Here is a 115,343-nt window from a genome sequence, read left to right as displayed (position 1 = left end):
TATAATCTGAGGAAGAGCCATTCACTCTCTGCAATTACCGGTACTTATATTCTGCAGCAAACACTCAAGAACGTGGTCGATCTGGCATGGGTGTTTGTTTCGAGAGCTACTGTTCAAGATAATGTGATAAAATCATTTGGGTTAAGAGAACATTGAACTGAAGATATCGTGATATTTTTGTGATTTGCCATACTTAGGATTCTATAAGCTGTTTGGACTTACCAAAAAAAGGACTCCCGTCAGTGCCTATGTCATTTTCTTTTTAGTAGCAGTTAATCAAATCGGGATCTAGTGAAAGCCTCATTCTGGAATGACGGTGATGAAGCGGATACGGAGGTTACGCTTGAGAAGATTTGCTGAATCTAGGAGCAAAGGAATGACAGTTACAGAGTTGATGGTAGCTTTGGCTGTTTCGACAATTGTTTTGCTAATTGTCACTCTTGTCACTACGCAATCGCTGAAGATAACCAAGGCTACCAAAGCTTCTATGACCCTCGACGAGGAGATAACGAAGCTACATACTTCTATGAATTATCTCGTGTCTAGAGAATTCACATTTCTTTATGGCATTAGTGATCCGCAATTTTCAGATGCATCGTTGACTCTGATAAACAATATTCCTTCAAGCGATAGTAGTGGAGTAAGGTACGCTACTTCAACGATTTTCTATGAACCAGAGAATGCGAGAATAGTTCACGAGTTTTATGGTAAGGATCTCAGCATCAAACGCTCTACATTAGTAGAGAATGTCAGTGCTTTCAAGTTCGATTTAATACCGAATACTTCGTACCTGTCATATGATGCGACATTCTCATATTATGATTCCACAGCGGCTACTAGACCAATTCTGATTAGAAGGACGAAAGGGTCGGTGAGGTTCTATTAGGAAGGGATTTACAGTAATCGAAGTTACTATTGCTATTGCGCTGCTTGCCCTTTTTGTCGGGGGTGGTGTTTTTTTGATCGTTAAGTACAATTCAATGTCATCAAAAATCACTGATGTGTCTGTGCTTGAATCAGCTTCAAGTTTCGTTCGCTATTACTTTAGGCAGAACTCGCTCCTAAGAGCATCTAGGAACTCACTTTCAGCTCAGCTTACCTATATAATCAGTTCCCTTAACGGAGAGGATGGTTTATTGAGGAAGGCAGGTTTTGGTCACCTTGAAGTCTCGGATGAAAGCGACTTCAGTGAGTTGGTCTCTGGATTATCTGTGTATCTGTACTCGTTTGAGATAATTATTAGGGATATTCGCAATGGTAAGGAGGAGAGGGTTTATGTCATCATCCCAGTTGGTTAGAAAGAAAGGGTTCGCACTAGCTGCGACTCTAATGCTTATTGCCTTTGGGACAATTGTTCTTCTTGCAACTGGTCTCCAACTTTCTAGAACTTCCGGAGTCCTGAACTCTCAAAGGTCAATTAGCAAAACGCAGAGTATTGCCAACAACGCTGTCGAAGTGGCTTCTTTCTATTTCTTATATGACCCCACAGCGAGCAGCATCAGTAAATCCACTTGGTCAGGATTATCCGAATTCAAGTCGATGCTTGACTCAAGATCTGGCATAGATAGTCTTTACTGGTCTGAGTTTGTTGGAGATCTGACTGCAAGTACGCCGTGCTATGATCTTATGAGTTATGTTAATAGTCATGCTTCCGATGAGGGGTTGGGAAGCGGCGATTACTCGCTTGGGGCATATGTTTACCCACTTGGGGATAGATTTGCGACTATTGCCTATGCTGAGAAGCAAGGGGTTAGGAGATATTCATTGGGGCTAATGGAAACGATAGGGATCGCTGAAGGTGGGTTGCCTGCATTAAGAACAGTCTCGCTTGAGCGTGCTCTTCAGGTAATGAGAAATCCAAACGGAAACAAGATAGTTGGAGACTTAATATATGGTAATGCTCTGATCGCAGGGTTACTTTCACTTGACATCACGCAGTCAGCAACTCCTGGGGAGATCGTTGCCGGAGGAGTGAGTGCTGGTCAACTAAGCATATCCCCTCTAGTAGGTACTGACTTAGAGACGTACTTAGCAGGATTCCCTGGATGGTATACTGCCGTAAATGAAGATCCATACACGCTCTATGAAAACTGGTATAGCGAATATCTTGATAGTTTCCCCACAGAGCAACCCTTCACGTATGTTCTTGACAGTGATGATTATTCAAACGTGGTTGCAGAGGTTTCTCATGTCGGTGAGGAAACTGTAGTGATTATCAAATCTAATCAGTCTAGCCCGCAGTTCTATGGTACATTCTCTTCGTCTGGATTAAGAATTGAGCTGGGAGATAAAGAATTCACTGTTCCTTCGGCCGTTGTTCAGGAGAATACGATCCATATATGGATTGAAGACGGGGATTTCACAATTCTACATGAAAAAGAGAATAATCCGCACATGATAAGCGAAGTGAATGGAAAGTATGACATCAGGGTGGGAAACGGCGACATTACTATTGGTACCAATCTTGTATACAGCGATCTTAAGAGCAAAGTGAATAACGGTGGAAACTCTCCTGTTGCAAACCAGACTAAGGCCACTTCTATTACTACAATACAAGATATTCTTAAGACACCTAATAACGACTACCTGAGATTGGCTGCGGATGGAGGAGATTTGATTCTTAAGTACGACAGAGAATCGACGACAGGAGACAGAGTATTAACAGGAGACTTCTATGCCTTTGCAAATGAATCTAATTCAGTGGGAGGAAATGTTGATTTCCTTGACTTAGATACCATAAGCAATGTTGTAAGCGGTGGACAGTATTCCCAGATGTTTCTATTGGGTTCACTTACTTCGCGCAGTTTTGATGAAAACGGTAGCACTCTCTTCAATCAGGAAAATAACAAAAACAAGCCCCCGGATATTGTTGACCTTCTTAGATCTCTTGTGCTAGTTGCTACTGGAGGGTCAGGCGGTACAGGTGATCCGTCACAAGGTTCTGGAAATAGACTAGCACTTCTTGGTATTCAGAGTTGGTAATATAAAGTTATTGATTGTTTTTTCGGTCTGGGGAAGAAGAGATTCTCTTCTTAGCTTCTAGTACTATATGCCACAGTTAACCCCCAGAGGGCCCTCGCGGATTGCGGGGGCTTTTATATTGAAACTCACAGCGATTACCTGTTAGATGTCTTCGTGCCACTTCGATTATTTGATCAGTTCTGAGAATTAAATATGAAGCCTCGAGATAAGGCCTTCAGAGAAAATTCCGGCGATCTCTCCAGATGTTCTTGAGCTATTTCTTGCCAAAGCGTCATCATCATCATAGCGGTCGATGGCTTTTGAATCGAGCATTGATAGCTGTATAATAGTTAATCAAAGAGGGGGAGTGTATGTTTCGAATGGACAATAGAATTGTTGAACTCGCTTCTCACGAGCTGGATTTGCATCCCGAAGCAAGGCTCGACGATCTTTACAAGCTGTTTTATCAAGGCACGTTCGGTCCGAAGCACTTGATGGAAGACCAGGCCGTCGCGCTTAGATACCTTGCGGAGGAAATCGACTGCGAAGAGTTCGATCAGGTCCTCTGGCAAGACGTCAGCTATATGGAAAACTTCTTCAGGCTGAATCTTGTTCTTGTAAAGAATAGACAGGTTCTGATCGACGATCTCTTTCGAGCTTTGGTAGCAAGTTCAAGGGTAGGTGCCTCAATGACGCGCGAGGACTGGAAGCTTGAGTGGCTGAGGATAGAAGCGGTTCTCAGGGACTCTCTGCCCGAAAGTATCTTTACTCCGGAATCGACGATTTCAGTCAAGGAGGCCCTTGAAAGCGGCCGGTTGTTACATCACAGTTCTTACTACAAAAGAAGTTATCACCCTCACTACAGAGTGATAAGCCGGGAGTGGTTCGAGAGGCTTATCGGAACTACTTACTGATCGACGTCCCTGCTTCATATTCTCTCTAGCATCTTCGATTCAGCTTTTTCCTGAGATGCTGATTCAGTATCCTGTTATCGGTTGCTTGTGATGTGCTTGTTGTCTGTGCTATAGAAAGAAGCGATTCAGTCTAGAGATTAATACAGTGTGAATGTTAATTGTTTTGATTCAATGCAGACAGTGGGCACAAATTCCGAAACAGTGGACGATCGGAGAAAGCAGATTGGGGAATTGACAAAACGCTCTGTAGGAGCCGTATTAATCCGCAAACCGATTTTCCGTGAACGGGAAAACCGAAAGCGGATTATCCGTAGCCGGAAAACCCGCCTCTACTAAATAATGATATTACTAAAGGATACTTCGTATCGAAGGAGCTCGATCGATTATTTCTAAGCACAGGCAAAAACTCTATCATAACGAGTCATTATTCAGGCGAAGTTTAGCGCAAGATCGGCAGTTATCCTGCTTCTATACTGACAACTTTGAGATGCGAAGAACAGCGAGCTGCTGTCAGCCGTTGGCTGCTTTTGACGTTGCGCTTCGCTATAGCATTAGAAAAGGTCTGTATGAGCCCCTCGGTAAAAGTCTGTATTGAAGAAAAACACAAATCTTGAAAACTCAATGCCAGTAGATTGCATAATGCTTTCTCGATTCATTTGTTCAGGAGGAGAGTAGAAGATTCCCTTATCGAGATAGCTTCATTTCGCCGCTAAGTCAAGCTATAATAGCTTTGAAGGGAGGTAATAGAATGAAGTCTATCGTTGTCTATTTCTCATATGATGAAAGCACAAAGGTTCTTGCAGAAGCTATGGCCTCTTCAATCGATGCTGACCTTCTTCGGCTGGTGCCTACGGGGGAGTTCTCTCGAACCTATTATCACCACGTTGAGAATCCCGAGCAAATAGAGACCACTCCCGGATACGATCCTGACAAGGAACACATTTGGGGAAGCGAGTCGGTAACTATGAATAACAAGCCTGAACTTGAGCCATATGGCTTTGATCCTGACAATTACGATCTTATAATCATAGGCAGTCCCGTGTGGGCACTCACTTATGCGCCGCCGATAAGTACATTTCTCGCAGAAAACAAGCTGGAGGGAAAGAAGATAGCTCTATTCTGTACACATGATGGAATGATCGGCGCAGCATTTGAGAATCTCAAGAAGGCATTGAAGGGTAACGAAGTGATTCAGGAGATTGACTTCGAGGCACCTTCTTCAAGGCTTGAAGAGTACGTTGAAACCGCAAAAGAGTGGGCTAGAGAGCTTGGGGAAGGACTGTAGCGGAACCACGTTATAGGATGCAAATGCCGGGTTCTGTTCCCGGCGTTTTTCTTTTCCAAAAGAGCTTGCTATTTTCGGTAAATGTGAAGGATCAGGCATCTCTTGATGCAGGTATTTGCGCTCTGGTCTCTTCGTTACAGTTGTGCACATTGAAACCAGTAATATGATTAATCTTGAGTTTAATTGTCAAATTATATAGAATATATGTAAAGAGGTGATTGAATGCTAGACAAACAGGAGATCATGAAGGCGATCGGCCTAAGAGTGACTCAGAGAAAGTTCCAGGAAAAGCAACTGTCTCCTGAGCAAAGGAAACAAGTGGATTCTGCTATTGGAGACATTATTCCTCTTAACTCGGATGCTCCTTTGCAATGGTATTTCACTCCGCAGTTTCCGTCTGGTTCAGGAATCGTTCTCGCTAAGCTGAAGGAGTTCACTACTCCCAATCTGATTCGGTTCGGTTTCGAAGGCGAGCAGATAGTTCTTAATCTCACCCTGAAGGGTTTCTCCACTAGCTGGGCCCGACTGCCAAACTACCTGTCCATGATAATCGTGGGCTTTCCCGCTAATAGCGAAGGAGACATTGTTGAGAGAGCCTCTAGATTTCTCTTCAGGGAGGCAAATAGAAAGCCGTTTGCGGAGATTGTTTCTGGCAAGACAGAGTACATAGATGAAAGTATGAAGGATATTTTGAATGCGGGAAGGATGTCGCCTTCTTCATTCAACAGGCAGCCCTGGAGATTTGAGATTCTCGACAGGAACAGCATAGCAATTCACGGATGGAAGAAGATTCCACTGATCTACGAGGATGTCATTTCGATCGATCTGGGAGTTGTAATATCTCACATGTACCTTATGGCAAAGTCAATGAATGACGATGCAAAAGTCGAGCCAATAAGCCTCAGGAGCTACCTGCTGACATTCTGAAATTCGTTTTTCTGAGATGTTTCAAGGGGAAGGCTTCAGGTTCTGATGATCATAGCTAGTGACCCATATTCAACACTTGGGAGAGTACGTGATGAGCTGAAGGCGGTTTGACGGGTTTTCCGTATGGTTTTGCTTATACACATTATGGGCCTACTTCTTCTCCTGTAAGCAGCTGTGCTGTCACGTCAATGGAGACGGCGCTCAGCTTCCCAAAAGCGCCAGGATCGAATTGATAGCAATGTAAAGGGCAACTGAGATCAATCCCGAAATTACGGGAGTAGATACCCATCCAAAGACAATTCTCTTTAGGAGCCTTGCATCAAAGTTTCTCGATCCTCTCGCAAGCCCGACTCCAATAACCGCTCCGACTATTGCCTGCGAAACCGAAACGGGAACCCCAATGAACGCGTAAATTAGGACGGTCAATGATTGTGCCAGTAAGGCAATAACCGAAGCGAACGATTCGAGGGCGACTATCTTTGTCCCGATCGTGTACATAACTCGCTTGCTGAACATTATAGCTCCGGCCGATATGCTCAGCCCTCCAATCAATACAGCCTTCTCAACACCGATGATATCTGCAAAGGTTCCTGTGATATTTGCAACGTTATTTGCTCCAAGAGCGAATGAACCGAAGCCACCAACAATTACCGCAAGTGATTTAAGGAGTATGTCCTGAACAAGAATTGAACGTACTCTTTTGAAGGCGACACCAATAAGTCTATACAGGAAAAGAGCAACGATCGCCGCTACAAGTGGAGTCGTTATCCAGCAAGAGACTATTTTCAACACAACCAGCCAATCAACGCTTCCACTCAGAAGTCCAATGCCAACTACCGAGCCTACAACGGCTTGCGAAGAGGAGACAGGCAACCCCAGCCTGTTAAGCAAGAGAACGGAGATTCCCGCTGCCGCTGCGTTGACTGAAGCAGAGAGCAATGTGTGAGAGCTGAGGCTGGAGAGAGTTTGCATTCCACCGGCCCCACCCAGAATAGCTCCAACAAGCACAGCAAAACTTGAGATCAGCGCAGCTGATCTGTATTTAAGAATTCCACTTGTTACGGTTGTACCGTATATATTGGCTGCGTCATTCCTTCCGAGAGTCCATCCAAAGAAGACAGCAGGCAGAAATGCTAGGAACACGCCGATCCCTTCATAATCAGTGATAAAAAGGATTATAGCACCAAAGAGATGTATTTACTTATGGGGTGTATGCGTTACAGGAGCGAATGTCATCGCCTATTCGCCTTCTGGCTGTTCGATCTCCTTCAAGCAGTATGTGTAGTATCTCTTCTTGTTGTTGCTGTCTATCTTCATCTTCAGACCGTGCATCTCGTTCTCAAAGCCGGGAAACTTGTTGTCGAACTCCTCCGAGAGATTCAGATATTCGATGATTCTCTTCGTGTCGTCTGTATATCTCTCGCCAGGCATTATCACGGGTATTCCCGGAGGGTAAGGAACGACCATTACAGCTGAGATTCTATCCTGCAGCTCACGGATTCTGACCAGTTCAGTATTGCCGTTAACCAACTCTGAATAGGCTTTGGACGGAAGCATAACCTGCTGGGGATTCCGAGAGTAAACATCCTTCAAGACCTTGGTTATCTTGACCTTTCGGAGGTATTCATGCATCTGTCTGCAAAGCTCCTGAAGGGTCATCTTTCCATATTTCTTTGGGAACTCTCTGACGATATCGGGAAATACATCATCCAGAGGAGCGTCCTCATCGAAGAGCTTCTTGAAAGTGAAGAGCTCTGCGAGCAGAGTTCCAGACTTTCCCTTTGTCAACCCGAGGGAGAAGAGTATCAGGAATGAGTAATGACCCGATTTCTCAACTACTATTCCCCTGTCTCTAAGGAAAGTTGTGACTATCGTTGCTGGGATTCCCCAATCCCTCATCCGACCTTGTCTCGTTATTCCCGGGGTCATAACGGTCACTTTTATCGGATCGAGAAGAACGTAGTCGTTCTCAAGCTTTCCGAATCCATGCCAGTCTTCGTTTGCTTTGAGATACCAGCAGTCAGGTCTGTCCTTGAGAATCGATTCATCGATGTCTTCGAGATCGAAGGTCTTTCTTTGCCCGTCTTCTGTCCCAATCGAGACCTTTTCCGGCTGCCAGATCTCGAGCCACCAGCGTCTCTTTCGCTCTGATTCTTTGGACTCGATTTCTTCCTTCAGATGCTTCATCTTCTTTCTGAAAATGATTGCCTCCTGAATCGTCTCGTCAATGAGGAATTTGCCTGCGTTTCCGGCCATCATCTTTGCCGCTACATCCAGGGAAGCGATGATCGCATATTGAGGCGAAGTAGACATGTGCATCATGTATGCCTCGTTGAATCTTCCATGATCTACCCTTTTTCTACCGTCCTTTACATGTATCATAGAGCCTTGAGAGAAGGCAGCCAGTAGCTTATGAGTGGAGTGCGTAGAGAAGACCACCGGAGATTTCTCTCTGTCAATGTCTGGTGACATTCCGAAGCGGCTCATATACATTCTATGAAATTTCGCATAGGCGTACCATGCCTCATCGAAGAGAACGAAATCCACAATCTTTTCAAGCTTGTCGAGGATGGTTTTCGCGTTGTAACAGAGGCCGTCATATGTCGAATTAGTGATTACAGCAAGTTTTATTCTGTAGTTCTCTTTGTCTTCCACGAGAGGGCTTTCATTTATTGCCTTTTCGATTTCACTCCATTCAAAATCCTCTTCATGGATCGGCCCGATAATTCCTAAAGAGTTTCTGCTAGGCGTGAGGTAGATTGGTATCGCACCTGTCATTATTATTGAGTGCATAATCGACTTGTGGCAGTTCCGATCTATAAGGACAATGTCCCCCGGGGTCACACAATAATGGAAGACGATCTTGTTGGATGTTGAGGTACCGTTCGTCACAAAATATGTCTCGTCGGAACCGAAAATCTTGGCAGCAGACTTTTCCGATTCTCCGATGGCTTCTGTATGCTCGAGGAGAGAGCCAAGTTCCGGCACCGAAACGGATAAGTCGCTCCTGAAAATGTTCTCCCCGAAGAAGTTATGGAAGATCTTCCCGGTAGATGACTTGAGGAAAGCCTCTCCTCCGCTGTGACCGGGGGTGTGCCACGAGTACTTGAATTCATCCACGTATCGTATGAGCTCTTTCAGAAAGGGGGGCTGCAGTTCGTCCATGTAGCGCTCTGTTGCTTCCTCAATTCTTCCCGCGATGAAAGAGGGACTGTCTTCGAGCTTCCAAACGTAGCCGTCGATCTGACTGATTATTTCGAGAGGAATCTCCATAACTTTTAGTTTCTCAGTCATGAGGAATATGGGAATAAGCATATTCCTTCCGCGGATTATCTCGATTATCTCTCCCGGGCCTAGAAACTCAGCATCTGGTTTGATCACAAGATCCCAGTCGAGCAAAACACAGCTGACATTTGAATGAGACATGAACTCAATTCTACAGTCGTAGCCTGAGTAAGACTCTATGACTGAAAAACCTCGCTTCTGAAGCTCTCTTATGATCTCTCTTGTCGCTCTCCCCCCAGTGTTTTCTGAAAGTAAGTCATCGTCAACTACCAGAACAGGAAAGTCCTTGAACAGCTCCATTCTATCCCCTCGATTCTGCCTTTCTGTAGGCAACAAACGAACCCTTCGGTACTCCGAGAAAGCTGCCGATTACATCGCACTTGGCCATAAGCAAAAAGAAGATCTCGCGTTTTGCCGAGCTTAAACCTTCTAGATTGCCCTGTCCTTTAGAGATTACTACATCGGCCCTGGAATAAACATCGAAAAAACCTCTCTGCATAGTCTTTTCCTGAGCGCCAGGTGCATCTGCTCCAGAATCGATTATCGTTGCTACTTCGTCCATGCCTATTTCAAGGGCCTCTCGCATCGTTATGTCATTAAGAGCCGGTATTGTTCTTACCGAGAAGTAGCTGTTCGGCACTCCGGAGAGTTCTAGCAGAAGTTTATCGAGAACAGCTTCGCCGCAGTTATCGCCGACTATGAGAAGCGAGTTGGTGCTTCGTATCCTTTGCGCTAGCTCTTCTAGATCATCTATTGCGAAAGGTCTCGACAGTGCATCCTTCATTGTCTTATGAATGTCAATCTTATGACCAGGAGCAACATCTATAATATTACCGGCTACCGATAGTTTCAGCGCTCCTAACAAAGGATCGTCAAGCTTGAGGAGTTCCTCCTTAAGATCGTCGTATATTTCCATAAGACTTCTGTTTGAAAGTCTCTTGACGTCACTGAAAGCGTCATGGTGGCCAAAGAGAGGTTTCAATGCCTCTCCGACCTTTCTGCCGATATCTATAGGAGTATCTGACCAATCCATCTCCGCAACCTCTTTGAGAAAGGTTCTAACAACCTGTTTCTTCTCTTCCTCTCCAGCGTTATTAACGTCTAGAATCCGTAGCAAACTGCTCAGATTGCAGGGGATGCACCTAAGATCTATCTTCATTCAATCACCTCACACTGAATTATACAGTGTTTTGTTGAGCGAGACTTCTACCCGATTTGACTTGTAGGTCTAGGCTGGAGGGGAACTTCCCGACGTAGTCGGCCTCGCCTCCTGCAGAAGGCAGCATTGCGTCCGCCGATGTTCTTTCGGCGCCTTGCGTCTAATTTCAGCAGCGACTGAGTTTTCACTCGCCTTCTCGTGAGCGAAGCGAACGTCTCGCCAATGCTCTTTCTCGATTGCTCTTTCGGAGAACGGATAACCCTCAACTCATAACCAGTTGCTTTGCTCTTTCCTACCCCCTACCTGCAGCCCCCAACCACGCTTGTTACACAGCATGATATAATTGTTCTGTATTACAGGAGGTGTTAGCAGTGTATTACAGATCAAAAGAAAATGGGATTTTTAATTTCAATCTCTACTCAAATTACAGGGCAGTAGGGAGTCGATACATCGCTACACGTCCATCGGAGCAAGAAGATGTTGTTGAGGAACTGAACAGCGAAGATGATGCGAAGCTTTTCGAAGACTTTATCTGGGCTTCTCTCCAGAGAGTTCGCGACTATATCGACTTCAAGGACTTTGATAGTTTTTGTCATGGAAGAAGGCAGTGAATGTAAGGCTAAAGGCGAGTAAAGCAACGGAAAACAGAAGATGATGTGAATAATCGCGCATAGTGTTCCGACAGTACCTCAGGCAGTGTATAATAACAAGGATCTACCAGACGGTGGTCGGAGAAAAGGAGGTAAGAATGGAACTAAACCCTTGTTCAGTTGTTTGTATAGGTATTCGAAGTCTTAGTTTTTCTAATCACGTTGTTCTTTCCTCAGAAAAAGGTGCTCGCCTTTCTCTCCGCGCTCGTCGTCCTTGCTTCTAACTGAAAAACTTCTAGAAGAGCTAGCATCCTGATAACTATTCTTGTAACTGGATTTATCCTATTTGATTGTTCTAACTTGCAGCAGGCAAGAGGAATTTGACAATTGCTTACATTCTCATGGAGGTGGGAAATATGGTTAAAAAGAGCATACTTACTCTTCTTATAATTCTTTTCATAAGCATTACAGCGTTTTCACTTACTTTCGAAGTATCAATAAGCCAGGACGCACTGGATACAGTAGCGTCTCTAGGTTTAGAGACACCGATCAACGGACGGGTACTCGTAATTGTCAGCAAGGATTCTTCTAGAGAACCTAGCTTGCAGACAGATGTAAGAGGAGTTCCGTTCTGGGGAAAGGATGTCTTCGATATGACATCTGAATCGGTAGTGGAGATCTCAGATGGAGATATGGCTGTGGCAGGTTATCCAATTGAGATATCGGAACTACCGGCCGGAGAATACTTTGTACAGGCTTTTGTAAATGTTTACACGACCTTCGCTAGAGCCGACGGTCATACCATACTCATGCACGATGACACTGGAGACGGGCAGTGGTTCTGGGAATCAGTTGGCAATGCAAAAAGCAAGACCAAGAAGATCTATCTTGATCCGGCAAATCCCGGTACAGTGAAACTGGCTATCACAGAAGTGATAATGCCCGATTATGAACTAGAGCCGGGCATGGTGCTTCAGCAGGGGAATTACTCAGATACTGAATGGGTGAAGTACATAAAGATCAAGAGCGATGTTGTTTCCGAGTTCTGGGGCAAAGATATGTATATTGGAGCCAATGTCCTTCTCCCCGAAGGTTACTACGACAATCCTGATGTGTATTATCCGGTGATCTACTATCAGGGACACTTCCCTGGAGGCAGTGCTCCGGTGGGATTTAGAGTGAACAACGACGTATATAAGTTCTGGAATGAGGAAGGAAATGCAAGATTCATAGCCGTATCGTTCAGAGATGCCACTCCTTACTACGACACGTCTTATTCCGTCGACTCGGCGAACTCTGGCCCATACGGGACTGCAATAACAGAAGAACTCATACCTTATCTCGAAAGCCAGTTCAGAATGATTCCCGAGAAATGGGCAAGAATTCTTGCAGGCGGATCTACCGGAGGATGGGAAGCCCTTGCCATGAAAGTCTTCTACCCTGACTTTTTTGGAAGAACATACGTCTGGTATCCCGATGGAGTCGACTTCAATTATTATCAGTTGATCAACATCTACAACGATGACAATGCTTATTACTCCGACTTTGGCTGGATAAAGACCGAAAGACCGAGTGCAAGAGATACTCATGGTAACATCAGTTTCACCGTGAAGCAGGAGAACTACTTCGAAATGGCTGCTGGACCGAGCAACAGATCTGGCGGGCAGTGGTCAGTTTGGGAAGCTACATACAGTCCTTTGGGAGCCGACGGATTCCCTCAGCCGATTTGGGATCAGGTAAGTGGAGAAATAAACAAGAAAGTTGCCGATTACTGGAAGAAGAATTACGATCTCAACTACATTCTTCAGGAAAACTGGGAAGAGATAGGTCCCAAGATAGCCGGTGATGTGCATGTTGCAGTTGGTGATATGGACAACTACTACCTCAATGAGGCGGTATATCTCTTGAAAGCAGCTATGGAGAAAATGGAGAACCCGGTTTCTGACATGACTTTCGATTTCGGCCCGAACCAGGGTCACGGATGGAAAGGCTGGAGTCCAGCCGACCCCAGCAAGGCACTTGCTCTCCAGGAATGGCTTGCACAGCTTTCAGACTACATGAAGGAAACCGCTCCGGAGGAAGCAGAAAAGAACTGGATCTACTAGATACTCCAACATAAAGAAGAGGGATGCTAGAATTGACCGGAGGGGAAACCCTCCGGCTTCTTTATTCAGGAGGTGTTCTTCTGAGGATTCTAATAGTCGAAGACGAGGCAACGATATCTGCCTTTCTTCAGAAGGGTTTGAAAGAGGAGGGCTTCGCAGTGGATGCAGCGAGAAGTGGAAATGAAGCCCTGGAACTAGCTTCATCAAACCAATATGAAGTAATAGTTCTGGACATTCTTTTGCCTGGCAAAAATGGTTTCGAAGTCTGCAGTGAACTGAGAGCAAGCGGTAATTACACACCTGTTCTCATGTTGACTGCTCTGGATTCTGTAGACGAGCGGGTTAAGGGGCTTAACACGGGAGCGGATGACTATCTCGTAAAACCATTTGCATTCAAGGAACTGCTTGCAAGGATCAATGCGTTGCTTCGCAGGCCGCGTGAAACTTTTGAAAGGGTTTTGAGAGTCGGGGACTTGTCTATAGATACTGTCTCTCATATGGTACGAAGGGATGACGTGGAGATTGAGCTTTCACCCAAAGAGTACAGGCTTCTGGAGTATCTTGCAAGAAATGCTCATCAGGTTCTGAGCAGGACACAGATCGCAGAAAGCGTCTGGGATCAAGATTTTTTCAGTGATTCGAACGTCGTCGATGTCTACATAAGATATTTGAGAAAAAAGATTGACGATCCTTTCTCCACAAAGCTAATCAACACTGTTAGAGGCTTCGGTTACAGGCTAGGTTGATACGATGAAAAGGATAGTTCCTATCAGGATAAAGCTGACTCTCTGGTACGTCCTTTTCCTGGGTGTTATTCTATTTGCGTTTAGCGTTTCGATCTATGCGATTCTCAGCGCACAGCTTCATAGCGAAGCCGATTCGTCATTGAGAATCGTATCTTCGCAGCTCCTTGCAAATATCGAGATCGTCCAGGATCTTCCGATATTCAGGAAGACCGTCGAAATGGAATCTCTCAGTAACAGGTTACTTGCCGAAGGATTCGCTGTCAGGTTGATGGATGGATCGGGAAGCATTGTTGAGGGTTTTGGGCCGTTTGGAATTCTAAAGGCCTCATTAGAGCTTTCTGACAGGGAATTCACTACAGTCTCTACATCTGTGGGCGTCTGGAGGATTTTCACCGTTAAGATTGGTCAGTGGGGATGGATGCAGGTGGGAGAATCTCTTTCGAGTGTCAGAATTGCCCTCTTCCGACTGTCCAGGTTGATGCTGATTCTCGGACCTACGATAATCATTCTTGCAGTGCTTGGCGGGTTTTACATGGCAAAGAAATCGCTTGAGCCCGTGGAGAGAATTACGCTGCTTGCAGAAGAGATCAGTGTTGAAAAACTCAACAAGAGGCTCAACCTGACTTTGCCAAATGACGAGCTAGGACATCTCGCCAGTACTTTTGACGGAATGCTCGAGAGACTTGAAGAATCCGTCAAGAAGCAAAGGCAGTTCACGTCTGATGCGGCGCATGAGTTGAGAACGCCTTTGACAGCGATTAGAAGTATTGTGGACGTTACACTTCACAGAGATAGGGATTCCGATGAATATGTGAATGCGCTTGTTCAGATTCAGAACGAAATTGAAAGACTTAGCAGTATTATAGATGATCTTCTTGTAATCACGCGGCTTGAGAATAGTCTTCAAAAAGGTGATTACAAAGTCTTTCCAGCAGGGGTCTTAATCGAAGATGTTCTTGACACGATAGCAGTCCTCGCCAAAGAAAAGAACATACATATTATGACGGAAATTCCTTCTGACCTTGAGATAGCAGGCGATCGACAAAAGCTTTCTAGAGCAATCTTCAATCTCGTGGATAATGCGATAAAGTACACCCCCGAGGGCGGCCAGATAAGGATATCCGGAGAGAAAGACCAGTCAAGAGAAGAAGTCGAAATTCTCATAGAAGACAATGGAATAGGAATACCGGTAGATGAGATTGACAAGATATTCGACAGGTTCTATAGAGTTGACAAGGCGAGATCTGAGACAAGGGGCACAGGACTTGGGCTGTCTATAGCTCAGGAGATAGTGAAGGCTCACAACGGAACGATAACTGTAAAGAGCTCATCTCAGCAGGGATCTGTATTCAGAGTGACTCTCCCCTTGAAAATTAGAAAACTCTAATCTGAGTCTAATTCTTCTCTAATCTCTCCGATTTATATTTGGTTGCAGCAGCGATAGAAGTTTCACATAGATGTGATCCCCGTACACAGATGTAGATCAAGCAATTGCGGGAAGGGGAGCCTGGAAATGAATCAAGCTACTCCGGCAAGGCGATAGCAAGACAGGCTCCCATTCTGGAAAAATGAAAAAAGCCCTTTTCATCATCCCCAAAATAGAAGCCAGGTGACTGGCTTCTATTATTCTAATCTCTCCGAGGGAGTGACACCGACATCCTGGAATGAATCTTAAGCATTCCCTCGGCTTGAAGGAAGCTTAAGATATCAAATAACTCGTACCTCAACATGTTCAGCTCCCCGGCCAAAGCGTCTATGTTTATATATATATCGGGATCGTTTGAGGTCAACTCCTTGAGCTTCAAGATCACCGCCTGCCTTTGCTTTTCCTTGTCAGGGATCCCGCCTCCTTCAACTTGAAGAATCCCCTTGTGAGTAATCCTGCCCATTCTGAAAGGCTTGATCTCGATCAGTTCTTCATCCACTAGTATATTCAGGCTTTCGTTCACTTCCCCGGGACAACCTCCGACTTCCCTAATCAACTCGTCAACAGAGAAGTATCTCTTTTCTCTCCCGAGAACTTTGTCGTATATCTTCGCCAATATTGATTGTTCATGCTCTGATATGCCCATTTCAATACCTCTTTGGTTTTCCTACCGGAGCCATGTAAATGACAAATTCGTCATAACCATCTAGACCTATCAACTTATCGATCTTCTCCTGATCGTAAGCTGCAATGGCGCATGTTCCAAGGTTTAGGGCCTCACAGGCAAGGTATAGATTCTGGCAGATATGACCTGCGTCCAGAAGGATTGGTTTGTATGATGTCAGGTCGTATCTCCACTCTGTCCTGTAGGGGATGACCGACCATACGAAAGTTGCAGCGCAATGTCCAACGAACTTCTGGCCTAGAGCGGCATCAGCAACTTCACTGGCGAAGTCGCCTTCCTTCTCCAAAACCAAAGAGTGAGACAAGGCGACGTAACGATAAAGGCCTCTCTTCAACCCTTTTACCAGTCTAACGAATATGTATGTCTCAAACGGGTGCCTTGCTCCAGCAGACGGGACAGTTCGCAACGTCGCATAGTTGTTTTTCATCACTGCTTTTACACCCTGAGAAGACCAGAGAAGAAAAGACAAAGCCTCAAGCGACAACTTCTCATCCGAGTAGACTCTTCTGCTTTCTCTAGAAAAAACTATCTCTCTCAAATCCTTCATTATAAGGTGAGTTGAGTTTGGGTCAGGAAGACTAATAAGGTCGTAACCCTCCGAGCTCTTCTCAAGAGAGGGCTGCGGCAGTCCCTTCATCTGATCTGTCTTGTTCATCTCTCTATTGACTTCTTGCCATATCTTGTTGCTCAAGAAAGCTCTTCCTTCCTTTCTTGTCATCATGAGAGCTCGCCTCCTTCGATTCATATAAATAAGTGTAGCACAGCAGCAAAAAAGTGAAGGACAGACTTGCAAATCTAATCAGAGCTTTTCAACAAGAGCCGCTATATGCTGGTCGCTGACGAAGACAACGTTGGCCGTCAACGGTCCGCCGTCCACCGAAGATCCGCTGTGCGCTTAAGAACGAGGACCCGCTGATCGTTGAAAGAGCGGTCCTCCGTCAGCCGTCAACGGTCCACCGTCCACCGAAGATCCCGCTGTGCGCTTAAGAACGAGGACCCGCTGAACGCTGGAAGAGCGGTCCTCCGTCAGCCGTCAACGGTCCGCCGTCCACCGACCGAAGATCCGCTGTACGCTTAAGAACGAGGACCCGCTGATCGTTGAAAGAGCGGTCCTCCGTCAGCCGTCAACGGTCCGCCGTCTACCGAAGACCGACCGATCCCGATGTGCGCTTAAGAACGAGGACCCGCTGAACGCTGTGAAGAGCCGTCCTCCGTCAGCCGTCAACGGTCCGCCGTCCACCGAAGAGCCCGCTGTACGCTTAAGAACGAGGACCCGCTGAACGCTGTGAAGAGCCGTCCTCCGTCAGCCGTCAACGGTCCGCCGTCCACCGAAGAGCCCGCTGTACGCTTAAGAACGAGGACCCGCTGAACGCTGGAAGAGCGGTCCTCCGTCAGCCGTCAACGGTCCGCCGTCCACCGACCGAAGATCCGCTGTACGCTTAAGAGCAGAAAACCCGCTGAACGCTGGAAGAGCGGTCCTCCGTCAGCCGTCAACGGTCCGCCGTCCACCGAAGAGACCGCTGTACGCTTAAGAGCAGAAAACCCGTTCTACGCTGTGAAAAGCCAAAACCCTGGACACGCCTTCAACGCTTTTTTTCATTCTTTGTCAAAGAAGAGAGAACGGCTAACGCAGAATCGTTCCCGCATCTTGGAACTGATTTTTCCTTTCGGAGAACGGAGAACCGTTAACGTATAACTGTTCCTGCAACTTGCATCATGGAACTTGCAACTCTCGGTCTTGGAGAACGGAGAACCGACAACGGACAACCATTTTCTTATTCAACTCGCAATTTGTCACTTGCAACTGTTTCAAAGATCGAGATCCTGGCCAGAAGCGTGCCAGGATGACCTGAAGCAAGAAAAGACTGTCATTCTGCAGTGCTACTAGAAAGAGCGGTTATAAATTGTTCGTTATTGGTTGTTGATAAGAGCAAACAAGAAAAGAAGCATTAAAAGTCGTTTCGCTCTGAAATGCTTCCACGTCATGTCATCCCGTGATAAATTTGCACGGGATCTGGTCTTATGAACGACCCAAGGACCGAGAACCTGGCCAGAAGCATGATAGTGACCTGAAGCAAAAAAAGAGCGTCATCCCGTAGAGCCTGCCCTGATGTGCACCAATGAGCCTGCCTTAAAATGCTCCTGTTTGGGGTCTCCTGTTCATGGCTTCTAGTAAGAGCGGTTCTTGGTCGTTCGCTTTTGGTTGTTGGTAAAAGCAACCAATGGAAGGAAGCGCTACTCTTCGCTAAGCGGGAATCGCGTCCCTAGACGTTTTTCCCAGCATCACTTCCGGCGATGCTCTTCGCCGCATCACTTCTGTTCTTGCTCTTCTCGGAGGACGGGTCCATGATCTTGAGCGAAGGACCAGGGACGGCTTTTATCCTCATCCCTGCTCTAGCAGAAACTCTGAGTGAAGAGCGGTCCTCCGTCAGCCGTCAACGGTCCGCCGTCCACCGAAGATCCGCTGTGCGCTTAAGAACGAGGACCCGCTGAACGCTGTGACTCATAAACTGCACAGGTGTAACATTGAAAGTTTTGAAGTATTATATTTCTTAGGTAATGCTGCAAAGGGAGGTTATGAAATGAAAGAAGAGAATGTAAGGAAAGAGTCAAAGCTAAGTCAGGTTTTTCTTGGAATAGTGGTCATAGCTCTTGGCTTGATGATCATTTTTGTCCCTGCAATGATGTCAAACTTCTGGCTATTGTTCATCTGGCTTCCGGGGATCATAATGGAGTACAACGCGATCAAGAATAGAATCGACGGACTTCTGGTTCCCGGTGGCGTGTTGCTTGTTGTGGGGTTGGCCTTGACTCTGGGAGTTGTCTTCCCTGGATTCTACGACAGCGGCGGGTGGGGACTATTCGTTCTTGCGCCGGCATTTGGGTTATTCCAACTTTACTTGGCAGGCGGAAAGAGCCGCTCTCCTCTGTTGATTCCTGTCGCGATACTTGCAGTTATCGGAGTTATTGCCCTAATACCTTCTTCATTTTCGCAATGGGCAATGATCGTCGTGGGAGCAGTCTTGATCGTGTTTGGTCTACTTGTTCTCTTCAGAAGAAAGTGACTTGACGTCACGACCCATTTGGTAGAAATCGAAGTATTCGTCGCCTATTCGCATATATCTCTTAAGTGTTCCTTCGATTTCAAATCCCAGTTTAGAATAGAGGCATCTAGCTCTGTCATTGTCTGATCGCACCTTTAGGCCGATCCGAGTTATTCCGCTGCTTTGTGCATGCTCAAATGCGAGCTCTATGAGGGTCTTTCCAATGCCCATTCCCCAGTAAGGCTTGCTTACAGACAGTGCAATCTCTGCCCAGTGGTTGATGCGCTGTTTTGAGCCTCCTTGCATTGTGATCAGTCCGATAAGCTTGTCTTCACATTCGGCCACCGCCATAAAGCTGTTGGCCTGTTCGTTAAACGATGCGATTATCTGTCTTTCAGCCTCTTCACTTAAGGTCAACTCGTTTCTTCCGAAACTCAGATAATCAGACTCTCCGGCAATGAAATTGATGTAGGCAAGTATTCTCCTTGCATCTTCTTTATCTGCGGTTCTAAACAAACAAATGCGGTCATTTTTAAGAACTCGCTCTTTCAAGACTCTTCTAGAAGGGGAGCTTTTCATCCTCGTCATCTCCGTCTGTCGGCAGCTGCATTTCTTCAGAGGACTCTGTCTCAATTGAGGCCAAAAAGCTTGAGTACTGTCTGTCCAATTCTTCCTTTTCCCTTTTAAGGGTTATCAGTCTCAGGCGAGCTGCGGTAAGAAGCTGAATTGCTTTCTGATAAGCCTTGAGTGCAACCTCGACATCTATCTGAGAGTTGCTTCTGAAATACTCGTCGATAGATCTTATGTATCCAAGCAGCTTCTTGAAATCCATAGAGTTTATTTGCTCTTCTTTCAGCTTCAAGACTGATTCTAACGTCTTTTCATCCATGTCACACCTCCGATTTGACTTCATCTATGGTAGTCTTTGCCTCTCCATCTTTGAAAACGCAGTCCAGTGAGTCGCCTGCCGAAACCGCCTTCGCGCTGTTGATTATCAAGCGACCTCTTTTCAACACCACTCCACCGAAAAGCAATGATGCGGCGTAGCCCCCATGGAGTGTAAGCTCATCAAATAGTTTATCTAGATCATCTCCTGAATTCGCTATTAGGTCATCGAACAACCTGGTTACTCCCTTGTCAAGTGTTTCAACGAGTATTGCGGAATTCATGAGATGTTTCTCAAGACTGTTTCCGAACCCTCTGTGATCAAGACGACTCTCGGCAAACGCCAGGTTTCTTTGTATCGAGCTGTCGGCACTATTTACCAGAGCGTCCGTTAATGCGAAAATCTCATTCATGCCTCTCTCAATCGAGAGGACGTATCTAGCCGGATTGAACGATCCAAGATCGTTCATCGCAAGGAGGATTCTGTGAGTAATCGTTCCTGAAAGAACTCTGGATCCATCTTCAAAGAACTGGTCCGTGCGATTGATGGTTTCTCCTATCCTATCGGCTATGAACTGGAGTCTATCGGGTCCTGTCTCGTTCTCGGCCCTTTCGAAGAGCCACTCAATCTCATCTCCCATCAGATCGGAGAATTCGCTCAGGGTATCGACGTAATCATTTACCTGTTCGCTTATTCCGCGTGCAACTGCAGTAGGAGTATCAAAACGCTTCCAGGCAACGAAGTCAGGTATAGTAACGTCTCTTTCATGGCCAATAGCACTCAGTACTGGGCAATACTTCTTGTTGAATTCCGAAATTGCCATTCCTAGTTCAAGACTATCGAAATACATTAGATCGCTTGCAGAACCCCCTCCTCTTGTAAGAACTATCACGTCATACTTCACAGGACAAGATTCTATTTTCTTTAGAGCAGAAAGAACACCCGGAACTGTTCTATTGCCTTGCATATATGATTCGTAGAGATGCACTACGGGCTTGTACGGGTAGTTGACGGAGAGATTTGAGAAGAAATCCCCCAGTCCAGCTGCAGTAGAAGAAGAGATCACAGCAACTCTCTTTATGGGAGGCAGTTCGCCTAGATCATGCTCTTCAATTCTTAGAGCTTCCTTTGCCTTCAGGGCAAGGTAGATTTCCCTTCTTCGCGCAGTTATATCGGACTCTCCTATTGGAGCTATCGTATCTATCCATATCGAGAAACTTGCCCGGGGTTTGTAGAAGCTAAGCGTTCCTTCGAAGAGCCACTTCTTTCCCTTTATCTCAGACGAGCTCTTCAACGCCAGCTGTTTTCCCATTCTTGCGAAAGCCGCTTTTCCGGAGATCATGCTGAGGTCTATTCTCCTCTTTGTTCCCCGCTCTTCATAGTCTTGAGAGACACTGATGTAGACGTAGTTGCCTCTAACAGTTAAGTTAGTAACGTCGGCTGGAAACTTCACCGCGAGGTTGTTCAAGCCGGCACTGGTCAAAACCTTTCTTACGTGCTCAAGCATCGTGTCGAGATCCTTGAATTCTAGCGTCGCCTCTGCCATAAGCAGTTCCTCCAATGATCATTCTCTTCCATTATAAAAGAAGAGGACGCCGGAAGGCGTCCGCAAATTGGACATCAATCAACAGCTCTACCTTGCCGTGTATCCACCATCAACCATAAGCGATTCTCCATGAACGAAAGATGCTTCGTCACTTGACAAGAAGAGAACTGCGTTCGTCACTTCTCTTGGCTCTCCCAGTCTTCCTATTGGATGCAGTCCGACTAGCATGTCGTGCATGTCAGTTCCCTCTTTCATTCCGGATGCTTCAAGTAGAGGAGTCTTTATGAAAGCAGGATTTACGGCGTTTATCCTGATATTCTTGCTTGAGTATTCTAGAGCTGCCGCTTTTGTCATACCGACAACTGCATGCTTAGCGGCGACATAGGCAGAGGCGTTGTTGAAACCAACCTTACCAAGGATCGAGGAATTGTTTACAATTGCTCCCCCGCCTTGCTTAAGCATCTGCTGGATTTCATACTTCATTCCGTAATAGACACCAAGCAAATTGATCGAAATCACTCGCTCCCAGTCCTCTTCGGGGTACTCAGATAGAGGAAGAGAAGGTCCGCCTATCCCTGCATTGTTGAATGCAACGTCAAGCCTTCCGAACTTCTCGACAACAGATTCGACGATTCTCTTCGTCTCCTGAGCGCTCGAAACGTCATGTTTCATGAACAGGGCCTTTCCCCCTGCATCATTTATCTCTTGAGCGAGTTCTTTGCCCTTTTCTTCATCAACGTCCGTAATGACAACTTTCGCTCCTTCCTCGCTGAAGGCCCTGGCGCTATCTGCACCAATCCCGGAACTCCCGCCTGTAATGAGCACTACTTTCCCTTCGAATCTTTTCATGTTCTCCCTCCTTTCACTCCATGTTACCGCCGATAGTTTTTCTCGGGTATGTTAATTGTATCACAAAACTGCTTATGCATGAAGATGAACGAAGAGTGTGGTCGGTTTTTTGAAAAGATTATTCAAGAGAGTCTTCGAGGTCTGCAATCTAGCGCGAAGGAGGCGGCTGATCTCTTGTTTCTTCAATCAGTTCTATGAAAATTGGAATAGGAATATGGCGGGAAGAACGAACTCTTCGAGATTTGTTGCTCGGCGGAATCTACTGCCCTGCAATTGAGAGTGAGAAAATGCAAAACGTCTTTTCCTCAGCGATCAGCACTTCGAGTTTGCACAGTGAAAAGGGGCCAAACAAGGTTTGTGCTCGGCCCCGTAGAGCAACTTTTGGATCAACTAAGTGAAGTGAGCATTGTGCTTGCAGTAGATCACTCTATTGCAAGCCATCCATCCTCAAGCTCAAATAACGCTACAAGATTCACTACGGCGGTATCGTTGGGCGCCAAGTTGAATTTGCGTACAACTTCTCTTGTGGTACCGTCAGGGAGTTTCTCGATAGCCGTTATCTTGTGCCATGGACCGGGTGTGTTCGCGACTTTTCTCTTTCCCTTCCCAACTTCGCCGAGGTCCACATCATCAACGATTACATCAATTGGATTAGTAGACTTGTATTCTACGCCGTTGATAACTATGTCTCTATTGTCAACGAAGACACGGTGTTCCTTGCCAATCACGTAGAGAAAGAACCCCAAGGCAACCAGCACTACAACAAGGGCAATCCTAATCACGTTTCTTTTCATAAAATCACCCTCCAGTCCTTTCTTCGATCGCGGCCTTTATGGCTGCCTTTGCCTGTCTACGTTCGGTCTCTTTCTCGACCTGCCTTCTCCAAGCGTAAAGAGCAAGCGAGATTGCAATTATTCCATACGAGACAAACACTCGGAAGAACTCTCCAATTTGAGCCTGGCCGAGAAGTTCTTTGCCGGCTCTTGGAGCGACAATGAAGGTGAGATGGAAGAGTGTGATTCCAATGAAAACATTCGGAATGGTTGCTTTGGCGACTGAAGCACCTCCAATCAGGAGGGCGGCAATGGCAAAGGTTCCAACCTGATCGTGTGAGTTGTAAGTGTTTATTGTGCCTATGTTTTGAAGGAATATTATCTGACCAAAACAAGCCAAAACTGTCGAGATGACTATTGATAGTGTCCTCGTCCGATCGACGTTTATACCCGCAGTTGCGGCCACCTGCATGTCTTGTCCTACAGCCCTCATGTCTTGCCCAAGCTTTGTTCTTGTGAACCAGAAGACAAAGATACATAGTGCAGCAATGATTGCGAAGAGTCCAAGCGGGATTATTACACCGCCGACTTGAATCGACCACATATTATCAAGAGCTTTTCTGATAGTTAGTAGGTCGATCGCGTTTCTAACTCCGTATCCGCGTGGTAGCAACAGCTTATTGCTTGTTATTGGTATCACACTTCCCATACCATAAAGAATGGTTAGTTGATAGATACCGTTTATGAAAAACCCGAGAATCATCGATGTAACCATCTCTCTACCTTTTGCTCGGTTGAGAATGCTTCCGGCAAGAAGACCAAGGAGGATCGCTATCGGCATTCCTACTAGCATGGCCAGGACAACGCCTGGAATTCCAACTACTCCCCAATCTAACATGAATATCAAGCCCATTTGACCAGCCATGGCGCCCAAAACAATGCCAAAGTTCAATCCCATACCGGCCATTACTGGTATAAGCAAAGATATGACCAGGAAGGAGTTTCTTCCAAGTCTTGTTATGATTTCATTTAAGAGGTAATCAGTCGAGAACCCCGACAACGGTACTGCGAATATCAGGAGAATTATGAAAAGTATTGGGACCGCATTGGATATTGCAAATCTTACCAATGGGTTCTTTGCTCGTGTTAAGCTCTGATCCTTCATTTTGTCACCTTCGTTCTTCTCGTCAAAGCATAAACGATCATACCGTTGGAGACGATTATTCTTATTACCTCTGACATGTCACTCTTAATCAAGTTGTTCATAACAGATGGAGTCATCGTCAGAATACCTTGAAAAAGAAAGGCTCCTATAATGACATTGCCCATAGATGCTTTTGAGACAGATGCACCTCCCAGCAGCAAAGCGGCTACTGCAGGAAAAGCCATTAGTAGAGGTGCCATATAAAGCTGAATGAACCCGAAGCTCTGCTCATAGACTAGAATTCCTACAGCGGCGATTATTGTCGAGATTACGACTGATAGAATTCTCATCCTATCGACGTTTACACCTGCAGCCTTTGCGTAAATGGGATTCGATCCTGCTGCAGTCATAGCGGTTCCCAGCTTAGTCTTAAAAAAGGCCCAGACAATAAGCGCCATTAGACCAAAGAAAAGAACCGTTCCAGTCGGGAAGAAGAACTTCCCTATTTTAATACTAAGGAAATTATTTAGAATCCCAAGCCAATAACCTTCGACACTTATGGTGGTTCTCAGTCCAGAACCGCCGTACCCCCAGATCATGTTAGGACTCTTGTATGGCAAGAGTAGCCACATCATACTCATGAAGGCTACAGAAGAGAATCCGACATACGTTGCAACGACCATTTCATCGCCCTTTACTCTGTTAAGCAGAAGTCCGTAGAAGAACCCCAGGATTGCGGCGATGGGGATTGCGATTCCTATCGCCGTTAGAAATCCCGCAAGGCCAGTTACTCCAAGTTCGATACTTGTGACCGCTCCAATTAGTCCGGCAATGACGCCCAACTGCATACCAAAGTTCAGTCCACAACCTGACTGGACCATAGGAACAAGTGAAAGCACGAGTACTGAATTCATTGCGAACCTAACGATTGTATCGCTGATCGAAGTGCCAACACTTATGTTAACGAATGGAGCAATTACAAACATAGAAAGCAGGAAGAGAGCGATTATTACTCGAGGCCAGCCGGCCTTCTCTATCAACTTCCTTATACTCTCAAGCATTTGCCTTCACCTCTTCCTGTTCACCTAGCATTAACAGCCCGAAGTCGGCAGGGTCAGCAGTAGGCAGAAGGATTCCCGCGATCTTTCCTTCATCAACTATCGCTATTCTGTCACATATTGAGCGTAGCTCTTCAAGCTCGGAAGACGTCATGATTATGGTGGTTCCATGCTCCTTGTTCTGTCTTCTAAGAGTCTCGAGGACAACGCTCTTTGCACCGACATCGATTCCTCTAGTTGGCTCAGATACGAAAAGAAGGTCGGGTTCAAGAACAAACGCTTTGGCAAGACAGACTTTCTGCTGATTGCCTCCGGAGAGCTCTTTTGCATTTTGCCTTTCACTGACACACTTTATCTGAAGCGATTCCACATATTCTCTGGCAACCCTGGAAATCTCTTTGTCATCGCGCCATTTAATGAGGCCGCCAAGTAAATTCCTGATGAACCTTCCCTGAATCTGAATTGCTGTGAATACGATGTTCAGATCTATTGGCTCATCCAGAAGAAGACCGACTCCTCTTCTGTCTTCAGAAACGAACGCGATTCCTTTGCTTAGAACAGCTACAGGGTTATTAAGCGGAAGCCTTTCGCCTTTGTAATATACTTCTCCTTCCGAAGGGAAGAGACCCATGACTCCATTTGCTATTCCGAGTTTGCCTTGACCGGCAAGTCCTCCAATACCAAGGATCTCACCTTTATGAACCTTAAGGTTGACGCTGTTTACCTGTTCACCTGGCATGTCAACCCAAAGATCTTTGATTTCGAGAACGATTTCCGATTCAGTGCTTCCCTTTGAATGCAATGAAGCAGAATCCTTAATTTCTCGGCCAACCATAAGAGAGGCAATTTCCCTCGGCGTAGTCTTTGAAGATTCCAGTTCTCGGACGACCTGCCCATCTCTAAGTACAATCAAGCGATCAGCTATTTCTAGAACCTCGCTCAGCCTGTGGGTTATGAAGATTATCGATAGTCCCAGATTGGCAAGCTTTCTCGCCGCCCTTAGCATCGTATCAGCTTCCGATTCTGTAAGAACTGCCGTAGGTTCGTCAAGGACAAGCAGTTTAGTTGACTTCCTGTCCATCTCTCTCGCTATCTCAGTAAACTGCCTGTGACCTACCGGCATTTCGCTCACAAGCATATCCGGATCAAGTTGAACCTCCAGCTTCTCTATAGCTGCTACTGCTCTCTTATGCATGTCGTCTCTATCAAGAGTTCGCAATCTCTCACCGAAGACTTCTACGAAGATATTGTAATTAGTAGATTCTCTGTTCAGTAGTATGTTCTCTGTAGCAGTGAAACCCGGGATCAATATAAATTCCTGGTGCACCATTCCTATTCCGGCTTCGATGGCCTCAAACGGACTGGCGAAATTGACTTCCTTATCATTTAGGAATATCTTTCCCTGAAAACCACCCGTCTCGTGGATGACAGGCAGACCGAAAAGAATATTCATGAGAGTAGACTTCCCAGCTCCATTTTCGCCAACCAGTCCTATGATCTCGCCCTTCCCAACTTTCAAAGTAACATCTTTCAGAACCTGGTTTCCGAAGAACTCCTTACTTATGTTCTCCATCCTCAGCAAATATTGCTTTTCATCCATGACTTCACCCCAATACCGAAGGCTAGAAAGAGTCAAGAAAAGGGGGGTCGCCCCCCCTCTTGACGTTATTCAGCTTAGAAGTTTAAGAATTTTGCAGGAACCTCAACTTCGGTGATTCCCATGTAACCTTTGCCAAATATGTAGGTATCCTGATAGATGAGGAGATAGTTTTCCTGTTCGATTCCATCGGCATCGATGTAGTAGCTGCCATTCCAGCCCGCACCTGGTGTATATTCTGCGAAAGTGGCCATTACTGCATCAAAATCATCGATTTCACACTTGCCGTCGATAACGTTCTTTGCATGTTCAGCAAGAGCTGCCGTCGTTGTGTAACCGAGCGAGTAGGCCCATGTTCCCATTCTTCCGGCTCCGCCCTTTGCCACAACAGCCTCTTCAACCTTGGCAAGAATTGCTGGCCAGTTGCCAGTTTCTTCTTCGGTGAAGGATATGCCGAGGGCTCCGGGGTAACCCATCAGAGGAGAAGGTAGATCGGCTTCAATGAAGAATCCACCAAGCTCTGCGACTCTCTTCAGAAGAGGTTCTGTATGAGCGTCATTCGTACAGAAGAACGCAGTGTTTGCGCCGTATTCGTCAAGCCAGGCAGGGACTTTCTCCAGAATGAACTGCTGTGCGCCGGCGATTCCAACGTCTCCGACGGGATCGGGTGAACCCATGTCGATGAACTCAAGTCCGAGTTCCTCACAAGATGCTCTCATGATGTCTCTTCTCTTCGATAGAAGTTCGTAAGACATGTGCCTCGGGAAGGAGATGTGCATAAACTTCTCTGCGCCGAGCTGCTTGGCTGTGTAGATAATTAGATAGCCACGGGCAAGTGAGTCAGCATTGACTGAGAGATGGGCCGCATCGGCTAGCATTGGGGGATCTTCGTGAGGCAGACCGGCAAGAAGAAGAATGTCCGGTCTTGTCTCCCTGATTCTTCTGAAGCTCTCAACTGTTCCAGGAATAGCCTGGTTAACAATTATTGCCTTCATAAGAGGATCGTCTGCAAGACCGGTTATCTGGGCGATAACAGTCTCCTGTTCAGACATGAAGTTGTCAGGGTAGGTGAGGTGAACGATCATCCCACCGGAAGCGGCATCTCCGTATTTCTTGATCAGTGCTTCGGCACCTCTAAGATCATCCTCGGACTGAGAAACGGTTCCCGTCACAACACCGATGTGATAATTCGCGGCAAACATGAAAGCCGCACTTACAAGAACTACCAGTAGAACTAACAGTGCTTTGCGCATTCAAAAAACCTCCTTTATAAGGAATTGAGGCTGCCCTATAGGCATCCAATAATCATAAATATCTCGTGACCGAAAAAGAAGCCGGATAGCCCGGATATCAAATAGGAAAGCATAACGTTTAACGAAACTAGTTTATCACAATTCTGGGTCATTTATGTAATCACTTCGTTCTCCGCTATTCCTAATTCAAGCTGTTAAGAGCCACCTGATTTGTTTTCCTTGTTTCATTCTTTGGTATGCGGGTTTATAATCCTCCTAATGACTGAAATCACCTCGAAAGTGCTTACTTTCTTTGCGTTGATAGGAATTGGCTTCATATTGAGGAGAACTAATCTGGTTGACGATCTGTTCACAAAAGGAGTAACTAGATTCGTTCTTTACGTAACTCTTCCTGCTCTGATAGTTGATTCGATGAGTTTTGAATACTCTTACGAGATGTTTTCTTACTCCATAATATTGTTAATTGCCGCGGCGCTCATTATACGGTTCTATGGTTTCTTGCGGTCTTTTCGGCAAAGGCGCTCAAGATTACCGACGATTCAAGAAGTGTCTTTCTCTATGCTGTTCTCTTCGGAAACGTTGCCTATATGGGTTATCCTGTCGTCGAACTAATAATCGGGAAGGAAGGAGTGTTCTATAGCGCCGTCTTCAATATCTGGTTCAAGGTTCTGACCTGGACTGTCGGAGTGAGGATCATGTCACATGAGGCCCGTCTGTCAAGGAAGAAAGGCCTTCTCAATCCAGGAACGATAGCTGTTTTCGTAGGCCTTGTTCTTTTCTTCACTCCGCTCAGGCTTCCGTCATTCCTCGATGAAGCTCTTGGGCTTCTCGGGGAAAGCACTATCCCTCTGGCCATGGTAGTTGCGGGGATTATTTCGGCCAGTACGAGACTCTCCACGATATTTAAGAGCAGAATTATTCTCTTCTGCAGTCTTCTTAAGCTATGCATTGCGCCTTTGATCGTTTTTTGCCTCCTATCGTTTGTAGAACTGCCTTCTGTTGTCGAAAAGATTCTGATAATCATGAGCGCAATGCCGGCTGCAGCTAACACTTCGATCTTCCCAAGGATATTTGACTCCGACTATGAACTCTCATCCAAACTCATAGCCTCTTCTACGTTATTCTCACTGATTTCAATCCCGTTAATCATCTCTTTTCTCGATTGAAAAAGTCAGATATTAACTCGCTATCTTTCATTTTGGACGTTGATAATGCTATTATCCCTCTATGATAGCCGTCAAAGAGAGGTGTTTGCAGTGAAAAGGTCCGTTTTGATTTTGCTCCTGATTCCTGTCGTTCTGTTTTCCGGAAGTGTGGGACTGGTGCTTTCCGGAGGAGGTGCGAAAGGTGCTTATGAAATAGGCGCGTGGAAGGCTCTTATAGATCTCGGAATCGAAATAGGCGGCGTCTACGGGACCTCGGTAGGTTCCTTGAATGCAGCGGCCGTTGCCCAGGGAGACTTTGAGAAGGCACTTGAAGTTTGGAGAAACATTTCTGAAGATAGCGTTATGAGACCTACAGAGTCTCAAAGAAAGCTTATCGAAGCGTGCGGAGGTAGTGATGACTGGAGTGTCGGAGAACTTTATCAGGGTGCGGTAGATGTAATAAACCGCGGTATTGATGTAACTCCACTTAAGAATCTTCTTAGCTCCGTCATCTCTGAAGAGGCAGTCAGAGGCTCGTCGGTTGATTTTGGACTAGTTACATTTGATTTAACCGATGCCAGGCCAGAAATGCTTTTTATAGAAGATATTCCTCAAGGCCTACTAATCGACTACATAATGGCTAGTGCGAATTTTCCAGGATTCCAGACAGTTGTCATTGATGGCAAGGCCTTTATCGATGGTGGAATATATTCAAATCAACCTGTTGAAATGGCAATCGAGAGAGGCTTCAAGGAAGTCGTACTCGTTGATATAGGGAGAGTTGCGTTAAGGGACAGGATCGGCAAGATCAAGGCATTCTTCACCGGCACTAATCTGATTCATATCAGGCCTAGGGTTATGTACGGAAGCACGCTGGATTTCGATGCTGAGAAGACGAAGCTGCAGATAGAAGAGGGTTACTTAGACACGCTGGCTGCTTTTGGGCTGGTGAAAGGAGAGTACACCTACATATTTGAGAATAGGGATGTGTTCAGGGAAATGTTTGATTCCCTTCCTCCCCAGAAGAGAGCTGAAGCGATCAGGATCATTAATGATCGTCAAGAGTGGGACGACCATGACAGGTTCTATTCTGAGCTGCTGGTTTCGCTGGAAAACATAATCAAGGGAGACGATCCGATGATTGCTGTAGTTGACCGATTGGCATCTATGATGAAGATTCCTTCACTGACTCTATACAGCACTGAGGAACTTCTTGAGGCCATTAAGCTCAGTTATTCCGCAAATGGGTTTGAAGGTGATTTGAATTCGCTAGTACCCTACGAAAGAATGCTTGAGTTTGTTCTCTTTCTGTACGACAATGCAGAAGTACCCTCGCCCCCACCGCAATTTGAACGATTCAAATCTTCCTTCATGATTTTGAATGGAGTAGAGGAGTAGAAGATGAGATGGATCATTTTAATGCTGGTTGTAATAGTCGCATTTTCCGGGTGCGTACCGATGGCACTTATGATGGGTCCGGAAATGCTTCCAATAGGGACGTTGAAACAGTCTGTCGGAATGGACCTCCTCGTTGGGTTCGAAGAATCGATTCTTGCTCCCTGGAGCTTTCAGTACCTTGCTCGCATGGGTCTCACAGAGTATCTTGAAGGCTCTCTTAGAGTTGCGATACCGAGCATCTTCATTTCTGCTCCTGCGGCAACATTGGAGGCCGGTGCTAAATTGGGAATTCCTGGCTTCAGGAATGCAGCCATTCTTGTTAGCGGAGGAGCATTCCTTGGCAAAAGGCCTAGCGGTATAAGCGGAGACGACTACTTCATACCTTTCCTAAGAGTTGCTCCAATGGCGGGCGTAAGCATCGGAAACTGGATGGTGGGAGCAAAGCTTCAGATATTCGTTGCTAGCGAAATGGGGATTATCCCCGGAGTCTTCTTGACCAACGGGAAGTTGTTTTTCGAACTTGACATTCCTTTTGTAGACAGCACTTCCAATCCAGACGGTGGCCTGTTCGGAATAGCCGTCACGTTCTAATCACCGCTCATTAGCTCGAACTCCTTGAGTCGAGCAATTCTTGCAACTACGATATCGGGAGTTCTCTCGAGCCCGGCGTTGTAGAATTTTGCAATGTTGTTGTAATAAGCTCTGGCAAGCTCCAAACGGTTTTCTGTATCGGCCAATGCCTTTTGAAGTCGTGAGACCGCGCCGCTCTATTTCAGTTCGGGATAATTCTCGATGATAAGCAGAAGAGTATCTGCAGCAGTCTCATTTCGTAAAGCGGCTATTCTTGTCTGTACAGCCTGTTCGTGCTTCATGAGACCGATAACAGAGGCAGAAAGCCTTGGTATCAGATCGTGCCTTCTCTTTAGCTGAAATTCAACCAGTGAGTAGCCCTGTCTAACTCTCTCACGTAGAGCCTTCAAGCTATTGTAGACGGTCCACATCCAGCTAATTAGCCATACACCCGCTTAAGAACAAGGAACCGCTGAACGCTTAAGAACGAAGACCCGCTGAGCGCTGAAGAAAACAACATTGACCGTCAACGGTCCACCGTCCACCGAAGATCCCGCTGTGCGCTTAAGAACGAGGAACCGCTGAACGCTGTGAAGAGCGGTCCTCCGTCAGCCGTCAACGGTCCGCCGTCCACCGAAGAGACCGCTGTACGCTTAAGAGCAGAAAACCCGTTCTACGCTGTGAAAAGCCAAAACCCTGGACACGCCTTCAACGCTCTTTTTCATTCTTTGTCAAAGAAGAGAGAACGGCTAACGCAGAATCGTTCCCGCATCTTGGAACTGATTTTTCCTTTCGGAGAACGGAGAACCGTTAACGTATAACTGTTCCTGCAACTTGCATCATGGAACTTGCAACTCTCGGTCTTGGAGAACGGAGAACCGATAACGGACAACCATTTTCTTATTCAACTCGCAACTTGCCACTGGCAACTGTCTCAAGGATCGAGATTCTGACCCGGAGCTTAGTTAGAATGACGGTATTAGATGCTTTCCGGATAACCTAAGACTGTCATCCCGTGATGGGTCTGCACGGGATCTGGTCTTATGAACGACCCAAGGACCGAGAACCTGGCCAGAAGCATGATAGTGACCTGAAGCAAGAAAAGACTGTCATTCCGCAGTGCTACTAGAAAGAGCGGTTATAAATTGTTCGTTATTGGTTGTTGATAAGAGCAAACAAGAAAAGAAGCATTAAAAGTCGTTTCGCTCTGAAATGCTTCCACGTCATGTCATCCCGTGATAAATTTGCACGGGATCTGGGTTTCGTTTTTATCCAAGGATGCGTCAATGATCTTGGAAACGACGGAGGAGGTCTTTAGTTTTTTACTAGACCCTAAACCCCATACCTTAGACCCGATCCCTTCGACCCCCAATGGTTGGACAAGAAGTCAGAGAATCACGGTTTTACGATCTGAATCGGAGTTTCATCGTTTAGTTCTTTGAATGCATTAGGTGTTAAGTAATTCAAAGATGCATGCGGTCTAAGATTGTGGTAGAAATCCATGTACACCTTGTATTTCCTGAGAACATCCTGCGAATCCTCGAAGTGATTCAGGAATACGAACTCTCTTTGCACATTTGAATGCTGAGACTCAATGTGAGCTTGAGAATCTGGATTGTGTCTGTAACCGAACTCCTGGATTATATTGAGCTTTTCAAAGAAATTTCTGACAGCATTGGCTTTGAACTGTGTCCCGTTGTCCGTTCTAACTACTTGTGGAAGTGATTCCTGGTAAAGAATCGCTTCTCTGAATAGAGCAATGACATCTCCACTCCTACAGCTGTTGCCAATGAACGAGCCTACGATTTCCCTTGAATAGACGTCTATTATGTCCAGTAAAGCGATGTTTCCTTCCGTGATGGTGGATATGACCTTAATGTCTGCTTCCCAGAGTATTCCGGGTCTATTCAATCTATGCACTGTAGAGCGTCTTACAGGATGCGTATGTCTGGTGTAGTACTTCCTTACGATCCTCAGCTTCTTTCTCAGTCTGTGCAGTTTCTTGTGGTTGACTATTATACCCATCTCGTTCAGCAGATACTTACTAAGTTTCTTACTGCCGAGGACCTTCAAGTAATACCTTGGATCATATGGATCGTGAAAATAGAAAATCTCCAGGAGTATCTCTTCAAGTTCAATGTCGGTAATCATTGTTCCATCTCTCTTGTTGCAGAAACCGCGAGTTCTCTTAGGTGGCTTACCGACAAGGATAACCTTCACTTTCTTCTTGTGGTAATAGCTGCTCCTTGGAAAAGAAAGGACGAGTAGAACAAACTTAATTGCAAAGCCCAGTCCTATATAATCGTCAGCCAAGAATCTGTCAGTTATTCGGTTTCTCTCTTTTTTTTTAACGCTTCTTGCAGTATCTTGACCTGCAATTTGTATTCGGCTATTTCTAGCAATAGCTTCTCTTTCTCGGTAAAAGGACCCTTGAGATCACTTGGATTCTCACTTATCTTGTCAAGTCCCAGTTCCTTGTATAGAACAGGTGGAATCTTATTTGGATCTCTAATGAAACTTCCCCCTCGTGATCCCTTAAAAAACGCAGCTTCTCCTTCCTTTCTGTATTTCACAGTCCAATTGTTCAATGTCTTGGAGCTTATTCCATTCTCTTGTGCAATCTCTTCAAGTGTCTTGTCTGTCTCTGCAAACTCCTTAGCTAATCTAAGTTTGAACTCAGGATCATAACGCTTGCCTCTCGGATGCTTCATCCATATTCACCCCTTCTTAGTCTACTATTCCTAACTTACTTGTCCAATTCCCCTGGGGGGTGAATACGTTACGGCACGTGTGCATGACCGGACCCAGAAACCGTTTTTCGACTCAAACAAGAAGCATAAGTAGTTCATCGTAGCTCTTTGCTATGTTTATCGGGCCACGATTCCTCCGAGCATGAGGGCCGAACCATATGAAGTCAATTCCCGCATTTTCTGCGCCTCTGTAGTCCGACTCAAGACTGTCTCCAATGTATACGACTTCATCCTTCTGAACACGTGCCCTACGCATTGCCACGAAGAAGATTTCGGGGTTGGGTTTGGCAGCGCCGGCCTCTTCTGAAGAAAGAGAGAATTCGAAGAATTCAGGGAGGCCTGCAGAAAGGAATCTGTTGTGTTGCACGCGGTATACTCCGTTCGTTATTACCGCCATTCTTTTTCCGCGGCGCCTCATCGTTGTGAGAAACTCTTTTGCGCCCGGGAGAAAGTATGCCTTCTTTGAAAGTCTGGTCAGGTATTCGTCATTCAGTTCTTCAGGACTAAAGCTCACTCCGATAGAGCTGCAATAATCCACAAACCTTCCAAGAACGACTTCATCCTTGGTCTTTTCTCCAAGCGCAAGATAACTCCACCACTTCGAGTTTGTTTCTCTGTATAATGAGAGTTGTTCTTCAGACAACGCGATCCCTCTAGAGTCGAACAACTCCAAAAGCGCTTCTATTTCACTTCTCTCGAAATCGAGAATTGTGTGATCTAGATCAAAGAAGTACATTCTATAGATGCCGTCCAGTTTAATCCATCCTTATAATTATTTTGAGAGATCTTCTGGCTGCTTCAAAAGCCTCAAGCGACTCGTCAATGGAAAACGTCTTCGCTATAAGGGTTGTTGGGTCAACAAGTCCGCTTTCAAGAAACGAGATCGCTTTGTCAAATGGCCCGCACCTCGATCCAATAAGGTGAATCTCTCTCACAGCTACACTTGTAATGTCTACTTCTGGAGTTCCTTCATAGGTGCTTTTAAGCACGATCTTTCCCTGGGGCCTCACTACTTTCAACGCAGAAGCCAGCCCGTAGGGATTCCCCGTTGCTTCGACCACCACATCAAAGTCTCTATCGTAGGAGTCCGCTTCGTTTACGCTTACAAAGGAGGCTCTGTTATTGTCTCCGAGAAGCTTCATTCGCTCTGAGTGTTTGCCAACAAGTACATGGTCAACTCCGCTCGCGGAAAGCACCATCGATATAAGCATACCAAGCTTCCCATCTCCAATAAGACAGACTCTGTCAGTTGAAGAGAAATCAACACTTTCGAGCACATGGGCGGCTGCAGCCAATGGTTCTACAAACACCGCCTTTCTATCGGAAACTTTCTCGGGTATTGTGTGAAGGTTCTCGTCCGGCAGAACGGCGTACTCGGCCATTGTCCCCGCGTAGTCTGCAATGCCGATTGTCCTTGTGTTTCTACAGTGCTTGAAAAGTCCCATATCACACAGATCACATTTCTTGCAGGGTATGCTTATTTCGGAGGCTACTCTCTTTCCAACTAGGAAACTTGTGTCGCTTTCGACCACTGTTCCGAGGAACTCGTGGCCGAGAATTCCTCGGAAGTTCATGTAGCCTTTTGTTATTTCGATATCCGTATTGCAGATACCTGCGAGATTTACCCTGACAAGAGATGTTCCCGGTTGCCTTTCCGGAATAGGTACTTCTCTCAGTCTCAGAGTCTCATCAAAGATAAGCGCCTTCATTATTTGTAGACCTTCTCGAGAGCATCCTCGATGTCCTCCAAAAGATCGGAGTGATGCTCCAAACCGGCTGATATTCTAACTGTCTTGCTTGAGAACCCGAATCTATGAAGTTCCTCCTCTGGATAGTCTCTGTGGGTCATCATGGCAGGTACTTCTACTAGAGTCTCCGCATCTCCGAGTGAAACGGCCAGTTTTATGAGCTTCAGGCCCTGGACGAATTTCTCTGCGTTTTCCTTTGGTCCGCACAACTCGAAGCTGATAATTCCGCCGAAGCCTTCCATCTGTCTGGCAGCCAATTTGTGGCCTGGATGATCCTCGAACCCCGGATAAGAAGTCTTCTCGATTTCCTTCCTTTTTCTTAGGAATTCCGCTATTGCAGTCGCGTTTCTTTCATGCCTTTCCATCCTTAACCCGAGTGTCTTCATGCCCCTTAGTAGCAGCCAGGCGCTGAAAGGGCTGATGACTCCTCCAAGTTCACACATATATCCGAATTTCAGCTTCTGAATATAATCAAAGTCCTTAGAGGTCGCAACTCCCCCAACAACGTCTCCGTGGCCCGATATGTACTTGGTAGCACTATGGAGCACAACGTCCGCGCCGAAATCCAGAGGTTTCTGGAATACGGGGGTTGCGAACGTGTTGTCGACAACCACCTTTATGCCCTTCGAGTGGGCAATGGCACAAAGGCCCTCAATATCGATTATCTCTAGAGCCGGATTTGTCGGTGTTTCGAGGAACATCACCCTTGTGTTCGGAGTGATAGATCTTTCCACATTGTTGAGATCTGTCATATCGATGAAGTCCGTATTGATCCCATACTTCGCTATAAGGTGGTTCAGAAACCCGAACGTTGAGCCGTAGAGATTTCTGTGTGCAAGGACAGAATCCCCAGCTCCCGAAAAGGACAGAATCACCGAACTGATCGCTGCCATTCCTGAAGAGAAGGCTACACCGTCCACTCCGTTCTCGAGAGTGGCAAGTCTCTGTTCGAAAAGATTTATGGTTGGATTACCGCCTCTTGTGTAAACGTATGCCCGCCTCTTAAAGGAAAAGGTATCTTCGGCTTGCTGCAAATCAGTGAATGTAAATGTTGAAGTCATGTATATCGGAGAGTTGAGTGCCTGGTTCTGGTCCTCTTGCTCCGCAGCGTGTATTGCTAGAGTGTCAAAATGGTATTCTCTCGATTCTTCCATATCTACCACCTCACTTCTTATTGAATTATAGCGCAGCAACTGAGAAGTGCGACTAACAATGGCTCCCGAAACCTGAACTTGGCAGTGTTGTGAAAAAATCTTCGCTGGAAAGTACAATCATTCGATAGCCTGCAACCGTCTTTTTAAGTGGAAGTTGCCGGATGATTCTGCACTAATTGCTCTGTTTCTTTTCTTGCCGCTTCTATCTCCTCCTGTATTCTCAGAACTGTCGCAGGTTCTTCGTAGAAGGAATAGGTGTCTTCTGAAGTCCTCACAAGTAAGAAGTAGTCCCTTATTTTTGGTTTGCCTATCATCTTTATCTTTCTGGCAGGGAGGAACATGTCTCTGAGAGAGGGAAGGTAAAGCTCGCCCGAAGACATGCTCAGATGGACTGAAACCTCTTCGATCTTCTCTATCGGAATAACCATGGTGACCCTTCCGCTTCCGGGGATATCGACCGTGAAGCGAAAGGCTTTGTCATGAATAACGGCGTAACTCTGACTCATGTTTACTTTCTCGATTTGGGCTACTCTGCCGAATGTATAGAACATGGAGCTTACGCGCATTCTGTTTTCGGCTCCAGAGAGCCCCAAATCCCGGATCAGTCTTTCTTTTGGTCGTTCGTCTCCCATGCCAAGTAGGGCAGTAATTATGCAGATTATGTCTCCGAAAAGGAAGCCTGCCTTGAAATTGCCAAGAAGTATGGCGATCACCTCAGCGACTATCGGGATCAAAGGAGCAAGTGCTAGTATGCGGTAATCAAATCTCTTCCTCAGCACGGTGAAGACAATATATGCAGGCGTGCATGCCAGAAAGTACCAGAGCGGAGAAAGAACAAACCTCGTGGCCGAACCTGCTAGCAGTAAGAGAATCCCAGTCATTAAGATCACTTCCCAACACAGAAATCGCCGAAAATCCTATTCAGCAAATCTTCTGTAACGTTTGTTCCCAACAATTCGTCGAGACTTCTTGCGGCCTGCTCAATCATCGTGCTCACAACGTCGACAGTTATCAAACTATCTATTGCTTCTATCGATTTGTCAATGCAGTCTACAGAATCTGAAAGCTTCTGTTTCTGCCTCGCGCTAATAATTACGGAATCTTCAATCGAGGTGATGTCATCTGTTTTCTTCAGCATGAGCTTCTCGAGATCTCTAATTCCTTCACCGGTTTTCGCGCTGATAATTACATCGTAAGAGCCGCTTTCGATCTTTCGAATATCGGATTTGTTTGCTGCAACAATAAGCCGCTTCCTTCCGTTTCGAAGATCTTCCTCTAGATCCCGGTTTTCCTGGTTATGAGGATCTCTCAGTAGAATTACTAAATCGGCTTCCTCGATTGCCTTCAAGCTCCTTCTGATTCCCAACTCTTCCACAGCATCTGTTGCTTCCCGTATTCCTGCGGTATCCACTACGTTAAACAGAACACCTTCTATGTTGAGATCTTCTTCAATAGTATCCCTCGTTGTACCGGGAAGATCTGAGACTATCGCTCTATCGCGTTTCAGCAAAGCGTTGAGAAGAGTAGACTTTCCGACATTTGTCTCTCCTACGATTGCGGTTTTGATTCCCCGAGAGAGTATTATCCCGTTCTCGGAACTGTTCACGAAATGGGCAATCTCATTCCTCAAATCCAGGAGTTCACCGCGCAGAGAGGAGTAATCAGTCTCAACTTCATCAGGATAGTTCAGTTCAACTTCAACGGCGGCGAGAAGACGAATCATCTTTTCCCTGAAAGAGACTACTTCTTCACTGAGACCTCCTGTAAAGCTTTTCACAGCTGCTTCCAGAGCTCTCTCTGTTTTGGAAGTGATAAGGGCGTTTATCGCCTCGGCTTTGATAAGATCGAATTTCCCGTTCAGAACCGCCCTCTTTGTGAACTCCCCCGGGAGAGCCATTCTCGAGCCAGCACGAAACAGGGCTTCCAAAGCGTTCTCCACAATAATCGGATTTCCATGAAACGAGATCTCAAGCATATCTTCGCCTGTGTAGGAAGCCGGGCCTTCAAAGAAAACAACGACGACCTCATCGATGAAGCGATCGCCTTCGACAAATTCCGCTACATATGCCCTTCGTGGTTGAAGACTTCTCGGGCCTGAGATCAAGTATCGGATTCTCTCTAGTACCCGTGGACCGGAGCATCTTACAACAGACGTTGCAGATACTCCTCTGGGAGTTGAAAGTGCGCAAATGATATCCTCAAACAATGTTCTCAGCTCCATGGAAGAGTGTCTTCAGCGTCTTCATCAGATGTCTTTCGGGCACTCCATAGAGAATGGATTTCCCTTCCCTTTCGTTTACAATTAACCTGCGGCTCCTAACTCCCAGAGAGTCGCGGATATGGTTTTCGCCGTGAGTCATAACTAAGCTTTCCGAGTGAGAATCGTACTCAACGATCTTTATTCCCATAGTGAATGCCCCAAGTCTTATCCGCGAAGCTTCAAGAAGGGAGACAACTTGAGAAGGAAGTCGGCCAAATCTATCTATCAGTTCCGCTTCTATTTCGTCGATTTCGCTCTCTTCTTTACATGCTGCGATTCTTCTGTAGATCTTCAACCTCTCTATAGAATCGGAGACATACTCCTCAGGGATCACCATATCGAACGGAATATTCTTCAGTTCCGTATCTACAGTCCTTTCCTCGACACCGATTTCGAACTCCCCTCTTAGCTCTTTCATAGCCTTATCTACCATTTCACGATAGAGGTACAGTCCGACCGAGTTGATGTTTCCATGTTGCTCTGCGCCAAGCAGCGTTCCGAACCCTCTTATCTCGAGATCCCGCATTGCGATCTTCATTCCGCTTCCGGCTCCCGAGAACTCTTTCAAAGCCTTCAGCCTCTCTCTCGAAGGATCGGACAGTCTCTTTGGATCGTAAAGAAAGTATGAAAAGGCTCTCCGATTGCTCCTGCCGACTCTACCTCTCAACTGGTAAAGTTGGGCCAATCCATATCTCTGGGAATCATTCACAATCAATGTATTGGCATTAGGGACATCAACACCGCTTTCGATTATTGTTGTGCATAGAAGCATGTCTAGTTCACCAACGTAGAATTCCCTTATCGTACGCTCAAAGGCCGTCTTGTTCATTTGACCGTGAGCAACGTCGATCTTGACTTCCGGCAGAAGATCTCTCAGCTTCACGAGAATCTCCGGCAGTTCGGCGACTCTATTGTGAACAAAGATCGTTTGACCGCCTCTGTTGGTCTCCCTCAGTACTGCCGTTCTGATAAGCCTTTCATTTATCGCTCCTACATATATCTCTGGCGAAGTTCTTCCTGCGGGCGGAGTAGATATTACCGAGAGGTCTCTGAGACCCGAAAGAGACATGTAAAGAGTTCTCGGTATTGGCGTGGCGCTCATCGACAAAACATGTATCTGCAACCGAAGCTTCTTGAAGTGCTCTTTCTGGAGGACGCCGAAGAGCTGTTCTTCGTCGACTACTACCAGGCCAAGATCGGCGAATACGATTTCCTTTGAGAGCAAAGAGTGAGTGCCTACAACGACATCGACCTGTCCATTCTTAAGCCTTTTCAAGAGCCTGCTTCTCTGGGCGTCGGTCCTGTATCTATCTAGAATCTCTACTCTAATTCCAAAAGGGCTAAGCCTGCTTTCGAAGTTATCGAAGTGCTGTCTGGCCAGAACCGTCGTAGGGACCATCACAGCGACCTGTTTCCCGGAGACAACTGCTCTGAAGGTAGCACGCAGAGCCACTTCGGTTTTTCCGTATCCGGCATCGCCACTTATTAGACGATCCATCGGCTTGTTGGTACTCAGGTCGTCAAGTACTTCTTCGACTGCCTTCTGCTGATCTTCTGTCTCGAGATACGGGAAGCTTTCTTTGAAGCTCTTCTCCATCTCGCTTTCGCCTATCAAAGGAATTCCTGACGAGGCCTCTCTTGAGCCGTAAAGGTTTGACAGTTCTTCAATCAAAGCCTTCACTTCTCTCTTCACTTTCGATTTCTGTCTGTTCCAGGCAGTACCTCTCAAGGAGTTCAACTGAATTCCTTCGGTGTTTCCTATGTATTTGTGAACACGATCGACCCTGTCGACCGGAACGTAGATCTTATTTCCATCTCTGTACTCCAGGAGAAGATACTCTCTGGTTCCTAGAATGTTCTCCACTGTTCTTACTCCAAGATAACGACCAATGCCGTACTCCTTGTGGACAACAAAATCTCCCTCTTCCAGCTCCGTCCAGTCAACCACCGGTATTCTCGGCAAAAACTCTTCTTCTCTCCTTGGTCTCTTGATTATCTCAAGCTTCTCGCAGAGCTCCGAGTCATAATCAAGAGAGGAGACTTCTCCGTCAGATACGATGGAATAATCCTTCAACTTCAGTAGCACTTCTGAGGACACTCCACCGAATCTGATGTAGAGGAACTTTCTAACAGCTTTGTCCGAAAGGAGTTCAAGAGTCTCGCGTTCTCTTCGCCCAAATTCAGCTAACGCATCGTCTGGATTGACAAAGACTACGTTGTAGTTTTCAAGAAAGTCAAGAAGAATCGATTGCCGCTCGTAGAAGATTCCTGCAATAGTATCCATCGTGTCCAGGCGGTCCCGAAGAATCTCATCCGAGCCACCGATTGCCTTTTCTGCGCTGGAAATTCTTTTCAGAGCGAGTTCCCTGTGCGGTGAGGCGGTGATGCCCTCGGCAGCAGGAGTTACATAAGCTTCATTCAGCCTTTGAAGACTCTTCTGAGTTGCCGGATCGAAACTTCTGATCGATTCTATCTCTCTGTCGAAAGTGTCTATTCTAATCGGTCTTTCAGTCCCAGGAATGAAGATGTCGACAATTCCTCCTCTAACGGCAAACTCCCCGGGAATTGTGACGGAAAACGCCCTGGAATATCCCAGACTCTGCAGGTGGTCCTCGTGGAGAGTGAGCGGACCTCCAACTTCAACCTTCAACGAAAGGCCTTCGAAGACTTCGATTGGCACTGTCTTTCTCAGAAGACCATGGAAAGACGTATACACGGTTCTGAGCTCTCCGAGAAGCAGCTTTCTGAGCAACGCGAGTCGTTCAGACCTTATCCTGGGAGAAGTCCCGACGTCTTCAAATGGGAAGACATCATGAGAGAAGAAGAATCCATCACCCTCATGCTTCGAATGTATGTCGATGAAGGATTCCAGCATTCTCTCGCTGGGAAAAATGACTACAGTTGCAGAGCACTTTTCGATTTTCTTCTCGACCCAGGAAATCGGGTCGTTTACTCTATATAATACTCGTTCCAAAACAACCTCCAAAGCCTTTTCAAAACAGTGCTTGCAGCTCTTAGCTGGATTGTCTCTCTGGCTCCCTTGAATCTATCGGTGTAGGTCTCTATTGAATCTACAATCCTCACTGCAGAGCAGACAAGGCCCACGGGTTTAAGATCTGACCCTCCCGAAGGACCTGCTATTCCAGTGACGGAAAGGCCCACATCAGTTCCGAAGAGACGACTTGTCCCCGCGGCCATTTCGAAGGCCACCTCTTCAGAGACGGCACCGTGTTGACTCAAAGAGTTCTCACTGACTTTCAGGAGTGACATCTTCGATTCGTTCGAATAAGATACGATGCCTCCAGAAAAGACATCTGAGACTCCGGGAACCGAAGTGAGAAGTGCAGAAAGGCGTCCTCCTGAACAGGATTCCGCTACGGAAATTGTCAGGTTCTTTTCCCGAAGCCCTTTGACAACCACTTCAACCAGTTCCTCGCCGCTTGTTGTGTAGATGTACCTTTTCCACCGCTCGGAGAAGAGGCGGCAAACCTCTTCGAGAACAGACTCGTCACTCGCGGACAGGATCACTGTTGGACCAGAGAAATAACGTACTCTTGTTACGAACTTTACTCCAGAGAACCTGGAAAGCATCTCCTCAGTGAAGTCTTCTACTTCTGGTTCAGTAAGATCCAAGAATCCGATCGTTCTAGAAAACATCTTGGGCGGCAGAGTAATGTGTTTGAGGGCTTCCATGAAGACCGCTTCCATTTCCATCGGAGGTCCGGGAAGAATAACGATCTCCTTGTTCTCTGTTCTCACAAATGATCCCCTGGCGCTACCAGAGATGTTCGGAAGCTGAACCGAGTCCTGCATAACGAGAGCTTGCCTCTTCAGTCCCGCAGGGGCTTCTCTGGAAAACCGCTTAAGGAAGCTTTCTTCTAATGCAGAATAATACTCGCTATCGAAGCTCAGCTCCCTGCCGAGATAGTCGGCAACAGTCTGAAGAGTAATGTCATCGAATGTGGTTCCAAGTCCTCCTGTTATTAGGAGGAGATCAGCTCTACTAAGAGCCGTTCTTATCTCGTGGCTTATGTATTCCCTGCTGTCCGGAACTACAACGATTGACTGGACTTCAAATCCCAGTGCCGTAAGACTCTCTGCGAGATAACCTCCATTACTGTCTTTGACCACGCCTCTGGTGATTTCGTCCCCGGTAAGAAGGATTGCAGCCTTCAAGCGACCACCTCCTGGTCAATTGTATCACCAAAAGCGTAGTGTTATAATTGAGTGCCGGGGGAGCCCAGAAGGCTGAGAGTGCTGAAAGCAGACCCCAAGAACCTGATCCGGTTAGCACCGGCGTAGGGAAGGCCATGGCTAGCGCCTCCGGTAATTTCTTGCAGGAGGTGTTTTTTATGAGAAGAGCATTTCTGGTCTTATCATTGATCCTCTTCATTCCATTTTCGACAGTGTTGCCGCTAAAGGTATATTCATACGATTCCCTTCAACCGCTCGCGCAAGAGACTTTTTCGAAGTTTACAGAAAAAACGGGAATTGCAGTTGAGTTTCGCGCTGTTGGAGATTCGGGTTCTCTGCTGAGCTTGATTATTTCCGAGCGCGAGAATTTCGATGGAGATGTCGTGATTGGAATCGATAACCTTCTTTTGAGACGTGCTTTCGAAGAAGGTATCTTTCTTTCTTACAGACCCCAAGGCTATGAGAAGATCTTTGATAATGATCTTCTACTCGATAGTCAGTGGAGACTAACCCCATATGATTTCGGAGGGATCGCGCTAATATGTGACACTAGCCAGATAAAAGATTCCATCGAAACGCTTTGGGATCTAACCGGGCCGGAGTATCGAAGGAGCGTGATTATTCAAGATCCCAGAACCTCGAGTACCGGTCTATCTTTCCTTGCCTGGACTTATCTGCTTTTTGGCGAGCGATTTGAGGAATTCTGGCAGGCTTTCAAGCCCTCGATACTCACAGTCTCTCTCGGGTGGGACGACTCTTTCCAGAAATTCGAGTCCGGAGAGGCTCCAATAATGGTTTCCTATGCCACGGATGGTGCATATTCAATGCATTATTACGGTGAATCGGTCTATATGACAATGATTCCAGAGGGCAGGGGTTACGTCCAGATTGAGGGAGCGGGAATCATAAGATGGACGAAGAATCTGCACGATGCTGAAATGTTCATGGACTTTCTTCTGAGTGAGGACTTTCAGCGTCATATTCCCCTTAACCAGTGGATGTTCCCTGTAATAGACGTAGAGATGCCCCCGGCCTTCGATTATGCCGTCAAACCGGAGAAGATTCTGAAACTATCTGCAGAGGTGGATCTTTCCGAACTCATCTCCAAGTGGGAAGCGGTAATATACGAAAGGTAAATTTCTGACAATATCTGCAGTTGGGATCGCGGCCGTTGTTTTGCTGCCGTTATTCTTTGCCTTTGGTAATCTAGAGTTAGATACGATTTTTTCAGTGATTTCGTCGCCCTCGTTCAGGTCGATTGCCGGGTTCACGGTCAAGCAGGCGCTTCTCAGTACATTTCTGGCAATGATCGTCGGTTTCCCGGCGGCAGTTCACTATGCGAGAAGCAACGGTCGTCTTTCACGTCTATTGGGAATAACAACCTATATACCGTTCTTCTTTCCCAGCATATCGATGGCAATAGGCTTCCTGGCAGTTTACGGCAGAAATGGACTCTTCAACAATCTGATGTCTTTTGCCGGTCTGGAGAGGGTACAGATTCTTTATTCTCTTGGGGCAGTCTTACTTGGACACGTCTTCTATAACGCACCAATAGTTATACTAGTTCTTGGGAATGCGCTCAGAAGTTTGCCCACAGATGTGCTGGAAAGTTCTAAGATAGACGGATCGGGGAGGATACGAAGACTTCTGCGAGTAGAACTACCTCTTGTTACACCGGCAATTATCAATTCCGCGCTTCTGATCTTCACTTACTGTTTCACCTCTTTTGCCGTTGTTCTTGTATTGGGCGGGGCGCAATTCGCTACCCTGGAAGTTTCAATCTATATGAATTTCAGGCTTTTGGCTGCACCGCAGAATGCAGTCGTTCTTGCCGCAGTTCAGTTCGCATTTATTATGGTTTTCGGATTACTCATTTCGCTGAGCGAGAAGAGTTCGCCCTTTGAACATGGTGAGCAGTATCTGGAAAAGAACAGATTAACGGGCATCTACTCATGGATATTTGTTCTCTTCGAGTGGATACCGATTCTTGGTGCCCTCTTCAGTTCATTCTACGACTGGACCAGAAAGGAATTCATCTTCGAGAGGATAACGAAGCTGTTTACAGAAAAGATCGTGCTTCTCGGCACGGGATTGGTCAACACATTGGTCAATTCAATAACGCTTTCATTTCTTGCAGCCGTTGTGACGGTAACAATCGCCTTTTTTCTTTCGTGGCAAGCAAGGCACACCTCTCGAGGATCGAGATATCTGAGAATAGTGTCTTTGATAGCTCTGTCCGTAACACCTTCGATTCTAGCTGTTTCCTATCTCACAGCATTTGGGAGTTTCCCTGTTCCACTGCTGCTGGTGCTGCTTTACATTGTGATTTCGTTACCCGTTGCTTTGAACTACATAAGTGGTCAGGTGATCGGTGCTGAGCTTGCCTTCCTTGAGGCGGCGCAACTCGACGGTGCTTCGAAACTTGCACGCGTATGGTATATGATAATCCCTTTCTTTAGAAGCACGATTATTTACGCTGCAACGGTAGTCTTCGCCATTTCTATGGGCGAATTTGGCGGATCGCTAATACTCGGGAGCAAAGACTTCCCTACCTTTGCCGTTGCCATCTACAGACTAAACGGAAGCCGCTATCTACTGGAGGCAAGGTTCTTAAGTTCGGCCTTGGGAATTATAATTATCTCCGTTGTCGCTATCTCCCGGTGGTTTGCACAAAGACCTGAGAGAAGTAGTCGCAGCACTCCCTGATTCCACAAATGTCGCACTTTGGGCCTACAGGTCTGCAGATCTCCCTGCCGAACTCAACCATTGACCCGTTCACCGGCCCCCATATCTTGGGCGGCAAGATCTTCATCAGAGCAAATTCGGTGTCGTCGGGCCTCTTCGTCTTCACCCATCCCAGTCTATTTGCGATTCTGTGAACATGGGTGTCGACTGCCAGGGCTTCCCTTCCGAATGAAACGTTTAGAACGATGTTAGCCGTCTTTCTGCCAACTCCGGGAATTGTAACAAGCTCTTCAAGGGTATCGGGGACAACCCCTCCAAAGTTTTCTACGACTATTCTTGCGCAGTTGATTATTCTGGAAGCCTTCTGCCTGTACATCCCGGATGCTTTTATCAGCTCGTACAGGTCTTCCGGGAGAGCTTTCATAAGCGATTCCGGATCGGGATAAACCGAGAAAAGCCTGCGTGAGGCTTCCTCGGTATTCTCATCTCTTGTGCGCTGACTCAATATTGTGCTCACCAAAACCTTGAAAGGTTCTTCATAGTCGCGACCTCTAGGAAAGTTTTCTACTATCCATTCCGACACTGCCGCAGGTGAGCAGTCAGACCTAGACATCGCCTCCCTCCAGGAAGGCTTTGTATGCTCTGTAGGTTTCGTAAAGGTCTGCTTTGGAGAGAAGCTCGAACGGGGAATGCATACCAAAAACGGCCGTTCCTGCATCCACTACTGTGACTCCCCTTTCGGCGAAGAATTTCGCAACTGTCCCTCCGCCGCCCCTATCGACTTCTCCTAAGATCGTACTCTGCCAGTGCACTCCCTTCTCGTTCAGAAGGTTTCGCACATAGCCCATGAACTCCGCGCTGGCTTCGCTGGTTCGTGACTTTCCTCTGGAGCCCGTGTATTTCAATATTGCAATTCCATATCCGAATCTTGCTGCATTTGTTTGATCGTGAGCATCCTTGAAGGTCGGGTCAAATCCGGCGGCAACATCTCCCGATATCATTCTGGATTTCTCGAGAAGGAAGTCGATCTCGTAAAGCCCCTTCTCTCCAGAAAGATTGAGAAGCTTCTCGATAAAGGCGACCCAAAACCGCCCCTTTGCTCCTGTAACGCCTTCACTTCCTATCTCCTCCCTGTCGAAGAGAAGGACCATTGCAGTCCTCTTTGGGTTCTCTATTGAAGACATATCCTTGAGCGCTGTTATAGCAGTGTATGAACAGACCCTATCATCATGCGCGTAAGCACCGATCATAGATCGATCAAGTCCAACTTCCCTCGGTTCGATAGCCGGCACAAGCTGGATGTCGGCAGAAAAGAAGTCTTCTTCAACAAGTCCGTACTTTTCATACAACAGATTAAGGAACATCAGCTTCACTGGATTCTCAAAGTCTTTGACGTCCGTTATAGGAATAGATCCGGACATGGCATTGAGATCCTTTCCTTGAAAGACCTTTCTGAAATCGCCTTCCCTGTTGTCCAAATGAGGGAGAAGATCGGAAATCACGAATACAGGATCATCGCTGCTCATTCCAATAGAGACATCAACAGATTCTCCATTGCTCTTGACTACCGTACCTACGAAGGCCAAAGGTATGTTTAGCCACTGATACTTCTTGACTCCTCCGTAGTAATGTGTCTTGAGCATTGCAAGCTCCGAATCTTCTACAAGAGGACTCGGCTTGAGATCCAATCTGGGGGCATCGAGGTGAGCTGCAATCATGTCGATACCGTCCTTGAGGTCTTCACCGATGACTGCTGCTATTAGCGCCTTGCCGCCTTTGGTTATGAATACGCGGTCACCCTTTTTAACGCCGCTTTCCTCGAATGAAGAGAGGGGTTTGAAACCATTTTTCTGGAGAAGGTCCACAAGATGTCTGACAGCCAGACGTTCTGTTACAGATTTGCCAATGAAGTTCATATAATCTTTTGAATAGGCAAAGACCGCATCTCTGTCGAGCGTAAACCAGGCGTTCTTCTTCTTCAAAGTAAGCTTTTCACCGAGCTTCTTGACTTCTTCGTTTTTCAATACTTCACCTCCATGAAAGTCTGTTTCGTTCCAACGTCTTTAATTTTATCGGATTTGCTTGTTTTTTTCGACCTGCATTGATTTGCTTCTCTTACACAGGTCGAGCTCCTGCGTTTCGCCATTTTCATTTTATGATTCGCATGTAAAAAGAATTTGCAGTCTATAATGGATTGATATGATTAATCTCGATTAATTAGTATAATTAACTTGCGAAGTTGAACCCTGTTCGCTTCTCCATCGTCATATAGAACAGATTAGGGTGGTATGGTTGGACGAAAAGAAGCTACTAGACGGACTGAAGAAGAAGAAAGTTTGGGCATACGAAGTCTTGTATGATGACTACGCCCCGAGATTGGGTAGTGTTATCAAATCGTATCTTGGATATGATGATGTAGAAGATGTTATCCAGGAAGTCTTTATAAAAGTCTTCAAGAACGTCAAGAAGTTCCGTGGAGACGCCAAACTATCGACTTGGTTATACAGGATTGCGGTGAATGTTTGCAAAGACACATTGGCCAAGAGAAAACGGAACAACGAGTTCTTGACTGATTTCGTAGAGAGCGAAGACAAAGTAACATTTGAGCCGCCGGCAACTACGAACGTTTTTGGGGAAGTTATGGATGAGATTTCTTTTGAAGAACTCATGTTAGTGGTTGGCAAGCTTTCCGAAGATGATCGTTTGCTGATTAAGTTGAGAGACATAGATGACCTGTCGTACGAGGAGATCGCCGATATACTTGAAAAGCCGGTCGGAACGGTGAAAAGCAGGTTACACTATGCAAGAAAGCGACTCAAGGAGATGCTCGAGGAGGTAGGTTACATTGGATGAACTGAGATTTGTCCGCATTTTGGATCGCGAGATCCCTTTAGAGGAAATGAGGGTTGATGAGAAGAAGGAAATTAGGAGTTATGTGAAGGTGATTGGAGCTCTTAAGGAAAGCTGCTCTTACAGACCTTCTGATGAGCTTAAGAAGAGGACTGTTGGCAAGATCAAGAAGCTAAAGAGCAGACCCTACAAGATGCTCGGAACTGTGGCCGCATGTCTAGTTCTTGGTCTGTTTTCAGTATCATTCTTCACTGGCAATACGATTCTAATCAAGAAAAAGGGCGATCTCTATCAACTTGCAAACGTTCTTGGTTACAGTTCGACTCTGAACGAGAGACTCAGGGTTAATTTGACTGTTTTCTCGCATGCTGATTCACAGATGAATGATATTGTGGTCATGGAGAAAGAGATGGAGCGTTCTCTGGGCTTCCTGAATGAATCGTCTGTGAACAATGACTTTGAGATCTCCGGAATCAACACAACTTATTGATCTATACGCGCTCTAAGACACAAAAGGAGTGAAATCGCCGTGAAAAAGCTGTCCGTACTCGTTGTCCTATTGCTTACTGTCGGGCTGGCGGTTGGAAAGGATGCTGTTGAAGAGTTAACGACGCTTGTTAATGCACTCAAGAACTCTTCGTATGAAGTAGACAGATACGTACAAGAGAGCGGAATAGTTACTACTGCGAAGAACGAGCGAGTAATAAAATCTGGTCCGTACAAGCTGGTCACTTCTTACTCGACAACGAAGGGTGAGTTTGGTTGGGTTAGGAATAGCTCGGGCCATTATGCCATTTTCCGAACGCGAAGCGTTGCCTTTGAGCCGATAACAAAGATAAAGGATTTCGAAGACAATTTCGTGGATCTAGTGAATAGCAAATCTTATACGATCAATCTCTTTCTTGATTTGCCAAGCGGCAGAAAGATTACGATTTCCTCGGGTGATCTCTCATTTGATGTTACTTATGACGATAACTATAGACTTCTTAAGCTCGTCAAGTCTTATCCATTTCATTCGATTAGTGCAAGTTATAGAAACTACTCAGAGATGTCTCATGAAGCTCTGACCAAGCTTTCAAATGCTACCGACGGCATGATTATTGTTCGTCCGCCGGTCTATTTTTCTGAAGCTATGCTCGAAAGGCATTTCGCATGGTCTTCAATGGATTTCGCAACTGATGGTAAGACCTATCTGTACACACTTCTCATGTACTCTCCGGAATTCGGACGAATGGTCCTGTACTTCTCTTTCAATTCTGAGCCTGATTACCTTCAGAAGTTCTCTGCTCAGATGGCGGAAGCAAACGGATTCAGCTATGCAATTGAGAAACTTTCGGCCTCTTCAGCGGTTAGTCTTCTTGGGATGGCGGATACTAAAACCCTGAAGGCTCTTCTTGAAGACCTCTATTGATTGAAGCTGCCTTCTAGAAGCAAGTCTTATTGAGGTTTTCATAAATCTTTTTCTAAATTGAATGAATTTTGTTGTATAATCAATCAAACCTTTTTTGGAGGCTATGGAATTATGGACATCAAGGAGACGATAGCTCTTCTCAAGAGCAGGGGCTACAGGATTACTCCTCAGAGAGTTGCGATAATCCGGATTCTCAGAGATCATGAAGGTCATCCGGGAGCTGAGGAAGTTTTTAGATCTGCTTTAGAACTTTATCCAAATATCTCAATGGCTACAGTCTATAACGTAATGGAAGTTCTTGAAAAGGAAGGAATTATTAGGGCTATTGCTGTAACTAAGACTTCCAGGCGATACGATCCTAATCTCAAGCCTCATAGTCACTTCATATGCAATACCTGCGGTAGAGTCTTCGACATCCCAATCAAATACTTTGAAGCTTGCATGAGAAGACTTCCTCCTGAACTGAACGATTTCGAGGTGAAGTCGCTCGAGGTCATCTACAAGGGCTCTTGTTCAGACTGCAAGACAAGATAACGATAACTTCAAACGCTTCTTGGGGGTGCAATAATGAAAGGACTAGACATTAATCTGGAAGAAGTCCTCACTAGAGTGATGAAAATATCTGATTTAAACTCACTTCAGGAAGAGAAATCCAGGCTCGTCGGGAAGCAGGGTTTGATAACCTCGCTTATGAAGAAGTTGAAAGAGATTCCTCCTGAGAAGAGAAGAGAGTTTGGAAAGACGGTCAACGAGTATAAGAATGCGATTGAAGAGGCTCTGAGTACTCGCAGAAACGAACTTGAAGAAACGGCCAGGATAGAACGAGAGAAATCCGAGAGGCTCGATTACACAATTCCGGGCAAGAAGAGGGATATAGGTTCTCTACACTTGATCAGCCAGACAATGGAAGAGGTCCAGAGTATCTGGGTAAGCATGGGTTTCGAGGTAACGACGGGTCCGGAGATTGAGACAACCTACTACAACTTCGAGGCTTTGAACACTCCTGAGTGGCACCCCGCAAGAGACATGCAGGATACTTTCTATCTTGAAGACGGCAGACTCCTCAGAACGCATACTTCTCCCGTTCAGATAAGGACAATGGAGTCAAGAAACCCGCCTCTCGCGATATTCGCGCCTGGGACCTGCTATAGAAAGGACACTCCCGACGCTACTCATCTTCCTATGTTCCATCAGTTTGAGATCCTGTTCGTGGATAAGGGAGTATCGGTCAGCCATTTGAAGGGCTCGCTAGACCATTTTGTCAAGAGGCTCTTTGGCGATAACAGGAAGATCAGATTACGTCCCAGCTTCTTCCCGTTTACGGAGCCGAGCTTTGAAGTCGATGTGAGTTGCGGGATCTGCAACGGAGAAGGCTGCAGAAGTTGTGGAGGCAGTGGATGGCTAGAGATCCTTGGAGCAGGCATGGTACATCCGAACGTATTTAAGAGCGTAGGATACGATCCTGAAGTCTGGAGTGGTTTTGCTGCCGGAACGGGTCTTGAGAGAATTGCGATGCTGAAGTACGATCTTGAAGACATCAGGGACCTTCTTCGGAACGATAGACGCTTCCTTAGGGGTTACAGGAGGGCTGTAATATGAGACTGTATCTCGAATGGCTTGGTGACTTCATTGATATAAGCGACAAATCCCCTGAGGAACTCGGCAATAGCTTATCGCTGAGCGGTACTGAAGTTGCAGGTGTTGAGTATCCCTGGAGTTATGTCGAGGGAGCATTGGTGGGAAGGATTGTTTCAACAGGTATTCACCCTGAGAGTGAAAGGCTTCAAATAACCGAGATTGACATCGGTGCTCGTAAGATAACTGTGGTTACAGCAGACTTGACTGTCAAGAAAGGCGAAACAGTCGCCGTGTTGCCTGAAGGCTCCTCTCTTTCAGGAATGAAGATCGAGAAAAAGGAGTTCCTTGGAGTTGAATCGGAAGGAATGTTTCTTTCTCTTGAGGAGTTAGGTCTGGAGGACAAATCACTTACTATATTGAGACTTGAAGAAGGTCGACCGGGGGATTCCGTGGTTGAACTGCTTGGGCTCGACTCGCCGGTGGTCGAAGTGGAATTGACGGCCAACCGGGGAGACTGTCTCTCTGTCGTTGGATTGGCGAGAGAACTAGGTGCGATCTTTGAAAAGAAGATCACGAGACCTGAAGTGGATGAGTCGATTCAGACCGGAGATGATCCTTTTCTGAAGGTGAAGCTGAACGACAATGGCTGTATCAGATACACGGCCCTTCTGGTGGACCATGTGAAAATCGGCGAGTCTCCTCTCTGGATGAAGAAGAGACTGGTTGCGGCAGGTCTCAGGCCGATAAACAACGTAGTGGATATAACGAATTACGTGATGCTTGAGACCGGTCATCCTGTTCACGCATTCGACGTGGAGAAGATTGGATCAACCGAAATAGTTGTTCGCAAGGCAAGAAACGGAGAAAAGCTGGAACTCCTCGACGGAAAAACCGTGGAGCTTGATAACAATGATATGCTGATCACAAATGGCGAAACCCCTCTAGCCCTTGCGGGAGTTATGGGTGGTGAGGAATCGGGAGTCTATTCAACTACGAAAAGAGTTCTGCTAGAGGTTGCCGTGTTTGATCCCGTGAGAATCCGAAAGACTGCAAGGAAGCTTGGGATCTCTACAGACAGTTCGTACAGATTTGAGAGAGGTATAGACTACGAAGATTCGATTTACGTGATAAGACGACTGGCCGATCTAATGAAGCAGCTCTGTAGCGCAAACGTAGGTTCGAACATCGTCGATGCCGGAAGGGTGCCCGAGCTTCAGCATATAAAGCTAAGAGAGTCGTACGTAAGTGAGAGACTTGGAGGAGCAGTTCCGCCAGAGAAGATCGGCAGAATACTTGAAAGCCTGGAGTTTTCAGTCGAGCGCACAGATGATGGCTGGAAGGTAAAACCACCTGCTTTTCGAGCATACGACACAAAACTGGAAATTGATCTTGTTGAAGAGATCGGCAGAATCTACGGCTACGACAGGATAGTAAACGAACTGCCCAGGATTTTCCCCATCTCGGCTGGCGTACCGGAGTCTTTGAAGAGGCAGAAGAGACTTAAGGATCTGATGGTCGCAAATGGTTTCGACGAGGTTGTCACATACAGTTTCGTAAATCCCGAAGAGATTGCAAAAGTAAACAAAGGAGTCGATTGCATCGCTTTGAGGAACCCGCTGTCGATGGATATGGCTGTCTTGAGGCCATCGCTAGTCTATAATCTCTTAGCTGCGGCATCCTACAATTTCAGAAGACAGAACAGAGATATCAAGCTTTTCGAGATAGCTTCGGTTTTCAATCCACTTGAGAAGCAGTGCGAAACAACTGCGTTAGGTTTTGTGGCTACAGGAAGAGAGAATCCACAGGATTATTCCGACAAGAGGGTAATCGACTTCTTCACTATCAAGGGAATAATCGACGAGTTCTTCTCACTTTACGGTTTAACTCCTGCGTACAAGCCTTCATCAGCCCCTTGGCTCGAAAGAGGGAAAGCAGTCTCTGTAGAGATTGAGGGTGCAAGAGCGGGCTTCCTTGGTGCTGTAGATCCAGCAATAGCCGATTCTCTTTACGAAATCAAAAGCGGTGAAGTGTTTATTGCAGAACTCAACGTAACCTTAATTGAAAGCATGATGAAAGAGTTTTCCGGAGTAAAGAAAATCTCTCCATTCCCAAGAGTCTTCAGAGATCTCTCGTTCCTTGTTCCTTACTCTATAGACTATGGGCAGCTTGAAAAGCTGATAACCAATACTCTAGAAGGAACCTTTTTCAACGAAGTAAGGGTTTCCGACCTGTATGAAGGAAAAGGCATTGAACATGGATACAGGAGCATAACAGTTACTCTAGCTTTTGAATCTTTCGAAAAGACCCTTACCGACGAAGAGATAAACTCTCTAATCGAGTTGGTTTTAAAAGAGACTGAAGAGATTGGTGTGAAGCTGCGTGGATAATCTGCTTCTCAATACCTTCAGCAGGAAAATCAGAGCTTATCTTCCTGAACTATGGAGGAAGGTCTCGAAGGAAGAGTTTTCGGTTGAACGAAAGTCCGGGTACAAGGACATTGTTACCTCGGTTGATCTCGAGATAGAAGAAAATCTCAAGTCGTTTCTTCACAATCTCTTCCCGGATGCTGCGTATCTCGGAGAAGAGTCGGGACCAGATGTTAGATCCTCAACAATGTGGATAGTTGATCCTGTGGACGGCACGACAAACTTCTCGAAGTCAAATCCTCACTATTCGACACAGATTGCTCTGTACACAGAAAATCGTGTCGTATTGGCAGTTACCTATGATCACAACCGGAAGGAGACATTCCATGCAATTGAGGGTCAGGGTGCCTACTTAAACAATAAACGGATTTGGGTTAGCAAAACAAAAGAGCTTCGAGAAGCTACAAGTCATGTTGGCCTTCAGTACTCATCCGAGACGTCTTTTGAGAGAATTACGAGGAGAATTAATCGAGCGATAAAGATATGTAGAGGCGTTCGTATAACGGGAAGCGCGTGTCTTGACTTTGCCTACGTTGCAGCCGGCAGAGCAGATATATTCTGGGAAGAGAAACTCAAGGCATGGGATGTTGCCAGCGGAGTCCTGCTGGTGAAGGAAGCCGGTGGCTTCGTTGGAAGCTGTCTTAAGGAACCTCTTGACCTTCTAGATCCCAATGTTCTCGTTGCCAACAACTCTCCGGAGCTGGTTGAAGAGTTCAGGGAGAGAGTCTTGTATGATTAAGTGAGGCAGACGCCTACTGCGCGCTGCCCCGGGTACGCAATGCGCCGAAAACATCGGCGGACGCAAGGCTGCCTTCGGCAGGAGGCGAGTCCGACTTCGTCGAGAAGTGATGCTGCTGCGCAGGAAGCGATGCCCGGAGAAACGTCCGGGGAAGTGGTGCTGGCGCTTCCGCGCCAGGAGGCAAAAGAAAGAGCCAGTCACCTTCAGTGGCCAGTCCGGCTCCGCCTGGCCAGTCTTTGCTTAGCAAAGGCCAATTCCGCTTCGCGGGCTAAGAACCGCTGAACGCTGAGCGCTGATGAAAAACCACGTTGACCGTCAGCGGTTCGCCGTTCTCCGATAGTATCGGAAGATCGGTTCCGGCGCGTTGCGCCCAAGTTCTTCGTTCCAGAGCTAGGAGCTTTGTTCTTGGTTCAGAAGAAGAGCGAAAGAGACGTTGTCCGTTCGCCGTCCAGGAGCGAGGACCTGTCCTTCGAAAGAGCAGCTGCACGCTTAAGAAAAAAACCGCTGGTCGCTGGAAGAACCGCTTAACGCTGTAAGAGCCGTTCTCCGGGAAGAACATCGCGAGAAGCAATGGGCCAAAGAACATCGGCGGACGCAAGGGTGGCGAAGATCACGCCAGGTCGTAATGCATGCTTCACAGGGAAGGATTCAAAAAAGCAATCAACCTGCAGAGCCTGCCCCAAAATGCTTCTGCTTGAGGTTCCTGGTTATGATCTTCTTGCTCCTGCATTATGATCTTCACCAAGAACGAAGAACAGATACTCGCTCTGGAACGAACAACGGGTTCTCCTCGGAGAACCGTTCAACGGTCAACCAGGTTCTCTCGTTCTTTCCTACCCCCAACCCCGGTCTCTTGCTTTTTCTTACAACTTGCAACTTGGAACTTCCAACTGATGCTTTTCTTGGCAAACGGAGAACCATTCAACGGTCAGCCTGTTTCACTTTGCTCTTTCCTACCGCTGCAACCACCAACCGCGGTTTCTCAAGAATCGCTCAAGGGGTTGACCGCTTCTGTTCACCGAACCGCCCAGACCTAATACCCTATACCCGCTATTGCCGCATGCGAAATTGTTTCAGCATCACGGTCTATGTTTCCAGAGTTCATCCCTCAAACGAGAACCAATGATCTCTATCATGGACTTTCAAATGCCGGATTCTTGCCAGGGTGTGCCAAGGCATCATCGACAAAGTCCGTTGCGTCTGATTGCATAACTTTCATTTGTTTTCTGAATGACCAAGTTCTAGCTCTCGCTCTTGCTTCAGGCCAACCACCATCATCTACCCCTACCCCGCACCAGCTAACTCGTACGACGTTTAAGAGCTCTTTCCGACGCCCTGGGCCGCGCCCGCTACCAAGTACGGAACTTGCGTCACAGCGATATTCTCCTATGTTCCTCGAACATGCACAGGTCTTCTACGTAAAGAACTCCCTTTTCTGCGGCAGCCTTTGCAGCCTTTTCACTCGTTATACCCTTCTGCAGCCAAACAGCCTTTGCTCCCAGCTCTATGGCCTTCAAGGCGACTGATTCCGCCTCCTCAGAGGGTCTAAAGATGTCAACTACTTCAAGCTCTATTCCGTCGGCCACGACTGATTCAAGATCCGGGTATACTTTTAGGCCGCTGTATTCTTCCATGCTCGGATTAACAGGTATCACGCGATACCCCTTTTCAATAAGATATGTAGGAACGTAGTTAGCCGCCTTTTCCGGATTCTTTGAGAAACCCACAACAATAACTCTGTTGAGGGTCTCGAGGATTTTTTTTGCTCTCTCACGGTAATTCAAAGAACAACACCTCCAAGTATTATTAAAGCTATTCCTAGAAGAAGAGAGAACCAGAAGAACCAGTTCCCAAACCTAGTATATAGGGTGGTCGTTACCCTCGGAAGATACTGGAATTCGCCAACAACATACTCGGCCGTCAGTTCCTTCGAAGTGGGCAGTCGCTTTACAATCCTGCCATAGGGATCGATTACCGCTGAAATCCCGGTGTTGGATACCTGAATCACATATCTTCTGTTTTCTATTGCTCTGGCGATGCTTTTTGATAGATGTTGTTGAAGAGCCGTCGATATATTGAACCAACCGTCGTTTGTGGCAATGACGATCACTGTTGCACCGTTGCGAGTGAGATTTCGCGAGACATTGCTGTATAGAGAGTCGAAACAGATTTGTGCTCCTATCCTGTGCTCATCTACGGAAAAGATTGTGAATTGTTGGCCTGGATCGAAGTAGTCGAGGAACTTGAGAAAACTGAAGAGTCCAAATACTCTTGGCCATGGGAGAAACTCAACAAAGGGAGTGAGCTGGACTTTAGCGTAGAATTCATCTGAGAAGCCCTCTCCATCTACAAACCTAACCTGATTGTAGTTGTTATCGTTGTATGTGGGAAATCCCACCAAAATCCTTAAGTTGCGTTCGCTTGCAATCTGTTGAAGCTGCGAGCCGGTTGAATTACTTCTTATATCGCTCATGAAAGTTGCTTCCGGCAAGATTACTACGGAACCTTCGGGAATTTCTCTCAGCGCTCTCGAGACCACTCTCAAGGTCTCGTCGGGAGGCTGGTAATACTTCATGTGCATGGAGATATTTGTTTGAAGCGCGTAAAGTGTGCTTTCATATTTATCGGAAGAATGCGGAATAGGCACAAAACTACTCATCGCGGCATTCGCAAGAGCCACGAAAGCGACAGAAATGACAATCAATAAGGCTCTGTCTCTTGTGCGTTCCATGAAGAGATGAGACAAGTAGTGGTTGACAAAGACTATTATGAAGACAAGGAGTAGCGGTCCACCAACCGCAAGAAGCTGAGCTATTCCCAGCTGTTCGTTTAGAAGAGCGTCAGATAGCCTTCCGTTCGTGAATCCGAGTGGGCCTATCTCCCTGAGATGCTCTGTGACTGTGAAAAACGATGCGGCAAATAGGCTGAGAAGTACAGGATACCTTTCGAAGAACCTTTGATACAACCCGTAGATGAAACCGAAAGCAAGGAAGGGAACTGCGATTACTACACCCATCAGGAAATATACTACTATTCCGATGAAGTTCGGGAATGAGTTCAAGACTTCCGGAACATTCACGGTTAGGACAGGTAGTTCCCAGTAGTGGGTTATGAGCAGATAGACGAAACCCCAGACAAAGGCCTTCAAAGCTCCCTTCAGCGGAGTTACTTCCTTCATGGAGATGAAGAACGGGATAAGTGCAACCCAAATCAAGTAACCCCAAAGCATGCCGGGCATCGAAAGCGCAGTAAGGACTGCTGAAAGGAGAACTAAGGCCACTATCGCTCACCCCTGGTTGCCAGGATTCTCTCTATTGCCTCTGCCACACCACCGTTATCGTTATCTCTTTCAGTCACCAGTTTTGCGTACCGCTTCACCTCGTCCGGTCCATTTGCCATTACCACGGGTAATTCGGCCTTCTTCAGTATCTCAACATCATTGAAATTGTCGCCAATATATGCGACGCTTCTCCAGCTCAGCCCAAGATATTCCAGTATATGTATCAGGCCATTTTCCTTTCCCACACCTGGTCCGAAAAACTCGTAGAAGGCGTGCTCTTCAACATTGTCGTTCTTGATAACGGTTACGTTCTCGAGGTGAGAATTCGATTCATTGAGAAGCTCCTGAATTCTGTCTTCTTTGCCTTCAAGAGCGATTTCAGGAATACCTTCATCCTTGATCCGCATTAGCGGATTATCTTCAAACATCATCCTATATCTGTTGTTACTGTAGTATCCTCTGTATGGAGAATCTGAAGGTTTGGTGGTGGAAATATCCGGAAGTCTGAAGAAATCGAAGAAGACAAGAGCGTTAAGGGATTTCTCCAAAGCCTTTTTGAACAGGAATCTTGCTTTGTCCGCTTCAAGAAGTGATTTTGAAATTACTTCAGTATTCTCTCCGTGACCGTACGTCACTAGAGCGCCATTCTGATAAGAAATGGGTACGTCTATGCCAAGTTGCTCGGCGTATTTGTGGCCCGAAACATAGCTTCTTCCGGTGGATATGGAGACTGCTACACCCATATCCAGAGCTCGTCTTATCGCATACTCGTTTTCAAGTGGGATCTTCTTCTCGCTGTCGAGGAGAGTACCATCCAGATCAATCACAATGAGCCGAATCATCTTTCAACCTCCAACAATCTACTACCTGAAATGTCTCTAATCTGTTGTTTCTGGACTTCACCCACTCAACTTCTATGGGGAAAGCAAACTCCGGAGCCAGTCTCCCGTTTAATACCCATCTTCTTGCCTCTCTGCTATTATAGAGCCCTGGATTGGCCGAAATCTTGAGGACTGAAGGTCCTTCTACCCATCTTACTTCATCAATCACGTCTATCTCCAGAAGTGAGCTCTTGATTCTCTCCCTTATTTCTATTGGGGGAAGTGGACAGACGTTAATTAAAGCGATGTTTCTTGACAGGGGACCGATCACTTTTACGTTAGCAAGAGAGTGAGTGAAATCCTCGAGCTGATCAAGTAGAACTTCATTCGCAATAGCAACCGAGTATCCGTGATAAGCCGGGTTCGCCATAATCTTCAGGAGATGCTTCAGCTTGCAGCCTTCCCTAACGGGCGCTTCTCCAATCTTTGGCACTTCGATACCAAGGTAGCTCAGCGCATTCTCTATCTGTTTCTTTGTCCATTTCCTCAAGGGAGCGTAGAATCCATCCTTGATGACGATCCCTGTCTTTCCCCAGGTGTCTGATTGGTTGGCACCCGTCGCTACAAGACCCAAAACTCCGGATCTTATCGCCGGTAGCTTCGCAAGTCTAGTGCATCTATTGCACGAAGGACCGTCCTTCCAGACCCTTTCTTGAGCTTCGTATCCCGGCGTGAATTCCAGTCTGAGCCTCATTTTGTCTGCAAGGGAAGCTACTATTTCAAGACCTCTGCTATATGAATATGGTCCAAAACATACGTTTACAAGCTTCACCCTTTCCCGTCCAAGAGCCCTCGAAGCCAGCACAGCCACAAGAGTAGAATCCAAACCCCCTGAAAACGCAACTGTAAGCCTGCCGCTTTCAGTGAGATCTCTTATTTCGTCTATAGTCTTGTTTACTAGTAATTCGATTTGCTCACTCATCTGTTCAAGTATAACGCAAAGAAGGCGGCAAGTGCCGCCTTCTTGTTAACCAGAAGCTATCTCAGGAGCTCTCTTTTCTTCTTCACAAGGAAGGATGCTACGTGAATGCCTTTTGTTCCGCGTCCGAATCCGGCATCCATTCCACAGGAAACGGCCAGATCATTTGTAATCTGGGTTCCACCCGAAATGAAGATCAATCTGTCTCGTACGCCCTTTTCTATAGCGAGCTGAGAAATCTTCGTCAAATTGCTTACGTGGACTTCGTTGTGAGTGATAATCGTGGAGATAAGAACTGCTTCGGCACCGGTTTCTATGGCCGCATCAATGAACTTCTCCGGAGGAACACTTGTACCGAGGTAGGTGTACTTGAAGCCGAACTTCTCAATTCCTCCGTGCTTAATATCTAGGATCTCCCTTATTCCAACCGAATGTTCGTCGTTGCCGACCGTCCCGGCCACCACCCTCATTGGATGTCCTTCGACGAAGGAAACGATCTCTTCTTCGGTTAATAGATCAGGCTTCTCAGGTAGTTTTAGTGAGTCTCTCTCTATCTTGAACGGGACCTTTGCTTTTAGCTCAAGATAAGTCCCCTCAATCGGATGGAGGATGGTCTTGCTTATGACTGCTGCTTCTACAAAGCCCATCCTCTTCGCAATCTCAAGAGCTGCGGCCTCGGCATGATCGGGGTCATCGGGGATGGTCAAATCTAGCTGAACCCAACCGTCGCCCCACCATTCAACCTCGGGAGATATCAGACCTTTCTCCCTGTCTTCCAGTTGCTGAGCGATTCTAAGATTAACGTTATCGGATTCATCGAGTTCGTCTATGTACTTTATCTTTGATCTGTCATGCAGGGTGCAACCACCTATGAGTTCATCGGGCGATTTGATTCCCTCAGGGAGATTGTTGTATCCGAAGTGCTCACATACGGGGGCAAAGTATTCAGCATCCCTAGGAACAACGGTGCCGGCACCGATCCCACCGTCTTTCGGTCTCGCAATGCCGTCGCCATTGCGCTCGGGGTACTGTCCGTTATCAACAAAAAAGCCCCTCTCGGCAGCTTCAAAGTATCCGCCTGCTTCCAGTATCTCTTCCATCATTAGGATGGCGCGCATCTTCAGCTCTCTAATCTTTGGCCTCACAACCTCTTCGTTGATCTGGAGTAGGTCTTTGATTCCATCCAGAGCCAAGAGAGCATGTTTTGCGGTTTCGATGCCCCTTATGGAGTTGACATGCCACGGAACATTTCGACCTTCATCGGGAGTTATGGTGGACTGGATGTCTGCTTTGGTTAGTCTCGAAACCAGAGTGTCTAGGACATGAATTCTTGTTGCATCCATCAAGTCTGATTCGATGTATCTGGTATTCATCTGAGCCCTAAATCTGTAATCTTTGAATAGTTCTCTCAGAGTTATTGCGTAGATAAAGTTGAGTTTGAACTCCGGGGCGGGAGAGACAACAGGGGGAACCGTTGAGAGAGCGATCAAATCTTTCTTCATCCCCACCTTTACAGAGAAAGCGCAGTTAATTGCATGCTGTACGAGGAGTTCGGGCATGACTTTCCATGCTCTCTTGGCAGAGGCATTCGCGTTGTGGGCGCCATCTATTTGAAGCATATCAACGCTTGCCATGATTTTCTTGGCAGCTGCCGCATCGACAAAGGATCTCACAGGATTGATTCCTCTGTAAAGAACGTTGTACTGAGGGTCCTGATGAGCGCCGTTGACACCTTCCTCTGCGAAGAGAACAGCGATTTCAGGTCCTGCCACTCCACTAATATAAGAATGGAAGTTTATCGGTCTTGCAACTTCTTCTTCAATGGCGTCCAAAGCTTTTCGAGTAGCTCTAAGCTGTTTTCGTGTGATAGGAATGCCTCCTATCCCTTCGGGTGTTCCTTCGATCAGACCGTCAATATGACTCTGGCCTAGTGTCCTTATAACCATGATATGGTCGGCACCATGCCAGGCAGCCATTCTCATTCTTCTGATGTCATCTTCAAATCTGCCGGAGGCAATCTCGGAGGTAATGACCGGATCGGGTTGCGGATCAATGTTCTCAAAATAGTGCGAGGCCGGTAGTCCTATGCTGTTCTTCAACGGTTCGGAAATCTGATCATATTGGAAACCATCGACTCTCGTTCCTTTGGGCAGTTTCTTTCTCCATGTCCAGCCCTTTCTTCTCGGAGCATAATGCTGCAGATCCTTAAGAATCTCCTCGACCTTCAGCTTTTCGTTAACGGGCAGCACTTTCCCCACCTCCTCTGAAGAAGGTGACAAGTTCTTCCCAGCCCTTTCCTGTTGCAAGATCTTCCACAGCTTTCTCTAAAGGTTGTGATGTCTTCTTGGCGTATGAAAGGACAAGATTCCCGGCACCCTTGCCAAGGAGACCGAATTCAACGGCCTTAGCGACGATAGCCCCGGCCTGAAAACTGTCCAGCCCCATCCGCAAAAGTACTGAACGCTCGATCGAAGGACTCGTGTTTCCTTCTGCTAGTTCTATCAGCGGCTCGACGATCTTGTCCGCAAGCTCCCAGAACCTACTGTCTAGATCCTCGTCTGAAAGGTTCTGCAGGTGCAGGCTTCGCTTTTCAAAATCATCAGTTCTCTGAATCGACATTAGCACTTACCTCCTTAACCAATTCCTTGACTTTAGCTACATCAGTCTTGAGCTCTTCGGATAAGTATTCGTAATCGCTCTCGATCAATGTAACCTCCCGTCTAATCAGTTGTTTTATATAGGATCTCCTTAAGTCTGTCATGTTCACTTCTTTGTATGCAATCTGAGAGTGGCTCTCAGGGATAGATATTGTCTTGCCCGGAGCATCCAGGGCTAAAGGGTCTCCCCTCACAATCTCTATCCCGTTTTCTCTAGCAAAGGTCAATTGTGCGCTGGGTAGCTTACCTGCACCTGTATATTCGGTTTCCTGGACTACTATTGTTTTGTCTTCGGGTAGTTCTCTGGCAAGAGCTATAGCTGCTGTCAGACTCGTGTTACCTGCCGGACCTCGCTGAAGGCCCTCAAGTCTCGCAAGCATTTCAGTAACATAAAATACTTCTCCTTGCGTAACGAGAAGATACCTGTCCATGTATCTCAAGGCTCTTGCAGCATTCCTTGGAACATCTGATCTATCCGGGAGAACAGCAAATGGTATTCCAAATCCAGTATGACCGGTGGTAAAGGATTTCCTGTTGAAGTCTCTATTGCTCGCCATGTGAAGACCGGAAAGATCGACGCTGACTCCAATGACTTGTGTTTCCTTTGCGCCTGCCTTTCTAAGACCTCTGGCCGTTCCCGTGAGATTGCCTCCCCCGGCGTGTGTAGCGAGGACGTAATCAGGATTCATTCCGATCATTCTATTTGACTGTTCCACAATCTCATATCCCAAAGACTCGATGCCCGCAATCGCATAAGGTGTATAGAGGGATGCATTGAAGAACCCAGTTTCCTCAAGAAGAAGGAGGAAGTAGTAGAAGAGCTCCGGACCGACCGTAAGCTGGGCTACTTCTGCTCCGTAAGCTTCACAGGCGCGAGCCTTCTCCAGAATCTCAGGTTGACCTTTCCCTTTGCTGTCATAACACTCCTGAACAACGATGCACTTCAAAGCCCTTTTCATAGATTGAGAGGCAACGGCAGCTCCGTAGTTTCCACTGGTCGCGGCGATTACGCCTTTGTAACCGAGCTCCTTTGCCCTTGCAACACTCACTGATGCACGCCTGTCCTTGAAGCTTCCTGAAGGGTTAGTCGCCTCGTCTTTCAGGAAAATTCTGGCGCCCTTGCCCGGTTCACTGATTGTTCTTACGAGTCTCGTGATATTCTTGAGCTCAATCAGAGGGGTATCCCCAACTCCGGTTTCTGACTGAATTTTTCTGATCTCCTCAATAGGGTACGAAGTATCTCTCATGAGCGCTTCGTAGTCAAAGGCAATCCCTTCGAGTTCGTATTTGTCGTAATCAACTCCAACAGATGCCTTCATTATCTCTTTTCTTCTCGCCATTACTGATTCGTATGATCTATTCTGCATCGCTATCGCCACCAGTAAGCCATCGAGTTAGTTCAATTCCGGCCTCAGAGAGTTCGGGAATATTGTCTCCGAAGTTGTGTTCATGCGTGGGCTCGACGCATTCAAGTTTTCCGTGAACTCTTCTCCCCGAGGCGGTTTCTACAGTGACCATTTCGCCGACTTCGGCCTTCTCTTCAATGAGAAAGCCCCTGATTCTCAGTTCAAGAGGGACGTTCTTCGTGTCCTCGGGAACGGAGGGAGCTCTCTCGCCAATATCGAGGAGGATCTGGTGTATCTGGACCCACTGCCCCTTGATTGCACTCATAGTTACATCTCCCTGATCTCGTCGATCAAGCACCTCGGTACAGGCAACTCACTCATTTCAATCAGTCCGGGAGTCGCCTCAATTACTGCGGGAATCATGTTTGTAGCAAGGGCTATAGTCCCCTTTCCGCCGGGAATCTCGGGTTTTACTGAAAGGTGAATCTCCGGGTCGCCGAAAATATCTATGTAGTCGCCAGTGTCGACCCCTTCGATTTCCGGAAGGATCTGCTGGGGATGAATAAGCTCTATCACTAGTCTGTCACCACAATAACCCCGGCCTATATGTCTGCAGCCGGCCACCATACCGGGCATTACGTGTGCAACATCAGTCTTCCTCTCTGTTCTTGATATGATTGGCTCACGAGTCTCTTCAACTCTATCGATGTTCCACCCTAAAGCATTTCCAATCATTGCGATTGACTGCTGGAAGCCTATGTGTCCTACTATCTCTCCCGACTCAATTCCCTTCTTGAATTCCTCAGGTGAAGTGCCTACTCCTTGGGTTTTCATCACAGTCTTTCCGAAGGGAGAAAGATCGTTGATCCTTCTTGCTTCTATCCTCTCGACCTTTAGACATGCACCTGTCATAGCGATTATCAATAGGTCAAGCACGAACCCTGGATTTATTCCCGTACCAAGAATAGATACTCCATAACGCCAGGCGATGTTCTCGAGGACTTCGGATTCCTCTGGATGCGAAGCGAATGGGAAGGCCATCTCTTCGGCTATCGTAAGAATATCCACGTGGTGTTTTGCAGCCATCTCTATTTTGGGAAGTACTTCTTCTACAAAGGAGTTCGTAGCTATTACAACTATGTCTGGTCTCGTTTCGGCAATTGCCTCGCCCACATCCGAATAGATCAACCTACCTGTCTTCTTGCCGTCGAGATATTCTCCAAGATCCTTTCCGATCTTTTCTGAATCCTTTTCAACGGCTCCAACCAGTCTTAGTTCTTCTTTCTTGGCAACATTACGGGCCACTCCGCTTCCCATTGAGCCAAGGCCCCAAACTAATACTCTGTACGCCATAAAGAAACCTCCTATCCGAATTTGTAATTATCCGATTCAATACTATCATCGGCGAGATGGGGAGGCTATTTGCGCATTATGCGACTATTCGCGATAAAAGACGACTATTCACGACTTCTGTGAGTATGTTTGAGTATGCGTAAGTATGGATCGAGAAGAGGAAGTCTGGCTAGTACTCTATGGCAACTCTTTTTATCTCCTCAAGGGAAGTGACTCCGTCGATCACCTTCTGCACCCCATCGTTGTAAAGCGTTCGCATTCCAGCCTTCACGGCAGCTTGAGCAAGCTCTCTCTCTGAAGCGTTCTGACCAATCATCTGACGAAGATTGTTGTCAACAACTAGGATTTCGCTAATACTGGTTCTACCCCTATAACCCATTCCCCGGCACTCGGGGCAGCCATTTCCAGGAATGTACTCGCTGAAGTCATTTCTATCGGGGTAAAAGGTTGAGGCCATCTTTCTTAGTTCTTCTCTCACTGGTATTTTGACCTTACAGTTGTTACAGAGCTTTCTTACCAATCGCTGCCCCATAACTCCGATCAATGAAGTGCCAAGTAGGAAGGGATCAACCCCCATGTTGACAAGTCGAGCAACCGCGCCTGCAGCACTGTTGGTATGGATTGTCGAGAAAACAAGATGTCCAGTTAGCGATGCCTCAATCGCCAGCTGTGCAGTCTCTCTGTCTCTGATCTCGCCGACCATTATTATGTCAGGGTCCTGACGCAGGAAAGATCGCAGGTATCTCGCAAAAGTCAATCCGATGTCCGTGTTCACCTGGCACTGAGAAATACCTTCAATAGTATATTCAACAGGGTCTTCTGCCGTAAGCACGTTAACCTTCTCCGAGGTTACTTGGTTTAGGACCGCTACCAGAGTAGTGGACTTTCCGCTTCCCGTAGGACCAGATACCAGTATGATACCGTACGGAGCGTTGATTATGCTTTCGAAACGCTCTCTGTTGTGGTCTGAAAGACCGAGATCTTCAAGCTTCTTCTTCGCATTTGATACCCTGAGGATTCTCATAACAACTTTCTCGCCGAAAATCGTTGGCATTGTCGAAACTCTCATGTCGAACTGCTCATTGCCTCTCCTAATATAGAACTTTCCATCCTGAGGCATTCTCTTCTCTGAAATATCCAGCTTACACATGACTTTGATTCTCGACACTACAGAATTATGAGCTTTGCGCGGATAGCTCAGGACCTTTCTCAGAACGCCGTCGACTCTCAGTCTGGCAACGGCCATTTTCTCGTAGGGCTCCAGATGGACGTCACTGGCATCGCTTCTTATGCCGTTGTCCAGAAGTGAGTTTATGAACTTCGCGACGGGAGTATCATCGGTTTCGTCCTGTCTGTCATCTTCAAGATCAATTTCCGTGTGCTGTTCTATGCTGAAAGTATTGTCTATTATCTCGCTGGAGGCAGACTCGTCATACGAAGATTTGTAGAGAGCATCGAACATTGGTGGAGGTACAAGGAGCGTACTAATCTTGTTTCCTGTGAGGAAGGAGAGCTCTCTGTCTATCTGAGGAACCCTAAGAACTTCAGTAGTTACCACCTTAAGGATCCCTTTTTCGTGATCAAACTCTATAGGGATTACACTAAGCCTGTCTGCAACAGGCTTAGGAATCATTCTTAGGACATCGGGAGTAACGATATTAGGCAAATCTTCGAGCACCTTAAGCCCGTATTGCTTTGAGAGTGAATCGTATATGTCGTCCCAGGAGATTACGCCCATACCAACAAGAACTTCACCGAGCGGCTTCCCGACTTTTTTCTGTAGAGTTACGGCCTGCTGGAGAGCATCTTCACTTAGGAGTCCCTGATCTATGAGAAGCTCTCCGAGTCTTTTATAGACTCTCAACGATCACTCCTCCTCGTTTATATCCAGTCCGAATCGGTAAATCGCGGGGATGTCGGAAGCATCACCCATGAGTTCGCCCTCGTCTAGTTCAAGACCCGCTGCAATCAAAGTTATGTCAAGTTCATCATCGTTCATATCCGGGTCGACAATGAGCCCAAGCTTCACGTCTGCGTCTTCGCTGCAGTTCTGTCTCACAATTGCAGCCGCAATATTCATCTCTCTCAAGGTTATGTTCTTCGCCGAAACATTTAGAATTATCCCCGTCGCGTTGTCGATGGGCTTTTCCAACAGTCGGCTTTCAAGAGCTCTTCGAGCTGCTTCTTCTGCACGCCTTTCGCCTGAGCCCACGCCAATTCCCAGCATCGCCGTTCCGGCATTTCTCAAAACCGACTCGACATCGGCAAAGTCCAGGTTAATGTATCCCCGTTTCGTAATCAGTTCCGAGATTCCCTTTATTCCATGATGGAGCGTCTCGTCGGCCTTGGCGAAGGCATCGACTATTGAGGTGTTCGGCGGCAGTTCTTGAAGAAGCTTGTTGTTCGAGATTCTGATGAGAGTATCCACTGAGTTCTTAAGCCTTCTCAAGCCTTCGTTGGCAGTCTTTAATCTCGTATTACCTTCGAAGAAGAAGGGGGTTGTGACCACTGCAACGGTAAGGATTCCCATTTCCCTTGCAATCGAAGCTACTATTGGTGCTGCGCCCGTTCCGGTGCCACCGCCCATTCCTGCAGTGATAAACAGCAGATCGGTGTCTTCAAGAAAGGTCCCGATTTCGTCAACCGATTCCTCTGCCGCTCTCTCACCGACATTTGGGTTACCGCCGGCTCCCAGGCCTCTAGTCAGTTCAGTTCCAAGCTGAATCTTAAGATCGGCCTTATTGCTTTCAAGAACCTGAATATCTGTATTTGCCGCGATGAAGGTGACGCCGTGGATTCCTTCGGATATCATTCTGTTTACGGCGTTACCGCCTGCTCCACCAACACCAATGACTTTTATGGATGGCAATCTGATTTCAGCATTCTTCTTTCCTGTGTCAATCTCAAAGCTCATCATCTTCACCTCCAAAGAAGAGGGATTTTATAAACGATCCAAAATCTTTCTTGGGTCTTTCAACCACGCTTTCTACGGCTTCTCCCTGGACTTCCTCGGGGGAAACAAGATTGCCTAAACAGGAGCTGAATACTGGGTCATTAGCAACATCATGACTGTTCTCAATTCTTTTGTTGAAACTAGTTTCATATGTACCAATTCTTACCGGCATCTTTAGAGACTCAACGCCTACATCCGTAAGACCTCTCAGCTTGGAGCCCCCACCAGTGAAAACGACTCCTCCGGGAATCCTTTCTTCGGAGTATTCCGGATTGTTTATTATGAAGAGCTGGATCTCTTTTCTGATCTTGTTCAGAAGCTCTTTCACCCTCGCATAGATAACTGTGGAGAGTCTTCTTACCGAGACATTCTTTCTAGTTCTTTCATCAAGTCCAAAGTACTCCACAACGTCTTCAGCATCAGGCGGGAACATACTGCAATGGCCGTAATTGACAAGCAATCTCTCGGCTTCATCTACCGATGTACCGAGAACCCTCGCTACATCCAGCACTATGTGTCTTATTCCAAGAGGAATTCTCGAGATGTAAACGGGAAGATTCTCCCTGTAGATTACGGTTTCGGAGAAACTGTGTCCGAGGACAACGCTAACCACACCGTGCTGCTTCTCAGTATCCGTCAATACAGCTTCAGATGCAGAAATAAGCGCTGGAGAGATGAAGAAGTCACCTCTGCCGAAGAGTTCTTCGAAGAGCCTTCTGAAGATCTCGACCGACTTGCCTTCGCTTGAAACAAAAACCATCTCGACATTCAGTTTCTTCGCGTACATCTCAACGGGATTGAAGACGACTTTATCATCATCGAGAATATACTTGCGGATATAGCTTCTGTGTATATTAGTGTTGCCCGTCTTCATCTTCTCCGCCTTGAGACGACTCATAATGCTCAAAATCGTTTGCTCTTTCACCATTACCTGTTTCTCTTCGGAGAGAATTTCTTCTATGTTCTCCGAGAATACTGAATAGTCCCCATCTGTGAAACTGATCTTGAAGTCTGCCTCAACGTCCTTCTTGCCCATCTGACCTGTTAGATCCTCAATCAGCTTCTGAATGGACTGCTTAAGAGCAACCGCATCTTTAACCTCGCCCTTGTCGAGCCCAACAGTCTTGACACTCCCATAAGCCTCAAGAGTCATCTGACCTGTCTGTTCTCTGCTTACCACCACACCCTTAAGGGTGTTCGTGCCAACATCGAGAGAAACTGTATAATCCTTCCCCCTGGCCATCAATGTCACCTCGCTCTCAACAGTTTACCATCACTCAAGAAAATATACTCGCTTCTGTCGGAGGCGTTTTCTAACTGAAGAAGAAGGTCCTTATTTGCTTCCAAGCTTTCCCAGTCAAGTACCTTCACTCTGATCCCTCTTCTGAGTAACAACACATTGTTTTCAAAATCAAAGTAAGATACCAGTGCCAGTACTCTTCTGTCAGCAAGAATGCCCTCTACCGCTCCGGCAAAAATCTCTATGTCTCTTTCGGTGGCTATATAAACTCCATTTTCTTGAAGAAAACTAACGCCGCCGATAATCGGATTACTAACAACCTCCGAAAGATCGGCATAATCAACTATAACAAAATCATCGGAGACCCAGTAATATTTGTCTCTATAACTCACCAAAAACTTTCCCGGTTTCAAAAAGACTCTTCCGCCGGAAACGTCAATGCTTCCCGGTGGGTAAATTATATCAGTTTTCCAGGTTCTTCTAAAGGCCAAAGGAAATTCAACCAGAATCTCACCGAAATTAACGATCCTGGTCAACTGCTGTACCGGTGCCGTGAAGAATGACTCCAGTACGAAATTCGCAATAGAAACCATCCAAATGGCAAAGAGAATTACCACACAAATACCGGCTCTAAGTGAAAGGCTCATACGTCAAGATTGGAAATACTCAATGCATGCCGTTCAATGAACGATCTTCTTTCCTCCACCTCGCTACCCATTAGTATTGTGAAGACTCTGTCCGCTTCCTGAGCATCTTCTATGTTTATCTGTACGAGTTTTCTGTCGCTGGGGTTCATTGTCGTCTCCCACAGCTGTTCGGGATTCATTTCGCCAAGCCCTTTGAATCTCGAGTAATTGAGTTTTCTATCGGAATGCTCCTTAATGAACGTAGTCAATTCCTCATCACTATAGAAATAGTGTTTCTGCCTGTTCAGTTCTATCTTGTAGAGCGGTGCCTGAGCGACATAGACCTTGCCGTTGGTTATTAGTGGTGTCATATATCGATAGAAGAGAGTAAGAAGAAGCGTCGTGATATGTGCACCGTCGACATCGGCATCCGTCATTATTATAATCCTTCCATACCTTAGATTCTTAATCTCGAAGTCTTCGCCCATTCCTGTACCAAGAGCGACTATGATATTGCTTATAGTCTCGCTCTTCAACATTCTGTCGAGTCCGGCCTTTTCAACGTTCAGGATCTTTCCCCTAAGCGGAAGGATCGCCTGAGTCTCTCTCGAACGGGCCATCTTGGCAGAGCCTCCGGCCGAGTCCCCTTCAACTATGAAGATCTCTGTCTCCTCTAGATCTTCCGAGATGCAATCTGCCAGCTTGCCTGGCAGAGTAGTGTTTTCAAGAGCATTCTTTCTTCGAACCATCTCTCGTGCTTTCTTCGCCGCCAATCTCGCACGTGCAGCTTCGAGAGCCTTTGTAAGTATTGCTTTCAGATCCTTCTGATTGTAGTCGAAGTGCTCCTCCAGCTTTTCTTTAACGACTTTCATAACTGCTTCGAATACCTCATCGTTTCCAAGTTTTGCCTTAGTTTGCCCTTCGAACTGCGGCTCTTTCACAAAGACACTCAGTATTGCCGAAAGACCTTCTCTCAGATCTTCGCCCTGCAGATTCTGATCCTTGTCTTTCAGTATATTGTGCTTCCTGCCGAGATCGTTCATCGTCTTTGTGAGCACCGTCTTGAATCCAGTCAGGTGAGTGCCGCCCTCAATTGTCTTGATGTTGTTTACAAATGTGAGAACATCCTCATCATACGACGTGGTATATTGCATCGCGAGCTGTATCTTGACATCGTTATAGGACCCCTCCAGGTAGATGGGATCCTTGTGAACTGACTTCTTGTTCTTGGTGATTGCCTTCACAAATTCAACGATTCCGCCTTCGAAGTGATAGCTTCTCTTTTCGCCGATTCTTCTATCTTCGAAGGAGATCCTTATTCCCCCGTTCAGATAGGCCAATTCCTTGAATCGTGCCTCAAGTATGTCAAAGTCGAAGTCAGTGACTGCGAAAACCATAGGATCGGGTTTGAAGCTGGTTACTGTACCATTTTCCTTTGCTTCGCCAACCATCTCAACGGGCGACAAAGCCTTTCCTCTTTCGTACTTCTGTCTGTATACCTTTCCGTCAACCATTACTTCTACGATCATCCATTCAGACAGAGCATTAACAACAGAAGCCCCCACTCCGTGCAGTCCCCCACTGATTTTGTATGAGTCCTTTGAAAACTTACCTCCGGCGTGGAGAGTTGTCATGACAACTTCCAGTGCACTTGTCCCGGTATCTGGATGGATATCTATTGGAATTCCTCTTCCGTTATCTCTCACTACCACGGAGCCGTCTTCCATGATAACGATGTCTATTTTATCGCAGTATCCTCCCATTGCCTCGTCAATACTGTTGTCGACTATCTCGTAAATGAGGTGATGAAGACCCGACTTTCCGGTTGACCCAATATACATGCCCGGTCTCTTCCTAACCGGATCTAATCCTTTAAGTATCTTTATGTTCTGAGCATTGTATAAATCAGACATTTAACACCTCCATGTCTATCGCCTAATTCTAAATTTAATTCTTCTGATTGCTTCTACTCCTAATGCAGAGTTCAGCTTAGTAAGAAGAGCCTTTTCCCTTAGTCTCATTTCATTGAGCCACATTCCATCATCAACACTTACAATGAGAGTCCCGTCAGTAAAATCCGTAATTGACGAGTGATTTGCTATTGGCTGACCAACGATCTCTTCCCAGTCTTTATTCAACTCAAAGACTTTTATCTTTCTGAACAGCCCCGAGCTTTTCACCAGTTCATCAAATATCTGCCCTATAGTTCGATGGCTCCACTTCATCTAATCCGCTCCAATTGCTGTCTTCTGTCATTATGTATCCCTCAAAATTGTCGAGCAGCAGTCTCGTCATTCCATCTGTAAAGTCCTCAATAAGCACTTTCTCTTCCAGTCTCCTTACTGGAACGATCCCTACGCTCGTATGACTCATGAATATCTCATCGGCACAGAACAACTCCCACGACGGGATAGGTCTCTTTTCAACTGTGATCTCCAGAGATTCACATAGACCGATTACGTTATCACGCGTTATTCCTGGAAGGACTCCCGAGCGGATATCCGGAGTAGCTACCGAACCATCGATGACCAGGAAGACATTCGAGAACGATCCTTCACAGACGTTTCCCTTTTCATTCAGTATAATCATGTCGTAATTGTCTCCGAGCAACTTTCTCGTTCTGATATTCCAGCTAGAGCCCGGCATTTTCAGCTGAGGATTCAGGATATCGCCCGAGGGCTTTGTAAACGGCGAAATGCACACCTTCACTCCGAGTTCATAGATATCCTTCGACACGGAGGGAAGCTTGCTGAAGATGACCGCTGCCCTGCTTTCCTTTCCGTAACTGAGTAGCGATATTCTGATTCTGAAATCCTCTGTCTGTACTGCCTTGTTTCTTTCAAGCCCTTCCATGATTATAGAGTTAAGCTCTTTGCAGCTGAAAGGGACTTCCAGGCCCAAAAGTTTTGCCGACTGCTTGAGCCTCTCAAAGTGCTTTCTGAATGCAAAAGGCAATCCGTTGTACGTTCGAACTACTTCGTAGACCGATTCACTGTTCATTACTCCCGGAACAAGAATACTGACCAGGGAAGAATCTTCATCGCACCACCGATCGGCAATATAGTTCAGCATCGGAACCCTCCTTGTGACTCTCGAAATTCGTTACCGTCGCATCCACAAAGCCGCTTTGTCTTCCGTTGACGATGTGAGGCACATAGTATTCATCGAAACCACGACTCGTAGAAGAGTCGGTTTTCTCTATCAGGACTTTGCTTGTCTGGCCGATATGCGTCTCGAGATACCTCTCTCTCGACTTCGCTCCAGCCTCAATTAGCTGCTGCGCTCTTACCTTCTTCACTCCAGACTCTATCTGATCTTTCATCTCTGCAGCCTCTGTTCCCGGTCTCTTTGAGAACCTAAACACATGAACCTTCAGGAAATTCACTTCTTCAATTATTCGAAGCGTCTGCATATGATCCTCGTCAAGTTCTCCAGGGAATCCCGCTATTAGATCCGTTGTGAACGCGAATCTAGGGTCTACCATTCTGGCGCTCTCAACAGCTCTAAGGTACTCGCTTATTGTGTACTTCCTTTTCATGTATTTCAGGACGTTATCAGAACCACTCTGCAACGACAGGTGCATATGTCTTGCAATTCGCGATGAACCGGCCAGTAGATCGAGGAAGCTCTTATCAATGGTATCGGGGTCGAGTGAACCGAGTCTTATTCTCCAATTCCCGTCTAAACCGTCAAGCTCGTTAAGAAGCTCCGTCAAAGACGAATCTAAGTCGACCCCGTAGTATCCGATGTTGATCCCGGTCAGGACGATTTCTTTGTAGCCTCTTCGGACCAATCCTTCGAATTCCTTCCTAACCATATCTATTGGTTTGCTGATTACGTTGCTTCCTCTTGCCAGCCTGATTCTGCAATACGAGCAGTTATTCAGACAGCCGTCTTCTATGCCGAGAAAAGCCCTCGTTCTTCCTTCAATACTCGAAGTAACGGTGAAAAAGCCTTCTTGAGGAACTCCGTCGGGTCTATCTAGCTGCCTCGCAACGTACTTGTGAATGGCCCTCTTCTCTTTAACTCCTACAACTTCATCTGCACCAAGAACCGTCAGCTCCTCGGGTGAAAGCTCGGAGTAACAGCCTACGATTATGATTTTAGAGTCCGGATTGAGTACCTTCAGCCTCCTGAAAAGCTGTCTGAGCTTTCTCTCTGCTTCGGAGGTCACAGTGCACGAGTTCAATATGAAGAGATCTGCCTGTTCCTGAGAAAAACTGACTTCAAAGTCCTTTAGTCTTTCGGCCATTGCCTGTGACTCATACTGGTTCATCTTACAGCCGAAAGTGTAGATTGAAACTGTTTTTTTCATCTATCTATCTTGCCTTGCGTTGCTGCGTGAATCAAATGAATCCTGTTTACTATGCCCATCAACTTACCGTATTCATCTACAACCGGCATCACTTTGAGACCGTTCTTGATCAGAAGATCTGCCGCATATATCACTGTGTCATCTGGTTTTATAAGTACAGGCGGTTTGACCATATGTTGCGAAACGTGATCGTCCTTTATCTTGCCGAGTCGAATGACGAACTGATGGGTGTCGGGAATGAAAGATGCAGACTGAAGAAGACTGAAGTAACTGGGCAGTGCGCTCTTGATTACATCACTTTCACTCAAGAATCCTACAACCTTGAATTCCTCATCAACAACCGGCAGCCCCGACCTATTCTGCCTCAGGCATAAGACAATGAAATCCTCTATGGTTTCATCTTCGAACATCGCCGAAACGTCTCTTATCATCGCTTCTCTAACCTTCATCTAGATCACTCCAGCTCTCGTATATCGAATGAGTCCATGTGTTCATCAATATCCTCAAGAGAGATACGTTCCTTGCTTATATACTCTGCTTCCGCAACGGCTGCAGCCATTCCTCTTTTTGCAGCCAGGAAGTAATCCTTTTCGTTTTCTATCATAGAGTTGACAACTCCACCCATGAAGGCGTCTCCAGTCCCCAAAAGATGAGATCTATCAATATGGCTCTTAGTTTTGAACAGCCACACACCGTCATTTGTTGCAATTACGTCTCCTTCAACTGCATAAGAGAGAATCGCAAGCCTGGCTCCGCGTTCTAGCATCCTTTTTGCAGCTTTCACATAATCCTTCAGATCTACCATCGTTTCTCCGAAAAGCAGCTTCCTGCTTCTCAAATCCGGGCGAGCCACAGTCACAACTCCTGCTTCTACGGCCATTTCAAAGGCGGGACCGATCCCCTCCACGAACGATACTTTTCCCGAGTTACTTACCTTCTTGCATAAGGACCTGCAGATCTCGTTGTCCACACCTCTCGGGATGCTCCCGGAGATCACAACATGTCTGACCCTGGAGAGTGCCACATCAAATCTACGAACAAACATTCTCAAGTCATCGGGCTTAACGATAGGACCCGAAGAATTGATCTCGGTTATCGTCTCGCCTACGGGGTCAACAATAGCGATATTCTCTCTTGTCTCTTCCTCAACGTGAATAAATGCGGTAGTGATGAGGTCGCTCATCAGACGCATTCTCTCTTCGACAACCTTTCCGATATACCCGCCAAGAAAACCCATGGCGATATTTCTAACTCCAAGGCCGGAGAGAATTACGGAAACGTTTATGCCCTTACCTCCTGGATCCATAACCGAATAACTGGGATTCTTCACCCTGTGAAACTCATTGATCTTGAAATTCTCAACAACTATTTCCCTGTCGAGAGCAGGGTTAAGCGTAACGGTAAGGACGTTCATGGTTCACCTCCAACGGCGAGTACTTATCGGTTGTTCAGAACGAAAATCTCGGGACTTCCTACATATGAAATTTTACCATTTTTCAGGACAATCAACAAATCAGAAATGTCTAGAAGCCTCAGAACAAACCTGGAAGAGATAATCAGAGTCGTGTTGTTTCTGGTATCTATAAGGACGTTCTTCACCTCTGAGCAGGCATCGTCATCAAGGTGATCAAGAATGTTGTCTAAAATGATCACCTCGGGGTGACGTATGAGTGTAGAAAAGACCAGCAGCGAGAGCCTTTTGAAAAGTGGTATCGTCTTGAGAGAGGTCTCTGCTTTGACGGCCAGAAGATCAAGAAGATCCAACTCGTTGAAAAGATCGAGTTCGCTCTCTTCAAAATCCTCGAATTCGAATCGCTTTCCTTTCAGGAATCTGAAGAATTCAATCAAAGTGAAGTTTGACATAGCTTCGAGGAATGTCGTATCCACGTAAGCTACTCTATTCCTTACGCTCTTTCTGTCAAGTTGGTCGATATCCGATCCAAAGAGCTTTATTGATCCCGTATATTGGACATCATCGAAGAGCTCTTCGTTGAGATGAATGAAGCTTCTCAGAATTGCCGACTTACCCGATCCCCTTGCTCCCTGTAGAAGAGCGATATTTCCCTTCGGAACTTCTAGCGAAACATTGTCGAGCATCTTCTTGCCGTCGACGATAAGAGAGAAGCCTTCCAAAGAAAGAGCAGTCTCAATCACGAGACTGCTCCTCTTTAGCGTTCCTATCGTTCAATCGACTAAGAATCTCCCTGTTGGCGAGCAAGTCGCCACTCTTAGCCTTCTTTAATAGTTCGATCTGAGAAAGAATTCTGGGACTTGTTTCAACCGGTCTTGCTTTCTTTTTTTCGGCCAAGTTTTCACGTCCCTTCATACGTGTTTTCCATTATATACACTAGACTTTTCTCTCAAGTGATACATAAATTAAGACACTGTTATTAAATGGCTAAATTAGTCGCGCTTAGACGTATTAAGCATTCCCAACAGCGCCTTGAGCTGTTTACTCCTTGAAGGGTGCCTTAGCTTTCTGAGAGCCTTTACTTCGATCTGTCGAATTCTCTCTCTGGTGACGTTGAAGAACTGACCTACCTCCTCAAGCGTTTTTGTCTTTCCATCCAGAAGACCATATCTCATCTTCAGTACCATCGCCTCTCTAGGTGAAAGCGTGTCGAGAATCTGATCTATCTGTTCCCTGAGAAGCATCTTCATTGCCGCTTCCTCCGGCTGCTCCATGGAGTCGTCGTGAATGAAGTCGCCCATTGTCGATTCTTCGTCACCACTAATTGGTGACTCAAGCGAAACCGTCTCCTTCGATGCAGCCAAGATCTCTTCGATCTTCTCCGGCGTTTTCCCGGTGAGTTTCCCCAGTTCCTCGATAGTTGGATACTCCCCGTAGTCCTGCAGGTGTTCTCGAATGACCTTGTTCAGTTTGTTGATTGTCTCAACCATATGGACTGGAACTCTAATAGTCCTTGCCTGATCGGCGATGGCCCTGGTAATCGCCTGCCTTATCCACCAGGTTGCATATGTGCTGAACTTGTATCCCTTCTTCCAGTCGAATTTCTCTACGGCTTTTATGAGCCCTATGTTTCCCTCCTGAATTAGATCCAGGAAAGTAAGGCCCCGCCCTATGTATCTCTTAGCAATAGAGACAACAAGTCTCAAGTTTGCGGTTATTAGTTCTTCCTTTGCCTTCGGCTCACCCTTTTGAGCACGGCGTGCAAGTTCTCGTTCCCTGCTTGGCGTAAGAAGAGATATCTTGCCTATCTCCTTCAAGTACATTTTTATCGGGTCTTTGAGCGAGATGTTGTCGTACATTTCAGGTGTCGTTTCCAGGATAGATACTAACTCGTCTGTGCCTTCACTCTCTATGTCACCGTCTTCCTCTACTGGTTCCTTTTCAACGATATTGATTTTGTTCTTCTCGAATTCCTCATATATCGATTCAACAAGAGTTGAGTCAAATCCCTCGTAATCAGGAGGAAAAGCGCTATCTATATCTTCGTAAGTTATAAATCCCTTCTTCTTTCCTTGCCTTAGAAGCTTCGCTATTCGCTTGTCTATCTCTTCCTTTGTAATAGGAGCATTGTTTTCGCCATTTTCTTCCGAATCTTCATCTTCAACTGCAATCTTTGCGGCAAGCGATTTGATATTCTCTTCAATCACCTTTGCACTCGTCTTCTTACTCTTTTTCTGCTTTTCCAAATTGATCGCCACCCTTCATCTTTCTATCGAGCAATCTACTGAGCTCGATCCTCCTGACCAACAAAGCTCTTCTCGCCCCCTCGTCCTTTACATTCGGCATCTTCCTGTCGATCTCGGCCATCTCTTCTTCCACTAGTTTCCTGTTTGCATACTCACCTGTCTTTTCGAGTATTCTCTGAGCCGTTTCAAAATCTATGCAACTGGATGCCAAATCGATCAACTCTCTCCCTACAATCTCGTCAACCAGGTCCAGCAACTCCTCAAGCTCCAGACCTCTTTTCATTCCTTTCAGAATCTCCTTCAAATCTCTGCTCTCTGCAATCAGCTCCAGCTGCTTCACAACCTTTGACCTGAGTGAAGGGTGTTGCAGGTAGATTCTTACATGATCTTTCAGTTTAAGAACCAGTCCTCTTCCGATTTCACTTCTTGACTGTCCGCCAAGACCTCCCTTAAGGGCCAACTCGAGTTCGCGCTCAGAGTATCCTGTCTTCTGAGAAAGCGCAGCGATAGTTGATTGAACGGTCGCCAGATTGCCAGAGTTTCTGAAATTGATCACATATGGTTTCAGATACTCAATGAGATGTTTTCGCCCCTGAGGGACCGACAAATCTAGTTTCCTCGCAAAAAACTCCACTCTAAAAGCAGGTCCAGGTATAGCTGCCGCAAGAACTTCTTGAATCGCCTTTGCACCTTCAGAGACAAATAGGTCTGCCGGGTCTTTGTGATTTCGTGAGACAACTACAGCCGTCGAAAAATCGATCTTCTCAGCAATATCTATCGATCTTAGTGTTGCTGCCTGGCCGGCATCATCCGAGTCAAGAAAGAACAGCAAATTCCGCGTGTAATTGCCCAGAATCCGTAGATGTCGCTCCGTTAAAGCCGTTCCTAGCAAACCGACGGCATTGGTAATGCCTGCCTCAAAGAGCGAGATGACGTCAAAATACCCTTCTGCTATCACCGCGTAATTCAGCTGCTTGATTGCCCCTTTTGAGCGTGAAAGGTTGAACAAAAGTCTGTTCTTCTGGAAGTATTTCGATTCAGGAGAATTCGTGTATTTCGGTCCTTGTTCGGAAACCATGATTCTTCCCCCGAATCCAACTACTCTGCCCGATTCGTTGTCAATAGGAATCAGTAGTCTGCCCGAAAACCTATCCCTCAAAGAAGACCCTCTTCCAATCAATATGCCAAACTGAACAAGGGTCTTTTCATCGACCCTACATTTTGACGGCAACGATTGCTGAAAAGTTCTTTCATCTGGGGAGTAACCCAGCTTAAACTCGTCTATTGTGGCGAGCGAAATCTTGCGTCTATCAACAAGATACTCCATTACGGCTGAGTTGCCTTCTTTCAACTCACGACTGTAAACATCTGCTAGACGAGACATTATGGATGTGTATTTGTCGTATTCCGATTCCGTCGAATCGATTTCGACGACAATCCCTGCATGATCTGCAAGCCGCTTCACGGCTTCCGAGAAGGATAGACTCTCAATCTTCTGGTAGAAAGATATTACATCACCCTTCTCTCCACAGCCGAAGCAATGAAAGAAGCCCCTTTGAGGGTGAACATAGAACGAAGGATCGTTGTCACTGTGAAATGGGCATAATCCCCTGTAAGAGCTTCCGGCCTTCTGCAGGTTCACATAGCGACCGATGAATTCGACGATGTTTATGGACTTTTTTATCTCGTCGAGTTCCTCTTTGGTGAACACTGAACCACCACCGGCAAAAAAAGGCCCATACGTTCTATGTACGGGCCGTATTCTTTAAAATGTGTTAACGCTTAGAGAACTGAGGTGCTCTTCTTGCTTTCTTGAGACCGTATTTCTTTCTTTCGACTTCCCTCGAGTCTCTCGTTAAGAGACCGTTCTGCCTGAGAAGCTTCTTGAGATCAGGGTTGAATTTGACAAGTGCTCTGGCAATTCCAAGACTTATCGCTCCAGCCTGACCTCCGAGTCCTCCGCCATTGACTCTTATGAGCATATCAAATCTACCAATCGTGTTCGTCACCACGGAAGGTTTCAAAGCGCTTCTTACCCATGCGTCATTTGCAAGGTATTCCTTGAGGTCTTTGAATTCCTTTCCGTTTATCAGAAGTTTACCGGTACCAGGTCGCAGATGTACTCTGGCGACAGAGGTCTTTCTTCTACCTGTTCCGTAATAATTCACAAAGTCAGCCATGCCTCAACCTCCTCATTTAACCAGTTCAATCAATTCGGGTTTCTGCGCAGCGTGGTCATGCTCCGGGCCAGCATATACTTTCAGCTTCTTTAGCATTTTCTCGCCCAAAGCCTTCTTTGGGAGCATTCTCTTGACTGCGAGCCTAACGACTCTTTCCGGGAACTTGTCCATCATCTGTCTTGCCGTTCGTTCCTTTATGCCTCCCGGATAGCCCGAGTATCTGTAATATATCTTCTGGTCGAGTTTCTTGCCGGTAAGCTTGACTTTGTCGGCATTTACTACAATGACAAAATCGCCGGTGTCGAGATGAGGAGTGTAGTAAGGCTTGTTCTTTCCCATAAGAACCATAGCGATCTGCCCAGCAAGTCTACCGAGTGGAACGTCAGTTGCGTCGACGACGTACCATTTCTTCTCTATTTTGTTGCCATTGTGATCAACGAGGTAACCGAGAGTCTTCTCGATTTCTCCCTTTCTTTTCGTCTGCACCTTGGAATGGGTAACTGCCCATCTGCACAAAGGTGTCTTCTGAGTTTTCATAGATGCAATCCTCCTTAACAGAACAGCTTACTCGCTGTAGACACTGACGTACTTGCGGTTGTTTTTTTCTTCGAAGTGAACCTTGCCGTCTATAAGTGCGAAGAGGGTGTGGTCTCTGCCCAGTCCAACGTTGTTTCCCGGGTGTATCTTTGTTCCCCTCTGCCTTACGATTATCGAGCCTGCCCTAACGGCTGAAGATTCACCTCTCTTAACCCCCAGATAGTTGGGATTACTGTCTCTTCCGTTCGACCTACCGGTGCCTTTCCGGGCCATTTCATTTCACCCCCGTATCGATCTTCTCAATAGAGACTTCTGTGAACCACTGCCTGTGACCGTTTACTCTGTCGAAGTTCTTTCGGGGACTAAACTTTACGACCAGCACCTTCTTGTCTCTACCGTGAGAAACAACCTTGCCTACAACTTTTGCGCCGTCCACATAAGGCTTGCCTACAATCGGTTCCTGTCCGTTGTGGACGAGAATTACTCTGTCGAAGACAATTTCGTCTCCGCTTTCCTTCCCGTTCTGCCTTTCGGTGAAGAGAGTCATACCTTCCTCGACTTTGTACTGTCTTCCCGAGGCTTCAATGATGGCGTACACTAAGAGCCACCTCCTCATGCAATAAAAATGTGCTGAAACGAGGTACCTTTCGGATTTAAGACCTGCTTCACGCACGAAAAAACCGCTCGCGATCAAAATTCTATCATATGTAGTAGGGTGAGGAGAGTGTCTGAGTAACATTATCATTACGAACGAGAAAGAGTTTCAAACTGGTTGAGATCCTTCTGTGGTGCAAGTTTACCATATTGACAGCGCTACAGCCCGTGATATAATCGATTCAGAACGGAGGCGTATCCTAATTGGCTAAGGAGCCGGTCTCGAAAATCGGTGGGGTTGACGCCCCTTGTGGGTTCGAGTCCCACCGCCTCCGCCAGAGGGCGGTCGTGCCCTTATTTTTTGGAGGTGGTAATGTGATCCTCGACAGGATCGAACAGCTTCTGAAGAGCAAGAAGGGTAACCTGAATTACTCTATTCCTAAAGAGTGGCTGCCTGAAGGATATTCAGGGACTGTCAAGCTAAGAGACCGATACATATTCGTTGATCCGTATGAATATGGCTCAAGTATAGTTGAGAGAATTACTGCGTTGGCTGAAAAGGATACAGACTACTCGAGACCTCTCGGAAGAATCAGAAATGAGAGCGGCAACTCCTGGATCAATTCGGCAATCATATACGGCTCATTTGTCAGAACTACAACCGCTTACTCGCACCACGACCCTGAGTTCTTCTCTGATCTGGATTCACAGGAGTATTCCGAATCTGGAACGTTTCTCAAGATGATCTTCATGCTGCCTTTTCTCTCGAAGATGGGCTTCGATACTCTTTACTTTCTGCCGGTTACGAGCTACAGTGATAAATTCAAGAAGGGTGAGCTAGGTTCGCCCTATTCGGTGAAGGACTTCTTTTCAATAGACAAGCGGTATCACGATGTGTTGCTGGAGGATATGGATGTTGAAGAAGAGTTCACGGCGTTTGTTGAAGCGGCTCACGTCATGGGAATGAGGGTTGTCCTAGATTTCATACCCAGGACCTCGGCCCGTGATTCTGCACTCATTCTCAAACACCCGGAGTGGTTTTATTGGATAGACGCATCTAGACTCGACGAGTACAGGCCGCCGAAGATCGAACCGCTTGGATTCGATCAGGCAAAGGTTGAGACTTTGCCCATCATATATTCCAATGAAAACGTAAAGAAGCATCTATCGCTTTTCAGCCACTCGCCAGCGAAGCTCTACCCCGAGAAATGGAGAGACTTCGTAGCTAGCCACGACGGCACTGAAAGCTTTCTCGATGAACTAGTCTCTGAGTTCGGCCTCATAACCCCGCCGGGCTTTTCCGACTGGATAAATGACAACCAGCCCACTTGGGACGATATAACTTTTCTAAGACTCTACAAGGATCATCCAACTGAATCCCGCAAGTTTGTTAGTGAGGATCAACCGCCTTATGTCCTATTCGATGTTGTCAAGTCGTCTTTCTTTCCCGGAAGCGAGCCGATGGCCGATCTATGGGAGAGTATAGAAAACATCATGCCCTTCTATAACGAAAGATTCGGTGTAGATGGAGCTCGACTAGATATGGGGCACGCACTTCCTAGGGAGCTTGAGCTCAGGATTATTCGCAAGGCAAAGGAGAGAGACCCATCCTTTGCAATCATTGCCGAAGAGCTTGTTATGGGTAACGATGAAAAGGCCAGGCAGTCAGGCTACGACTGTATTCTGGGAAACACATGGTGGATGGAACCGAGAATAGATGAAGGAAAGTTCAAAGAGCTTGTGTATAAAGTGCTGCCAAGTCTCAGGCTGCCCACTTTGGCAGGAATAGAGACTCCCGACACGCCGAGGGCAGCTTCCAGGCCTAATGGAAGGAAATTCTCCAGGTTCGCCACAATTCTCAACTACTTCCTGCCTAATGGAATCACCTACATAAATTCGGGACAGGAGGTTTTCGAGATTCAGCCGATGAATCTAGGCCTGGATAACGACGAAGAAGGCCGTTACGTTCTTCCACCCAACGATCCCTTTTACGGAAAGCTCGCGTTCTTCGATCCTTATGTGCTCCACTGGAATGCCGAAGAAGATATGATAGACCTCATTTCTCTCCTTTCTTCATTGAGAAAAAGTAATTTCGATTTGTTGAGCGCTGGCAATCTCAAACTAATGTGGGAAAATGACTTGAAGTCGGCCGGATTGTTCTATTGGAACGGCACCAAAGGGCTGCTTACGGTAGCAAACGGAGATTTTTCTAGCATGAAGGATTTCCACATAGATCTTGGCTATCATACATGGAAGAGTGAACACAAGGTCTCCTGGAGACTCAAAGGGTTCGACGCTCACTCTGAATGGAATGTTGGTGGAGGTTTCCATTTGTCATTGGGTCCGGGCGAAGTAGCGGTAGCAGAGATCAAATGAATAAAGGGCCCCTAAGGGGCCCTTTTTGTCTATAGGTTACTTCTTCGGTTCTACATAAAACCTTACTGCCGTTCTCACTTCACCATCGATTTCAACGTCAGAAAACATTGGAACACATACGAGATCCATCCCGCTAGGAGCTACATACCCTCTTGCAATTGCAATCGCTTTTATTGCCTGATTCACCGCTCCTGCTCCAATTGCCTGAATCTCCGCAAAGCCCTTCTCTCTGAGTACTCCGGCAAGTGCACCAGCGACTGCATTTGGTTTTGAGTGGGTTGCTACCTTAAGGACTTCCATGACTGCTACCTCCTTTGAGACCTGTCATGCTACTGGGAGAGATTTAGGATGGTGCGCCCGGCAGGATTTGAACCCGCAACCATCGGAGCCGAAATCCGATGCTCTATCCGTTGAGCCACGGGCGCATGAAATAAAGAAGGAGTGGGGTGGCTGGCGGGGTTCGAACCCGCGACCGCCTGATCCACAGTCAGGCGCTCTTCCAACTGAGCTACAACCACCACGAACATTGCATGGCGCGCCCGGCAGGACTCGAACCTGCAACCCCCGGATTAGAAGTCCAGTGCTCTATCCATTGAGCCACGGGCGCTGGAGCGGCCGACGGGAGTCGAACCCGCAACATTCGCCTTGGAAGGGCGATACTCTACCAATTGAGCTACAGCCGCACTAATGACCATTGGTCGGGAAGACAGGATTTGAACCTGCGACCTCCTGTGCCCAAGACAGGCGCGCTTCCAACTGCGCTACTCCCCGTTCACGAATCTAAATATATCAGATTTTAAGGATGCCGTCAATAGTACAGAGTCGAAGTAGCGCGAACGGAGGATCGCATCAAAATAATTCACTCCCAGTAACTTGTCAAAGATCTAGGCTAACATTTAGACTGCAGTGGTATTATGTGGTTCAACACAGCACAACTTCAAGAGCCATATACAGGAAATGTAGTAGAATACTTGATGAGGTGGTTATTCGTGGCTGCAATTGTTACATCGAATCTGGTGAAAGAGTATGGTTCGTTCAGAGCGCTTGATGACGTGGCGCTTTCGATAGATCAAGGCGACCTTTTCTGTCTTCTTGGACCAAATGGGGCTGGGAAGTCGACTCTCATTAGAATTCTAACAGGATTGATCAAACCCACTTCCGGCGATGTAAACGTCTCGGGAATGGATCTCAAGACCGAAGCCAAACAGGTAAGAGAGAAGGTCGGTCTCATTTCTGAGAGAGTGATTCTTTACGACCGTCTCTCTCCATTTGAGAATCTGCTCTTCTTTGCTTCAATGCTGAGAATGGATAGAAAGTCGGCCGTTGAGCGAATCCATCTTCTTCTCGAGAAGGTGGGAATGTCTGACTGGAAAGACAAGCCCGTAAGAATCTTTTCGACGGGGATGAAGCAAAGAGTGAACTTCGTGAGGGCACTGCTTCACGAGCCGTCGATACTCTTCATGGACGAGCCCACTCTCGGTTTAGATCCACAGTCAACAAGAACAATCAGGAATATGGTGAAAGAGCTTAACGAATCAGGGGTAACTATCGTGCTTACAACACACATTATGAGTGAAGCAGAGCACATCGCGAAGTCAGTAGGCATCATGCATAAAGGCAAACTTGTCTCTAGCGGAAGAATTGAAGACATCCGATCCTCTCTCAACAAGGATCAAGTTATCGTTACTATAAATGGCACGCCTTCGATTTCGCTGAAAGGAATTGATGGCTATCTTAGTGAAAGTAGATTGAATGGAGTTGTGAAGATCAACTTCCAGCAGGGATGCACTATTGAGGATATTCTTCCCAGGATCCTGCAAATGAAGCTTGAAGTTATAGATATCGAACATAAAAGACCCTCTTTGGAAGACGTCTTTGTAGAGCTTACCGGTGAGAATTCATAGATTTATAAGACTCCAGGGATCAATTGGTGTACCTCCCATGAGCCTGGACTTCTCTGCGGCCCAGCACATTAAATGGCTCTGAAGTGAGTCTTCGAATGTAGTGGATAAGGACCCTGCTTCCCCTTCAAGGTATCTCACAAAACTCTTTACTATTTCACTATCGCCGCCTCCGTGCCTCGAGCCATCGTGGGTAGCAAGATAAGTCTTGTGGTCGCCTGAAAAGAGCTTGACTTCTATACTGTCTCTTTCAAAATCGCCGGTTATCTCGCCATGGCTACCACTGACAAGGATCTTCCTTGTCTTCGCGCTTGTGAATGCATTCATCGAGAAGAAAGCATCGACCCCGTCATCAAACGAGATAAGCACATTCTGGTAATCTGCGACACTGTTATCGCTTCTGAAAACGCATCTTCCGTAACTGCTCGTACGCAGAATCTCTCTGCGACTCTCAAAAGACATGTCGTTTCCGATAGTGTTCACAGGCCAGTCGACATTGTCTGATAAGTATTGCGTAACAGCGGAATATGGACAGGTTTCGTTCAGAGGGCAGTCCAAACATCGTTCAGCTGAGTTCTCGGGTGCGTTCTCCTTTCTGAAATACTTGAGTCCGCCTTTAGATATTACCGAGAGAGCCTTCGAAGAAAGGAGCCAGGTGAGAATATCCATATCGTGACAACTCTTCGAGAGAATAGAGGGACCGGTACGCGTCGAGTCTCTCCAGTTACCCCTTACGTAGGAGTGAGCGAAGTGATAGGAAGCGACCTGCTCGGTGTACTCAACTGCCTGTATCATTCCAACTGAATCAGAATCAAGGAGAGACTTCAGCCGCTTGAAAAAGCTGGAATACCTCAACACATGAGCAACGAATAGCCTGGAGGTATCTGCACCCAAGTCTGCTAAAGATTCTATACCTTCGAGCCCGACAGAGATAGGTTTCTCTAAAAGAACGAAGTAACCTCTTGCAAGCGCTTGTATGGCGGGTTCCACATGTTCTGTTTCCGGAGAAGCAATTATCACACCGTCAGCGAATTTAGGTCTCGAAAGAAGAACCTGCCAATCTGCGACAGAATCCTTGGTGCCTATACTATGCCTCTTTGCAAATCTCTCTCTTCTTAATTGATCGGGTTCGGCCACAGCGACGACCCGAGATCCATCTATAGACCTTAGCGCCTCTCCATATGCAAAGTATCCCCTGTTACCGGCACCTATCATGATCAAATCCACCACAGAAATCTACCACCTTCCCACTTGTAAATTGATTCTAACACTGACTTTCAAAAGCGGGATAGCCTAAGTTGTTCGAGTGTGATATAAAGGGAAAGATAAAAATTGAAAGGAGTGAAGAGTTTGACAGACATAAAGAGAAATGACACTGAGATAGTTCGAGTCTCGAAGAGAGAGTTTAAAGGCCACGAATTCCTGGATCTCAGGATCTACTATCAGGATGATGAAGGCGACTACAAGCCGACGAAAAAGGGAATCACAATTAATCCCAAACTGGTTGATGAACTGATCGACGCTCTAAATAAGGAGAAAGATGCACCGCCCGTAAAAGAGTAGCTTCTTGCTAAATAGGGACTAGATTTAGGCTTTGAAGAGACGTCCTTAGTTGACCGTCCAAGAGAGAAAAAAATCTGTTCTTCGTTCCAGAGCGAGGATCTGTTCCTCGTTCTTGGTCAAGATCATATTGTGAGAGGATGCAGATCCTTACCGGAAGCGCGCTAGGATGATCCAAAGCACGAAAAGGCTATCATCCCGTTGTGCTCCTAGCAAGAGCGGTTCTTGGTTGTTCGTTGTTGGTTGTTGGTAAGAGCATACAAGAAAGGAAGCACCAAATTCGTTTCGCTCTGAAATTTTCCCCTCATGTCATCCCATAGAACCTGCCCTGAAAAGCTTGCCCCAATATGCACCTGTTTGGGGTCTCCCGTTCAGGGCAAACTGGATTTCGATACTCTTTGATTTATGGGGGGCTCTAGCTCTTTGTTCTTGACCAACCGTACCACAAACGATGGTTCTTAGCCCGGTGCAGCCGGAACTGGCCGCACGAAATCGGTTTGATGTTCTTCTAGTTTTTCTCGCCACTGCTTGCAGTGACTGGCCTCGCCAAAGGCGAGTCCGGCTCTCTCTCTTCTCTCGTGAGCAAAGCGAACCTCTCGACAACGCTCTTTCTCGTTTTTTTGTTCAGCCGACGAAGTCGGAACTGGCCTTTGCGAAGCAAAGACTGGCCAGGCGAAGCCTGACTGGCCACGGAAGGTGACTGGCTAGTAAGGTCCCATTTTCTTTCTGCTAATTTTGTCGCCTCCTGCGAAGCAGCATCACTTCCGCCGGCGATCTTACGGCGCATCACTTCCTGCGCAGCAGCATCACTTCCTGGCGAAGCCAGCCATGCATCATGGAACTTGCAACTGAGTATTCACAAAGTGCAAGGAAGCTGATCTGTGGCTTATGAATAGGGGCAAAGTATATAATTACAATATGAGATCACAATGGAGTGTTTGAAATGAATACTTATGCTTTTTTGACGTTTCTTGCAGCGGGTGTATGCTTTGTAATGGCTATACTGTTTTCAAGGCGGAGAGGGATTCTTGAAGCCGGGATTCTAAGCCTCTTGATGTTCTCGATTGCATGGTGGGCATTCTTTTATGCAGTTGAATTGCTCGGGCATGACCTGGAAACAATGAGGCTTCTCAACAAGATCTCATATCCTGGAATAGTATGCACGCCGGTTTTTCTCTTTCTTTTCTCGATGGCAATTCTCGACAAAAGAGAGTGGTTCACCTGGAGAAGGATCTCTTTGCTCTTTGCTGTCCCGGTGGCGGTGCTTGTATCGATGTGGACGAATGAGGTTCACTGGCTCTATTATTCAGTCAGCGAACTGGATCTCAGTGCATCCTTTCCAGTACAGAGACTTGTCCATGGTCCGCTTTTCTGGTTCGGAATCTCTTACAGTTATGTACTGCTTCTTTTGAGCATAATCTTAATTGCTCAGCAATATATTCTTTCGAGAGGGCCTTATAAGGGTCAGCTGAAGATGATTCTGCTTGGGACTTTTTTCCCGGTACTCGTGAATCTAAATTACCTCTTTGGATTTGTCGATTTCGGATATCTCGACATGACTCCGATTGCCTTCACTCTTGCCGGGGTGTTTATGGCGCTAGGTGTTATGAGGTACAGGTTATTTGACATACGACCCGTTGCCAAAGAGACGGTTTTCGAAAGTCTGCCTGACGGTGTGATTATTACTGACGATAGAGGAACAGTCGCCGATATAAATCCTATGGCCTGTTCGATGTTTGGTGTGGAAAGTGAAAGCTCCATCGGACTACATTTCAGTGACGCTTTCAAAGGTATCGAGCCTATTGTGAGCTTTCTTGGTTCCGATCTATCGAAGTCCGATCTAGAGGTGGGAGAGAAGATAGTAGATTCCAGAAAGACGACAATCTTCAGCAAAGGTGGAAAGACAAGAGGTAGCGTCGTTTTGTTGACCGAAATAACGGAGAGGAAGAGAGTCGAAGATGCGTTGCGCCAGAGTGAGGAGAGGCTTGCGCTTGCTGTGAAAGGTGGGAATGTTGGTCTCTGGGACTTCAGAATCAAAGAAGGAGAGCTATCCATAAACGATAGGTACTATCAGATTATGGGTTATTCTACGGGCGAACCGGTTATTGCTTTCCAGAAGTGGAAGGAGCTTGTTCATCCTGAAGATCTTCTGCCTTCACTTGAGGAGATGGACAAATGCTATAGTGGAGAGACAGATCATTTCGAAATAGAATACAGGATGCTTTCAAAGAGTGGTGAGTGGATCTGGGTTCACGATAGGGGAGAAGCTGCAGAGAGAGACAAGAACGGAAGGGCCACCCGTATTCTTGGAACTCACATTGATATTTCTCCCACTAAACAGATTGAAGAGGCTCTCCGCGAGAGCCAGGAGAAGTACAAGAAACTTGCAACTACTGATATGCTTACCGGTGTCATGAATAGATACTCACTCGATGAGCTGTTGAAGACTGAAACGGATCGATCTAAGAGATATGGAATTCCGCTTTCTTTGCTTATGCTTGATCTCGATAATCTCAAGACTATTAACGATAACTCCGGTCACCTGGCCGGCGACGAAGCTCTAAAGGAGATGTGTTCTTTCGTTCAGTCAAATATCAGGAGTTGCGACCATCTGGGAAGATGGGGAGGCGACGAGTTTCTGGTATTGGTTACAAATACGGATCTAGAGGGTGCGATGAAAGTGGCGGAGAAACTACGCTTTGGCCTCAATTCCCTTGAACCGAAAGAATGCGGGAAATTGAGCATAAGCATTGGAGTTTCCACGCTTCTTGATGGCGAGAGCGATTACGACAGATTACTTCGAAGGGTGGATAAGGCCCTTTACGAGTCAAAGAAGAACGGCAAGAACAGAGTTACCTCGCTCATCTAGTTGTGTTTCACAATAGACCTCTTTAAGGATTTGGGTGTATAAGAACCGGAAGGTGATGCATATCGCTTATGTGTTTCTTCAAGAGAGTACCGGGTTTTGTATGTGACCTACCCTTCAGTTCCATCTTCTTCCTTTCACTTCGAAGAAGTCTATCGATTGTAGAGGAACTTATTTCCAAAAGCTTCTGCTTAACTTCTTCCTTCAAAGACAAATGACCATTCTTGATCAGATTCTCTATCGCCTCTTCAATAATCGCTTTGAATCTCTTGCCGCAAGGAAAGTCCAGGATCTCCCATATCTCAACTAGTTTTCTCAATACTTCCAAATCATATTTCTTCTTTCTTCCGCGCCTCTTTGTGAACTTGCTTCTCTTGTTCTTCTTAGAATAACCTCTCCTAAGTTTTAGTGATGCATAGCTCCGGTTGTACTCAGTTAATTCAGTAAATTCGTCAAGGATTCTACTCTTCTCCTTCTTTCCAGCCTTCCTGTACTTCTCTGAGTATTTCTCAATCAATCCAGTCATGTCTATTCTCTTCATCTTCGCCCCTACCTCTTTCAACTTGGCATTCGCGAAGATTATCCCCTTCATCCTTACCTTTCGAGTAGTTTCATTTTTGATGCATCGTTACCCTTTTCAAGTAGATTATTTGTGATGCATATCGAAGAGTTGATTTTGCTCTTGTTATTATGCTAAACTTATTCCAGCGTGACAGAGATGATGAGAAAGTCGTGCCAGTTATGAGGTTGCGGCTTTTTTTATTTTGAGTGATCTTTCCCTGATGTTTGTTAGTCATAGTTTCGTGCAGCAGTTTCTTTCATATTCGGAACAGTGGGGTGATGTATTTGCGGCGCCGAACTCGGGAAGCGCTTACCGGCTGGGCAACTGTCTTACCAGCGTTGGTAGTTCAGGTGATATTCATTTATTTGCCACTTGTGTGGGCTTTCTATGTCTCTTTCTTTAGCTGGAACATGATTAGGCCAATGAGGTATGTAGGATTTCAGAACTATGAAAGACTTTTTTCGTCGGCCGACTTCTGGAACTCCATGAGTGTAACAGGCATCTACATTCTTGGTACGGTCATTCCTTCGGTTATCATTGGGCTCTTACTGGCAGCTCTTCTCAATATTGAATGGATAAAGGGAAGAGGAATCTTCAGGACGCTCTTCTACATTCCGGTTATCACTTCAATGGCCGCTGCTGCAGTAATATGGGGTTGGCTGTATGAGCCGAATTTCGGGTTAATTAACTATTTCCTGTCTTTCTTTGGTATAAAGAACATCAAATGGTTAAGTGATCCGAATTATTCGCTTCTTGCATTGATAATCGTCGGTGTCTGGAAGCGAATAGGTTATAACATGGTTCTCTTCCTCGCCGGGTTGCAGACTATACCAAGAAGCTACTACGAAGCGGCTGAGATAGACGGAGCTACTGCGTGGAGCAAATTCAGGAGGATCACGCTCCCTCTTTTATCGCCGACGACTCTGTTCGTTTTCATTATGCAGTTCATCGCATCGTTCAGGGTGTTCGTCTCCGTTTCTGTTATGACGAGCGGAGGACCGGCGAAGAGCACACAGGTTATTACCTATTATCTGTATGAGAATGCATTCCGTTATCTGAAATTCGGATACGCATCGGCGATTGCTGTTGTTATGTTTGCTATGATGATCATACTCACCCTGTTGCAGTTTAGGCTGAGCAAAAGGAGGGTGCATTATCAATGAGAAGAAAACCTGCCCTGCCGATAAGGCTAATTGTCTACGCAGCGATCGCTTTTGTAGCGGTAATCATCAATCTTCCTTTCTTCTGGATGCTTGTTACCTCGTTCAAAACAGAAGATGCTGCTTTTTCGATTCCGCCAAGCTTTCTGCCGACAATCTTCGACTTGCGGAATTTTGTGAAGGCTTTTGAACTCATTCCACTTGCCAGATATATTGGGAACACGCTCTTTGTAGCTCTTACTGTAATGTTCCTCCAGTTGATCTTTAACTCGCTTGCGGCTTACGGGCTAGCCAGGATAAAGTTCAGAGGAGCCAATATCGTTTTCATGATCTTGATCGGAACTCTAATGGTACCACCTGAAGTTACCATGGTTCCACTTTATGTGTTAGTCAAACAATTCGGTTTCATCGATAAGTACCTGGCGCTCATTGTTCCGTTTATGAGTTCGGCCTTTGGGATATTTCTATTGCGTCAATTCTTCATGGGTATTCCAAGAGAACTTGAAGAGGCAGCAATCATAGATGGAGCAAGCAGAATGAAGATTTTTGTGAGGATTATACTGCCGTTATCCAAGCCGGCTCTCTATACTATGGCTTTATACACATTTCTTGCACACTGGAATGAATATATGTGGCCGTTGATAGTAATTAATGATGCAAAGAAGCAGATGATTCAAGTTGGTATTTCCCAGTTTGTTAGCGGTTGGGAGACTCAGTGGACACTGCGAATGGCGGCCTCCACGACGGCTGTAATTCCGATTATAGTCATGTTCTTCTTTGTTCAAAAGCAATTTGTGGAAGGTATCAGTATTTCGGGGTTGAAAGAGTGACCCAAATTTTGAAAGGGGAGGTTTTTTTTGTGAAAAGAACATTTCTAATCGCACTTCTAGTAGTAGCCGTTGCTGCGATAGGATTCGCTGCACCGGTGAAGGTAACAATGTGGTATGCCCAGACGGGCATATACTCCCAGACACTCCTGGATATTGCAGCGGAGTTCAATGAACTGCATAAGGGAGAGATTGAGGTTGAGGCCGTTTACACGGGAAATTACCAGGATACCATGCAGAAGCTTCTTGCAGCCATGGTAGCTGGTGACGTTCCAAATCTTGCACAGATTGAGCAGGCAAGGATAGGTCAGTTTGTTGACGGAGGTGCATTCCAGGATCTCAATTACTTCATCGAAAGAGATCCAGAATTTGCTGCAACACTCGACGATTTCTGGCCGAGATTCATCCAGGCAAATACCTATGAACAGGGATTGCTTGGGTTCCCGTTGAACTGCAGCACCCCGTTGATGTACATCAACAGGGATCTCTTCAGACAGGCGGGCCTTGATCCAGACAATCCTCCAAAGACCTGGACCGAAGTCTATGCCGCCGCCAAGCAGATAAAGACGTTGGGCGAAAATATCTTCGGTTACAGATTTGGAATCGATGACTGGCTTCTCGAAGCATACATCTGGCAGTTCGGTGGGCAGATCATCTCGGAAGACGGAAGAGAAATGCTTATTTACTCTCCGGAGACAGTAGCGGCATGGAATTTCTTCCAGAAGGGAGTTAGGGAAGGAATATTCATATTCGGAGTTAGCGGCGGAAATGAATTAGACTTGTCTGGAAGAATCGCGATGGTAGTCCGTTCAACCGGTAGTCTCGGTTATCTTATACAGAACGCAAAGTTCGATCTTGGTGCAACTACGATGCCCGGTCAGGTTAAGGAAGTTGTTCCGATCGGTGGAGCCAATGTCTTTATGTTCTCCGCAAGACCTCAGGCAGAGAAGGATGCAGCTTGGGAGTTCCTGAAATTCCTCACTGCTACTGAGAATACGAAGAGATGGTCACTGGCCACGGGTTACATGACCAGCAGAATCTCTGCCTTCGAGTCTCCGGAGATTCAGAAGATCATGACAGACGATCCAAGATTTGCTCTCACTTATCAACAGCTGAGAGACAGCGCTGTTAGGAGACCTTGGTATGGACCATATCCAGAAGTACATGCAATGATAACTTCTGCCTGGGAAGATGCAATGTCTAACCCGACAAAAGACGTTGATGCAATTCTGAAGAATCTACATAAAGAAGCTCAGTACGTACTCGACGACTACTACTTTTGATCCATTGTGAACATGCTGAGGGCAGCGTTGGCTGCCCTCTTTTTTAGAGGTGATGTTATGAAGAAGTTTCTGGTAATTGTTTTCCTCGTTGCCGCCACACTTATCTTTGGTCAAGTTTTCTTTGGAAACATCCACGCACACACTTCGTATTCTGACGGTCAAGGTACTCCAGAAGAAGCCTTCGAACACGCAAGAAATTCCGGTGTTGTTGACATACAGGCAATAACCGACCATGACCACGATCTAAACTACAAATTGCCAGATGGTTCGTGGAAGCTGGATAGGATTATTGAGATGGCAAAGAAGTACACCGTGGAAGGTGAGTTCATCGCCATATCTGGCTTTGAATGGACGTTGACAAGTCGCGGTCATATAACGATCTACAACACGTCGGAATGGATTGATAGAAGCACTACAGACCTTTACGATATTTATCAGTGGATAGTGGATAGACAGGCAACTGCTCAATTCTGCCACCCTGGAAGGAATTACGGTGATTTCTTCGATTTCGAATACTTTCCCGAAGTTGATCTTTATATAAACACTATTGAAGTAGGAAACGGGGCAGGGTCCAATTCGAACAATGTGATTAAGGAAGAGTATTTCGAGAGATATCAGCGAGCACTGAATCGGGGTTGGCACGTGGGAGCCTCTGCCAATCAAGACAATCATCAAAAGCAGTGGGCTACTGTTAATGACGCAAGAACTGCGTTCATTATTGATGAGTTGACTACGGATAAGGTTTACGAAGCTCTCAAGACAAGAAACATCTACGCCACAGAAGATAGAAACGCCTACATAGCATTCGTCACTGAAGGGGCAAAGATGGGCGACATTCTGTACGACATTCATAAGGCAACTCTGCGTGTTGAGTATAGCGATCTCGGGGAACCTGTAAGAAGGGCCGCAGTATACAGCAACAATGGAGTCGTTGAACTTGACGTTTCCGGTGATGAGTGGATCATAGAACTGAACGTTGATAACCCGCTCTCATACAACTGGTACTTCGTAAAGATCGACCAAATCGATGGGAATGAAATCGTCTCTTCGCCAATTTGGTTTCAAAGCAGCACTAACAAATATCTTCTGAATGCGAGAACAATCAGTCCAAAGCCGGTGAAGGGGCTTCCATTTGAAATCGGCTTCGACCTCATCAACTCTCTTCGAGAGGATCAACTGATTTCCGTTGAAGTGAAGAGCGGAGAGAAGACTATTTTGGATAAGGACTATGAAGTCTCTTCTATGACTTGTGCGGAAATAACTGAGACTCTTGAAACGGAAGAAGCGGCCCTAGACTTCTTCGTTGACGGTGAACTTGCATTCAGAATCAACGTTGATTTCGTAAGCTTCTTAACGCACCTGGATACTTCTCACGAGAACTACTTTGTGACTGAATTGAAGCCTTTGACGCAGTTCTTTCTGGAACTCGGGGGTGAAGTGAGACCGGTAATTGGGGAGTTGACGGAGAAAACTACTTTCAGCGGTCAGGTGCTGATTCTTCCCTTGCCTGATTCAGATACTTTCATGAAGGACTTTATGGAGATCTCAGAGAAACAGATCGATTTCATTGTTGATTACGTGGAAAACGGAGGATTGCTGGTCATTGTCCTTGCAAAAAAGGAGATCACTCACTCATCTATAGAGAGCTACAAGTTGCTTTTCGAGAAACTGCCATGGGTGGTTGAACTTGAAAATGGCGGCAGGTCAGTTTCTGGAACGAGTACAGGAAATCTGGAAATCGAGAACGGCGGCGGAGTCGTAATACTTACTTGGGACGAGGCGACTGGAAAGGCCTCAATAGATGAAGGAACAAAAGGGTACATCGAGTTCAAACTGGGTCTGAGATGAAGTGAGGGATTGATTTGTCTATTTTGGAGAGTTTCACACTCGGCGAGAAGGGAAAAAGGATATTCGGAATTGTAGAGTGCCCAGCAACAGGGAAAAGCTTTCCTACGGTCCTTATGTTTCACGGATTTACAGGCGAACACATCGTGTCAACGTTCAAATTCCCTCGATTATCGAGGAGATTGGTCGAGAAGGGGATAGCTACCGTAAGATTCGACTTCAGGGGCTCAGGAGATAGCGAAGGAGAATTCAGCGAGATGTCACCGCTCACAGAGCTGAGGGATGCGGAAGAGGTCTACTCATTCGTCCGGTCACGGGAATGGTGTTCGGACAGACTGGGTGTCGTAGGCTACAGCTTAGGTGGGATGGTCGGCTCACTGTTTGCTGGCAGGCACCCTGAAATAAAAGCCCTTCTTCTCTGGTCTCCCGTCATAATGAACCAGGAGTTCTTCAACCGCAAAGATTACACTTTCGAGTCTGCCGAAGATTATAAGGACGTACTCGGATTGAAACTCGGATCTATCTTCTTCGACGACGGTCGTAGTGTCGACGCTTCGGAAGAATTGAAAAGCTATGACGGAGATCTTCTCATAGTTCACGGATCCGACGATGAATCAGTACCATATCTTCCTGTCAAGAAGTATGCCTTTGACAGAGGATTGAAGCTCCATACGGTTGAGGGAGCGAATCACAAGTATCAGAGAATTGATTGGATAGAAGAACTCTTTTCAGTTTCCTCTGAATTTCTAGCAAAGACACTTTTGTAGCGGGCGTTACTCGCCCGCTTTTCCGATTATCTGGCTCCGAATTTCTTCAAGAGCGTCGTCCACGATTCCTTCTTCTGTCCGGAAGACAAGGTTCTTATCTTGAATCTCGGGAATTACCAATCCCTGCCTAGAAAGTGCCGCAAGGATATCGATCGCCTCATGGGGATGAAGGTCGCATAATTCAAGAATACTGGAGACACTTTGTCTTGACTGCAGAAGAAGATGAAGAAGATCGAGCGATTTCCGTTCAGCCATGGCACCGGCCAGACTGGCACCGCTTCCCGTCTCAAACAGAAGACTCCTCCTGCTTATTCTGTCGACGCCTGCAAGTGAGATAATCGCATTCCTTTCGGGAACATCGATTGTAATCACCGAACCTCCGAGCGACGCCGAGATGTAGAGCCTGATTTTTTCTACTGACAACGACTTGGTTTCGATACCCAGTAGAAATGGAATGAAGCTGCTTCCGAGACTATTCAGGTTCTCATTGACGAGATTTGCTGAACTATGGATGATTTCCTCAAATCCCCGAAAAGAATCCAGCTTGCTCCTGGCATATTCAAGCAATTCGATGAAAGACCCAGCAGTTTCAGCCTGGTGTTGAAGCATCTCCAACGCTTCGTATCTATCTGAGGAAGGAAGATTAGAGATAGAAGAAACGTACCCAAGAGCACGTCTTTCATCTTCCTCGAGAGATTTCACGAAAACATCTGTGGGCTCTCCAGGACTCTCAAAATCATCGCAAAGAAACATAGAAAGGAGTCTTTCGGGCGAAGTCTTTCTGATAATCGCGACAAGATCTGAAGGAGAGGGCGAACCATCCATAAACAGGTAAGGGACTATCCTGAGACCCAGGAACCCCTCCCAGCTGAAGAACTTTCCGAGCCACTCAAGAGATTTGCGAGAGATCGAAAGTCGCGCATTGAAGACCAACTCCGAAAGCTGTTCGTATGACTCACCATCGTTATGGGCCATTTTCTCATGATTATTCACTCTGAATAAAAACAACAGGAGCTCGATGCCGCTTCCTTCAGCAACCGTTATCTCCAACGCTCAACCTCCAGGCAATGCTTGGCCATACTGTTCAGGATCAATTGTCAGCAGGGGCCACGACACGTCTACAAGACTGGTCATCTAACCCTATTCAATTATGCCTTATCTTATTGTATGGAGTCTATTGTCTGCGATTCCTTTCAGAAGAGTTGGAATAATCACCGACGACTAACCCCGTACCACATGAGAACAGGCCTCCGTTGACCGTCCAAGAGCACGGATCCGTCCTCTGATAAGATCAATCGAGAAAGAGCATTGTCGAGACGTTTGCTACGCTCACGAGAAGACGAAAGAAAAGCAAGTCACCTTCGGTGAGGCCAGTTCCGCTTCGCGGGCTAAGAGCCGCTGTGCGCTGTGAAAAGCCAAGAAGCAAAGTAGAGACTGACAGGTTCCTTATGTCCCTTTTCCGCGTGAATCGAGATTCTGACCAAAAGCATGTCAGATGACGGGATGAGGTGTATTCCGAATAACCCAAGACTGTCATCCCGTGATGCCTTTGCACGGGATCTCGAATCTAAGAGCCGCTTTTCGCTGTACTCTTGAGAGAGCCGCTGTGCGCTTAAGAGCGGAGAACCCGCTGATCGCTGGAAGAGCCGCTGTACGCTTAAGAACATGAACCCGCTGATCGCTGTAAAGACAACGTTGAACCCAACAAAAGCTTCCCCGCGAAGCTTCTGAATCCTCCCGCTGAAAGCGGCATCACTTCCCCGGACGTTTCTCCGGGCATCACTTCCTCGCGCCAGCGAGCCTCACTTCCCGACGCAGTCGGTCCCGCCTCCTGCCGAAGGCAGCCTTGCGTCCACCGATGTTCTTCGGCTCAGTATCAAAACGTTTCAAGCTGCGAGAGCTGCTTCTTGAGATAGTAACCGGTGTGACTCTGTCTATATTCCGCAACCTCTTCTGGCGTCCCGCAAACCACTATTTCTCCGCCGTGCGCCCCGCCTTCAGGTCCGAGATCTATTATGTGATCTGCATTCTTCACCACGTCAATGTTGTGCTCAACAACTACCACTGTATTGCCCATTTCGACGAGTCGCTTCAGTACTCGAACAAGCTTGGCAACGTCATCGAAGTGCAATCCGGTAGTAGGTTCATCAAGGATGTAGAAGGTCTTGCCGGTGGATTTCTTCTTCAACTCAGAGGCGAGCTTAATCCTCTGTGCCTCTCCTCCGGAAAGGGTAGTGGCCGGTTGTCCGAGGCGTACATATCCCAGACCTACATCATTCAGAAGTGAGAGAATTCTGTTCAACATTGGGATTCGCTCGAAGAAATCAGAGGCTTCCTCTACGGTCATGTTAAGAACATCAGATATCGTCTTCCCTCTGTAGCGTATCTCCAATGTCTCCTTGTTGTATCTTCTTCCCTTACATACATCGCACTCGACATAGACATCGGGGAGGAATTGCATTTCGATTTTCAACAACCCGTGGCCCTGACAGGCTTCGCATCGCCCGCCTTTCACATTGAAGGAAAAACGTCCCTTGCTGTAGCCTCTCGCTCTTGACTCTTGAGTCTTTGCAAAGAGATCCCTAACATGATCGAAAAGCCCGGAATAAGTTGCGGGGTTCGATCTTGGAGTTCTTCCGATGGGGTTCTGATCTATGACAATGACATTGTCAACTTCTTCCCATCCCTCTAGTTCCGCTAGCTTCTCACCGGTAGAGTTCGATCCTCCAAGAACACTCTTAAGTGATGGATAAACGGTATCCATTACCAGAGAGCTTTTGCCGCTCCCTGAAACACCGGTTACCGTTATGAACTTGCCTAATGGGAATGAAACATCGATGCCCTTGAGATTGTTTTTTGTGGCGTGTTTGACGGTAAGATGCTTTCCGTTTGCGTTAACGGGCACTTCGAATCTGGGAACGGAAAGCTCGCCATTAAGATACTTGCCGGTGAGAGAACGATCAGGCGGATTGCCGAGCAACGCCTGGGTGGTCCCCTGGTAGACTATCTCTCCCCCATGAACGCCCGCTCCAGGCCCTACGTCCACAATATAGTCAGAACTCCTTATGACTTCTTCATCGTGCTCCACAACTATAACAGTGTTTCCTAGATCTCTGAGATTCTTCAGAGTCTTTATAAGCCTGTCGTTGTCTCTAGAGTGCAAGCCGATTGTCGGCTCATCAAGAACATAGGTTACGCCGGTAAGCCCGGAGCCTATTTGAGTCGCGAGTCTGATTCTTTGCGATTCGCCGCCGGAAAGCGTCATAGCGTATCTAGATAGCGTGATGTAATCAAGCCCCACATCAACAAGGAATTTGAGCCGCTTCTCTATCTCTCTGAGGAGTTCCCCAACGATCTCGCGCTGATAATCAGTCAATCTGATCTCTCTCATGAAGTCGTAGATCTCCTGGATTGTCATTTCCGATAGACTGGCAATGTTCAGATTTCCTAGAGTTACGGCGAGAGCCTCGGGTCTCAAACGCTGGCCATTACATTGAGTGCAGCCTTGCTGTACCATGAAGTTGCTCTCCATCCAGTAACGCATGTCTTCAGATTGAGTTTCCTGATATCTTCTATTGAGGTTGTTTATAACTCCTTCATACGGTCTCTTCAGCTCATATGTCAGGCGATCGGAATGATACTTCATGGAGATGTCTCTGCTGGTTCCGAAAAGGATGGCTTCCTTGATGTCCTCTCGTAGATCCTTGAAAGGTTTTGCCGGGTCGTCTCCGAGAGACTCTATTACTCTCACAATCATCTTCAGGTTGAAACTGTCCCTGTTGTTGGACATCGTCTTCACCGCTCCCTTGAGAACGGTGAGGTTTTCATCAACAACAAGATCTTTCGAGAACTCCATCGTATAGCCCAAACCGTGACACTTTGGACAGGCACCGAATGGATTATTGAACGAAAAGATCTTCGGCGAAATTTCCGGCAAGCTTATACCGCAGTCAGGGCACGCGAAATTCTCGCTGAAGACCTTTCTCTCTTCTGAATCAACCAGGCCTACTTCCACAAAGCCATCGCCCTCATGAAGAGCCATTTCAATACTGTCAGCAAGTCTTGAGGCGTTTTCCGCGTCTACCCTAAGTCTATCAACGACGAGGTTTATCGTGTGCCTCTTATTCTTGTCCAGTTTCAACTCTTCCTCAAGATCATATGTCTCACCGTCAATCTCCACCCTGACGAACCCTTTCTTTCTGAGAGCTTCGAGCTCCTTCTTGAACTCTCCCTTCTTCTCGTTTGCTACGGGAGCATATATGGCTATTCTGTCCTCTTCACCGTAATCCTTCAGAACTCCCTCGACAATCTCATCGAGACTTTGCTTCTGAACCTCGCGCCCGCACGATGGGCAGTGAGGAACTCCTACTCTTGCGTAAAGCACCCTGAGATAATCATGTATCTCTGTAACCGTTCCGACTGTAGATCTGGGGTTATGACTGACGGTCTTCTGTTCAATAGCGATAGCCGGAGAAAGGCCTTCGATACTCTCGACATCCGGCTTCTTCATCTCCCCAAGAAATTGTCTTGCATATGTGGAAAGAGATTCAAGATACCTTCTCTGTCCCTCTGCATAGATAGTGTCAAGAGCCAGCGAGGATTTTCCCGAGCCGGAAAGCCCCGTAATGATTGTTAAAGAGTTCTTGGGGATAGCTACGTTTACATTCTTCAGATTGTGTACCCTGGCGCCTCTAACATATATATACCTATCCATCATTACACTCCTGTACAAGCTCTTCTAACTCATGGCAGATTTGTTCTACTTCCAACTGCTCAATACCCTCCACCATTACTCTTACGTACGATTCGGTTCCCGAAGGTCTTAGAACTATCCGCAAATCGTTTCTGGTCTTGAGTTCTTCAAGCCTGTCCTTCAGCCTTGCGTTTTCCATGATTGCCTTTTTGTCGGTAACAGGGACGTTCCGAAGCAGCTGAGGATAAACAGGAAAAGACTGAACGAACTCATCAAGTGTTTCGCCAAGTTCTTCAAGAGAATTCAGTGTTTCGAGAGAAGTTATAAGCCCGTCCCCCGTCGTGCTTCTATCTAGGAAGATGATATGTCCGGATTGCTCTCCGCCAAGGATGACTCCGGTTTTCAGCATTCTTTCCAGAACGTACTTGTCGCCTACTCTGGTTCTATCCAGCAAGATGTCTCTGGAAGTGAGATACTTCTCAAAGCCCAGATTAGACATGACCGTCGCAACGACTCTATTTCCTTTCAGCCTTCCCTGTTCGACCATCTTTCTCGAATTCAGAGCCATCAACATATCGCCGTCAATCAACTTCGAGCCAGGAAGAACGAAGAGACATCTGTCGGCATCGCCGTCGAATAGAACACCTACCTGCCCCAGACTGAGCGATTTTCCTAGGAACTCAGGAAATAGCGAACCACACTGGTCGTTTATGTTCAATCCGTTTGGATCGATCCCTCGTAACTCCGCAACTATACCTAGGCTTTCGTATACCATAGATATTACTGTAGAAATCGAGCCATTTGCGCCGTCAACAACTATCCCGTCCTTGGGAAGTCTTTGATTCTTGTAAAGACTAACCACATAATCGACGTACTCATCTTTGTAATGATCTACTTGCCTCGTCTTGCCCACTCCGGAGTAGACCGTGTAATGATACGGGGTATCGATAATCAGGTTCTCTATCTCAACCTCGTCCTCGTCCGAAATCTTCATTCCTTTGGCCAGTACCTTTATTCCATTATATACAGCGGGGTTGTGAGAAGCGGAAATAACTGCGCCTAGCGTCTGTTCCTTCTTGGTGATATATGCTAGCGCGGGAGTAGGGATAACCCCTGCAAATTCAACGTTCATACCCGCTGAGGCCGCGCCGGCAGCCATTGCGCTTTCTAGAAGGTCACCGGAGTTTCTCGTATCTTTAGCTATGATAAACCTGTTGTACTTTCCAAGGTAGTATCTTCCAATTGCGTTGCCAAGCTTCATGGCAAGTTCGGGCGTAAGCTCTTCGTTAATAACACCCCTTATCCCATCGGTTCCGAATAGCTTCTTCATCAAACCACCCCCAAATATAAACATTTCTATACCTATGGTTTAGTTTACCACAGAATCTCGTTGACAACTTAAAGTATGATCTATATAATTGCACTGTTGGAGAGATGGCCGAGCGGTCGAAGGCGTACGCCTGGAGAGCGTATGACGAGCACAACTCGTCCGTGGGTTCAAATCCCACTCTCTCCGCCAGAAAAACACCCGTCTTTCCGACGGGTTTTTCCTTAGGTAGAGCACTTTCTTCAGAACCTATCTGAAATGGAGGCGAGATGGGAGAACGATCGATAAACATAAGACTGAACAGGGCGCTTGGACAGAACTTTCTCAAATCTGCAAAGATATCCAGGAGAATCGTTGAGTCGGCCTCACTGGATCCTTCTTTGACCATAGTTGAGATTGGTGTTGGATCAGGCTCGCTCACTTCAATCTTACTGGAATTGGGGTATACCGTGATCGGTTTTGAGATCGACACGAGGTTTGTCGAGGGAAACAAAAGACTTGAAGGAGAAAAGTGCACTTTGCGATACGAGGATTTCCTCAAGGCAGATCTATCGTCGCTGCCGGAACCGGCCGCTTATGTCGCCAATATCCCGTACTACATAACCTCTCCGATTATAGAAAGAATCATGTTTGAAGGGCCGGATTTCGTCAAAGCCGTGCTAATGGTCCAGAAAGAATATGCAGACAGACTGATCGCAACACCGCGAACGAAGGAATACGGTATACTGACGGTGAACGTCAATACATTTGCAAGTGTGAGCGAGCTTTTCCAGGTTTCGCGAAAGGAGTTTATCCCTCAGCCGGAAGTCGATTCCATGGTCATTGAGCTTTCGCTCTTGGATGAACCGCCGATTGAAAGAGAAAGAAGAGATGCCTACAGAGGCTTCGTCAGGCAGTGTTTTTCTCAAAGGCGCAAGAAGCTCAAGAACAACCTGAAGGGCCTCGTAGATTCTCCCGAGAGCCTTCTAAATGCTTCCAAAATCGGGCTTGACGTTAGGGCTGAAGAACTGGATGTTGAGGACTTCGTAAGGCTCTTCAGGAACATATATCCCGAAGGTGGCGTGAACCCGAAAGTGGGCGAGTGATGGAAAGAGAGCTTTTCGAGAAGATACTGAATTCACTTATCGAGGGGATTATTGTCGTCGATTCAGACGAGACAATTGCTTTCATAAACGATGAGGCGGTCGATATTCTGGGTGTAGACGGCGAAGAAGCAGTCGGAGCTCCTGTACGGGAGACTATTCCGAACACCAGGCTTCACATAGTGCTGAAGACCGGAAAAACAGAACTGAACAGAATTCAGTATCTTGAAGAGAAGACCATAGTAACATCGAGATTCCCAATCGTTAATGCGAAGGGAGAAGTACACGCTGCTATGGCCGTCTTTCGCGACATAACGAATGTAGAGAGAATGGCCGAAGAGGTAATTAACCACAAAGAAATGGAAGTGCTTCTTACCTCGATCATAGATGCAATATATGACGCGATTTCCGTTGCGGATGAAAAGGGAAAGATTGTTCTTGTCAACAAAGCTTACACCAGGATAACCGGGATGAGCCCGGACTATGTAGTTGGAAAGATGGCCACCGTGGACATAGCAGAGGGTTCATCTCTCCATCTTGAAGTAGCCAGGACGAGAAAACCAATATACAATGCAAGACTCAAGGTAGGGCCAAACAGGAAAGAAGTGGTAGTAAACGTGACGCCGCTCTTTGTTAAGGGACAATTTCAGGGTAGCGTTGGCGTGATTCACGACATATCTGAAATCGAAAGGCTCGCCAGGGAACTGGAGGACACTCGAAGGCTTCTTCGTTACGTGAAGGCCAAGTACACCTTCGACGACATAGCGGGGTCCTCGAAACTAATGCAGGTAGCAATAGACCAGGCGCGAAAAGTATCGACAACAAGGGCGACGGTCTTGCTTAACGGCCAGAGCGGAACGGGAAAGGAGCTCTTTGCTCACGCCATTCATAATTCTAGTGAAAGGAAGGACGCAAGCTTCATAAGTGTCAACTGTGCCGCATTACCTGAAAGCCTTCTTGAATCCGAGCTGTTTGGCTATGTTGAAGGAGCTTTCACAGGTGCCCGCCGTGGTGGTAAGAAAGGTCTGCTTCAAGAGGCAGACAAAGGAACCGTCTTTCTAGATGAAGTCGCGAAAATGAGTCTTTCGGTTCAGTCCAAATTCCTGAAGTTTCTTCAGGACAAAGAGATAAAGCCTGTTGGTGGAAACGAAACGGTCAAGCTGGATGTGAGGGTCATTGCGGCGACAAATGTCAGCCTTGAGAAACTCGTTGCGGAAGGCAACTTTCTCCCCGATCTCTATTATCGCCTGAATGTCGTCCCTATTGTAATCCCCGCCTTGAAGGAACACCCCGAAGACATTCCCGAAGTAGCCAGGCTGATTGTAATGAGGTTAAATCAGGAGTATGGAAGAGTGGTAACAGCCATCGATCCGGCCGTTATCTCTATCTTTAAAAAGCACGATTGGCCGGGAAATGTTAGAGAGTTGGAGAATGTCATCGGCAGAGCCATGATAAGTATGGAGCTGGATGAGAAGGTAATAAAGGTTACTCACATAAAGGGAGTCTTTGAAAATCACGAAAAGCGTAGTCAACTCCCGGAGGGAAAACTCTCCGTGCTAATGGATGGCTATGAAAGAGAGGTCATAAAGGCTGTGCTTGACAAATGCAGCTGGAATAAAACAAAGGCCTCAAACGAACTCGGGATAAGCATAAGGAGTCTATACTATAAGCTTGAAAAACACGGTCTCGCTGACAACCAAACGGACCGATGATATACTTATCATTGGGGGCGAAACGGTTTCGACGGGGTCAATGAACTTGAAGGAGCGAGCCGAGGTCCCGGAGCCGCGTCAAAAAACCGGACAAGCAGAAATGCCAATAACGAATTTGCACTTGCTGCTTAATTAATAAGTAGCCGTCCGAATAGCTTTTTGGTCTGGTGGGCTATGAAGGGCGTCAGAAAATCGGACCTTACCCGTGGATCTGCTCCGAATTCTCGGGGACATATAGGAGCTTGGACAGTCGGACTCTGCCTGTGAAGTCTTGACTGTTGACGATGATCACAGGCTGCGCTCGGAGAGCCTGCAAGGAATTTGGTTTCGGACGCGAGTTCGACTCTCGCCGCCTCCACCAACGCAATACATCGCGTCATTTGATCATTGCACCGGTGCGAGACGATTATGGAAGTTGACTGTTTGCCCCCACACTTTTAAGAGTGTGGGGTTTCTCTTTTAAGCCGATCCTAGTCTAGTGAACTAGATTCAACTTTTACAGAAGGAATCAGAAGACCACTAAACTGAAGTTCCCCGACAGAGAATGAATGAAAGACTTTCTCAGAGAGGAAAAAGACACATGAACGTAGTGAGAGTGTAGACAGTGAATAGTCAATTTGTAATTGACTTTGCTCTTTTCTTTGTGCTATCATTCTGTTATGAATAGCAAACCTAAAGGCCTTTATTTAGCTAAGATTGCGAGTAAGTACAAGGACAGAGAATACTTCACTTATCTTCTGAGAAGAAGTTATCGCGAAGACGGTAAAGTGAAACAGCAAACCATTGCCAATCTCACTGAATTGCCGGAAGTTACTAGAGAATTAGTCAAAGAGAGTCTCCAGGGAAGAGTCTTTCTTCCTTCCGAAGAGGCTATAGAGATTACTCGTTCGAGGGCACATGGTAATGTTGCGGTGATAAGGAAGGTAATGGAGGATCTAGGTATTTCCGAATTGCTTTCTTCTCGAAGGAGTAGAGAAAGCGATCTAGTAGAGGCTATGATAGCTGCAAGGATAATAAACCCTCAGACGAAGCTTTCCACAATACGCTGGTGGGATAATACCACTATTCCCGAAGAGTTCTCTGTGGAAGATGCAGATGAAGATGAGTTATATGTTGCCCTGGACTGGTTGCTACAAAGGCAAGAGACGATAGAAAGGAAACTTGCGCAGAGACATTTAAGTGAAGGCGGTCTTGTTCTTTACGATGTCTCTTCGAGTTACTATGAAGGGAGTCATTGTGAGCTTGCGAGTTATGGTTATAACAGAGACAGGAAGAAGGGGAAGAAACAGATAGTCTATGGACTCATGACAGACTCGAAGGGTGTACCTATTTCCATACAGGTATATCCGGGATGTACAAGTGACACCAAGACGATAGGGGAACAGGTAGACAAGATAAAGGAAGAGTTCAAAGTAGGAAGGTTCGTCGTGGTTGGAGACAGAGGTATGTTAACGCAAGGACAGATAGAAGGATTGAAGGCTCTAGGTGGGGTTGACTGGATCAGTGCCTTCAGAGGGCCTACAATAAAGAGTCTATTCGAGAATGGGAAGTTACAGCTGAGCTTATTTGACGAGAGAGACCTTCTTGAGATAGACTCCCCCGATTATCCTGGAGAGAGGTTAATAGTCTGCAGGAATCCCTTTCTTGCAGAAGAGAGAAGGAGAACGAGAGAAGACTTACTCAGGGCTACTGAAGAGAAGTTGAACAAACTCTTGAGGAGAGTCGCTTCGGGAAGGTTGAGAGAAGAGGGGAAGATAGGGCAGGCCCTGGGAAGGATAGAGAACAGGTACAAGATGGCGAAACACTTCATCTTCACGATAGAGGATGGAAAGTTCGATTACAGGAGAAATGACGAGAGTATAACCCTCGAAGCTTCCCTTGACGGGTTCTATATAATCCGTACCAGTGTAGAGAAAGAGAAGTTGACTGCAGAAGAAGTGGTGCACAGTTACAAGAGTCTATCCAGAGTTGAGAGGGCATTCAGGACGCTAAAGGGAGTGGATCTGAAGATAAGGCCTATACACCACTGGCTTGAGAAAAGAGTAAGGGCTCACATATTTCTCTGCATGCTCGCATATTATGTTGAATGGCATTTGAGAGAGTCATGGAAGAGCATGATCTTCACTGACGAATATGCCGATAGAGAACATGTACTACAAGCTACAAGATCCGAGAGTGCTCTTGAGAAGAAGAGGAAGAAGAAGCTGAGTGACGGGACACCGGTACACAGCTTTCAGACTCTTCTATCTGAAATGAGTACGATTGTCTGTAACGATGCTATCGTACCTGCGGTACCGCAGATGCCTTCATTCACGATAATAACAACTCCTAACGAGGTACAGAGGAAAGCGCTTGAACTCGTCGGACTGAAACAACTCAGAAAACGTAGACAGAAATAACCACTTCATTTCTCTGAAATCATTTCAGATAGCTATTTCTTGCTTGTTCAGTTTGGGAACTTCAGACTAAACAAGGGAAAAAACGAAAAGAATGCCAGCCGTACCACCGCATTCTCAATTCACTATGCGCTTGTAAGAAACGGAGTTCCGGGAAGGACTTGAGATGTCTTTACTCAATCTTTGCCTTTTTCAAGCAGGGCCTGCCAATTTAGCAGTGAGCAAAAGGAGCAAGCGTTAGAACCTATTGCTAAAAAGCAATTATGGCCCGATCACTTGAATAACTAGGCTTTATTCAACAACTATCTGTACTCCTCCATTTAGTTCGGAATCAAGAGCCACACGATTCCTTCTTCATCTTCGAGTAGTTTCGCAGTCTTTTCTCATCAAGAATTCCGTTTGTCACAGCCTCCCGAACGGCACATCCTGGCTCGACAGTGTGAATGCAGTCTCTGAACCTGCACTTGGCAAAGAGTTCGGCGATATCCTCAAAGACTTCGTCAAGCCCTTCCGTTCCACTGATTGCAAACTCTCTCATTTCGGGAACATCGATCAATTTTCCGCCATCTTGAAGAAGGTTTACTTGATATGAGGTTGTCGTGTGTTTTCCCTTATGGGTAGAATCACTTACCTCAGCGGTCTTCACATTGCTCCTGCAAATCGCGTTTACTAGGGAAGACTTTCCGACACCGGAACTGCCAGCGAGTACGGAGGATTTGTATTTGAGGCTCTCCTTCACTTCTTCCAGGCCTTGCCCGGTCAAAGTGCTCGTGAGAAAGACCTGATAACCCAATTCGCGATAGTTCTGAATATCATCGGCTGCCTCTTTTTCAATACCAAGGTCGGCTTTGTTGAAGACGATCATGACATCTAGATCGGGTCCTCTCGCCGCAGTGATGTATCTTTCGATCAAGCTCTTGCGGTAAGGAGGATCCTTTACTGCTACAACATGAAGACCTGATCCACGTTGGCCGCGATCACCTGATCCAAGTGACTCCCTCTTTTTCCTGCACCTCTTCGCACGAGACACTTTTTTCTTGGAAGAACCTCTGTAATGACACCTCGCTCTCTCTGAAGAGTTCCGAAAACGACCTTGTCTCCGACGGTGACTTCATTCTTCTCGGTCCTCTCTTTTCTCAGTAGCTTACCCCCTAGAAGACACCGAAAGTAATCCCCTGTATCAGAGAGCACTTCTATTATTCCTTTCTGAACGTTAGTTACTTCACCAGTAATCATTTACCTCCGATTAGTCTAGTAATTTGAACAAAAAAAGCAAAAAACCACGGGTTCTTTTACCACCGTGGTCGAATAATCGGAAGAAACTAGCCTGTCAGCTGGTGAATTCCAAAAGAAGCGCGGTGTAAGAGCCCGTGGGGTTAAAGAAATCATTAAAGTTATCTACCATGTACACCACCTCCTTTGTGGAACAACCAATTATACAACGTGGCCACGGATTTTCAATGAGCTATGATCCATAGTGACTAGCCGATACAGCTTCACGCACTCTAATCAAGAAATTCTGCTCCCTCAGGCCTTCTCTTCAAACCGCTGGCCTCGTGTTTCCGAAAATAGCGTATAATTGCGATGTGGGTGATTTGTCAGTATGAGAATGCCATTTTTTCGCTATTTATTTTTTGTGTTGTTCGTCCTTATAACGATTACTAGTCTGGCGGGGAGCAGCGATTCTACAGACTCTTCTGATGCTACAGTAACTACCTATTTCGAAGATCTGGCGAGGGAGATTCTTGCCATGGATTCTTTTGATGACTTATTCAATCTTGATGGTTTCTTTGACGAGGACCCTGCAGAAGAACTTGCACCTTCTATCCCAATCCCTTCGGTTCCGGTAAGCACAGACGCTATTACTGAGTTGCCTACGGCCATTGTTACAGCAAGCGCGACTTCACTGAATACGGAGACTCTCGACAGTACTGCATTATGGGTATACGAGAAATGTTACGATGGGCTCCTTCCGGGAAGAATCACGTTCGAATTCCAGTCTGGCGATCCTGTTATGGGTATCCCAGATGTGGTTACGTTCTACAAGGAAGGGATCGTAGTGGGAACTCTTGCGGGGAAGACAATAATGACACCGGTTATTGTCAACGATGTTCCCTACCATGGTGAAAAGACCACGATATTCAGGTTTCTGACGGGTGATTATTCTACTCCGCTAGGAGCTTTCTACATTACTGTCATCGACTCCAAAGTGTACTCTCTCGCAGTTGCAGTTGACCCTATGAAGGTAGACAATGTTGTCGACCTCGACGGTGATGGAGTTGCTGAGCTTGTGGTCATCGATGATCACATGGTTAAGGCTCATGAAGCTACCGAGTTGTCGGTCTTCAAGCGTTTCTTCAGTTGGAGCGAAGTTGGCTGGCAAGTTGACAGCCCCGGACAGTATTCAGAGGTCTACTCTGCTCTCGCTGCGGAGGATCTCGGCAAGATAAGATCGTCCAGTCCAAGAACTCCTCACGTGTGGTCATATGCTTACCATTCTTATATGGCAGGCCAGGATCTGGACGAAATAAGAGTTCAAGTCGCTGAGCTCGTAGAGGACTTCTCGCTTCATTGGCTTGTTGATTCCTCTGAAGTGGTCAGACTCCTGGATCAGAATATAAACCAGTATGAAGGTTTCGTAATGAAGAAGCCTACTCCAAGTTCATCTTCCACTATGTAATTCGATTCAAGAATATTATTCACACTCTTGAGAATTCCATTCACCACGACTATAATCGTATTGAGTGGGAAAAATGGAGCGTGAGATTATGAGAAGAATATTCTTGTTGTTGCTTCTTCTGATTAGCGCGGCACTAGCCGCATCGAAATTCAGTGTTGGGATCTTGATCACGGGCGAGATTGGCGGGAACGCCATATATGAGCTCGTTCAGAAAGGCGCCCTCGGAATGGCTTCCGACGAGATCGAGATCAAGATTGTCGAAGGCGGTTACAATCAATCAAAATGGGAATCGATGTTGGTCAGCCTCGCAGCTCTCGGCAAGTACGATCTTCTTATGACTTTTACCGAAGGAATGCCGGCAAGTGTTATGCGAGTAGCCCAGATGTTTCCGAATCAGAAATTTGCGTTACTGGACGGAATCATTGAGGAGCCACTACCAAACACTTACTCTGCAGCCTTCAGAGATAGCGAGATGACCTTTCTTGCCGGTATCTTCGCTGGACTTGTTACATCAAGCGATTTGCCGGGTGCGAACGAAGAGAACGTTGTGGGATTGATAGCAGGAGACACCTATCCTGCCATGACGAACATAATGAGACCCTATTTTGAACTTGGTGTCGCAACGGTGAATCCCTCGGCTAAGGTTCTTTTTGGTGTTGTAGGCAGCTGGTCCGACCCATCAAGAGGAAGAGAACTTGCAGCTAAGCAGTTTGATGCAGGAGCAGACATAATTCTTTCAATAGCGGGCGGCAGTGGTGTTGGAGTCATTGAAGAGGCGTCGGTTAGGGGTAGATACGTGATCACCGTTGACTCCAACCTTATACCATTGAACCCGAAGGTAATACTTGCAAGCTTTCTGAAGCATATCGACCGCCTTGTTAGCAAGACTATTGCGAAGGCCAAGGCGGGGGAGCTGCTATTCGGGAGTTCCGAGAGGGTCGGCATTGCAGAAGGAATGATTGATTATACACACGACGATCCTTATTTTCTATCCAATGTTCCTGCTGAGATTCGCGCGGAGCTTGCGAAATGGTTTGAAGTACTCAAAGACAGCGAGGCTCCTTCACCGAAGAATGAGTAGCCTTCTTCAATCATACAATGAAGCGCTTCATCATCTCACAGAAACCGAAGAGAGGATTGCCTCTTTCGTAATAAGTCATCCGGAGGAGGCTCTTGACCTTCCCGTTCAAGATCTGGCGAGAAGACTGGAGGTAGCTCCCTCAATGATAATCAAGGCGGCGAAGAAGCTCGGATTCTCCGGTTATACGCAACTGAGACTGGCGATCGCAAGCGAGCTCAACTTACTTGTTCAAAGAGAGAAATCCTCCGTAATGATCGAGGATCTTGAGGCATATGATCAACTCGTGTCATCGACGATTCGCGAAGCATATTCGCGCCTGAACGAGGACGATGTTGAAGCTGCGGCGCGACTATTAGCGGAAGCGCAGATAGTTGATATTTACGCCTTTGGTTTCGATGCGCTTGCCGGTCATGATCTCTATCTCAAGATGCTTCAGAGCGGGAAGAGAGTTAAGTTGATTGAGAATGGCTACGAGCAGATGATTTCTGCGTACACGCTGGAAAGTGACTCGGTAATAGTTGCCATTTCGAGTGCAGGGACTTCCGCAGATCTTATTGATGCGCTGAGATTTTCGCAGAAGTCCGGTGTATCAGTGATCACTATAACGCCTGCTAGATCCATGCTCAGTGGTTACTCCAAAGTGAACCTGGAAAGCTACTATTCCAAACTGGTATTTCCAGAAGGCGGATTGGTCACTCGGATCGTTCAGCTGATGATTGTAGACATGCTTTATCTTCAGTTTCTTAAGATCTCTGGAAAAAAGTTTGAGGAGAGATATTCAAAGTTTAGAGAGGTTCTTGACTTCAAAAAAAGGGGGATGAAAAAATGAGAGGGATTCTGTCCCTCTCATTTTTTGTCGGGTTCATTCACCGGAGTTGCTAACCAAGCCCCTCCAGATTATCTCTCGTATGCTTTCTAGCCCGTTAGGGTCTTCCGTTACACTGAAACCATTCAATATGAGGTCTGCTGCGCTATCGGGATCTACGTCTTTGGAAATCTCATGTGCGGTCTTGGCATCGTTTATTGCCGAAGACAGTTTTTCCTTCAAGATCTGGTACCTATCTCTCACTCTTTTCCAGGATTCATTATCTTCTCGGCTGAGGTTTGCCCTCTCCTGATCCATGATCTTCTTGATCTCATTCTTGCTTGTGATGAAATCAATATACGATCTCAGAATTCTCTTCAGCTTCGAAACGTAGATACTCTCATTTCTTGTTTCCGAAAAGACATGATCTTCAAGTTCGTTGATCGAGTACTGCCAGACTTCGTAAAACAGGTCCTCTTTACTGGGAAAGTAGTAGTAGATCAGGGCCTTCTTCACACTTGCCATCTGGGCAATCTCAGACATGCTTACGCCGTCGTGACCTCTTTCCGCAAAGGCCTTCCGGGCGGCTTTTATAATCCTCTCTCTAGAAGACAAATTCGCTCGCACCGGATCCACCGTCCCCTCAAGGTTTTTTGTCTATAGCAAGCTTCTCTTCGTTGTTAGCGTACTTTCTCATTCTAACATCAAAATCGTAAACCCCTCTGTGGGCCGGATGGGTCTCGGCAAAGCCTTCCTCATAGTAGAGTTTGTCGGCGTATTCCTTCCAACCGGCTGCAAGCTCATCCAACTGTCCGGCAAGCTCTGTGACAACGTTTTCACTTCCATCGTGCTGTGGGATCGCATTGAACTTGTTCACCATGGCTCTGAGGACTTTCGGATTGTCAATAATCGGACAGGGTCTGAAGAGATTATTGCTGTAAGGCACCATTCTCTTGTATGCAGTGAAGAATGGAGACTTCAAAATCTCCAGAAGACTCTTTTCTCTTATACTGTCAACCGCAAACTGCTGGAAGACACAAGGTTCAACGTAACCCTTTGCATTTACGTGAAGATACTTTGCGCCGGCGGCAAGACAGCCATTCGTAAGGAATCCGTGATTCCAGAAGTCTGCAACGAATGCGAAGTCTCCACCGAGCCTCTCTTGCTCGGTCTTGAAGAATCTCTCATATCTCTGTTCCGGCGTAGGGACAAGGTCCATAGAAGGATTCATACCGACTGGCATGAACTGGAATACCCAGGCATAAGAAACGCCCTCGTCCTTCAGGAACTGCCAGAACTCGTCCTTCATCATAACTTCGTGGTTGAGTCTTGTCGCTGTGACAGAAGTACCGTAGATTACTCCTGCTTCTCGCAGGATTTCCCATGCTTGCTTGATCTTGTTGAAGGTACCTCGTCCGCGTCTCCAGTCAGTTTCGCCTTCGAAACCTTCCACTGATACGGCAAAGGTCGCATTGCCAAGTTCGCCAAGCTTCTTCGCGACTTCCTTCGTTATGAGCGTTCCATTTGTGTAGACCTGGAAATACGAGTCGTTGAACTCCTCGAAAATCTCTAGAAGATGCGGCCAGACGAATGGTTCGCCTCCGGTGATGATAAAGAAGTAAATCCCAAGCTCGTTTGCCTGCCGGATGATCGAACTGACCTCTTCCTTGGAGAGCTGATACTTTCTTCCGTAAAGACCGGCATAACAGCCGACACAGTTGAGATTACAAGCGTAAGTTGGACTTATTACTAGAAGCTTAGGAATAACAACCTCGTGCTCCAGCATCTTCTCCTGTCTAATCTTCTCGCCTAATGCGAACTCATTTACAACGAGATTTGTCATAGCCTTTTCGACGGCCTTAGGACTGGATCTCTTGAAGACATTCTGCCAGGAAACGATCATCGGATGCTCTTCCTTGGCCATCTGAGTGAGTTTCTTCAGACCGCTCTTCGTCGGTTCCTTTGTCAAAGTGGCGACAGTACCAAAAAGCCTTCCAATATTTTCAGTCGAAGAATTTCTGACAACTGAACCCACATACTTCCCTGCCTGTCTCAGCATAGAAGCTTTCATGCTTTCTACAATACCCATGAATAACACCCCCAATAGATGTTTACTTACCGGTCGGTAAAATATTAAACCTTCAATGCTACACTTCATTGTCTTTTATATAAATAGTCTGCAACATGTGCTGTCTATTTGAGGGTGAGCAAGCCATTCATCGTGAAAGAGCATTGTCGAGACGTTCGCTGCGCTCACGAGAAGGCGAGAGAAAAGCCAGTCTGTTGACGCAAGGCTAGCGAAGATCACGCCGGGTCGCAATGCCCAGGAAAGCATCCGGGGACGCATTGCTGCCTTCGGCAGGAGGCGAGGCCGACTTCGTCGGGAAGTGATGCTGCTGCGCAGGAAGCCTCTCAGGTCAACCGTCAACGGTCCACCGTTCTCCGAGAAGTCCGTCAGTTGCAAGTTCCAGTGTGCCAAGAAGGCGAAGAAGGTAACTTCAAGCCATGCTTAATCGAAGATGAGGGAGGGCCCCTCGAAGCCGCCATGCAGGTGGAGGCTTCAAACCACCGTAAGCTGCTGTGGTAAAGAGCCATGGTAGTGAACGTTACGGGAAAAGGCGGGACAGTGATCCCGTCAGGTGAGTACCAGAGGAGACGAATACAAGTGAACCACCGTGAACGTGTCGTAACGACCTTTAGTGTCATCTAAACCGGGGGGTGGAACTATCCCGGGATAAGTC

Annotated in this window: 98 protein-coding genes, 7 tRNA genes, 1 other RNA gene, 2 pseudogenes and 1 riboswitch; of the genes and pseudogenes, 42 read left to right on the top strand and 66 right to left on the bottom strand. The window is 46.6% G+C overall.

Annotated elements, in window-relative coordinates:
• The first annotated feature begins 343 nt into the window (after positions 1-343).
• From V512_RS05990 to V512_RS05965, 6 genes are all read left to right on the top strand, one after another.
• Entirely contained in the window at positions 344-886 is a 543-nt protein-coding gene (locus V512_RS05990) for a prepilin-type N-terminal cleavage/methylation domain-containing protein (RefSeq protein ID WP_099829543.1), read from the top strand.
• A 73-nt stretch (positions 887-959) separates the two neighbouring features.
• The gene (locus V512_RS05985) at positions 960-1,298 is read left to right on the top strand and encodes a hypothetical protein (protein ID WP_243392277.1); all 339 of its coding nucleotides are present in this window, start codon (positions 960-962) and stop codon (positions 1,296-1,298) included.
• Positions 1,276-2,982 (top strand): hypothetical protein, encoded by a 1,707-nt coding sequence (locus tag V512_RS05980; RefSeq protein WP_099829542.1) that lies wholly within the window; start codon positions 1,276-1,278, stop codon positions 2,980-2,982. The genes V512_RS05985 and V512_RS05980 overlap by 23 nt, the downstream gene beginning before the upstream one ends.
• Positions 2,983-3,341: 359 nt before the next feature.
• Entirely contained in the window at positions 3,342-3,875 is a 534-nt protein-coding gene (locus tag V512_RS05975) for a hypothetical protein (RefSeq protein ID WP_243392276.1), read from the top strand.
• 748 nt (positions 3,876-4,623) lie between these two features.
• The gene (locus tag V512_RS05970; RefSeq protein WP_099829540.1) at positions 4,624-5,160 is read left to right on the top strand and encodes a flavodoxin; all 537 of its coding nucleotides are present in this window, start codon (positions 4,624-4,626) and stop codon (positions 5,158-5,160) included.
• Between the two features lie 222 nt (positions 5,161-5,382).
• A complete protein-coding gene (locus V512_RS05965) occupies positions 5,383-6,087 on the top strand; it encodes a nitroreductase family protein (protein ID WP_099829539.1) in 705 nt (234 codons plus the stop codon).
• Between the two features lie 201 nt (positions 6,088-6,288).
• Here V512_RS05965 and V512_RS05960 read toward each other — a convergent pair whose 3' ends face one another.
• The 3 genes from V512_RS05960 to V512_RS05950 form a co-directional block, all read right to left on the bottom strand.
• On the bottom strand, positions 6,289-7,230 hold the full coding sequence (locus V512_RS05960) for an inorganic phosphate transporter (RefSeq protein WP_099829538.1): 942 nt from the start codon (positions 7,228-7,230) through the stop codon (positions 6,289-6,291).
• A gap of 96 nt (positions 7,231-7,326) precedes the next feature.
• Entirely contained in the window at positions 7,327-9,672 is a 2,346-nt protein-coding gene (locus V512_RS05955) for an Orn/Lys/Arg decarboxylase N-terminal domain-containing protein (protein ID WP_099829537.1), read from the bottom strand.
• A gap of 1 nt (position 9,673) precedes the next feature.
• Entirely contained in the window at positions 9,674-10,531 is an 858-nt protein-coding gene (locus tag V512_RS05950; RefSeq protein WP_099829536.1) for an ARMT1-like domain-containing protein, read from the bottom strand.
• Between the two features lie 371 nt (positions 10,532-10,902).
• Between V512_RS05950 and V512_RS05945 the strand changes: the two genes are divergently transcribed.
• The 4 genes from V512_RS05945 (at position 10,903) to V512_RS05930 (ending at position 15,359) form a co-directional block, all read left to right on the top strand.
• A complete protein-coding gene (locus V512_RS05945) occupies positions 10,903-11,142 on the top strand; it encodes a chemotaxis protein (RefSeq protein ID WP_099829535.1) in 240 nt (79 codons plus the stop codon).
• Positions 11,143-11,537: 395 nt separating this feature from the next.
• Positions 11,538-13,226 carry an alpha/beta hydrolase-fold protein gene (locus V512_RS05940; RefSeq protein WP_099829534.1) on the top strand — a complete coding sequence of 563 codons (1,689 nt, stop codon included), beginning with the start codon at positions 11,538-11,540 and terminating at the stop codon, positions 13,224-13,226.
• 80 nt (positions 13,227-13,306) lie between these two features.
• Complete coding sequence (locus tag V512_RS05935) at positions 13,307-13,972, top strand: response regulator transcription factor (RefSeq protein WP_165775351.1); 666 nt, start codon at positions 13,307-13,309, stop codon at positions 13,970-13,972.
• Between the two features lie 4 nt (positions 13,973-13,976).
• Positions 13,977-15,359, top strand: coding sequence for an ATP-binding protein (locus V512_RS05930; protein WP_099829532.1), 1,383 nt, complete (start codon positions 13,977-13,979; stop codon positions 15,357-15,359).
• Positions 15,360-15,600: 241 nt separating this feature from the next.
• Here the strand turns inward: V512_RS05930 and V512_RS14680 are convergent, their stop codons facing one another.
• Positions 15,601-16,044 carry a hypothetical protein gene (locus V512_RS14680; protein ID WP_180977883.1) on the bottom strand — a complete coding sequence of 148 codons (444 nt, stop codon included), beginning with the start codon at positions 16,042-16,044 and terminating at the stop codon, positions 15,601-15,603.
• 1 nt (position 16,045) lies between these two features.
• Complete coding sequence (locus V512_RS05920; protein ID WP_099829531.1) at positions 16,046-16,804, bottom strand: SagB/ThcOx family dehydrogenase; 759 nt, start codon at positions 16,802-16,804, stop codon at positions 16,046-16,048.
• A gap of 1,861 nt (positions 16,805-18,665) precedes the next feature.
• Between V512_RS05920 and V512_RS05915 the strand changes: the two genes are divergently transcribed.
• Complete coding sequence (locus V512_RS05915) at positions 18,666-19,148, top strand: hypothetical protein (protein WP_099829530.1); 483 nt, start codon at positions 18,666-18,668, stop codon at positions 19,146-19,148.
• On the opposite strand, the gene V512_RS05910 is transcribed toward V512_RS05915, so the two are convergent.
• The 9 genes from V512_RS05910 to V512_RS05870 form a co-directional block, all read right to left on the bottom strand.
• Positions 19,122-19,706, bottom strand: a complete 585-nt coding sequence (locus tag V512_RS05910) for a GNAT family protein (protein ID WP_099829529.1) — start codon at positions 19,704-19,706, stop codon at positions 19,122-19,124. The genes V512_RS05915 and V512_RS05910 overlap by 27 nt on opposite strands.
• On the bottom strand, positions 19,687-20,016 hold the full coding sequence (locus V512_RS05905) for a hypothetical protein (protein ID WP_099829528.1): 330 nt from the start codon (positions 20,014-20,016) through the stop codon (positions 19,687-19,689). The genes V512_RS05910 and V512_RS05905 overlap by 20 nt, the downstream gene beginning before the upstream one ends.
• A gap of 1 nt (position 20,017) precedes the next feature.
• Positions 20,018-21,559 (bottom strand): exodeoxyribonuclease VII large subunit, encoded by a 1,542-nt coding sequence (xseA, locus tag V512_RS05900; protein ID WP_099829527.1) that lies wholly within the window; start codon positions 21,557-21,559, stop codon positions 20,018-20,020.
• 87 nt (positions 21,560-21,646) lie between these two features.
• The gene (locus V512_RS05895; protein WP_099829526.1) at positions 21,647-22,408 is read right to left on the bottom strand and encodes a glucose 1-dehydrogenase; all 762 of its coding nucleotides are present in this window, start codon (positions 22,406-22,408) and stop codon (positions 21,647-21,649) included.
• Between the two features lie 422 nt (positions 22,409-22,830).
• The gene (locus V512_RS05890) at positions 22,831-23,202 is read right to left on the bottom strand and encodes a DUF6672 family protein (RefSeq protein ID WP_099829525.1); all 372 of its coding nucleotides are present in this window, start codon (positions 23,200-23,202) and stop codon (positions 22,831-22,833) included.
• A gap of 4 nt (positions 23,203-23,206) precedes the next feature.
• Entirely contained in the window at positions 23,207-24,346 is a 1,140-nt protein-coding gene (locus tag V512_RS05885) for an ABC transporter permease (protein WP_099829524.1), read from the bottom strand.
• Positions 24,343-25,386: an ABC transporter gene (locus V512_RS05880; RefSeq protein ID WP_099829523.1), complete on the bottom strand. Its 1,044-nt coding sequence runs from the start codon at positions 25,384-25,386 to the stop codon at positions 24,343-24,345. The genes V512_RS05885 and V512_RS05880 overlap by 4 nt, the downstream gene beginning before the upstream one ends.
• Positions 25,379-26,983 (bottom strand): sugar ABC transporter ATP-binding protein, encoded by a 1,605-nt coding sequence (locus V512_RS05875; RefSeq protein WP_099829522.1) that lies wholly within the window; start codon positions 26,981-26,983, stop codon positions 25,379-25,381. Before V512_RS05875 ends, V512_RS05880 begins: the two co-directional genes overlap by 8 nt.
• A 74-nt stretch (positions 26,984-27,057) precedes the next feature.
• Complete coding sequence (locus tag V512_RS05870; RefSeq protein WP_099829521.1) at positions 27,058-28,233, bottom strand: DUF3798 domain-containing protein; 1,176 nt, start codon at positions 28,231-28,233, stop codon at positions 27,058-27,060.
• A gap of 258 nt (positions 28,234-28,491) precedes the next feature.
• On the opposite strand from V512_RS05870, the gene V512_RS14935 reads away from it, so the two are divergent.
• The 4 genes from V512_RS14935 to V512_RS05855 all read left to right on the top strand — a co-directional run bounded on the left by V512_RS14935 (position 28,492) and on the right by V512_RS05855 (position 31,367).
• Positions 28,492-28,845, top strand: a complete 354-nt coding sequence (locus tag V512_RS14935; RefSeq protein WP_243392275.1) for an AEC family transporter — start codon at positions 28,492-28,494, stop codon at positions 28,843-28,845.
• Positions 28,761-29,399: an AEC family transporter gene (locus tag V512_RS14930; RefSeq protein WP_347708252.1), complete on the top strand. Its 639-nt coding sequence runs from the start codon at positions 28,761-28,763 to the stop codon at positions 29,397-29,399. The genes V512_RS14935 and V512_RS14930 overlap by 85 nt, the downstream gene beginning before the upstream one ends.
• Before the next feature lie 90 nt (positions 29,400-29,489).
• Positions 29,490-30,776 (top strand): patatin-like phospholipase family protein, encoded by a 1,287-nt coding sequence (locus V512_RS05860; RefSeq protein WP_099829520.1) that lies wholly within the window; start codon positions 29,490-29,492, stop codon positions 30,774-30,776.
• A 3-nt stretch (positions 30,777-30,779) separates the two neighbouring features.
• Positions 30,780-31,367 (top strand): hypothetical protein, encoded by a 588-nt coding sequence (locus V512_RS05855; RefSeq protein ID WP_099829519.1) that lies wholly within the window; start codon positions 30,780-30,782, stop codon positions 31,365-31,367.
• On the opposite strand, the pseudogene V512_RS05850 reads toward V512_RS05855, so the two are convergent.
• From V512_RS05850 to V512_RS05810, 9 genes and pseudogenes are all read right to left on the bottom strand, one after another.
• Positions 31,364-31,756, bottom strand: a pseudogene (locus tag V512_RS05850) (LemA family protein). The gene V512_RS05855 and the pseudogene V512_RS05850 sit on opposite strands and share 4 nt — an antisense overlap.
• A gap of 985 nt (positions 31,757-32,741) precedes the next feature.
• Positions 32,742-34,057 (bottom strand): IS3 family transposase gene (locus tag V512_RS05845; RefSeq protein WP_099829518.1). Its coding sequence is split into 2 segments (ribosomal slippage): positions 32,742-33,677 and positions 33,680-34,057, totalling 1,314 coding nucleotides; the frame shifts between segments, so codons are not numbered across the junction.
• A gap of 112 nt (positions 34,058-34,169) precedes the next feature.
• Positions 34,170-34,832: a YjjG family noncanonical pyrimidine nucleotidase gene (locus tag V512_RS05840; protein WP_099829517.1), complete on the bottom strand. Its 663-nt coding sequence runs from the start codon at positions 34,830-34,832 to the stop codon at positions 34,170-34,172.
• A gap of 19 nt (positions 34,833-34,851) precedes the next feature.
• The gene (locus tag V512_RS05835; protein WP_099829516.1) at positions 34,852-35,805 is read right to left on the bottom strand and encodes an alcohol dehydrogenase catalytic domain-containing protein; all 954 of its coding nucleotides are present in this window, start codon (positions 35,803-35,805) and stop codon (positions 34,852-34,854) included.
• Positions 35,805-36,998, bottom strand: a complete 1,194-nt coding sequence (locus V512_RS05830; RefSeq protein ID WP_099829515.1) for a PLP-dependent aspartate aminotransferase family protein — start codon at positions 36,996-36,998, stop codon at positions 35,805-35,807. The genes V512_RS05835 and V512_RS05830 overlap by 1 nt, the downstream gene beginning before the upstream one ends.
• 143 nt (positions 36,999-37,141) lie before the next feature.
• Complete coding sequence (locus V512_RS05825) at positions 37,142-37,879, bottom strand: hypothetical protein (RefSeq protein WP_099829514.1); 738 nt, start codon at positions 37,877-37,879, stop codon at positions 37,142-37,144.
• A gap of 5 nt (positions 37,880-37,884) precedes the next feature.
• Positions 37,885-39,204, bottom strand: coding sequence for a tRNA uridine-5-carboxymethylaminomethyl(34) synthesis GTPase MnmE (gene mnmE / locus V512_RS05820; protein ID WP_099829513.1), 1,320 nt, complete (start codon positions 39,202-39,204; stop codon positions 37,885-37,887).
• Positions 39,197-42,232 carry a transcription-repair coupling factor gene (gene mfd / locus V512_RS05815; RefSeq protein ID WP_099829512.1) on the bottom strand — a complete coding sequence of 1,012 codons (3,036 nt, stop codon included), beginning with the start codon at positions 42,230-42,232 and terminating at the stop codon, positions 39,197-39,199. The genes mnmE and mfd overlap by 8 nt, the downstream gene beginning before the upstream one ends.
• Positions 42,208-43,434, bottom strand: coding sequence for a nicotinamide-nucleotide amidohydrolase family protein (locus tag V512_RS05810; protein WP_099829511.1), 1,227 nt, complete (start codon positions 43,432-43,434; stop codon positions 42,208-42,210). The genes mfd and V512_RS05810 overlap by 25 nt, the downstream gene beginning before the upstream one ends.
• Before the next feature lie 46 nt (positions 43,435-43,480).
• Positions 43,481-43,581: riboswitch (TPP riboswitch) on the top strand.
• A 29-nt stretch (positions 43,582-43,610) separates the two neighbouring features.
• On the opposite strand from V512_RS05810, the gene V512_RS05805 reads away from it, so the two are divergent.
• Positions 43,611-44,588: a thiamine ABC transporter substrate-binding protein gene (locus V512_RS05805; protein WP_099829510.1), complete on the top strand. Its 978-nt coding sequence runs from the start codon at positions 43,611-43,613 to the stop codon at positions 44,586-44,588.
• A 40-nt stretch (positions 44,589-44,628) separates the two neighbouring features.
• Positions 44,629-46,158 carry an iron ABC transporter permease gene (locus tag V512_RS05800; RefSeq protein ID WP_243392273.1) on the top strand — a complete coding sequence of 510 codons (1,530 nt, stop codon included), beginning with the start codon at positions 44,629-44,631 and terminating at the stop codon, positions 46,156-46,158.
• Here the strand turns inward: V512_RS05800 and nth are convergent.
• Both nth and V512_RS05790 read right to left on the bottom strand, forming a co-directional pair.
• Positions 46,103-46,750 (bottom strand): endonuclease III, encoded by a 648-nt coding sequence (nth, locus tag V512_RS05795; protein WP_099829509.1) that lies wholly within the window; start codon positions 46,748-46,750, stop codon positions 46,103-46,105. The two genes, V512_RS05800 and nth, sit on opposite strands and share 56 nt — an antisense overlap.
• Entirely contained in the window at positions 46,743-48,161 is a 1,419-nt protein-coding gene (locus tag V512_RS05790) for an aminopeptidase (protein ID WP_099829508.1), read from the bottom strand. The genes nth and V512_RS05790 overlap by 8 nt, the downstream gene beginning before the upstream one ends.
• 268 nt (positions 48,162-48,429) lie before the next feature.
• Between V512_RS05790 and V512_RS05785 the strand changes: the two genes are divergently transcribed.
• From V512_RS05785 to V512_RS05755, 7 genes are all read left to right on the top strand, one after another.
• Complete coding sequence (locus V512_RS05785) at positions 48,430-48,990, top strand: sigma-70 family RNA polymerase sigma factor (RefSeq protein ID WP_099829507.1); 561 nt, start codon at positions 48,430-48,432, stop codon at positions 48,988-48,990.
• Positions 48,983-49,477: a hypothetical protein gene (locus tag V512_RS05780; protein WP_099829506.1), complete on the top strand. Its 495-nt coding sequence runs from the start codon at positions 48,983-48,985 to the stop codon at positions 49,475-49,477. Before V512_RS05785 ends, V512_RS05780 begins: the two co-directional genes overlap by 8 nt.
• Before the next feature lie 39 nt (positions 49,478-49,516).
• Entirely contained in the window at positions 49,517-50,398 is an 882-nt protein-coding gene (locus tag V512_RS05775; RefSeq protein ID WP_099829505.1) for a hypothetical protein, read from the top strand.
• A gap of 111 nt (positions 50,399-50,509) precedes the next feature.
• Positions 50,510-50,932: a Fur family transcriptional regulator gene (locus V512_RS05770; RefSeq protein ID WP_099829504.1), complete on the top strand. Its 423-nt coding sequence runs from the start codon at positions 50,510-50,512 to the stop codon at positions 50,930-50,932.
• 33 nt (positions 50,933-50,965) lie between these two features.
• Positions 50,966-51,997 carry a phenylalanine--tRNA ligase subunit alpha gene (gene pheS / locus V512_RS05765; RefSeq protein ID WP_099829503.1) on the top strand — a complete coding sequence of 344 codons (1,032 nt, stop codon included), beginning with the start codon at positions 50,966-50,968 and terminating at the stop codon, positions 51,995-51,997.
• Entirely contained in the window at positions 51,994-54,363 is a 2,370-nt protein-coding gene (pheT, locus tag V512_RS05760; RefSeq protein WP_099829502.1) for a phenylalanine--tRNA ligase subunit beta, read from the top strand. Before pheS ends, pheT begins: the two co-directional genes overlap by 4 nt.
• Complete coding sequence (locus V512_RS05755) at positions 54,356-55,141, top strand: inositol monophosphatase family protein (protein ID WP_099829501.1); 786 nt, start codon at positions 54,356-54,358, stop codon at positions 55,139-55,141. The genes pheT and V512_RS05755 overlap by 8 nt, the downstream gene beginning before the upstream one ends.
• A gap of 1,370 nt (positions 55,142-56,511) precedes the next feature.
• Here V512_RS05755 and V512_RS05745 read toward each other — a convergent pair.
• From V512_RS05745 to rplU, 26 genes are all read right to left on the bottom strand, one after another.
• Positions 56,512-56,925, bottom strand: coding sequence for a CoA-binding protein (locus V512_RS05745; RefSeq protein ID WP_099829499.1), 414 nt, complete (start codon positions 56,923-56,925; stop codon positions 56,512-56,514).
• Positions 56,922-58,421 carry an apolipoprotein N-acyltransferase gene (gene lnt, locus V512_RS05740; protein WP_099829498.1) on the bottom strand — a complete coding sequence of 500 codons (1,500 nt, stop codon included), beginning with the start codon at positions 58,419-58,421 and terminating at the stop codon, positions 56,922-56,924. The genes V512_RS05745 and lnt overlap by 4 nt, the downstream gene beginning before the upstream one ends.
• On the bottom strand, positions 58,421-59,263 hold the full coding sequence (locus V512_RS05735) for a Cof-type HAD-IIB family hydrolase (RefSeq protein ID WP_099829497.1): 843 nt from the start codon (positions 59,261-59,263) through the stop codon (positions 58,421-58,423). Before V512_RS05735 ends, lnt begins: the two co-directional genes overlap by 1 nt.
• Positions 59,241-60,224: an ExsB family protein gene (locus V512_RS05730; RefSeq protein ID WP_099829496.1), complete on the bottom strand. Its 984-nt coding sequence runs from the start codon at positions 60,222-60,224 to the stop codon at positions 59,241-59,243. Before V512_RS05730 ends, V512_RS05735 begins: the two co-directional genes overlap by 23 nt.
• A 56-nt stretch (positions 60,225-60,280) precedes the next feature.
• The gene (oraE, locus tag V512_RS05725; protein WP_099829495.1) at positions 60,281-62,470 is read right to left on the bottom strand and encodes a D-ornithine 4,5-aminomutase subunit OraE; all 2,190 of its coding nucleotides are present in this window, start codon (positions 62,468-62,470) and stop codon (positions 60,281-60,283) included.
• Positions 62,457-62,840 carry an ornithine aminomutase subunit alpha gene (locus V512_RS05720; RefSeq protein WP_099829494.1) on the bottom strand — a complete coding sequence of 128 codons (384 nt, stop codon included), beginning with the start codon at positions 62,838-62,840 and terminating at the stop codon, positions 62,457-62,459. The genes oraE and V512_RS05720 overlap by 14 nt, the downstream gene beginning before the upstream one ends.
• Entirely contained in the window at positions 62,821-64,245 is a 1,425-nt protein-coding gene (gene ortB / locus V512_RS05715; protein WP_099829493.1) for a 2-amino-4-oxopentanoate thiolase subunit OrtB, read from the bottom strand. The genes V512_RS05720 and ortB overlap by 20 nt, the downstream gene beginning before the upstream one ends.
• Entirely contained in the window at positions 64,235-64,549 is a 315-nt protein-coding gene (gene ortA / locus V512_RS05710; RefSeq protein WP_099829492.1) for a 2-amino-4-oxopentanoate thiolase subunit OrtA, read from the bottom strand. Before ortA ends, ortB begins: the two co-directional genes overlap by 11 nt.
• 2 nt (positions 64,550-64,551) lie before the next feature.
• The gene (gene ord, locus V512_RS05705) at positions 64,552-65,577 is read right to left on the bottom strand and encodes a 2,4-diaminopentanoate dehydrogenase (protein WP_099829491.1); all 1,026 of its coding nucleotides are present in this window, start codon (positions 65,575-65,577) and stop codon (positions 64,552-64,554) included.
• 169 nt (positions 65,578-65,746) lie between these two features.
• Complete coding sequence (locus tag V512_RS05700) at positions 65,747-67,441, bottom strand: GspE/PulE family protein (protein WP_099829490.1); 1,695 nt, start codon at positions 67,439-67,441, stop codon at positions 65,747-65,749.
• A 3-nt stretch (positions 67,442-67,444) separates the two neighbouring features.
• Positions 67,445-68,494, bottom strand: coding sequence for a cell division protein FtsZ (ftsZ, locus tag V512_RS05695; protein ID WP_099829489.1), 1,050 nt, complete (start codon positions 68,492-68,494; stop codon positions 67,445-67,447).
• Positions 68,481-69,773, bottom strand: a complete 1,293-nt coding sequence (gene ftsA / locus V512_RS05690; protein ID WP_099829488.1) for a cell division protein FtsA — start codon at positions 69,771-69,773, stop codon at positions 68,481-68,483. The genes ftsZ and ftsA overlap by 14 nt, the downstream gene beginning before the upstream one ends.
• 5 nt (positions 69,774-69,778) lie before the next feature.
• Complete coding sequence (locus V512_RS05685; protein WP_243392271.1) at positions 69,779-70,387, bottom strand: DUF4894 domain-containing protein; 609 nt, start codon at positions 70,385-70,387, stop codon at positions 69,779-69,781.
• Positions 70,388-70,413: 26 nt separating this feature from the next.
• Positions 70,414-72,309, bottom strand: a complete 1,896-nt coding sequence (gene gyrB, locus V512_RS05680; RefSeq protein ID WP_099829486.1) for a DNA topoisomerase (ATP-hydrolyzing) subunit B — start codon at positions 72,307-72,309, stop codon at positions 70,414-70,416.
• 15 nt (positions 72,310-72,324) lie between these two features.
• Positions 72,325-72,621, bottom strand: coding sequence for a DUF721 domain-containing protein (locus V512_RS05675; RefSeq protein ID WP_099829485.1), 297 nt, complete (start codon positions 72,619-72,621; stop codon positions 72,325-72,327).
• On the bottom strand, positions 72,584-73,468 hold the full coding sequence (locus V512_RS05670; protein ID WP_099829484.1) for an aminotransferase class IV: 885 nt from the start codon (positions 73,466-73,468) through the stop codon (positions 72,584-72,586). Before V512_RS05670 ends, V512_RS05675 begins: the two co-directional genes overlap by 38 nt.
• The gene (mtaB, locus tag V512_RS05665) at positions 73,434-74,711 is read right to left on the bottom strand and encodes a tRNA (N(6)-L-threonylcarbamoyladenosine(37)-C(2))-methylthiotransferase MtaB (RefSeq protein WP_099829483.1); all 1,278 of its coding nucleotides are present in this window, start codon (positions 74,709-74,711) and stop codon (positions 73,434-73,436) included. Before mtaB ends, V512_RS05670 begins: the two co-directional genes overlap by 35 nt.
• The gene (locus V512_RS05660) at positions 74,708-75,160 is read right to left on the bottom strand and encodes a CBS domain-containing protein (protein WP_099829482.1); all 453 of its coding nucleotides are present in this window, start codon (positions 75,158-75,160) and stop codon (positions 74,708-74,710) included. The genes mtaB and V512_RS05660 overlap by 4 nt, the downstream gene beginning before the upstream one ends.
• A gap of 5 nt (positions 75,161-75,165) precedes the next feature.
• Entirely contained in the window at positions 75,166-76,125 is a 960-nt protein-coding gene (locus tag V512_RS05655; RefSeq protein ID WP_099829481.1) for a PfkB family carbohydrate kinase, read from the bottom strand.
• 23 nt (positions 76,126-76,148) lie between these two features.
• A complete protein-coding gene (locus V512_RS05650; protein WP_099829480.1) occupies positions 76,149-76,865 on the bottom strand; it encodes an ATP-binding cassette domain-containing protein in 717 nt (238 codons plus the stop codon).
• A 249-nt stretch (positions 76,866-77,114) separates the two neighbouring features.
• Entirely contained in the window at positions 77,115-78,242 is a 1,128-nt protein-coding gene (rpoD, locus tag V512_RS05640; RefSeq protein ID WP_347708251.1) for an RNA polymerase sigma factor RpoD, read from the bottom strand.
• 103 nt (positions 78,243-78,345) lie between these two features.
• On the bottom strand, positions 78,346-80,079 hold the full coding sequence (dnaG, locus tag V512_RS05635; RefSeq protein ID WP_099829477.1) for a DNA primase: 1,734 nt from the start codon (positions 80,077-80,079) through the stop codon (positions 78,346-78,348).
• 64 nt (positions 80,080-80,143) lie between these two features.
• Positions 80,144-80,548 carry a 30S ribosomal protein S9 gene (rpsI, locus tag V512_RS05630; protein ID WP_099829476.1) on the bottom strand — a complete coding sequence of 135 codons (405 nt, stop codon included), beginning with the start codon at positions 80,546-80,548 and terminating at the stop codon, positions 80,144-80,146.
• A 12-nt stretch (positions 80,549-80,560) separates the two neighbouring features.
• Positions 80,561-81,085: a 50S ribosomal protein L13 gene (rplM, locus tag V512_RS05625; protein WP_099829475.1), complete on the bottom strand. Its 525-nt coding sequence runs from the start codon at positions 81,083-81,085 to the stop codon at positions 80,561-80,563.
• 27 nt (positions 81,086-81,112) lie between these two features.
• Positions 81,113-81,358, bottom strand: coding sequence for a 50S ribosomal protein L27 (gene rpmA / locus V512_RS05620; RefSeq protein ID WP_099829474.1), 246 nt, complete (start codon positions 81,356-81,358; stop codon positions 81,113-81,115).
• Position 81,359: 1 nt separating this feature from the next.
• Entirely contained in the window at positions 81,360-81,683 is a 324-nt protein-coding gene (rplU, locus tag V512_RS05615) for a 50S ribosomal protein L21 (RefSeq protein ID WP_099829473.1), read from the bottom strand.
• Between the two features lie 245 nt (positions 81,684-81,928).
• Here rplU and V512_RS05610 point away from each other — a divergent pair.
• A tRNA-Ser gene (locus V512_RS05610) sits at positions 81,929-82,017 on the top strand.
• A gap of 37 nt (positions 82,018-82,054) precedes the next feature.
• Positions 82,055-84,055 (top strand): alpha-amylase family glycosyl hydrolase, encoded by a 2,001-nt coding sequence (locus tag V512_RS05605; RefSeq protein ID WP_099829472.1) that lies wholly within the window; start codon positions 82,055-82,057, stop codon positions 84,053-84,055.
• A gap of 36 nt (positions 84,056-84,091) precedes the next feature.
• On the opposite strand, the gene V512_RS05600 is transcribed toward V512_RS05605, so the two are convergent.
• The 6 genes from V512_RS05600 to V512_RS05575 form a co-directional block, all read right to left on the bottom strand.
• Positions 84,092-84,355 carry a stage V sporulation protein S gene (locus V512_RS05600; protein ID WP_099829471.1) on the bottom strand — a complete coding sequence of 88 codons (264 nt, stop codon included), beginning with the start codon at positions 84,353-84,355 and terminating at the stop codon, positions 84,092-84,094.
• 49 nt (positions 84,356-84,404) lie between these two features.
• A tRNA-Arg gene (locus V512_RS05595) sits at positions 84,405-84,480 on the bottom strand.
• A gap of 17 nt (positions 84,481-84,497) precedes the next feature.
• Positions 84,498-84,573, bottom strand: a tRNA-His gene (locus V512_RS05590).
• Between the two features lie 13 nt (positions 84,574-84,586).
• Positions 84,587-84,662, bottom strand: a tRNA-Arg gene (locus V512_RS05585).
• A tRNA-Gly gene (locus V512_RS05580) sits at positions 84,663-84,738 on the bottom strand. It lies immediately after the preceding tRNA gene.
• Between the two features lie 12 nt (positions 84,739-84,750).
• Positions 84,751-84,826 (bottom strand) — tRNA-Pro (locus V512_RS05575).
• 218 nt (positions 84,827-85,044) lie between these two features.
• Here V512_RS05575 and V512_RS05570 point away from each other — a divergent pair.
• Entirely contained in the window at positions 85,045-85,959 is a 915-nt protein-coding gene (locus tag V512_RS05570; RefSeq protein ID WP_099829470.1) for an ABC transporter ATP-binding protein, read from the top strand.
• On the opposite strand, the gene V512_RS05565 is transcribed toward V512_RS05570, so the two are convergent.
• Positions 85,954-87,186 (bottom strand): Gfo/Idh/MocA family oxidoreductase, encoded by a 1,233-nt coding sequence (locus V512_RS05565; protein ID WP_099829469.1) that lies wholly within the window; start codon positions 87,184-87,186, stop codon positions 85,954-85,956. The two genes, V512_RS05570 and V512_RS05565, sit on opposite strands and share 6 nt — an antisense overlap.
• Before the next feature lie 120 nt (positions 87,187-87,306).
• Between V512_RS05565 and V512_RS05560 the strand changes: the two genes are divergently transcribed.
• Together V512_RS05560 and V512_RS05550 are read left to right on the top strand one after the other, a co-directional pair.
• Positions 87,307-87,519, top strand: a complete 213-nt coding sequence (locus V512_RS05560) for a transcriptional coactivator p15/PC4 family protein (RefSeq protein ID WP_099829468.1) — start codon at positions 87,307-87,309, stop codon at positions 87,517-87,519.
• 940 nt (positions 87,520-88,459) lie between these two features.
• On the top strand, positions 88,460-90,385 hold the full coding sequence (locus V512_RS05550; RefSeq protein ID WP_243392270.1) for a histidine kinase N-terminal 7TM domain-containing protein: 1,926 nt from the start codon (positions 88,460-88,462) through the stop codon (positions 90,383-90,385).
• A gap of 67 nt (positions 90,386-90,452) precedes the next feature.
• Here the strand turns inward: V512_RS05550 and V512_RS05545 are convergent.
• A pseudogene (locus tag V512_RS05545) lies at positions 90,453-90,908 on the bottom strand (ISNCY family transposase); the annotation flags it as partial.
• Positions 90,909-91,294: 386 nt separating this feature from the next.
• Here V512_RS05545 and V512_RS05540 point away from each other — a divergent pair.
• Genes V512_RS05540 through V512_RS05520 form a run of 5 tightly spaced genes read left to right on the top strand, consistent with a single transcriptional unit; the run spans position 91,295 to position 96,826 of the window.
• A complete protein-coding gene (locus tag V512_RS05540; protein WP_180979919.1) occupies positions 91,295-92,107 on the top strand; it encodes a sugar ABC transporter permease in 813 nt (270 codons plus the stop codon).
• On the top strand, positions 92,104-92,934 hold the full coding sequence (locus V512_RS05535; RefSeq protein ID WP_099829463.1) for a carbohydrate ABC transporter permease: 831 nt from the start codon (positions 92,104-92,106) through the stop codon (positions 92,932-92,934). Before V512_RS05540 ends, V512_RS05535 begins: the two co-directional genes overlap by 4 nt.
• A gap of 29 nt (positions 92,935-92,963) precedes the next feature.
• On the top strand, positions 92,964-94,214 hold the full coding sequence (locus V512_RS05530) for an ABC transporter substrate-binding protein (protein WP_099829462.1): 1,251 nt from the start codon (positions 92,964-92,966) through the stop codon (positions 94,212-94,214).
• A gap of 57 nt (positions 94,215-94,271) precedes the next feature.
• Entirely contained in the window at positions 94,272-96,062 is a 1,791-nt protein-coding gene (locus tag V512_RS05525) for a CehA/McbA family metallohydrolase (protein WP_099829461.1), read from the top strand.
• A gap of 14 nt (positions 96,063-96,076) precedes the next feature.
• Positions 96,077-96,826: an alpha/beta fold hydrolase gene (locus V512_RS05520; protein ID WP_099829460.1), complete on the top strand. Its 750-nt coding sequence runs from the start codon at positions 96,077-96,079 to the stop codon at positions 96,824-96,826.
• A 6-nt stretch (positions 96,827-96,832) separates the two neighbouring features.
• Here V512_RS05520 and V512_RS05515 read toward each other — a convergent pair whose 3' ends face one another.
• From V512_RS05515 to V512_RS05505, 3 genes are all read right to left on the bottom strand, one after another.
• Positions 96,833-97,876 carry a hypothetical protein gene (locus V512_RS05515; protein WP_099829459.1) on the bottom strand — a complete coding sequence of 348 codons (1,044 nt, stop codon included), beginning with the start codon at positions 97,874-97,876 and terminating at the stop codon, positions 96,833-96,835.
• An 826-nt stretch (positions 97,877-98,702) separates the two neighbouring features.
• Entirely contained in the window at positions 98,703-101,540 is a 2,838-nt protein-coding gene (gene uvrA, locus V512_RS05510; RefSeq protein WP_099829458.1) for an excinuclease ABC subunit UvrA, read from the bottom strand.
• Positions 101,533-102,849 (bottom strand): phosphoglucosamine mutase, encoded by a 1,317-nt coding sequence (locus V512_RS05505; protein ID WP_099829457.1) that lies wholly within the window; start codon positions 102,847-102,849, stop codon positions 101,533-101,535. The genes uvrA and V512_RS05505 overlap by 8 nt, the downstream gene beginning before the upstream one ends.
• Positions 102,850-102,947: 98 nt before the next feature.
• Between V512_RS05505 and V512_RS05500 the strand changes: the two genes are divergently transcribed.
• The 5 genes from V512_RS05500 to V512_RS05480 all read left to right on the top strand — a co-directional run bounded on the left by V512_RS05500 (position 102,948) and on the right by V512_RS05480 (position 108,039).
• Positions 102,948-103,038, top strand: a tRNA-Ser gene (locus V512_RS05500).
• 77 nt (positions 103,039-103,115) lie between these two features.
• Positions 103,116-103,931 carry a 16S rRNA (adenine(1518)-N(6)/adenine(1519)-N(6))-dimethyltransferase RsmA gene (gene rsmA / locus V512_RS05495; protein ID WP_099829456.1) on the top strand — a complete coding sequence of 272 codons (816 nt, stop codon included), beginning with the start codon at positions 103,116-103,118 and terminating at the stop codon, positions 103,929-103,931.
• Positions 103,931-105,640, top strand: coding sequence for a sigma-54-dependent Fis family transcriptional regulator (locus V512_RS05490; protein ID WP_099829455.1), 1,710 nt, complete (start codon positions 103,931-103,933; stop codon positions 105,638-105,640). The genes rsmA and V512_RS05490 overlap by 1 nt, the downstream gene beginning before the upstream one ends.
• 13 nt (positions 105,641-105,653) lie before the next feature.
• Positions 105,654-106,001: a transfer-messenger RNA gene (ssrA, locus tag V512_RS05485) on the top strand.
• Between the two features lie 298 nt (positions 106,002-106,299).
• Positions 106,300-108,039: an IS1634 family transposase gene (locus V512_RS05480; protein ID WP_099829548.1), complete on the top strand. Its 1,740-nt coding sequence runs from the start codon at positions 106,300-106,302 to the stop codon at positions 108,037-108,039.
• A gap of 328 nt (positions 108,040-108,367) precedes the next feature.
• Here V512_RS05480 and rsgA read toward each other — a convergent pair whose 3' ends face one another.
• Together rsgA and V512_RS14920 are read right to left on the bottom strand one after the other, a co-directional pair.
• Complete coding sequence (gene rsgA / locus V512_RS14925; protein WP_243392269.1) at positions 108,368-108,949, bottom strand: ribosome small subunit-dependent GTPase A; 582 nt, start codon at positions 108,947-108,949, stop codon at positions 108,368-108,370.
• Between the two features lie 29 nt (positions 108,950-108,978).
• Positions 108,979-109,272, bottom strand: a complete 294-nt coding sequence (locus tag V512_RS14920; RefSeq protein WP_243392268.1) for a hypothetical protein — start codon at positions 109,270-109,272, stop codon at positions 108,979-108,981.
• 367 nt (positions 109,273-109,639) lie between these two features.
• On the opposite strand from V512_RS14920, the gene V512_RS05470 reads away from it, so the two are divergent.
• The 3 genes from V512_RS05470 to V512_RS05460 all read left to right on the top strand — a co-directional run bounded on the left by V512_RS05470 (position 109,640) and on the right by V512_RS05460 (position 112,626).
• Positions 109,640-110,716 (top strand): hypothetical protein, encoded by a 1,077-nt coding sequence (locus V512_RS05470; RefSeq protein WP_099829454.1) that lies wholly within the window; start codon positions 109,640-109,642, stop codon positions 110,714-110,716.
• Positions 110,717-110,804: 88 nt separating this feature from the next.
• Entirely contained in the window at positions 110,805-111,797 is a 993-nt protein-coding gene (locus V512_RS05465; RefSeq protein ID WP_099829453.1) for a BMP family ABC transporter substrate-binding protein, read from the top strand.
• Positions 111,790-112,626: a MurR/RpiR family transcriptional regulator gene (locus tag V512_RS05460; protein ID WP_099829452.1), complete on the top strand. Its 837-nt coding sequence runs from the start codon at positions 111,790-111,792 to the stop codon at positions 112,624-112,626. The genes V512_RS05465 and V512_RS05460 overlap by 8 nt, the downstream gene beginning before the upstream one ends.
• Positions 112,627-112,659: 33 nt before the next feature.
• Here the strand turns inward: V512_RS05460 and V512_RS05455 are convergent, their stop codons facing one another.
• Entirely contained in the window at positions 112,660-113,229 is a 570-nt protein-coding gene (locus tag V512_RS05455; RefSeq protein ID WP_099829547.1) for a TetR/AcrR family transcriptional regulator, read from the bottom strand.
• Between the two features lie 16 nt (positions 113,230-113,245).
• A complete protein-coding gene (locus tag V512_RS05450; RefSeq protein ID WP_099829451.1) occupies positions 113,246-114,691 on the bottom strand; it encodes a radical SAM protein in 1,446 nt (481 codons plus the stop codon).
• Between the last annotated feature and the right edge of the window lie 652 nt (positions 114,692-115,343).

It is taken from the genome of Mesotoga sp. Brook.08.105.5.1 (assembly GCF_002752635.1).
GTDB lineage: Bacteria > Thermotogota > Thermotogae > Petrotogales > Kosmotogaceae > Mesotoga.
Note: the sequence above shows the minus strand (reverse complement) of the source record. Positions and strands in the feature narration are given on the sequence as shown.

Coding starts and splice junctions, on each gene's coding strand:
- V512_RS05980 (WP_099829542.1), top strand. CDS start 1,276: ATGTCATCATCCCAGTTGGTTAGAAAGAAAGGGTTCGCACTAGCTGCG.
- V512_RS05975 (WP_243392276.1), top strand. CDS start 3,342: ATGGACAATAGAATTGTTGAACTCGCTTCTCACGAGCTGGATTTGCAT.
- V512_RS05970 (WP_099829540.1), top strand. CDS start 4,624: ATGAAGTCTATCGTTGTCTATTTCTCATATGATGAAAGCACAAAGGTT.
- V512_RS05965 (WP_099829539.1), top strand. CDS start 5,383: ATGCTAGACAAACAGGAGATCATGAAGGCGATCGGCCTAAGAGTGACT.
- V512_RS05955 (WP_099829537.1), bottom strand. CDS start 9,672: ATGGAGCTGTTCAAGGACTTTCCTGTTCTGGTAGTTGACGATGACTTA.
- V512_RS05950 (WP_099829536.1), bottom strand. CDS start 10,531: ATGAAGATAGATCTTAGGTGCATCCCCTGCAATCTGAGCAGTTTGCTA.
- V512_RS05940 (WP_099829534.1), top strand. CDS start 11,538: ATGGTTAAAAAGAGCATACTTACTCTTCTTATAATTCTTTTCATAAGC.
- V512_RS05930 (WP_099829532.1), top strand. CDS start 13,977: ATGAAAAGGATAGTTCCTATCAGGATAAAGCTGACTCTCTGGTACGTC.
- V512_RS14680 (WP_180977883.1), bottom strand. CDS start 16,044: ATGGGCATATCAGAGCATGAACAATCAATATTGGCGAAGATATACGAC.
- V512_RS05920 (WP_099829531.1), bottom strand. CDS start 16,804: ATGATGACAAGAAAGGAAGGAAGAGCTTTCTTGAGCAACAAGATATGG.
- V512_RS05915 (WP_099829530.1), top strand. CDS start 18,666: ATGAAAGAAGAGAATGTAAGGAAAGAGTCAAAGCTAAGTCAGGTTTTT.
- V512_RS05910 (WP_099829529.1), bottom strand. CDS start 19,706: ATGAAAAGCTCCCCTTCTAGAAGAGTCTTGAAAGAGCGAGTTCTTAAA.
- V512_RS05905 (WP_099829528.1), bottom strand. CDS start 20,016: ATGGATGAAAAGACGTTAGAATCAGTCTTGAAGCTGAAAGAAGAGCAA.
- xseA (WP_099829527.1), bottom strand. CDS start 21,559: ATGGCAGAGGCGACGCTAGAATTCAAGGATCTCGACACGATGCTTGAG.
- V512_RS05895 (WP_099829526.1), bottom strand. CDS start 22,408: ATGAAAAGATTCGAAGGGAAAGTAGTGCTCATTACAGGCGGGAGTTCC.
- V512_RS05890 (WP_099829525.1), bottom strand. CDS start 23,202: ATGAAAAGAAACGTGATTAGGATTGCCCTTGTTGTAGTGCTGGTTGCC.
- V512_RS05885 (WP_099829524.1), bottom strand. CDS start 24,346: ATGAAGGATCAGAGCTTAACACGAGCAAAGAACCCATTGGTAAGATTT.
- V512_RS05880 (WP_099829523.1), bottom strand. CDS start 25,386: ATGCTTGAGAGTATAAGGAAGTTGATAGAGAAGGCCGGCTGGCCTCGA.
- V512_RS05875 (WP_099829522.1), bottom strand. CDS start 26,983: ATGGATGAAAAGCAATATTTGCTGAGGATGGAGAACATAAGTAAGGAG.
- V512_RS05870 (WP_099829521.1), bottom strand. CDS start 28,233: ATGCGCAAAGCACTGTTAGTTCTACTGGTAGTTCTTGTAAGTGCGGCT.
- V512_RS14935 (WP_243392275.1), top strand. CDS start 28,492: ATGACTGAAATCACCTCGAAAGTGCTTACTTTCTTTGCGTTGATAGGA.
- V512_RS05855 (WP_099829519.1), top strand. CDS start 30,780: ATGAGATGGATCATTTTAATGCTGGTTGTAATAGTCGCATTTTCCGGG.
- V512_RS05840 (WP_099829517.1), bottom strand. CDS start 34,832: ATGTACTTCTTTGATCTAGATCACACAATTCTCGATTTCGAGAGAAGT.
- V512_RS05835 (WP_099829516.1), bottom strand. CDS start 35,805: ATGAAGGCGCTTATCTTTGATGAGACTCTGAGACTGAGAGAAGTACCT.
- V512_RS05830 (WP_099829515.1), bottom strand. CDS start 36,998: ATGGAAGAATCGAGAGAATACCATTTTGACACTCTAGCAATACACGCT.
- V512_RS05825 (WP_099829514.1), bottom strand. CDS start 37,879: ATGACTGGGATTCTCTTACTGCTAGCAGGTTCGGCCACGAGGTTTGTT.
- V512_RS05805 (WP_099829510.1), top strand. CDS start 43,611: ATGAGAAGAGCATTTCTGGTCTTATCATTGATCCTCTTCATTCCATTT.
- nth (WP_099829509.1), bottom strand. CDS start 46,750: ATGTCTAGGTCTGACTGCTCACCTGCGGCAGTGTCGGAATGGATAGTA.
- V512_RS05770 (WP_099829504.1), top strand. CDS start 50,510: ATGGACATCAAGGAGACGATAGCTCTTCTCAAGAGCAGGGGCTACAGG.
- pheS (WP_099829503.1), top strand. CDS start 50,966: ATGAAAGGACTAGACATTAATCTGGAAGAAGTCCTCACTAGAGTGATG.
- pheT (WP_099829502.1), top strand. CDS start 51,994: ATGAGACTGTATCTCGAATGGCTTGGTGACTTCATTGATATAAGCGAC.
- V512_RS05735 (WP_099829497.1), bottom strand. CDS start 59,263: ATGATTCGGCTCATTGTGATTGATCTGGATGGTACTCTCCTCGACAGC.
- V512_RS05730 (WP_099829496.1), bottom strand. CDS start 60,224: ATGAGTGAGCAAATCGAATTACTAGTAAACAAGACTATAGACGAAATA.
- V512_RS05720 (WP_099829494.1), bottom strand. CDS start 62,840: ATGTCGATTCAGAGAACTGATGATTTTGAAAAGCGAAGCCTGCACCTG.
- ortB (WP_099829493.1), bottom strand. CDS start 64,245: ATGCAGAATAGATCATACGAATCAGTAATGGCGAGAAGAAAAGAGATA.
- ortA (WP_099829492.1), bottom strand. CDS start 64,549: ATGAGTGCAATCAAGGGGCAGTGGGTCCAGATACACCAGATCCTCCTC.
- ord (WP_099829491.1), bottom strand. CDS start 65,577: ATGGCGTACAGAGTATTAGTTTGGGGCCTTGGCTCAATGGGAAGCGGA.
- ftsZ (WP_099829489.1), bottom strand. CDS start 68,494: ATGATGAGCTTTGAGATTGACACAGGAAAGAAGAATGCTGAAATCAGA.
- ftsA (WP_099829488.1), bottom strand. CDS start 69,773: ATGGCCAGGGGGAAGGATTATACAGTTTCTCTCGATGTTGGCACGAAC.
- gyrB (WP_099829486.1), bottom strand. CDS start 72,309: ATGTCTGATTTATACAATGCTCAGAACATAAAGATACTTAAAGGATTA.
- V512_RS05675 (WP_099829485.1), bottom strand. CDS start 72,621: ATGAAGTGGAGCCATCGAACTATAGGGCAGATATTTGATGAACTGGTG.
- V512_RS05670 (WP_099829484.1), bottom strand. CDS start 73,468: ATGCTGAACTATATTGCCGATCGGTGGTGCGATGAAGATTCTTCCCTG.
- mtaB (WP_099829483.1), bottom strand. CDS start 74,711: ATGAAAAAAACAGTTTCAATCTACACTTTCGGCTGTAAGATGAACCAG.
- V512_RS05660 (WP_099829482.1), bottom strand. CDS start 75,160: ATGAAGGTTAGAGAAGCGATGATAAGAGACGTTTCGGCGATGTTCGAA.
- V512_RS05655 (WP_099829481.1), bottom strand. CDS start 76,125: ATGAACGTCCTTACCGTTACGCTTAACCCTGCTCTCGACAGGGAAATA.
- rpsI (WP_099829476.1), bottom strand. CDS start 80,548: ATGGCTGACTTTGTGAATTATTACGGAACAGGTAGAAGAAAGACCTCT.
- rplM (WP_099829475.1), bottom strand. CDS start 81,085: ATGAAAACTCAGAAGACACCTTTGTGCAGATGGGCAGTTACCCATTCC.
- rpmA (WP_099829474.1), bottom strand. CDS start 81,358: ATGGCCCGGAAAGGCACCGGTAGGTCGAACGGAAGAGACAGTAATCCC.
- V512_RS05600 (WP_099829471.1), bottom strand. CDS start 84,355: ATGGAAGTCCTTAAGGTAGCAACCCACTCAAAACCAAATGCAGTCGCT.
- V512_RS05550 (WP_243392270.1), top strand. CDS start 88,460: ATGAATACTTATGCTTTTTTGACGTTTCTTGCAGCGGGTGTATGCTTT.
- V512_RS05535 (WP_099829463.1), top strand. CDS start 92,104: ATGAGAAGAAAACCTGCCCTGCCGATAAGGCTAATTGTCTACGCAGCG.
- V512_RS05525 (WP_099829461.1), top strand. CDS start 94,272: ATGAAGAAGTTTCTGGTAATTGTTTTCCTCGTTGCCGCCACACTTATC.
- uvrA (WP_099829458.1), bottom strand. CDS start 101,540: ATGGATAGGTATATATATGTTAGAGGCGCCAGGGTACACAATCTGAAG.
- V512_RS05505 (WP_099829457.1), bottom strand. CDS start 102,849: ATGAAGAAGCTATTCGGAACCGATGGGATAAGGGGTGTTATTAACGAA.
- rsmA (WP_099829456.1), top strand. CDS start 103,116: ATGGGAGAACGATCGATAAACATAAGACTGAACAGGGCGCTTGGACAG.
- V512_RS05490 (WP_099829455.1), top strand. CDS start 103,931: ATGGAAAGAGAGCTTTTCGAGAAGATACTGAATTCACTTATCGAGGGG.
- V512_RS05480 (WP_099829548.1), top strand. CDS start 106,300: ATGAATAGCAAACCTAAAGGCCTTTATTTAGCTAAGATTGCGAGTAAG.
- V512_RS14920 (WP_243392268.1), bottom strand. CDS start 109,272: ATGATTACTGGTGAAGTAACTAACGTTCAGAAAGGAATAATAGAAGTG.
- V512_RS05470 (WP_099829454.1), top strand. CDS start 109,640: ATGAGAATGCCATTTTTTCGCTATTTATTTTTTGTGTTGTTCGTCCTT.
- V512_RS05465 (WP_099829453.1), top strand. CDS start 110,805: ATGAGAAGAATATTCTTGTTGTTGCTTCTTCTGATTAGCGCGGCACTA.
- V512_RS05460 (WP_099829452.1), top strand. CDS start 111,790: ATGAGTAGCCTTCTTCAATCATACAATGAAGCGCTTCATCATCTCACA.
- V512_RS05450 (WP_099829451.1), bottom strand. CDS start 114,691: ATGGGTATTGTAGAAAGCATGAAAGCTTCTATGCTGAGACAGGCAGGG.